91 protein-coding genes (1 of these 91 running past the window's edge) are annotated in these 115,343 nt (G+C 64.5%); 48 read left to right on the top strand and 43 right to left on the bottom strand.

Annotated features, from left to right (window positions below):
• Positions 1-404: the final stretch of a tetratricopeptide repeat protein gene (locus E5222_RS00440; protein ID WP_136691509.1), read on the top strand. 457 nt of this gene lie to the left of the window's left edge; the window shows 404 of its 861 coding nt (coding positions 458-861); the start codon falls outside the window, past its left edge; it ends in the stop codon at positions 402-404.
• Positions 405-416: 12 nt separating this feature from the next.
• Here E5222_RS00440 and E5222_RS00435 read toward each other — a convergent pair whose 3' ends face one another.
• The 5 genes from E5222_RS00435 to E5222_RS00415 form a co-directional block, all read right to left on the bottom strand.
• The gene (locus E5222_RS00435) at positions 417-2,549 is read right to left on the bottom strand and encodes a PQQ-dependent dehydrogenase, methanol/ethanol family (protein ID WP_136691508.1); all 2,133 of its coding nucleotides are present in this window, start codon (positions 2,547-2,549) and stop codon (positions 417-419) included.
• A 146-nt stretch (positions 2,550-2,695) separates the two neighbouring features.
• On the bottom strand, positions 2,696-3,457 hold the full coding sequence (locus E5222_RS00430; RefSeq protein WP_169053431.1) for a nuclear transport factor 2 family protein: 762 nt from the start codon (positions 3,455-3,457) through the stop codon (positions 2,696-2,698).
• A 143-nt stretch (positions 3,458-3,600) separates the two neighbouring features.
• Complete coding sequence (locus E5222_RS00425; RefSeq protein WP_169053430.1) at positions 3,601-4,308, bottom strand: nuclear transport factor 2 family protein; 708 nt, start codon at positions 4,306-4,308, stop codon at positions 3,601-3,603.
• On the bottom strand, positions 4,308-5,003 hold the full coding sequence (locus E5222_RS00420; protein ID WP_136691505.1) for a nuclear transport factor 2 family protein: 696 nt from the start codon (positions 5,001-5,003) through the stop codon (positions 4,308-4,310). The genes E5222_RS00425 and E5222_RS00420 overlap by 1 nt, the downstream gene beginning before the upstream one ends.
• Complete coding sequence (locus E5222_RS00415; protein WP_169053429.1) at positions 5,003-5,968, bottom strand: SMP-30/gluconolactonase/LRE family protein; 966 nt, start codon at positions 5,966-5,968, stop codon at positions 5,003-5,005. The genes E5222_RS00420 and E5222_RS00415 overlap by 1 nt, the downstream gene beginning before the upstream one ends.
• 130 nt (positions 5,969-6,098) lie before the next feature.
• Between E5222_RS00415 and E5222_RS00410 the strand changes: the two genes are divergently transcribed.
• Positions 6,099-7,283 (top strand): Gfo/Idh/MocA family protein, encoded by a 1,185-nt coding sequence (locus tag E5222_RS00410; RefSeq protein ID WP_211196064.1) that lies wholly within the window; start codon positions 6,099-6,101, stop codon positions 7,281-7,283.
• Here E5222_RS00410 and E5222_RS00405 read toward each other — a convergent pair.
• The 5 genes from E5222_RS00405 to uxaC form a co-directional block, all read right to left on the bottom strand.
• On the bottom strand, positions 7,280-8,272 hold the full coding sequence (locus tag E5222_RS00405; RefSeq protein WP_136691503.1) for a sugar kinase: 993 nt from the start codon (positions 8,270-8,272) through the stop codon (positions 7,280-7,282). The two genes, E5222_RS00410 and E5222_RS00405, sit on opposite strands and share 4 nt — an antisense overlap.
• A 4-nt stretch (positions 8,273-8,276) precedes the next feature.
• A complete protein-coding gene (locus E5222_RS00400; protein WP_211196063.1) occupies positions 8,277-9,632 on the bottom strand; it encodes an MFS transporter in 1,356 nt (451 codons plus the stop codon).
• A gap of 196 nt (positions 9,633-9,828) precedes the next feature.
• Positions 9,829-10,848, bottom strand: a complete 1,020-nt coding sequence (locus E5222_RS00395) for a glycoside hydrolase family 5 protein (RefSeq protein WP_136691502.1) — start codon at positions 10,846-10,848, stop codon at positions 9,829-9,831.
• A gap of 2 nt (positions 10,849-10,850) precedes the next feature.
• Positions 10,851-12,230 (bottom strand): mannitol dehydrogenase family protein, encoded by a 1,380-nt coding sequence (locus E5222_RS00390; RefSeq protein WP_246021487.1) that lies wholly within the window; start codon positions 12,228-12,230, stop codon positions 10,851-10,853.
• Entirely contained in the window at positions 12,227-13,627 is a 1,401-nt protein-coding gene (gene uxaC, locus E5222_RS00385) for a glucuronate isomerase (protein WP_136691501.1), read from the bottom strand. The genes E5222_RS00390 and uxaC overlap by 4 nt, the downstream gene beginning before the upstream one ends.
• Before the next feature lie 72 nt (positions 13,628-13,699).
• Here uxaC and manD point away from each other — a divergent pair, with 72 nt between their 5' ends.
• Complete coding sequence (gene manD / locus E5222_RS00380) at positions 13,700-14,908, top strand: D-mannonate dehydratase ManD (protein WP_136691500.1); 1,209 nt, start codon at positions 13,700-13,702, stop codon at positions 14,906-14,908.
• A 4-nt stretch (positions 14,909-14,912) separates the two neighbouring features.
• Here manD and bglX read toward each other — a convergent pair whose 3' ends face one another.
• A complete protein-coding gene (gene bglX, locus E5222_RS00375; protein WP_211196062.1) occupies positions 14,913-17,219 on the bottom strand; it encodes a beta-glucosidase BglX in 2,307 nt (768 codons plus the stop codon).
• 113 nt (positions 17,220-17,332) lie between these two features.
• Between bglX and E5222_RS00370 the strand changes: the two genes are divergently transcribed.
• Positions 17,333-19,876, top strand: a complete 2,544-nt coding sequence (locus E5222_RS00370) for a glycoside hydrolase family 3 protein (RefSeq protein WP_136691499.1) — start codon at positions 17,333-17,335, stop codon at positions 19,874-19,876.
• A 1-nt stretch (position 19,877) separates the two neighbouring features.
• On the opposite strand, the gene E5222_RS00365 is transcribed toward E5222_RS00370, so the two are convergent.
• Positions 19,878-21,566 (bottom strand): glycoside hydrolase family 43 protein, encoded by a 1,689-nt coding sequence (locus E5222_RS00365; RefSeq protein ID WP_136691498.1) that lies wholly within the window; start codon positions 21,564-21,566, stop codon positions 19,878-19,880.
• A gap of 73 nt (positions 21,567-21,639) precedes the next feature.
• On the opposite strand from E5222_RS00365, the gene E5222_RS00360 reads away from it, so the two are divergent.
• From E5222_RS00360 to E5222_RS00330, 7 genes are read left to right on the top strand one after another with little or no spacing between them, the layout of a single operon-like run.
• Positions 21,640-22,785, top strand: coding sequence for a fumarylacetoacetate hydrolase family protein (locus tag E5222_RS00360; protein ID WP_246021486.1), 1,146 nt, complete (start codon positions 21,640-21,642; stop codon positions 22,783-22,785).
• Between the two features lie 9 nt (positions 22,786-22,794).
• The gene (locus tag E5222_RS00355; protein WP_136691497.1) at positions 22,795-24,234 is read left to right on the top strand and encodes an aldehyde dehydrogenase family protein; all 1,440 of its coding nucleotides are present in this window, start codon (positions 22,795-22,797) and stop codon (positions 24,232-24,234) included.
• Between the two features lie 5 nt (positions 24,235-24,239).
• Entirely contained in the window at positions 24,240-25,025 is a 786-nt protein-coding gene (xylB, locus tag E5222_RS00350) for a D-xylose 1-dehydrogenase (protein WP_136691496.1), read from the top strand.
• Complete coding sequence (locus tag E5222_RS00345) at positions 25,016-25,900, top strand: SMP-30/gluconolactonase/LRE family protein (RefSeq protein ID WP_136691495.1); 885 nt, start codon at positions 25,016-25,018, stop codon at positions 25,898-25,900. The genes xylB and E5222_RS00345 overlap by 10 nt, the downstream gene beginning before the upstream one ends.
• Complete coding sequence (locus E5222_RS00340) at positions 25,897-27,789, top strand: sialate O-acetylesterase (protein WP_246021485.1); 1,893 nt, start codon at positions 25,897-25,899, stop codon at positions 27,787-27,789. The genes E5222_RS00345 and E5222_RS00340 overlap by 4 nt, the downstream gene beginning before the upstream one ends.
• A gap of 5 nt (positions 27,790-27,794) precedes the next feature.
• Entirely contained in the window at positions 27,795-29,141 is a 1,347-nt protein-coding gene (locus E5222_RS00335; protein ID WP_211196061.1) for a glycoside hydrolase 5 family protein, read from the top strand.
• Complete coding sequence (locus E5222_RS00330; protein ID WP_136691493.1) at positions 29,129-30,007, top strand: aldose 1-epimerase; 879 nt, start codon at positions 29,129-29,131, stop codon at positions 30,005-30,007. The genes E5222_RS00335 and E5222_RS00330 overlap by 13 nt, the downstream gene beginning before the upstream one ends.
• A 106-nt stretch (positions 30,008-30,113) precedes the next feature.
• On the opposite strand, the gene E5222_RS00325 is transcribed toward E5222_RS00330, so the two are convergent.
• From E5222_RS00325 to E5222_RS00295, 7 genes are all read right to left on the bottom strand, one after another.
• Positions 30,114-31,895 carry an IlvD/Edd family dehydratase gene (locus E5222_RS00325; protein ID WP_136691492.1) on the bottom strand — a complete coding sequence of 594 codons (1,782 nt, stop codon included), beginning with the start codon at positions 31,893-31,895 and terminating at the stop codon, positions 30,114-30,116.
• A complete protein-coding gene (locus E5222_RS00320) occupies positions 31,892-33,016 on the bottom strand; it encodes a LacI family DNA-binding transcriptional regulator (protein ID WP_425456204.1) in 1,125 nt (374 codons plus the stop codon). Before E5222_RS00320 ends, E5222_RS00325 begins: the two co-directional genes overlap by 4 nt.
• 33 nt (positions 33,017-33,049) lie before the next feature.
• Complete coding sequence (locus E5222_RS00315; protein ID WP_211196060.1) at positions 33,050-35,161, bottom strand: alpha-glucuronidase family glycosyl hydrolase; 2,112 nt, start codon at positions 35,159-35,161, stop codon at positions 33,050-33,052.
• On the bottom strand, positions 35,158-36,657 hold the full coding sequence (locus E5222_RS00310) for a tryptophan halogenase family protein (protein ID WP_136691491.1): 1,500 nt from the start codon (positions 36,655-36,657) through the stop codon (positions 35,158-35,160). The genes E5222_RS00315 and E5222_RS00310 overlap by 4 nt, the downstream gene beginning before the upstream one ends.
• A 22-nt stretch (positions 36,658-36,679) precedes the next feature.
• Positions 36,680-37,711 (bottom strand): cupin-like domain-containing protein, encoded by a 1,032-nt coding sequence (locus tag E5222_RS00305; RefSeq protein WP_136691490.1) that lies wholly within the window; start codon positions 37,709-37,711, stop codon positions 36,680-36,682.
• Positions 37,708-38,430, bottom strand: coding sequence for a SapC family protein (locus E5222_RS00300; protein WP_136691489.1), 723 nt, complete (start codon positions 38,428-38,430; stop codon positions 37,708-37,710). The genes E5222_RS00305 and E5222_RS00300 overlap by 4 nt, the downstream gene beginning before the upstream one ends.
• A gap of 137 nt (positions 38,431-38,567) precedes the next feature.
• On the bottom strand, positions 38,568-41,702 hold the full coding sequence (locus E5222_RS00295) for a TonB-dependent receptor (protein ID WP_246021483.1): 3,135 nt from the start codon (positions 41,700-41,702) through the stop codon (positions 38,568-38,570).
• A gap of 329 nt (positions 41,703-42,031) precedes the next feature.
• Here E5222_RS00295 and E5222_RS00290 point away from each other — a divergent pair, with 329 nt between their 5' ends.
• Genes E5222_RS00290 through E5222_RS00280 form a run of 3 tightly spaced genes read left to right on the top strand, consistent with a single transcriptional unit; the run spans position 42,032 to position 48,020 of the window.
• Positions 42,032-44,446 carry a glycoside hydrolase family 3 N-terminal domain-containing protein gene (locus E5222_RS00290; RefSeq protein ID WP_136691487.1) on the top strand — a complete coding sequence of 805 codons (2,415 nt, stop codon included), beginning with the start codon at positions 42,032-42,034 and terminating at the stop codon, positions 44,444-44,446.
• Positions 44,443-46,860, top strand: coding sequence for a glycoside hydrolase family 3 N-terminal domain-containing protein (locus E5222_RS00285; protein WP_246021482.1), 2,418 nt, complete (start codon positions 44,443-44,445; stop codon positions 46,858-46,860). Before E5222_RS00290 ends, E5222_RS00285 begins: the two co-directional genes overlap by 4 nt.
• Positions 46,857-48,020: an endo-1,4-beta-xylanase gene (locus E5222_RS00280; protein WP_246021481.1), complete on the top strand. Its 1,164-nt coding sequence runs from the start codon at positions 46,857-46,859 to the stop codon at positions 48,018-48,020. The genes E5222_RS00285 and E5222_RS00280 overlap by 4 nt, the downstream gene beginning before the upstream one ends.
• A gap of 177 nt (positions 48,021-48,197) precedes the next feature.
• Here the strand turns inward: E5222_RS00280 and E5222_RS00275 are convergent, their stop codons facing one another.
• Positions 48,198-51,464: a TonB-dependent receptor gene (locus tag E5222_RS00275; RefSeq protein WP_425456235.1), complete on the bottom strand. Its 3,267-nt coding sequence runs from the start codon at positions 51,462-51,464 to the stop codon at positions 48,198-48,200.
• Between the two features lie 287 nt (positions 51,465-51,751).
• On the opposite strand from E5222_RS00275, the gene E5222_RS00270 reads away from it, so the two are divergent.
• From E5222_RS00270 to E5222_RS00260, 3 genes are read left to right on the top strand one after another with little or no spacing between them, the layout of a single operon-like run.
• Positions 51,752-53,308 carry a tryptophan halogenase family protein gene (locus E5222_RS00270; protein ID WP_136691486.1) on the top strand — a complete coding sequence of 519 codons (1,557 nt, stop codon included), beginning with the start codon at positions 51,752-51,754 and terminating at the stop codon, positions 53,306-53,308.
• On the top strand, positions 53,305-54,840 hold the full coding sequence (locus E5222_RS00265; protein WP_136691485.1) for a tryptophan halogenase family protein: 1,536 nt from the start codon (positions 53,305-53,307) through the stop codon (positions 54,838-54,840). Before E5222_RS00270 ends, E5222_RS00265 begins: the two co-directional genes overlap by 4 nt.
• Entirely contained in the window at positions 54,837-55,853 is a 1,017-nt protein-coding gene (locus E5222_RS00260) for a cupin-like domain-containing protein (protein ID WP_136691484.1), read from the top strand. The genes E5222_RS00265 and E5222_RS00260 overlap by 4 nt, the downstream gene beginning before the upstream one ends.
• A 10-nt stretch (positions 55,854-55,863) precedes the next feature.
• Here the strand turns inward: E5222_RS00260 and E5222_RS00255 are convergent, their stop codons facing one another.
• The 3 genes from E5222_RS00255 to E5222_RS00245 all read right to left on the bottom strand — a co-directional run bounded on the left by E5222_RS00255 (position 55,864) and on the right by E5222_RS00245 (position 60,366).
• A complete protein-coding gene (locus E5222_RS00255) occupies positions 55,864-57,351 on the bottom strand; it encodes a tryptophan 7-halogenase (RefSeq protein ID WP_136691483.1) in 1,488 nt (495 codons plus the stop codon).
• The gene (locus E5222_RS00250; RefSeq protein ID WP_136691482.1) at positions 57,348-58,871 is read right to left on the bottom strand and encodes a tryptophan halogenase family protein; all 1,524 of its coding nucleotides are present in this window, start codon (positions 58,869-58,871) and stop codon (positions 57,348-57,350) included. The genes E5222_RS00255 and E5222_RS00250 overlap by 4 nt, the downstream gene beginning before the upstream one ends.
• A gap of 94 nt (positions 58,872-58,965) precedes the next feature.
• Positions 58,966-60,366, bottom strand: coding sequence for a sugar porter family MFS transporter (locus tag E5222_RS00245; protein WP_136691481.1), 1,401 nt, complete (start codon positions 60,364-60,366; stop codon positions 58,966-58,968).
• A 225-nt stretch (positions 60,367-60,591) separates the two neighbouring features.
• Between E5222_RS00245 and E5222_RS00240 the strand changes: the two genes are divergently transcribed.
• The 17 genes from E5222_RS00240 (at position 60,592) to E5222_RS00170 (ending at position 77,331) form a co-directional block, all read left to right on the top strand.
• Positions 60,592-60,987 (top strand): hypothetical protein, encoded by a 396-nt coding sequence (locus tag E5222_RS00240; protein WP_136691480.1) that lies wholly within the window; start codon positions 60,592-60,594, stop codon positions 60,985-60,987.
• A gap of 171 nt (positions 60,988-61,158) precedes the next feature.
• Complete coding sequence (gene cysD, locus E5222_RS00235) at positions 61,159-62,073, top strand: sulfate adenylyltransferase subunit CysD (RefSeq protein ID WP_136691479.1); 915 nt, start codon at positions 61,159-61,161, stop codon at positions 62,071-62,073.
• The gene (gene cysN, locus E5222_RS00230) at positions 62,073-63,995 is read left to right on the top strand and encodes a sulfate adenylyltransferase subunit CysN (RefSeq protein WP_136691478.1); all 1,923 of its coding nucleotides are present in this window, start codon (positions 62,073-62,075) and stop codon (positions 63,993-63,995) included. Before cysD ends, cysN begins: the two co-directional genes overlap by 1 nt.
• Entirely contained in the window at positions 63,995-64,744 is a 750-nt protein-coding gene (locus tag E5222_RS00225) for a 3'(2'),5'-bisphosphate nucleotidase CysQ (protein WP_136691477.1), read from the top strand. Before cysN ends, E5222_RS00225 begins: the two co-directional genes overlap by 1 nt.
• 79 nt (positions 64,745-64,823) lie before the next feature.
• The gene (locus E5222_RS00220) at positions 64,824-66,356 is read left to right on the top strand and encodes an acyl-CoA carboxylase subunit beta (RefSeq protein ID WP_136691476.1); all 1,533 of its coding nucleotides are present in this window, start codon (positions 64,824-64,826) and stop codon (positions 66,354-66,356) included.
• 308 nt (positions 66,357-66,664) lie between these two features.
• Positions 66,665-66,811, top strand: a complete 147-nt coding sequence (locus E5222_RS16350) for a hypothetical protein (protein ID WP_169053428.1) — start codon at positions 66,665-66,667, stop codon at positions 66,809-66,811.
• Positions 66,812-66,823: 12 nt separating this feature from the next.
• On the top strand, positions 66,824-67,117 hold the full coding sequence (locus tag E5222_RS00215; protein WP_136691475.1) for a GIY-YIG nuclease family protein: 294 nt from the start codon (positions 66,824-66,826) through the stop codon (positions 67,115-67,117).
• A 66-nt stretch (positions 67,118-67,183) separates the two neighbouring features.
• Positions 67,184-67,603 carry a methylmalonyl-CoA epimerase gene (gene mce / locus E5222_RS00210; protein WP_136691474.1) on the top strand — a complete coding sequence of 140 codons (420 nt, stop codon included), beginning with the start codon at positions 67,184-67,186 and terminating at the stop codon, positions 67,601-67,603.
• Positions 67,603-68,382 (top strand): enoyl-CoA hydratase-related protein, encoded by a 780-nt coding sequence (locus E5222_RS00205; protein ID WP_136691473.1) that lies wholly within the window; start codon positions 67,603-67,605, stop codon positions 68,380-68,382. Before mce ends, E5222_RS00205 begins: the two co-directional genes overlap by 1 nt.
• A gap of 1 nt (position 68,383) precedes the next feature.
• Positions 68,384-70,612, top strand: a complete 2,229-nt coding sequence (gene scpA / locus E5222_RS00200; RefSeq protein WP_136691472.1) for a methylmalonyl-CoA mutase — start codon at positions 68,384-68,386, stop codon at positions 70,610-70,612.
• Complete coding sequence (locus E5222_RS16345) at positions 70,609-70,818, top strand: hypothetical protein (protein ID WP_169053427.1); 210 nt, start codon at positions 70,609-70,611, stop codon at positions 70,816-70,818. Before scpA ends, E5222_RS16345 begins: the two co-directional genes overlap by 4 nt.
• A 2-nt stretch (positions 70,819-70,820) precedes the next feature.
• Positions 70,821-72,827: an acetyl-CoA carboxylase biotin carboxylase subunit gene (locus E5222_RS00195; RefSeq protein WP_136691471.1), complete on the top strand. Its 2,007-nt coding sequence runs from the start codon at positions 70,821-70,823 to the stop codon at positions 72,825-72,827.
• A gap of 86 nt (positions 72,828-72,913) precedes the next feature.
• Positions 72,914-74,503: an FAD-binding oxidoreductase gene (locus E5222_RS00190; protein ID WP_169053426.1), complete on the top strand. Its 1,590-nt coding sequence runs from the start codon at positions 72,914-72,916 to the stop codon at positions 74,501-74,503.
• Positions 74,500-74,928, top strand: a complete 429-nt coding sequence (locus tag E5222_RS00185; protein WP_136691469.1) for a c-type cytochrome — start codon at positions 74,500-74,502, stop codon at positions 74,926-74,928. Before E5222_RS00190 ends, E5222_RS00185 begins: the two co-directional genes overlap by 4 nt.
• Positions 74,925-75,326 carry a hypothetical protein gene (locus E5222_RS00180; protein WP_136691468.1) on the top strand — a complete coding sequence of 134 codons (402 nt, stop codon included), beginning with the start codon at positions 74,925-74,927 and terminating at the stop codon, positions 75,324-75,326. Before E5222_RS00185 ends, E5222_RS00180 begins: the two co-directional genes overlap by 4 nt.
• Positions 75,323-76,936 (top strand): FAD-binding oxidoreductase, encoded by a 1,614-nt coding sequence (locus E5222_RS00175; protein WP_136691467.1) that lies wholly within the window; start codon positions 75,323-75,325, stop codon positions 76,934-76,936. Before E5222_RS00180 ends, E5222_RS00175 begins: the two co-directional genes overlap by 4 nt.
• Positions 76,933-77,331, top strand: a complete 399-nt coding sequence (locus E5222_RS00170) for a c-type cytochrome (RefSeq protein ID WP_136691466.1) — start codon at positions 76,933-76,935, stop codon at positions 77,329-77,331. Before E5222_RS00175 ends, E5222_RS00170 begins: the two co-directional genes overlap by 4 nt.
• 2 nt (positions 77,332-77,333) lie before the next feature.
• On the opposite strand, the gene E5222_RS00165 is transcribed toward E5222_RS00170, so the two are convergent.
• Positions 77,334-78,299, bottom strand: coding sequence for a helix-turn-helix domain-containing protein (locus tag E5222_RS00165; RefSeq protein WP_136691465.1), 966 nt, complete (start codon positions 78,297-78,299; stop codon positions 77,334-77,336).
• 353 nt (positions 78,300-78,652) lie between these two features.
• On the opposite strand from E5222_RS00165, the gene E5222_RS00160 reads away from it, so the two are divergent.
• Positions 78,653-79,438, top strand: coding sequence for an SDR family oxidoreductase (locus E5222_RS00160; protein ID WP_136691464.1), 786 nt, complete (start codon positions 78,653-78,655; stop codon positions 79,436-79,438).
• On the opposite strand, the gene E5222_RS00155 is transcribed toward E5222_RS00160, so the two are convergent.
• The 9 genes from E5222_RS00155 to E5222_RS00115 form a co-directional block, all read right to left on the bottom strand.
• The gene (locus tag E5222_RS00155; protein ID WP_136691463.1) at positions 79,435-80,190 is read right to left on the bottom strand and encodes an HpcH/HpaI aldolase family protein; all 756 of its coding nucleotides are present in this window, start codon (positions 80,188-80,190) and stop codon (positions 79,435-79,437) included. The two genes, E5222_RS00160 and E5222_RS00155, sit on opposite strands and share 4 nt — an antisense overlap.
• A 12-nt stretch (positions 80,191-80,202) precedes the next feature.
• Positions 80,203-80,991 carry an IclR family transcriptional regulator gene (locus tag E5222_RS00150; RefSeq protein WP_169053425.1) on the bottom strand — a complete coding sequence of 263 codons (789 nt, stop codon included), beginning with the start codon at positions 80,989-80,991 and terminating at the stop codon, positions 80,203-80,205.
• Between the two features lie 190 nt (positions 80,992-81,181).
• Positions 81,182-82,354, bottom strand: a complete 1,173-nt coding sequence (locus E5222_RS00145) for a sialidase family protein (protein ID WP_169053424.1) — start codon at positions 82,352-82,354, stop codon at positions 81,182-81,184.
• Between the two features lie 22 nt (positions 82,355-82,376).
• Positions 82,377-83,351 carry an amidohydrolase family protein gene (locus E5222_RS00140; protein WP_136691460.1) on the bottom strand — a complete coding sequence of 325 codons (975 nt, stop codon included), beginning with the start codon at positions 83,349-83,351 and terminating at the stop codon, positions 82,377-82,379.
• Between the two features lie 114 nt (positions 83,352-83,465).
• On the bottom strand, positions 83,466-84,296 hold the full coding sequence (locus E5222_RS00135; RefSeq protein WP_246021557.1) for a dienelactone hydrolase family protein: 831 nt from the start codon (positions 84,294-84,296) through the stop codon (positions 83,466-83,468).
• 28 nt (positions 84,297-84,324) lie between these two features.
• The gene (locus tag E5222_RS00130) at positions 84,325-85,584 is read right to left on the bottom strand and encodes a sialidase family protein (protein WP_169053422.1); all 1,260 of its coding nucleotides are present in this window, start codon (positions 85,582-85,584) and stop codon (positions 84,325-84,327) included.
• A gap of 7 nt (positions 85,585-85,591) precedes the next feature.
• Positions 85,592-86,857, bottom strand: coding sequence for a sialidase family protein (locus E5222_RS00125; RefSeq protein ID WP_136691457.1), 1,266 nt, complete (start codon positions 86,855-86,857; stop codon positions 85,592-85,594).
• Positions 86,854-87,816, bottom strand: coding sequence for an amidohydrolase family protein (locus tag E5222_RS00120; RefSeq protein ID WP_136691456.1), 963 nt, complete (start codon positions 87,814-87,816; stop codon positions 86,854-86,856). The genes E5222_RS00125 and E5222_RS00120 overlap by 4 nt, the downstream gene beginning before the upstream one ends.
• A gap of 84 nt (positions 87,817-87,900) precedes the next feature.
• Entirely contained in the window at positions 87,901-90,483 is a 2,583-nt protein-coding gene (locus E5222_RS00115; RefSeq protein ID WP_136691455.1) for a TonB-dependent receptor, read from the bottom strand.
• Between the two features lie 303 nt (positions 90,484-90,786).
• Here E5222_RS00115 and E5222_RS00110 point away from each other — a divergent pair, with 303 nt between their 5' ends.
• Positions 90,787-92,895 (top strand): nuclear transport factor 2 family protein, encoded by a 2,109-nt coding sequence (locus E5222_RS00110; RefSeq protein ID WP_136691454.1) that lies wholly within the window; start codon positions 90,787-90,789, stop codon positions 92,893-92,895.
• A gap of 15 nt (positions 92,896-92,910) precedes the next feature.
• Here the strand turns inward: E5222_RS00110 and E5222_RS00105 are convergent, their stop codons facing one another.
• The 7 genes from E5222_RS00105 to E5222_RS00080 all read right to left on the bottom strand — a co-directional run bounded on the left by E5222_RS00105 (position 92,911) and on the right by E5222_RS00080 (position 103,231).
• Complete coding sequence (locus E5222_RS00105; protein ID WP_136691453.1) at positions 92,911-97,554, bottom strand: beta strand repeat-containing protein; 4,644 nt, start codon at positions 97,552-97,554, stop codon at positions 92,911-92,913.
• A gap of 23 nt (positions 97,555-97,577) precedes the next feature.
• Positions 97,578-99,236 (bottom strand): ShlB/FhaC/HecB family hemolysin secretion/activation protein, encoded by a 1,659-nt coding sequence (locus E5222_RS00100; RefSeq protein ID WP_169053421.1) that lies wholly within the window; start codon positions 99,234-99,236, stop codon positions 97,578-97,580.
• A 377-nt stretch (positions 99,237-99,613) separates the two neighbouring features.
• On the bottom strand, positions 99,614-99,784 hold the full coding sequence (locus tag E5222_RS16340) for a hypothetical protein (RefSeq protein WP_169053420.1): 171 nt from the start codon (positions 99,782-99,784) through the stop codon (positions 99,614-99,616).
• A gap of 419 nt (positions 99,785-100,203) precedes the next feature.
• On the bottom strand, positions 100,204-101,226 hold the full coding sequence (locus tag E5222_RS00095) for an NAD-dependent epimerase/dehydratase family protein (protein WP_136691451.1): 1,023 nt from the start codon (positions 101,224-101,226) through the stop codon (positions 100,204-100,206).
• 32 nt (positions 101,227-101,258) lie between these two features.
• Positions 101,259-102,068, bottom strand: a complete 810-nt coding sequence (locus E5222_RS00090) for an SDR family NAD(P)-dependent oxidoreductase (protein WP_136691450.1) — start codon at positions 102,066-102,068, stop codon at positions 101,259-101,261.
• A 38-nt stretch (positions 102,069-102,106) separates the two neighbouring features.
• On the bottom strand, positions 102,107-102,673 hold the full coding sequence (locus E5222_RS00085; RefSeq protein WP_136691449.1) for a TetR/AcrR family transcriptional regulator: 567 nt from the start codon (positions 102,671-102,673) through the stop codon (positions 102,107-102,109).
• Positions 102,674-102,862: 189 nt separating this feature from the next.
• Positions 102,863-103,231: a VOC family protein gene (locus tag E5222_RS00080; RefSeq protein ID WP_136691448.1), complete on the bottom strand. Its 369-nt coding sequence runs from the start codon at positions 103,229-103,231 to the stop codon at positions 102,863-102,865.
• Positions 103,232-103,285: 54 nt separating this feature from the next.
• On the opposite strand from E5222_RS00080, the gene E5222_RS00075 reads away from it, so the two are divergent.
• On the top strand, positions 103,286-103,735 hold the full coding sequence (locus E5222_RS00075; protein ID WP_136691447.1) for a MarR family winged helix-turn-helix transcriptional regulator: 450 nt from the start codon (positions 103,286-103,288) through the stop codon (positions 103,733-103,735).
• Positions 103,736-103,738: 3 nt separating this feature from the next.
• Complete coding sequence (locus tag E5222_RS00070; RefSeq protein ID WP_136691446.1) at positions 103,739-104,185, top strand: EVE domain-containing protein; 447 nt, start codon at positions 103,739-103,741, stop codon at positions 104,183-104,185.
• A gap of 39 nt (positions 104,186-104,224) precedes the next feature.
• Here the strand turns inward: E5222_RS00070 and E5222_RS00065 are convergent, their stop codons facing one another.
• Positions 104,225-105,172 carry an AraC family transcriptional regulator gene (locus E5222_RS00065; protein WP_136691445.1) on the bottom strand — a complete coding sequence of 316 codons (948 nt, stop codon included), beginning with the start codon at positions 105,170-105,172 and terminating at the stop codon, positions 104,225-104,227.
• Between the two features lie 161 nt (positions 105,173-105,333).
• Here E5222_RS00065 and E5222_RS00060 point away from each other — a divergent pair, with 161 nt between their 5' ends.
• The 3 genes from E5222_RS00060 (at position 105,334) to E5222_RS00050 (ending at position 107,646) form a co-directional block, all read left to right on the top strand.
• Positions 105,334-106,218: an NAD(P)H-binding protein gene (locus tag E5222_RS00060; protein WP_136691444.1), complete on the top strand. Its 885-nt coding sequence runs from the start codon at positions 105,334-105,336 to the stop codon at positions 106,216-106,218.
• Between the two features lie 38 nt (positions 106,219-106,256).
• Positions 106,257-107,012, top strand: coding sequence for an SDR family oxidoreductase (locus E5222_RS00055; RefSeq protein WP_136691443.1), 756 nt, complete (start codon positions 106,257-106,259; stop codon positions 107,010-107,012).
• 127 nt (positions 107,013-107,139) lie between these two features.
• Positions 107,140-107,646, top strand: a complete 507-nt coding sequence (locus E5222_RS00050) for a DUF1097 domain-containing protein (RefSeq protein ID WP_136691442.1) — start codon at positions 107,140-107,142, stop codon at positions 107,644-107,646.
• A gap of 614 nt (positions 107,647-108,260) precedes the next feature.
• Here E5222_RS00050 and E5222_RS00045 read toward each other — a convergent pair.
• Positions 108,261-109,154 carry a LysR family transcriptional regulator gene (locus E5222_RS00045; protein WP_136691441.1) on the bottom strand — a complete coding sequence of 298 codons (894 nt, stop codon included), beginning with the start codon at positions 109,152-109,154 and terminating at the stop codon, positions 108,261-108,263.
• A gap of 79 nt (positions 109,155-109,233) precedes the next feature.
• On the opposite strand from E5222_RS00045, the gene E5222_RS00040 reads away from it, so the two are divergent.
• From E5222_RS00040 to E5222_RS00010, 7 genes are read left to right on the top strand one after another with little or no spacing between them, the layout of a single operon-like run.
• On the top strand, positions 109,234-110,349 hold the full coding sequence (locus E5222_RS00040) for an FAD-dependent oxidoreductase (RefSeq protein ID WP_136691440.1): 1,116 nt from the start codon (positions 109,234-109,236) through the stop codon (positions 110,347-110,349).
• Between the two features lie 11 nt (positions 110,350-110,360).
• The gene (locus tag E5222_RS00035) at positions 110,361-111,263 is read left to right on the top strand and encodes a VOC family protein (RefSeq protein WP_136691439.1); all 903 of its coding nucleotides are present in this window, start codon (positions 110,361-110,363) and stop codon (positions 111,261-111,263) included.
• A gap of 6 nt (positions 111,264-111,269) precedes the next feature.
• Positions 111,270-112,427, top strand: coding sequence for an alpha/beta hydrolase family protein (locus E5222_RS00030; RefSeq protein ID WP_136691438.1), 1,158 nt, complete (start codon positions 111,270-111,272; stop codon positions 112,425-112,427).
• Entirely contained in the window at positions 112,421-113,110 is a 690-nt protein-coding gene (locus E5222_RS00025; RefSeq protein WP_136691437.1) for a glutathione S-transferase family protein, read from the top strand. The genes E5222_RS00030 and E5222_RS00025 overlap by 7 nt, the downstream gene beginning before the upstream one ends.
• Positions 113,107-113,676: a cupin domain-containing protein gene (locus tag E5222_RS00020; protein ID WP_136691436.1), complete on the top strand. Its 570-nt coding sequence runs from the start codon at positions 113,107-113,109 to the stop codon at positions 113,674-113,676. Before E5222_RS00025 ends, E5222_RS00020 begins: the two co-directional genes overlap by 4 nt.
• On the top strand, positions 113,673-114,647 hold the full coding sequence (locus E5222_RS00015) for a fumarylacetoacetate hydrolase family protein (RefSeq protein WP_136691435.1): 975 nt from the start codon (positions 113,673-113,675) through the stop codon (positions 114,645-114,647). Before E5222_RS00020 ends, E5222_RS00015 begins: the two co-directional genes overlap by 4 nt.
• On the top strand, positions 114,644-114,958 hold the full coding sequence (locus E5222_RS00010) for a hypothetical protein (RefSeq protein WP_136691434.1): 315 nt from the start codon (positions 114,644-114,646) through the stop codon (positions 114,956-114,958). Before E5222_RS00015 ends, E5222_RS00010 begins: the two co-directional genes overlap by 4 nt.
• Positions 114,959-114,977: 19 nt before the next feature.
• Here the strand turns inward: E5222_RS00010 and E5222_RS00005 are convergent.
• Positions 114,978-115,343, bottom strand: a 366-nt coding sequence (locus E5222_RS00005; protein ID WP_136691433.1) for an aldehyde dehydrogenase family protein, incomplete at its 5' end; no start/stop codon positions are given.

Genomic DNA, 115,343 nt, shown 5'->3' with positions numbered 1-115,343 from the left:
CGCCCGGCGCGCCGTGGGAGACCGACCTCATCCGCACGATCAGCCAGGTGGGCCAGCGCGAGGAGATCGATTTGCAGCCGCGTATCGAACAGGCGATGGCGACGCGCGACATCCTCCCGGCCTCTGCCACCGGCGGCATTCCCGGCCCCACGCAGGACCAGATGGCGGCAGCAGCCGGCATGTCGCCGGGACAGCAGCAGGACATGGCCGAGGACATGGTCAGCCGCCTCGCCGCGCGGCTGGAAGGGGACCCCGCCAATGTCGACGGGTGGATCATGCTGATGCGCAGCTACCAGACCTTGGGCCGCACCGGACAGGCACGCGATGCCTACGCGCACGCGCTGGAAGCCAACCCGCAGGCGGAAGGGCAATTACGCGCGGCGGCAGAGGCGCTGGGCCTCTGACCTCGAAGCGCCCTACCGTCCCCAGTCCTCGTTCGCGCGGGCGATCACATAAGCATGGATCGCATCGGCATCCTCCTGGCTGAGGATGTCGGAGAAGTTCGCCATGCCCTTGTCGAGATAGAGGCCCTCCAGCACGATCTGGTCGAACTTGCCATGCGTGTCGCGGTCCATGTGGCGCAGGTCCTTTACGCCGCCGATGGCGTTCTGGCCGTGACACACCGCGCAGGTCTGCTGGAACAGCAGCTGCCCGTGCGCCACCCTCTCTTCCGAAGCGGCAAGACGCGGCGGTTCGGGCGGGGCCGCAGCGTTCTCGGGCAGCGGCGGCAGCGTCAGGTTGCCGCCCAGCTTGAACACCAGCAGGCGGGCAGGCGCACGCGGCATCTCGATGCCCGCGCCGCGCTCGATCTGCGCCGCGCCGCCGCCCCAGCCGGCATTGATCGCGATATATTGCTCGCCGTCGATTTCATAGGTTATCGCGCCCGCGACCGGCGCGCTCTGCGTCGGATACTCCCACAGCAGCGAACCGTCATGCGCGTTGAAGGCAGCGAAGGTCTGCTTCGTGGTGCCTTCGAAGACGAGGTCCGAGGCCGTGACCATGACCCCGCCATTGCCGTGGCGCGGCAGCTCGACCTTCCAGGCGAGCTCCTGCTTCACCGGGTCCCATGCCGCGAGCCATGCAGCCTCAACCGCATTGGCCTCCGCCATCAGCTCGCCGCGGATGCGCCCGGCCTCTCCCGTATAGCCGCCCCAGCCGCTGTTCGACCGCATGGGCTGCGGCTCCCATCCCGGCTGCAACGCATAGACGAAGGCCGACTGGTAGGCCGGGAAGTAGGCGAGCCCCGTGCGCGGGCTGAAGGCCATGGGGAACCAGTTATGCGCCCCGCCCGGCCCCGGTGCGACCAGCTTGGGCGTCTCGTCATAACGCACCGCGTCACTGGTGATCGGGCGGCCATTGGCATCGAAACCCTCGTTCCAGTTCTGGAACACATGCGCACCGGCGCTGATGAACTCGCCCGTTGCGCGGTCGAGCACGTAGAAGAAGCCGTTCTTCGGTGCCTGCATCAGCACCTGCCGCGTCTCACCCTCGATCTCCAGATCGGCGCTGATCATGCTGGCGGTGCAGGTCCAGTCCCACTCCTCGCCCGGGTTCATCTGGTAGTGCCAGCGATACTCGCCGCTGTCGGCGTCGAGCGCGACGATTGAGCAGACGAACAGGTTGTCGCCCTCATTGTTGGAGCGGTAATAGCGCGCATGCGGGACGGAATTGCCCGTGCCGACATAGACGAGGTTCAGCTCCGGATCGTAGGCGATGGCGTCCCACGGATTGGCCCCGCCGCCCAGCTGCCGCCACATGCCTTCATCCGACCATGTCGCGCGCATCATGGCGTTCGCGCTGTCCGAAGCCTCGCCATCGGGCATGTCGTCCGGATTGGGAGTGAGGTAGAACTTCCACACCTCCTCGCCCGTCTCCACGTCATAAGCGGAGGCAAAGCCGCGCACGCCCAGGTCGCCACCAGACTGGCCGACCACCACCTTGTCCCCAAACACGCGCGGCGCGCCGGTGATGGAGTAGGCATAGCCGCTGTCGAGTTCGAAGGTGCGGGTGTTCCACAGCTCCGCGCCCGTATCCTTGTTCAGCGCGATCAGGCGGCCATCGAGCGTGGCGATGATCACCTTGTCGCCCGACATGGCGAGGCCGCGGCTGACCGGCTCGCAACAGGCATAGCGGCCGAACTCGCGCGGGGTCTTGGGATCGTAGGTCCACAGCACCGCGCCCGTCTTCGCGTCATAGGCGGTGGTGATGTTCCAGCTCAGCGTGTTGTAAAGCACGCCATCGGCATAGAGCGGCGTCGCCTCCACCCCGCGATAGGTGTCGAGATCGGCATACCAGGCGAGGCCCAGCTGGCTGACGTTCTGCGCATTCACCTGCGTCAGCGGGCTGAAGCGTTGCGCGGTATAGTCGCGCCCGTCACTGGTCCATTCGCCCGCCGCCGGATTGGCGAGCGGGTCCGCACTGGCGGCAATGGCCCCGACCGGGGCGCTCTCGCCACCAGCGGTGGTGCAACTGGCAAGCGCCAGCGCGAAAGTCGATGCGATGGAACACAAAAGCCGCTTTTTGTGGAGGCGGCCCGTGGCAGATTTCATCTCAATTCCAGCAATTTGCATCTAATTCCATGTCCTGTGCGTGTAACCTTCGGCGATCCGGCGGTCCGAACGCGTCTCGGTTCCTCAATTCACAATCCTGCTTTCCGCCAAGCCCACCACAAGCCGTGTAGGAAAGCGCGTCTCCGTCAATCCTTCGGCGGCAGCGCGATCGGTTGCGTACCGTCCGCCTGCCTGCCCACCGTCAGGCTCTCCGCCTGCTCCGGCGTGCCAGGCGGGCGGTGATAGGCGCCAACCGTCGCGACATCGGGCGCGAAGGCCTCTCCCGTCACCGGGTTCGGATAGTGGAAGGGGATGATGTAGTAGGCGGGATAGGTCAGGTAGACCGTGCTGGGCGGCAGGTCCGGCGGCGGGTCGAACTTGTCCGGCCAGGTATTGTTGAGCGCATTCTCGCCCCAGCCCGCCCAGCTCGAATACATGGTGAAGGGCCCGGTCAGCCGGCTCATCCGCCAGACGCCGTCCTCGCCCTTTTCGAAGGCATCTTCGTAAAGCGGCAGGCCCCAGCCGCTCGACGCCATCACCCAGGCACGGCTGCGGATCCAGCCAGTCTCGCCATCGGGCGAAACGTTCACGATGGGCTGGAACTGCATGTGGTTGGTGATCATGCCGATATTCGCGCCATCGGGACCGAAGGCGGTCTGCATATATTCGAGCACGCGATCGCGGCCCACGAATATGCCCTTGCCGCCGATCTCCAGCGTGGCATCCTCGGTGAAGAGGTCGCTCAAATGCGTCCACTGGCCCTTGTCGACGAAATAGCCATAGGTGCGCTGGACACGCTCGATATCGTTCATGTCCTCGAGCCGGGTGATGCGCGCATCGAGCTGGTCGAGGAGGGCGTCCGTGCCCTGCTCCTGGGCGATAGCGGGGGTGGAGAGGGTAATTGCCAAGGCGGCGAAGGCCCCCGTTCGTGCAACTATGGTGCGCCCCACCTCCGCTCGCCCCGGGCCTGTCGAAGGGCGCACAAAATATGGCGCGCGTGCTTCGACAGGCTCAGCACGAACGGGGGTCTGTTCCGAAGTGAAAATCCCCATCATTCCCTCCCCGAAAGATCATCGCGCGGCTGCACCACCTCGATCGGCTCGCCCGTCACCGGATGCGGGAAGCTGAAGGGCGGGATGTAGTTGGACGGGAAAGCGCGATAGCGTTCGCTCGGCGGTTCGTCGGGCGGAAAGATCGCGCTCATGCCTTCCATCGGGATCGCGCTGCGCATCCAGCCGGCATCGTAATCGGTCATGCCGGTGACGTAGAAATGCAGGTCGGCGATCTTCCAGGTGCCGCCTTCCTTCACATATTCATTCTCATACAGTCCCACGCCCCAGATGCCGTTGGCGCCCGGTTCGGACAGCATGATCATGCCCTGCCAGCGGGCGGTGGCGGTCTGGCCATCCTCGGCCACGCGGATCACCGCCTGCAGCTGCATGTGGTTGTTGAGATGGCCGGGTGCGAGCCGTTCGGGGCCGAACAGCAGCAGCGCCCGCTCGATCCGGTCGCGGCCGATATAGACGCCGCGCGCGCCATATTCGAAGCGGCCATTGCGGGCGAAGAGGTCAGCCACTTCGGGCCACATGCCCTTGTCGAAATAATAGCCATAGGTGGCCTGCAGCACTTCGATATCGTGCTGGTCTTCGAGCCGTTCGACGCGGTCGCGGAAGGAGGCGAGGCGTTCCTCTGCGGATTGCGCGATGGCGGGTGTGGACAGGCCGAGCGCCAAGGCAGCGGTGATTGCGAGACGGATCATCATTCGACCTCCCTCCCGGTAACAGGATGCGGGGCCTGGAAGGGCGGGATCTGCACCTCCGGGAAGGCCTCGATATCCTCGGGCGCGATATCTGGGGGGAAGTCGATGGAAGCCTGACTGCGCGCCAACCCCTCGCCTTCACCCAGCCGCGCCCAGCCATCGGCATAGGGGGCGACGAAATTCACATAGAGGTGGAGGTTGGCGATCTTCCACACGCCGCCCTCGCGCACATAGGCATTCTCGTAGACGCCATCGCGCCACTCGGCATGTTGCTTGTACTGGCCCAGCATGCCGAGATCGCGCCAGCGTGCGGTGGCGCTGGTCGCATCGTCCGCCATGGTGATCGCCGGCTGCAGCGTGACCCATTCGTTGAGCTGGCCGTAGATCAGCCCCTCCTGCCCACCATGGAGGCGGCGAAGGTACTCCGCGATCCGCTCGCGCCCGACATAGGTGCCGTCCACACCCATGGTGAAGCTGCCATCGTCGGTGAAGAGGTCGGCGGCCTGCTGCCACAACCCGCGATCGACGTAATAGGCGAAGGCGCGCTGCAGGTTCTTGATCGCACGCACGCCTTCGAGGCGTTCGACGCGGGCGGTCAGCTCAGCAGCCTCGGCGCGGATCTCCGCATCGGACATTTGCGCCTGGACTGGCAGCGGCAGCGCCACCAGCGCAGCAGCAAGGGCAAGGCGGCGCATCACTCGGCGCCCGGGATTTCGACGTTGAACACGCGGAACTCGCCCGGGTCCTGCATCTGCTTGTTCGGATCGAAGAGGAAGGACAGCTTGCCTTCGGGATAGAAGGCGCGGCCATCCACTGCGGTCACCGAGCTGGCATAGTCGATACCTTCGGCCAGCACCTCGATCTGCGCATTATCACCCTCGATGGTGACCAGCGTGATCATGCCCGAATTGCCCTCGCTCTGCAGGAAGCGGTTGCCGCCGATCGGGCGCAGCCCGTCCGGTCCGCCCATCTCGCGCGAGGGGGTGAGCACCGTGACATCGGTGAAACCGCCCGCCTCATCCACATTCACGCGCAGCAGCGTGTTGCGCTGGATGGCATTGGCGTAGAGCGTGCCGTCCTCGCCAATGGCGATGCCGTCGATCGTGCCGAATTCCTCATCCACGGCGAAGACTTCCCACGCATCTCCGCCATTTGGCAGGCGCAGGATGCGGCCACCGAGCATTTCGCTGGCATAGACATCGCCATTCGCGGCAATCGCCATGTCGTTGCACATGGCGGGGCCGTCTGTCGGGAAGGGATAGGTCGCCTGCAGGCTCCCATCCGCGAGGCTGAAGGTCTTGATCGAAGGCGCACCTTCCTGCGGCGGCTGCACCAGCGTGTTGGGATTGGTGCAAACCCACAAGAGCCCGCGCGCATCGTCGGCCAGCACGCCGAAGACGGACATCAGGCCGTTCTCTTCATCGGGAGCGATCCACACCGGCGCGCTATCGCTGCCCGCGCTCGTGCGGAAAATCATGCCGGGATTGCTGCCGATATAGATATTGCCGACCGCGTCCGAGGTGATGCTTTCGGGGAAGAGCCGTTCGCCCTCCATCACGATCTCGGGCGGAGGCGCCTCCGCAACCGCTTCGTCCGATCCTTGCGCGCATGCACCCAGCACAGCCAGCAGAGCCAGCGCGGGCATTCCCCGTTTCATCATCATCCTCTCCCCTTGCGCCTTCCCCGACGCGAGCCGCGCATCATAGGGCGCTGGACCGAAGTGAAAAGGCCCCATTGCCAGCGAGCGCCTCATATGAAAAAGTGAGCGCTACCATTTATGGGAGGTGGGGATGAGCGAGGAAGAAAGGGCTGCCATGTCGCGGCGTGAGGTTCTGGCGGCAGGGATGGCCGCCGCAGGTGCGGCATCGGCAGCAGAGGCGCTGGCGCAACAAGCCGAGGGACAACCGCTTTTGGGCGATCCGGCCCTGCCCGAAGTGCCCGGCCAGCGAATGCGCTGGGCGATCGTGGGCCTTGGTACATTCGCCGTCGGGCAGGTGATCCCCGGTTTCGCCGATGCGCGCCATTCGCGCATGACCGCCTTCGTCTCCGGCAATCCGGAAAAGGCGCGCGACCTGGGCGCGCGATACGGCGTCTCGCGCTTCTACGATTACGAGAATTTCGACGACATCGCGCAGGATGACGAGATCGACTGCGTCTATATCGTCCTGCCCGTGGGCCTCCATGCCGAATACACGATCCGCGCGCTGGAAGCGGGCAAGCATGTGCTGTGCGAAAAGCCCATGTGCAACACGGTGGAAGAGGCAGAGGCGATGGTCGCCGCGGCCGAGGCGGCGAACCGCCAGCTGGGCGTGGCCTATCGCGTGCATTTCGAGCCCAACAATCTCGACGCACAGCGCCGCATCGCAGCCGGAGAGCTGGGCACGATGCGCTTTATCTCCGCCGATCACGGCTTTTCCGCCGATCCGAACTGGCCGCCGCATAAATGGCGGCTGGAGAAGCTGCTGGCAGGCGGCGGGTCGATGTTCGATATTGGCATTTACGGCATGAACACCTCGCTGATGATGCTGCCGGGCGACCGGGTCGTTTCAGTCTCGGGTACCTACTCCACACCCGCAGGCGATGATCGCTTCACCGAGGTAGAGGGCGCCATCGAATACAGGCTGCGCATGGCGAGCGGCATCAGCATTCAGGGTTCGTCCTCCTATTGCTACAGCCCCTATGTCTCTCGCCAGCGCTATTTCGGATCGACCGGCAGTATCGAGATGCGGCCGGCGACGACCTATTATGACAACAGCATAGAACTGGAAGCTGGCGGAGCACCGCGCACATTCCGTGCGGGCAACCCGATCAGCCAGTTCTCCGCCCAGCTCGACGGCTTCTCACAAGCCGCGCGGACCAACACGCCGCACCGCACGCCCGGTGCGATGGGCCTGCGCGACATGCGGTTGATTGAAGCGCTCTATGCCAGCGCCGACCAGGGCGGCGCGGTGGTCGAGGTCGATATCCCGGTCTAGCGCCTGATATCGCCAATCGTGCCTTCAAGATCGGCGGGCGAGTGATCGGGCAAATCGCCCGGCGTCGCCTGCTTGATCGCCATCAGGCGCTGGCCAGCTCTTAGTGCATTCTCGGCATCCTCGCGGTCCGCTAGCCAGCGATGGAGCACGCCGGTGGCGAAGGCATCGCCGGTACCGATCCGCTCGATATTGGAAGGGAGCGGGATCTCGTCCGCCTCCTCCCAGCTATCGCGCGCATCGAAACGCGCGGCGACGAAATGGAGGCCTTCGGGCGAGACTTCGCGCTGGGTCGAGACCATGGCTTGCAGCTTAGGGAAAGCGGCGAACATCGCCTCTGCCGCATCGCGCGAACTGGACCCCGCCATGTCGCTTCCCAGCAGCAGCCCGGCATCGCGGTAGTTGCCGAACATCAGGTCCGCCTCTGCAACCACCGGGGCGAGAACCTTGCGCGGATCGCGCGTGCCGCCAGCCCATAATTGCGAGCGGAAATTGCCGTCGAAGGAGATCGTGCAGCCCTTCGCCTTGGCCGCCTTCACCAGCGCCAAGGTCGCCTCCGCCCCCGCCTCACTGACGGCAGGCGAGATGCCCGAGACGTGGAGATGCTCCACCCCCTCCAGCGCCGCAGTGGCATCGTAAGATGCAGAGGAAGCCAGCGCGAAAGCGCTCCCCACCCGGTCATAGGTGACGCCGCCGCCGCGCGGCCCTGCGACAGGATCGTGGAAATAGAGGCCCATGCGCCCCGGTCCCGTGCCGAGGAAGGCGAGGTCGAGCCCCTCGCTCGCCAGCCTGCGCCGGGCCAGCGCGCCAAGGTCGTTATCCGGCAGGACCGAAATCACCCGCGCCTGATGGCCCAGCTGCGCAAGGCCCACGGCGACATTCGCCTCCGCCCCGCCGACATGCACGTCCAGCCCGCTCGCGCGGCGCAGGGACACGCCTTGCTGCGGGGCGAGTCTCAGCAGAACTTCCCCGAAACAGGCGATACGGGCCATGCGATTACTCCTGCGGCAGCTTGGCCGGGACCATGCGCGGCACCAGGAAATGGATGACCACGAAGGCGATCACATAGCCCAGCCCGGCATAGATCACGATGGGAGTATAGGAGCCGGTCAGCTCCAGCGTCCAGCCAGTCGCCTGCGCGATCAATATGCCGCCCACCGCGCCTGCTGCGCCGCCCATGCCGGCGATCGTCGCCACCGCGCGGCGCGGATAGAGGTCCGAAATCATCGTGAAGATGTTGGAGCTGAAGGCCTGGTGCGCCGCCGTGCCCATGCCGATCAGCAGCACCGCCACCAGCGGGCTGGGGGCATAGGTCACCGTCACCATAGGCAGGGCGAAAAGCGCGGCGATGAAGAGCGTGGTCTTGCGCGCCCGGTTCACCGACCATCCGCGGCCGATCAGGTGCGAGGACAGCCAGCCGCCCGCGATCGAGCCGACATCGGCCAGCAGGTACACGCCGATCAGCGCCGGACCGATGGTGGCGAGCACGCCGCTATCGCCGGTCGGGAACAGCTCCATCCCCTGCGTGCGGGCGAGGAAATCGGGCAGCCAGAAGAGGAAGAGATACCACACCGGATCGGTGAAGAACTTGCCGCAAATGAAGAACCAGGCCTGCCGCTGGCGGATCGCCGCGCCCCAGCCGAGGGGCTTGCCCGCGACGTCCTCGCCATCCTGCGTGATCCATTCGCGTTCTTCCGCCGTCACCTTTTCGTGATCGTCGGGCTGGCGGAAGAAGCGCAGCCAGGCCCACAGCACGATGAAGCCTAGCGCGCCGGTGACAAGGAAGGCCGCTTCCCAGCCATACAAACCGGCAATGCCGATGCCCAGGATGGGCGTCAGGATGACCGCGATATTGGCCCCCGCATTGAGGATGCCGACGCCCAGCGCCCGCTCGCGCTTGGGGAACCATTCGGCCACCGATTTGACCGCGCCGGGATAGGCCGCGCTTTCGGCCACGCCCAGCGCCACGCGGGCCAGGATGAAGGCGAGCACGCTGCGCGCAAAGGCGTGGAAGCAGGCGGCGATGCTCCACAGGGCGATGGCGATGGCCATGCCCTTGCGTGTCCCCACCCGGTCGAGCCATCGGCCTACCACCAGCAGGCCGATGCCGTAGCTGGCCTGGAAGGCAGTGACGATATTGCCGTAATCGACCTCGCTCCAGCCCAGGTCCTCCTGGATGATCGGCTTCAGGACACCGATGACCTGCCGGTCGATATAATTGATCGTAATGACGAAGAAGAGGATCGCGCAGATCCCCCAGCGGTATTTCCCGCGCGGCTTGGCCAGCCCTGCCGTCACGCTTCCGGACGCATTCGCACCCGGCGCCATGCCGGCCTCATTCCCTTGGGACATCTCGCGTTCCCCTCTCCCTGATAGCGCTACCATATGGAAGCGCAGGCATGGCGGCAAGCGGTTTGGAAATAAGTCTCCAATTCCTCGTCATTGCGAGCGACCGAAGGGAGCGCGGCAATCCAGAGCGTCACGCAGGACCGCCCTGGATTGCTTCGTCGCTACGCTCCTCGCAATGACGATGGAGGAGCAGCCGCCTTCAATACCCCTCGGCTTCCGCGGCAGCGCGCAGGCGGGCGCGCAATATGCGGCCCGATTCGGTCAGGTCTTCATCGCTCCACCCGGCTGGAGGCGTTCCGGGCTTCAGCGCCGCGCTGCTCTCGTCGCGGTCGGTGATCGACCAGTTGAGCCAGCTGATGCCGTTCGCCTCGGCCCAGTCCCACCAGGCGTTGGAGCTTTCCATGTCGATCGGCCCGTCGCCGGTTGCCTCGACAATGCCGAATTCGGTGATCATCAGCGCCAGGCCTGCTTCCAGCGCCGCATCGCCCTTGTCGCGCAAGTCCTGCTTGTGCGTGGCGGCGTAGTAATGGAGCGTGTAGCCGATATTCTCGCCTTCCAGCGGATCGGTCGCAGCGATGTCGACATCCTGGCTCCAGCTGGGTGAGCCGACGATGATAAGGTTGTCCGGATCATGCGCGCGGATCGCGGCGATCATCCGCTCGTGATAGGGCTTCACGTCCCGGCTCCAGTCCACGCCCTCGCGCAAGGGCTCGTTGAACGGCTCGTAGATCAGGTTCGGCAAATGGCCATATCGGCGGGCGATTTCGGTGAGGAAGGCCTCCGCCTCATCCGCATGGTCGCGATGGGCGTGCCAGTCGACCAGCACATAGATACCGTTAGCTTCCGCGGCCTCTATCACCGTCGCTGCCTTGGCGATCTCGCGGTCGAAATGCTGGAGCGCGCTGTCATCGCCCTCCGCCGCGATGGAGGCGCGGATGGCGGTGACCTTCCAGTCCGAGACCAGCCAGTCCACCGTTTCGCGCGTGTAATATTGCGGGCCCCATTGCGACCAGAACAGGCTCATGCCGCGCAGGGTCACGGGCTCGCCATGCGCGTCCACCACCTTGCCATCGGTAATGGACAGCGCGCCGTGGCGGGCGACGGGTGTGCCCTCCGGAGCCGATACGGCCTGCGCCTCGCTCCCGGCCCCTTCGGCCGGCGTGCAGGCGGCGAGCGCCAGCAGGGCCAGCCCCGCACAGATGTGCCGAATGAACCTCATGATTATTCCCCTCCCCAAGTTCTCACGATCCGCCGTTGTTCGGCGATGAATGCGACCTCCTCCGGCCCCGGCACCCAGCCCGACTTGAGCAGGCCGCGCGGACCGAAGAGGCGCTCCAGTTGCGCCGAGACATCGCCTGCGGAGATCGCATCGCGCAGCTCCTCAGCAAGCGGGTCGTCCAAATGGCGGCCGCGGGCGATATGCAGCAGCCAGGCCGCAATGCCCGTCAGGATCGCAATGCAATGGCCGCGCGCGTCGGCGAGCGTCGCCAGCCAGCGCTGCGGGACCTTCTGGCTGCCATCCATCGCGATCTGCGCCAGCCGGTGGTCAAGCGCCGGATTGTCGAAACGCGCGATCAGCTGGGTGGCGTAATCGGACAGGAATCCCCCATCGAGGCCGGTGACCGTAGGCGCGGCCTCCTGCCGCATCAACACCTCCACCAGCGGACGAATCCGCTCATCCCGCATCGCCTCGTGCACGAAGATATGCCCGGCGGCGAGGCCGGCATAGGCGAGCAGCGAATGCGCACCATTGAGCATGCGCAGCTTGGCCGCCTCGTAAGGCGCGACATCGGTGACGATCTCGGCCCCATGCGCCTCCCAATTCGGGCGCTGACCGGCGAAGCTGTCCTCGATCACCCATTGGCTGAACCGCTCGGTCACCACCGCGCCCTCGTCCACCACCCCCAGCCTCGCGGCCAGGGTCGCGCGGTCCGTATCGCTGGTGGCGGGCACGATGCGGTCGACCATGGTGGAGGGGAATGTGCAGTTCTCGCGCACCCATGCCGCCAGCGCGGGATTGTCGCGCTCCAGCCACGAACCCAGCAGGCGGGCGAGCACTCTTCCGTTCTCGGGCAAGTTGTCGCAACTCATCAGCGTCAAGCCCGGCATGCCCGCCGCCATGCGCCAGCCCAGCCCCTGCGTAAGGAGCGGGTAGAAGCTCTCCACCGCTATTGCGTGGTCCAGCCCGCCCACAGCGTCTCGGCAATAACCTTTTTCGGTCACGGTGAAGCTGACCACATGGCATTCGGGCGAGGCGAGGCGGGCAACGATCTTCGCGCAATCGCGGCCTTTCACCAGCACCTCGCGCAGGGAGCCGATGACGCGCGTCGCCTGCCCCTCGCCGCTACGCTCGGTCAGCGTATAGAGCCCGGCCTGCGGGTTGAGCTGGCGCGCCACCCTGTCGGACCGCAGCGAGACGCCCGCGATCATCCACCCGGTCTCGCCCGTTGCCATGGCGGCATCATTGTAAGCGGCCAGATGCGCGCGTGCGAAAGCGCCGAGGCCGAAATGGACGATTCCCACCTCCTGCATGTCGCGATCATAGGTCGGCCTGATCACGTCCAGCGGCAGGCCGGGCAATTGGGATCGCGACAGCCTCACAGCCGGTAGGCCGCCTTGGCGAGATTGTAGGCGAGGTCTGCGGCCAGCTCATGCGCCTCGTCCTCCTCCAGCCGGTGTTCGGCCACCAGCTCGGCGAGGAAGCCGCAGTCGATCCGCCGGGCGAGGTCATGCCGCGCGGGGATGGAAAGGAAGGCGCGCGTATCGTCATTGAAGCCGACCGTGTTGTAGAAGCCCGCCGTCTCCGTGGTCATGCGGCGGAAGCGGCGCATGCCCTCGGGGCTGTCATGGAACCACCATGCCGGGCCGAGCTTGAGGCACGGATAATGCCCGGCCAGCGGGGCCAGCTCGCGCGCATAGGCAGTCTCGTCCAGCGTGAAGAGGATGAGGGAGAACCCCGCCTCGTTTCCGAAGCGGTCGAGCAACGGCTTCAAGCCATGGACGTAGTCGGTGGCGAGCGGAATATCGGCGCCGACATCGCGCCCATAGCGGGCGAAAAGCGCGGCATTGTGATTGCGGAAGCTGCCCGGATGCAGCTGCATGACGAGGCCATCGTCGAGGCTCATGCGCGCCATTTCGGTGAGCATCTGCGCGCGGAACAGCTCGGCGTCCTCGGGCAGCGCGCCGCCGCGCTTGATGCGGTTGAACAGCCGCTCGGCCTCATCCGGGGCCAGGTCCGCCGTCTGCGCGGTCGGGTGGCCATGATCGGTCGAGGTGGCTCCCATCTGCTTGAAGAAGGCGCGACGCTGGCGGTGTGCGGCAAGGTATCCCTGCCAGTCGAGGCAATCCTCGCCGGTCAGCTGGGAGAGCGCGGCGAGGTTCTCGGCAAAGCCTTCGAATTCGGGATCGACCACCGGGTCGGGGCGATAGGCAGTGATGACGCGTCCTTGCCAATCCGATTCGCGGATCGTCGCATGATACTCCAGCGTGTCGAGCGGCGCCTCGGTGGTGGCGATCACCTCGATATTGAACCGCTCGAACAGCGCGCGCGGGCGGAAGGCGTCGGTCGCCAAGGCAGAGGTGATCGTGTCGTAATAGAGGTCGGCAGTCTCCGCCTCCAGCCGCACGTCCAGCCCGAAGACTTTGGAGAACACCCAGTCGCACCAGATGCGCGACGGGGTGCCGCGAAAGAGGTGGTAATTCGCCGCCAGCAGCCGCCACGCCTCGCGCGGATCGGCCGCACCTTCTTTTACGCCCAGCGCCTCCAGCGGAATGCCTTGCGAATGGAGCATGCGGAACAGGTAATGGTCGGGCTGCAGCAGCAATTCGGCGGCATTTCCGAAGGGCTCGTTTAGCGCAAACCAGGATGGATCGGTATGGCCGTGCGGGCTGACGATCGGCAGGTCGCGCACCTCATGATAGAGCGCGCGCGCGATATCGCGCACGCGCGGCTCGGCCGGGAACAACCGGTCCTCATCCAGCGACAATGGCTTCGCCAAGCCCGTCTCCTCTCGCTTTTCCCCAAACGCGTGTTATGGCAATGGTAGCGCTAACGGGAGGGGTTGTCGCGCATGAAGATCACCGCTGCAAGGGTCCTTGTCTGCTGTCCGGGCCGCAATTTCGTGACGCTGCTGGTCGAGACCGACCAGGGCGTTACCGGTATCGGCGATGCCACGCTGAACGGGCGCGAGCTGGCCGTCGCCAGCTATCTTACCGACCACGTCATCCCCAACCTCATTGGCCGCGATCCGAGCCGGATCGAGGATATGTGGCAGTTCCTCTATCGCGGCAGCTACTGGCGGCGCGGGCCTGTGCAATTGTCCGCCGTCTCCGCCGTCGATACCGCCTTGTGGGACATCAAGGCCAAGATGGCCGGCATGCCGCTCTACCAGCTGCTGGGTGGCAAGAGCCGCGAGCGCGTGCTCGTCTACGGCCATGCCAATGGAGGCACGCTGGAAGAGACGGTGGAAGCCGTCGGCCGCTATATCGACATGGGCTACAAGGCGATCCGCGCGCAAAGCGGCATTCCGGGGATCGAGAAGGCCTATGGCGTGGCGCGCGGCACTCTACATTACGAGCCTGCCGATGCGGCGCTCCCCACGGAAACCGTGTGGGACACGCCCAAATATCTCCGCTTTGCACCCAAGCTGTTCGAGGCCTTGCGCAAGGAATATGGCGAGGAGCCGGAACTGCTCCATGACGTGCATCACCGGCTGACTCCGAACGAGGCGGCGCAGCTCGGCAAGTCGCTGGAAGACTATCGCCTGTTCTGGATGGAGGACCCGACGCCGGCGGAAAACCAGCAGGCCTTCCGCCTTATCCGTGAACGCACCACTACGCCGATCGCGGTGGGAGAGATCTTCAACACGATCTGGGATGCGAAGGAGCTGATCGAGAACCAGTTGATCGACTATATCCGCACCACCGTGCTGCGCGCAGGGGGGATCACGCATCTGCGGCGGATCGCCGACCTCGCGAGCCTCTACCAGATCCGCACCGGCAGCCACGGGGCGACCGACCTCTCCCCCGTCACCATGGGCGCGGCGCTGCATTTCGATACCTGGGTGCCCAATTTCGGCATCCAGGAATATATGCGCCATTCCGACGAGACCGACGCTGTCTTCCCGCATGACTACCACTTCGCCGACGGCTTCCTCCATTGCGGGGAGACGCCTGGCCACGGCGTGACGATCGATGAGGAGCTGGCGGCCAAATACCCCTACAGCCCCGCCCAATTGCCTGTGGCGCGGCTGGAAGACGGGACGATGTGGAGCTGGTGACCGCCTAGCGCACCGTCACACGCGTCGGGATCGCGGCGGGCGTGATGGTGCCTGTGGCAGTGCCGGTCACCTCCACTTGCGTGCTGGCGCGGATATCGTCGGACGCACTGCCGATCAGCAGTTCGATCCTGCCCGGCTCGATCACCCAGCCGCCTTGGAGCCCCCAGAGGGCGAACTGGTCGGCGGTCGGCGTGAAGGAAACCTCGCGCGTCTCGCCCGGTGCAAGGCTGACCCGGCGGAAGCCGCGCAGCTGCATCACCGGGCGCGAGACGCTGGCGACAGGATCGCGCATATAGAGTTGCACCACCTCGTCCCCTACCACGCTGCCGCTGTTGGTGACCGGAATGGTGAGCGTGACCGAACCACCCTCTGCGGCGACAGAAGACGTGTCTAACGCGATCTCGCCATAGTCGAAGCTCGTATAGCTCAACCCATGGCCGAAAGCGTAGAGCGGGGTGATCGGCAGGTCCATGTAACGCGCCGTGTCCTTGCTCAGATCGGGATCGGCGGGCCGGCCGCTCGGTAGCGTATCGTAGGTGAAAGGCACCTGCCCCGTCGCGCGCGGGAAGGTGGCGGGCAGCTTGCCGCCGGGATTGGCCTCACCCAGCAATGTGCGGGTGATCGCGGGGCCCGCCTCGATGCCGAGCAGCCAGGTCCCGAGCACCGCGTCCGCCGCTTCGTCCACTTCGGGAATCGCCATCGGGCGACCGCCCATCAGCACCACCACCAGCGGCTTGCCGGTCGCGGCGACGGCTTCGAGCAATTCGCGCTGGCGGCCGGGCAATTCGAGGCTGGAGCGGCTGCGCGCCTCGCCCGACCAGTCGTAATCCTCGCCGATGGCCAGCACCACGAGATCGGCGGCTTCGGCGGCGGCGACGGCGGCGGGAATGCCGCTCGCATCGTCGCTCCGGCTATCCGCGCCCGCAACATAGGTGACGTCCGGCAGCGCCGCTTCGAGCGCGCTGCGCAAGGTCACCACATCCTCCTCGCGACCCTGCGCGCGCCAGCTGCCGAGCTGAGACAGTGCATCGTCGGCGAGCGCGCCGATCAGCGCCACATTGCCCGCACCGCGCGCCAGCGGGAGCACGCCGCCCTCGTTCTTCAGCAGCACGATCGAGCGTTCGGCGATCCGCCGCGCTTCGGCGCGATGCTGTGGCGAGAGCAGCACCGCAGCTTCGCGCGCAGTGTCGTGATAGACGTAAGGATCATCGAACAGGCCGAGCCGCTGCTTCACTCGCAGGATCCGCAGTACCGCCTCGTCGAGTAGCGCCTCCAGCGAGGGATCGTCGGCAATCGCAGCGCGCAGATCGTCGGCATAGACGTCCGCGACCATGTCCATATCCACGCTCGCCCGCAGCGCCAGCGCGGCGGCGTCGGAGCGGGTTTCCGCCACGCCATGCGCCATCAGTTCCTCGACCGCGCGCCAGTCGGACAAGAGCAGCCCGTCCCAGCCCCATTCCTCGCGCAAGATGCCGCGCAGCAGCGCTTCATTGCCCGTGGTCGGCACGCCGCCCACCGCGTTGAAGGCGGTCATATAGCTCGCCGTTTCCGCCTCCGCCGCAGCACGGAACGGGGCGAGATAGACCTCGCGCATCGCCCTCTCGGACAGCTCCGCCCCGGCATAATCGCGCCCGCCCTCTGCCGCGCCATAGGCGCCGAAATGCTTGGTGCCCGCCATGATCGTATCACCTGCGGCAAGGTCGTCGCCCTGGAAGCCGCGCACTTGCGCTGCGGCCATGCGGCTGCCGAGATAGGCGTCCTCGCCCGCGCCTTCGACGATGCGGCCCCAGCGTGCATCGCGGGCGATGTCCACCATCGGCGCGAAGGTCCAGTGCAGGCCCGATGCGCTCGCCTCGCGCGCGGCGATGCGGGCATGGCTCATCGCCGCATCCTCGTCCCAGCTCGCCGCCATCGCCAGCGGCACCGGGAAGATCGTGCGATAGCCATGGACCACGTCCATTGAGAAGAGCAGCGGGATGCCCAACCGGCTTTCCTCCACTGCAACACGCTGCAATTCGCGCAATTCAGCGGCGCCCGCGACATGGAGGTAGGAGCCGACTTCGCCGCGCCGCACGCGCTCCAGCTCCTCCGGCCCCAGCCGCGAATTGAGCGCCTTGGACCGCCCGCCCATGCGCTGCACCAGCTGGCCGATCTTTTCATCCAGAGTCATGCGCGCCAGCAGCGCTTCCACCTCGACGGAAGAGCGCTCCTGCCCTTCCGCCGGGCGGACCAGCAAGGCCGCCGCCAGCAGCACGGCCATCAGTGCCAGCAGCCAATGTCCCACGGGCTTGTGCAGTGTCGCGTCGATCATGTCCCCTCCCCGCCAGGCTTTCAAAATGCCTTTGACTTTCGGCTGCAGAGCTACAATGGTAGCGCTCACATAGTCAAGATTCACGCACGGGTTGCGAGGAATTGGGAGGGAAAATGTCGCGTCTAGGGAAGGCTGCCTCGACCGGGCTGGCCACTGTTCTGCTTACCGCCTGCGCCACCGCCCCGATGGGCGACATCGCAAATGCGGAAACCTCCGCAACCACTGCTGCGACAGCTCCTGTCGCCGCCGACGCACCCGGCACCGCCCATCCCGAAATCTGGCCCGCCTATGACTATCCGGTCGCAACCGCGCCCGCCGTCGAAGCGCGCGTCGCGGCAATCCTTGCCCGCATGACGCTGGAGGAGAAGATCGGCCAGCTGGTGCAGGCCGATATCTGCTGCGTCACGCCGGGCGAAGTGCGCGAATACAACCTTGGCTCGGTGCTCAATGGCGGCAATTCCGGCCCTTATGGCAACGACCTCGCACCCGCATCGGACTGGCTGAAGCTGGCGGACGAGTTCTGGGAAGCCTCCACCTATACCGAGGATGGCGGCGTGGGCGTCCCCGTGGTCTGGGGCACCGACGCAGTGCACGGCCATTCCAACATTATCGGCGCGACGATCTTTCCGCACAATATCGGCCTTGGCGCGATGCGCGATGTGGACGTGATCGAACGGATCGGCGCAGCCACCGCGCGCGAAATCCGCGTGACCGGGCAGGAATGGACCTTCGCCCCGACAGTGGCCGTGCCGCAGGATTTCCGCTGGGGCCGCGCCTATGAAGGCTATTCCTCCGATCCCGCGCTCGTCTCGTCCTATGTCGGCGCGATGGTGCGCGGGCTGCAGGGCGGGCCGGACAATCACGACCTGCTCTCCGGTCCCTATGTCATCGCTTCCACCAAGCACTACCTCGCCGATGGCGGCACCGATGGCGGGACCGACCAGGGCGACAGCTCGGTCAGCGAAGAGGAACTGCGCGACATCCATGGCGCGCCCTATGGCCCGGCGATCGCGGAAGGCGTCGCCACGGTCATGGCGAGCTTCTCCAGCTGGCAGGGCGTGAAGATGACCGGCAATCACAGCCTGCTGACCGAAGTGCTGAAAGAGCGAATGGATTTCGGCGGCTTCACCGTCTCCGACTGGAACGCGCATGGCCAGGTCGCCGGCTGCACCAATGAAAGCTGCCCGCAGGCGCTGATGGCCGGGATCGACATGTATATGGCGCCCGATACGTGGCGCCCGATCTATGAAGACCTGCTCTTCCGCGCGCAGCGTGGCGAGATTCCGATGAGCCGGATCGACGAGGCAGTGACCAATATCCTTGTCGTCAAGGCGCGCCTCGGTCTGCTCGATGCGCCGCGCCCGTCCGAACGCCTGCTTTCGGGCGAATACGATGTGCTGGGAGCGCCCGAGCACCGCGCGCTGGCCCGTGAGGCGGTGCGCAAATCGCTCGTCCTGCTGCGCAATGATGGCGTGCTGCCGATCGCGCCGGGTGGCCGCCTGCTGGTGGCCGGAGACGGAGCGGACGATATCGCCCGCCAGTCCGGCGGATGGACCCTGACATGGCAGGGCACCGGCCTCACCAATGATCACTTCCCCAATGGCAGCTCGATCTGGGACGGCTTGCGCGATGCGGTGGAGGCTGGCGGCGGCAGTGCCGAGCTGTCCGAGGACGGCAGCTTCTACCAGCGCCCCGACGCCGCCGTGGTGGTCTTCGGAGAGCAACCCTATGCCGAGTTCCAGGGCGACCGCGCCACGCTCGCGCTCGATAGCGCGCTCACCGGCCCCTATGCCACGATGCAGTCACTGCGCGAGCAGGGCATTCCCGTGGTCGCGGTGATGATCACCGGGCGTCCGCTCTATGTGAACGAGGCGCTGAACAATTCGGATGCTTTCGTCGTCGCCTGGCTTCCCGGCAGCGAAGGCGCGGGCGTGGCGGACGTGCTGGTGGGTGATGGCGCGGGCGCTGCACGCCACGATTTCACCGGCCGGCTGCCTGCCGACTGGCCGATGACGCCCGACATGGCGGACGGCGCGCTGTGGAACTTCGGAGACGGGCTCAGCTATGCGAGCGCCCCCGTCGCCTGGACCGACCTGCCGCTGGTCGAGACCGGCAATGCCGCGGACAGCCGCGTGTGGTTCGCCGATGGCGTGCCCGCCGCCGCATGGTCGCTCCACATCGTCGATCCCAGCCAGCCGGGCAGCCAGACGCGCATCACCACCACGCCGGCAGAGGCGCTGGATGGCCGCGCGCAGATCACTGCGGTCAATCACGTGGTGCAGGAAGGCGCACGGCGTTTCGACATCGCCTCGGGCGAAGCGGCGATCTCGGTCTCCAGCTTCGAGCCACTGGACCTGACGCGTGAGACCAATGCCGATATCATGCTGCTGTTCACCGTGCGCGTGGACGAGGCGCCCGAATGGACCGGCATCGCCATGCGCGGCGCGGGCGGAGACATGCAGGTGAGCACCGCACTGCTGCCCGCAAACGGCGCCTTCACCCGCTATGGCATCGAGCTGTCCTGCCTGGCCGACAAGGGCATCGACATGTCCGCCGTATCGGCCCCCTTCATCCTGGCGACAGAAGGCGGCGGCGACATCTCGCTCGCCGAAGTGCGCCTCGGCATGGATGCGGAGGTGATCCTGCCCTGTTCGTGAGTCAGTTCGGGCCCTCACCCCGCACCGCATAGGGTCCGATCACCACGCCGGTGAACAGGCCCGCATGAACCGAAGCCAGCGGCTCGACATTCATGCCGAGCGCCAGCTCCAGCCAGCCCTGCGAACCGGCGGCGCGATAGGCGAGCTCCGCCACGCCCGAGCGGATCGCCAGCCGCAGCTCCACTGCGCCCTCGCCTTCCAGCGTGGTGCGCGCGACGACTTCGCCGCGATCGTCCTGCTCCGCATCGCTCCGCAAGCGTGCCACGATATCGCGGCCCGCGCCCGTTCCCTCGATCCCGAAGGCGAGGAAATGCGCCTCATCCATGAAGGCGAGCAGGCCGGCGAAATCGCCCTCGCCTTCGGGCGCGAAGTCGAGCTGCGTGGTCACTTCCGCGTCGTGGTGGCGCAGGCGAATGCCGGTGAAGGCGGGCTGGCCGAGGCTGCCCGCAGTATCCGCGCCTGGCATTACCTCAAGCTCGCCCGCGCCGTTCAGTTCGAGCACCGACCAAGGCCCCGGCGTGCGCAGGCCGATCCAATCGGGCAGCATCTCTTCGCCATCGAAGTCGTCGCGGAATTGGCGCCAGTCCGTGCCGGGGGAGGCGGGCAGGTTCGGCCTGTCCACCAGCGGCGGCACTGCCTCTCCCGCATTGAGGAAGAGCGGCCAGCCATTTTCCCAGCGGACCGGCAGCAGGAAGGTCTCGCGCCCCATCAGCGTCGATTGCCCTTCGAAGGGCCGCGTGGCGAGGAAGGTGCCCCACCATGTCCCGTCATCGAGCTGGACGATATCGGCATGGCCAGTTGCCTCCACCCGGTCGGGCCGGTCGGCGGGCATGTCGCGCTGGGTGAGGATCGGGTTGATCGGGCCGGGCTCGTAGGGGCCGGTGACGTCGCGCGAGCGATAGATCGTCTGCGAATGCTGGTCCGCCGTGCCGCCTTCCGCCGCAAGCAGATAATACCAGCCATCGAGTTTGTAGATATGCGGGCCTTCCGCCCAGACCGGCTGCTCGGCGAGGTTCACGCCCCCATTCACCAACAGGATCGGCTCCCCCACCAGCGCCTTGGCTTCGGGATCGAAACGCTGGAGCCACAGCGCGCGGTGACCGTCATAGAGCGGCTCTCCGGGAGGCGCGTCATTGTAGACGATCCACGCGCTGCCATCCCCGCCCGACTCTTCAGCGTCGAAGAACAGCGAAGGGTCGATACCGCCGAAGGGGAGCCATGCGGGATCGCTCCACGGCCCCGCCGGATCCTCGGCCGTGATCGCGAAGTTGTCGCCGCATTCGATGCAGGTGTTGAGGATCCAGAACTTCTCCCCGTCATGCGTGATAGCGGGGGCGAACAGACCGCGATTGATGCCGAGGCCGGTAAAATCGACCTGCCCCTCGCGGTCGATCGCATGGCCGACCAGCTGCCAGTTCACCAGGTCGCGGCTGTGGAAGATCGGCAGGCCGGGAAACCAGGCGAAGGTCGAGGTGACGAGGTAGAAATCCTCCCCCACGCGCACCAGCGAGGGATCGGGATGGAAGCCGGGGAGCACCGGATTGCGGAACTGACCGTCGGGTGTCGCCCGCTCCTCTCCGGTAGCGCGGTATTCCATGTAGTCGAACTTCGCCACAGGCTGCGCATCGCCCGCGCATCCTGCCAGCAGCACCGCCGAAAGGGCCAATCCGGCCAACTGCTTCCCCACCATCGCATTCCTCCCCAAAAACTAAGGGTCTTTGCCCTTGCCCGACTCCGATAGCCTCTTTATGGTAGCGCTATCAATGGGAGAGGGTATTGTCACGGCCATGGTTGCCGAACTCGTAAATCTATTGCCTGCGGACTATGCCGCGGGCCATTTCATCGGACGTGCGCAATCGCCGGAAGGGCCGCGCATTATCGCCCTGCGTGAGGGCCGCATCTTCGACCTGACACAGCTAGTCGCCACCTCTTCTGGCGCGGTCGCGCGCAAGGTGTTTTCTGGCGGCGAGGATATCGGCGCGGTCGAGGATAGCCTGCCCGCAGGCTGGAGCCTGCTCTCCCCGATCGACCTGCAATGCATCAAGGCGGCGGGCGTCACCTTCGCCCTTTCCGCCATCGAGCGGGTGATCGAGGAGCGCGCACGCGGCGATGCCGCCAAGGCCGCCGCGATCCGCCAGGCGCTGGAAGACAAGGTCGGCGGCATTCGCGACGTGGTACCCGGCAGCGCCGAAGCCGCGCAATTGAAGGCGCTGCTGATCGAAGAAGGCATGTGGTCGCAATATCTCGAAGTCGCGATCGGCCCGGATGCGGAGATCTTCTCCAAGTCCCCGGTGCTCTCCAGCGTCGGCGCGGGCGCGACCATCGGCGTACGTTCGGATTCGAGTTGGAACAATCCCGAACCCGAAGTGGTGCTGGTGTGCGATGCGCATGGCGAAGTGGTCGGCGCGACACTCGGCAATGACGTGAACCTGCGCGATTTCGAAGGGCGCAGCGCGCTGCTGCTTTCCAAGGCGAAGGACAACACCGCCAGCTGCGCCATCGGCCCGCTGATCCGCCTGTTCGACGACGGCTTCACCATGGACGATGTGCGCAAGGCCAATGTCGACCTGACCATTGACGGTCCGGAGGGCTACCGCCTCGAAGGCACGAACGACATGGGCCAGATCAGCCGCGATCCGGCCGACCTGGTCAGCCAGTGCCTGTCCGAACATCACTATCCCGATGGCTTCGTGCTGTTCTGCGGCACGTTGTTCGCGCCGACGCAGGATCGCGACGAGCCGGGCGCGGGCTTCACCCACAAGGTGGGCGATGTCGTCACCATCGCTTCGCAGAGGATCGGCACACTTTCCAACACAGTCTCCACATCGCGCGATGCGCCGCCCTGGACCGTGGGCATTGGCGAATTCGTGCGCAACCTGGCCCAGCGCGGCCTCATCGACAGGATCTGAAGGACCCCCATGACCAATAGAACCCTATCGCATTACATCGGCGGCGAGTTTACCGGCGCGAGCGACGCGCTGGAAAGCGTGAACCCGTCCGATACCAGCGACATCGTCGCCCGCTTTCCCGATGGCACCGCCGCCGATGTCGATGCCGCCGTGGCCGCTGCCCGCGCGGCGCAGTCCGGCTGGGCCGATGCCTCGCCCGAGGTCCGCTCCGACCTGCTCGAAAAGGTCGCCACCATCCTCTTCACCCGCGCGGAGGAACTGGGCGAACTGCTCGCGCGCGAGGAAGGCAAGCTGCGCGGCGAAGGCATGGGTGAGACGCTGCGCGCCGCGCGCATCTTCCGCTATTTCAGCGGCGAGGCTTTGCGCCGCCACGGGCTGACACTCGAATCCACGCGCCCCGGCCTCGACGTTGCCACCTATCGCGAGGCGCTGGGCGTTGTCGGCCTCATCACGCCGTGGAACTTCCCCATCGCCATCCCCGCATGGAAGGCCGCGCCTGCCATGGCTTTCGGCAATTCGGTGGTGCTGAAATGCGCCAACGTCACGCCGACTGTGGCCTATGCGCTGGCCGAGGCGATCCATGAGGCGGGCATTCCCGCCGGCGTGTTCAACCTGGTGCTTGGCCGCGGCGATGTGGGCCGCGCGCTGGTCGATCATGCCGATGTCGATGCGATCAGCTTCACCGGCAGCCAGCAGGTCGGCGGCCAGGTCGGCCTCAACGCGATGAAGCGCGGCGCGAGGGTGCAGATGGAAATGGGCGGCAAGAACCCGCTCGTGGTGCTGAACGATGCCGATCTCGACAAGGCGGTGGCGATCGCGGCGGATGGCGGCTTCTTCCAGACCGGCCAGCGCTGCACCGCCTCCAGCCGCGTGATCGTGGAAGACGGCATCCACGACGCTTTCGTGGCCGCGCTGTGCGAAAAGGCGAAGAGCCTGAAGGTAGGCGCGGCGCTCGATCCGTCGAGCCAGGTCGGCCCGGCAGCGAGCGCCGACCAGTTCGAGCAGAACTTCCGCTATGTCGGCATCGCCTGCGACGAAGGCGGGCGACTGGCCGGCGGCGGCGACAAGGTGGCTTGCGCAACCGATGGCTATTTCATGCAGCCCACCGTGATCGCCGACACCGCGCCCGACATGCGCATCAACAATGAAGAGGTTTTCGGCCCAGTGGTCTCTACCGTGCGGGTGAAGGATTACGAGGAGGCGCTGGCACTCGCCAATCGCGGCAATTTCGGCCTCTCCTCGGGCATCGTCACCAACTCGCTCAGCAAGGCGCGGCATTTCCGCAAGCATGTGAAGGCGGGCATGGTGATGGTGAACCTGCCGACGGCGGGCGTGGATTACCACGTGCCCTTCGGCGGCACGCGCGGATCGAGCTACGGCCCGCGCGAACAGGGATTTGCCGCGGTGGAATTCTACACCCAGGTCAAGACGGTTTACACGGGGGACTGACGTCGATGTCGGAGAGTATTTTGCGGCCGGAAGCAAAGGGGGCGATCTACCCCAGCCTGGCCGGGAAGAAAGTTATTGTCAGCGGCGGCGGTTCGGGCATCGGCGAAGGGATTGTCGAAGGCTTCGTGCGCCAGGGCGCGGCGGTGGCCTTCGTCGACGTGCAGGAAGCGCCCAGCGAAGCACTGGTGTCGCGGCTGGCCGATACGGCCATCGCGCCGCATTTCGTCCATTGCGACATCACCGATTGCGTGGACTACGGCGCCAAGATCGAAAAGATGATTGCCAAGCTGGGCGGCTGCGACGTCCTGATCAACAATGCCGCCAATGACGACCGCCACAAGATGGAGGACGTCACGCCCGAATATTGGGACGAGCGGATGGCGGTGAATCTGAAGCACCAGTTCTTCGCCGCCAAGGCGGTGATCCCGGCGATGAGGACGACGGGCGGCGGCTCGATCGTCAATCTCGGCTCGATCAGCTGGCATCTGGGGCTGGAGGATCTGGCGATCTACCAGACCGCCAAGGCCGCCATCGAAGGCCTCACCCGCAGCCTGGCGCGCGAGCTGGGCCGCGACGGCATCCGCGTCAACACGATCATCCCCGGCAATGTCCAGACCCCGCGCCAGATGAAGTGGTACACGCCCGAAGGCGAGGCCGAGATCGTCGCCGCACAATGCCTCGACGGGCGCATCCAGCCGGCCGATATCGCCGCCATGGCAATGTTCCTCGCCAGCGACAATGCCCGCTTCTGCACCGCGCATAATTATTGGGTGGATGCGGGATGGCGCTGAACATCCCCACCCGCCAACTGCTCGATGTGGGCAGCAAGCTGGGCGAAGGCGTGCTGTGGGATGCCGAGCGCAAGGTCGTCTGGTTCGTCGATATCAAGCAGCACAGGTTGTGGCATTACGATCCGGCGACGGGCAGCAACGCCATGGCGGAAGCTCCAGGCCAGATCGGCTGGGCGCTGCCTGCCGATAACGGGTTGCTGCTGTGCGGTTTGCAGGACGGGCTCTATCTGTTCGATCCCGCCACGCAGACCTTCGAGGAATACATGCAAGTGCCGGGAGAGCCCGCGCATAACCGCCTCAACGATGCCTGCACCGATCCCTGGGGCCGCGTGTGGTTCGGATCGATGGACGATGCGGAGGAGGAGGCTTCGGGCCGCTTCTACGTCTTCGACCAGGGCGAGATCCGTCCCGCCGGTCCCGCCGGCATCACCATCACCAACGGTCCTGCCGTCTCCGCGCAGGGCGACCGCATCTATTTCACCGACACGACAGCGCAAAAGATCATGGTGGCCGACCTCTCGCCCACGGGCGTGTCCGAGGCGCGGCCTTTCGTCGATACCGGCGCGCTGTTTCCCGAAGCCTATCCGGACGGCCCCATCGTCGACGCCGACGATCATGTCTGGACGGGTCTCTATCTCGGCAGCCGCGTCGCCCGCTTCTCTCCTGATGGCGAACTGGTTGCCGAGATAGAGTTCGATGCGCGCGACGTGACCAAGATGTGCCTGGGCGGCCCCGATTTCCGCACCGGCTACGTCACCACCGCGACCAAGAATCTTGAACCGGAACAATTCGCCGAATACCCGCATGCGGGCAGCCTGCTGGGCTTCGATGCGCCGGTGGCCGGCTTCGAACAGGCAAGGGTGAGGTTGGGATGAAGAAGCTTGCAGCACTCGGCGTTCTAATGGCGGCGAGTGCCGCAAGCGCCGCCCCCGAACCGGGCGCCGCCTATGGCGACCACATGGTCTTCCAGCGCGGACAGCCGATCATCGTAGAAGGCACCAGCGCGCCGGGCGCCACGGTGACCGGCGCGCTCGGCAGCGAGAGGGCGAGTGCCACGGCCGATCGCGACGGCGTTTTCCGCCTGACCTTCGCCGCGCGTGAGGCTTCGTCCGATCCGCTCACGCTGACGCTTTCCGACAGCGACGGCGAAACCACGCTCTCCGACCTCCTGATCGGCGATGTCTGGCTCTGTTCGGGCCAGTCGAACATGGAGCTTTCGGTCGCCCGCGCGCTCAATACCTGGAACGAGCTGCGCATGTCCGCCGATGACGAGATGCGCCTGTTCATGGTGCCTAAGCACACCGCCGCCGCGCCGCAACGCGCATTCGGCGAACCCGTGGAGTGGGCGCATGCGACACCCGACACGGTCGAGCCCTTCTCCGCCGCCTGCTTCTATATGGGCAAGAAATTGCGCGCCGACACCGGCGTGCCGGTGGGCCTGATCCACTCCAACTGGGGCGGCTCCGCCGTCAGCGCCTGGTTCACGCCGGATGGCGTGCGCGAAACCTATGGCCAGGCGGCGATCGACCAGCTGCAGCTCTATGACAGCGATCCTTTCGCCGCAGCGCAGGCCTTCGTGCCGCAATGGTATGACTGGTGGCGCGAGGGGACCGGCGGCAGCGAGCCATGGGCCGATACGGACAGCCTCGACTGGCAGGTGATCCCCAAATTCTCCTTCTGGAACGAGTGGGAAGGCACCGGCCTCGACACTGCTCCCGAAGCGAACATCTTCTTCCGCCAGAGCTTTACCCTTACCGCCGAACAGGCAGCGGGCGACGGCACAGTCTCCATCGGCGCGATCGACGATATCGACCTCACCTGGGTCAACGGCAATCCGGTCGGCTACACGTTCGGCTGGGGCGTGGAGCGGACTTACCACGTGCCTGCAGCATACCTGCGCGAAGGCGAGAACGAAGTGCTGATCGCCGCCAGCAACAATTGGGATACGGGCGGCTTCTACGGCACGCCGGACCGCCTCTTCGTCACCACCGGCAATGGCGACACGGTGCCGCTGGCGGAGGACTGGGAGTATTCGGTCGGCGCGATCAGCGAGATGCCGCCGCGCGCACCGTGGGATGCGATTGCGGGACTTGGCGTCATGCACAATTACATGATCGCGCCCATCGGCCCGATGCGGCTGGCGGGCGTCGCCTGGTACCAGGGCGAAAGCGATGTCGGGCCGGAGGGCTATGACGACAAGCTCGCCACGCTGTTTGCCGGATGGCGCGAACAGTTTGGCGAGCAGGCACGCATGCTGGTCGTCCAGCTCGCCGACTACGGCCAGCGCGTGAGCCAGCCGGTCGAGAGCGGCTGGGCCGATTTGCGTGAGGAACAGCGGCAGGGCGTACTGGCGGACGGCAATGCCGCGCTCGTCACCGCGATCGACTTGGGCGAACCGTCCGACATCCACCCCGCCAACAAGAATGTGCTGGGCCTGCGCCTCGCCATGGCGGCGCGGGGCGAGGCACTGCCCATGCCCGATCGCGCGCAACGCGGCGGCAATGCGGTGGCGGTGACTTTTACCGGCGTAGAGGGTGGGCTCACCGCCTATGGTGGACCCTATCCGCTGGGCGTGGAACTGTGCGGCGATGCGCCGGGGAGCTGCCGCTACGCGTCGGCCGTGGTGCATGGATCGAGCCTGCTCATCCCGCTCGATGGCGAGCCCGCCACGCGCGTTCGCTATGCCTGGTCCGATGCGCCGGTAGTCAACCTATATGACGGGCGCGACATCGCCGTGCCCGGTTTCGAACTGGAGATCGAATGATGCGCATGAACCGGCGCACCCTGCTGGCAGGAAGTGCCGCCGGCGCGGCGAGCCTGTGGCTTCCCGCTTGCAGCATGGGCGGAGAGGAAAGCTCCGCGCCCGGCTTCGTCACCCGCGAGGGCATGCAATTGCTGCGCGATGGCGCGCCCTATCGCATCGTCGGCGCGAATATGTGGTACGCCGCATGGCTTGGCGCCGATGCGGACTATGGCGACCGCGCGCGCCTCACCCGCGAACTCGACCGCTTGCAGGAACTCGGCCTCAATAACTTGCGCATCATGGCTGCGGCAGAGGAAGGCCCGCTCAACAATTCGATCAAGCCCGGCTTCACCACGGGTGAGGGCAATAATGGCGCGCTGTTCGAAGGCCTCGATTTCGCCATGGCGGAGATCGGCAAGCGCGGCATGACCGCGGTCCTCGTCCTCTCCAATTTCTGGGAATGGTCGGGCGGATTGCAGACGCTGCTGTACCGTGCGACGGGCGATTACATGGACATGGGCGATCCCGCCCATCCCTGGCCCGAATTCGCCGATGCGACATCCGAGATCTATGCGAATGAGCAAGCGGTCAGCCTCTATCGCGACCATGTGCGCGCCATGGTCGACCGCACCAACTCGATCACGGGCATGGCCTATGCCGACGACCCGGCGGTGATGAGCTGGCAGCTCGCCAACGAACCGCGCCCCGGCGGCAGCGACGAGGCAATCGCCCGCAATCGCGACGCCTATCTCGCCTGGATTGCCTCCACCGCCGAGCTGATCCGCTCGCTCGATGCCAGCCACATGGTCTCGCTGGGGCAGGAAGGCACGCAGGCAACGAATGGCAGCGAGGAGCTGGTCACCGCCGCACATAGCCACGTCGATTATGTCACCGCGCATATCTGGCCGCTCAACTGGGGCTGGGTCGATGGCAAGGACCTTGAAGGCACATGGCCTGCAGGCCGCCAGCTGGTCAGGGACTATCTCGCCACGCACAGCCGCCTCGCCACGGAAATGGGCAAGCCGCTGCTGATCGAGGAATTCGGCTTCCCGCGCGACGGGGAGACCTATGATCCTTCCACCACCACCCAGTTCCGCCAGCTCTATTACGATACGATCTACGACGCGGTCGAAGCCAGCTGGCGCGATGGCGGGCCGATGCAGGGCAGCAACTTCTGGGCCTGGAACGGCGAGGCGCGCGCCGCGCATGAGGACTATCGCTTCCAGGATGGCGACCGCGCCTATATGGGTGACCCTCCGCACGAACCGCAGGGATGGTATGGCAATTTCGACAGTGACACCGCGATGCTCAACCTCATCCGTGGCCATGTCGACAACAAGTGCCTGGGCCTGACGGAGCCGTGTCCGGCCTGATCGAGCTTTCCGGCGGCGGCTGGCAGGCGGGCGTGCTGCCCGAAATGGGCGGGTGGCTCACCTCGCTCACCTGCAATGGCACCGAAGTGCTGCGGACCATGCCAGCGGGATCGCGCGAGCCGCTGCAGGCGGCCTGCTTCCCGCTCGTGCCCTATACCAATCGCATTGCGGACGGTGCCTTTCGCTGGCTGGGTGACACAGTGCAACTGCCGCGCAATTTCGCGCCCGAGACTTGCAGCATCCACGGCATGGGCTGGAAGAGCGAGTGGCGCGTGGTGTCCGGGCGCGAGTTCAAATGCGCGATGGTGCATGAGTGGGAAGGCCTCGGCCCGCGCCCGTGGAAGGCTGGGATCGATCGCTGGCCCTGGGCCTATCACGCGCAGCAACGCATCCGGCTGGGACCGAAGGGTTGTGCGATTACGCTCAACCTCACCAACCGGTCCAACGTGCCGATGCCCGCCGGACTCGGCCTCCACCCCTATTTCCGCCGCCGCCGGGAAACGCGGCTCTCCTTCCGCTCCAACGGCATCTGGATGGTGGACGAGGCGCAGATACCGACCGGCGAGATCGCTCCCTCGGACCGGTTCGCGGACTTCGCGAGCGGAGCACCGCTGCCCGCCGAGACGATCGATCATTGCTACCTGCTGTGGGACGGCGTGGCGCGGATCAAGGACGATCTCGGCACCATCACCCTGACCGCGACCGGCGCGCCATACCTGCATGTCTACGCCCCGGCCGATGGCAGCGCGCTGTGCCTCGAACCCGTCAGTCACATGCCGGATGCGCTCAACCAGGATCCCGCCGGCATCACGTCCCTGCCGCCCGGATGCAGCGCCAGCCTGCAGATGGAGATTTCGGCGGAGTAGCTCTCACTACCCCCGCCCGTCATTGCGGGCGTAGCGAAGCAATCCAGGCCGTCAGGCGCGAGGCTCTGGATTGCTTCGTCGCTTCGCTCCTCGCAATGACGGAGGACTAGTGATTATGCCGCGGCAGGCCCTTCTTGGCCGTACCGCGATATTTCAGCGCGAATTCCATCACGCCGCCTTCGCCCAGCTGGCCGGTCTTTTCGCGGTAGAGCTCCTCCCACGGCGTATTGCTTTCCGGCACCCGCGGTGCGGGCTCCTCGGCCAGGCGGCGCGCGATCTCCGCCCCATCCACCAGCGCATTGCAGCTGGCATTGTTGAGATCGACGCGGATCACATCGCCCGTGCGCAGCCATGCCAGTCCGCCGCCTGCCGCGCTTTCGGGCGAGGTATTGAGGATGGAGGGGCTGTCGCTGGTGCCCGATTGCCGCCCGTCGCCGAGCGTCGGCAGCCATGAGACGCCGCGCTGGATCATCGCATCCGGCGGCTGCATGTTCACCACCTCCGCGCTGCCCGGCCAGCCGAGCACGCCCGATCCGCGGATCACGAGGATGCAGTCCTCGTCGATGTCGAGCGCAGGATCGTTGATGCGGTGATGGTAATCGTCCGACCCGTCGAACACGATTGCACGCGCTTCGAACATGCCTTCGGCCCCGGGGCGGGAGAGGTAGCGCTGGCGGAATTCCTCACTGATGACCGAGGTCTTGAGGATGCCGAAATCGAACAGGTTTCCGCCGAGCACCATGAAGCCCGCATTGTCCATCAGCGGATCGGCATAGGGGCGGATCATTTTGCGGTCGGGGCTTTCGCGCCCTTCGATATTCTCTGCCATGGTCTTGCCGGTGCAGGTCAGGCAATCGCCCTTGAGCTTGCCCGCCTGGTGGAGTTCCCACAGCACCGCCGGGACGCCTCCCGCGCGGTGGAAACGCTCACCCAGATATTCGCCGGCAGGCTGCATGTTGAGCAGCAGCGGCAGGCGATAGCCATGCTCCTGCCAGGCCGAAAGCGGCAGGTCGACGCCGGCATGGGCGGCCATGGCCTGGATATGCGGCTGGGCATTGGAGGAGCCTCCGCAAGCGCTGACCACGGCAATCGCGTTGAGGAAGGCATCCTTGTCGAGGATCCTGGACGGCGTCAGGTCCTCATGCACCATTTCAACGATGCGCTTGCCGGTGCGGTAGGCCATCTGCCCGCGCTCGCGATAGGGCGCGGGGATCGCCGCGCAGCCGGTGAGCGAGAGGCCCATCGCCTCGGCCACCGCGTTCATGGTGCTCGCCGTACCCATCGAATTGCAGTGCCCGGCGCTCGGCGCGCTGGAGGTGGCGCGGTCGAGGAAAGTCTCCTCGTCGATCTCGCCCGCTGCCAGCTTGCGGCGGCTGCGCCAGATCACCGTGCCGCTGCCCACCAGCTCGCCATTGTGCCAGCCATCGAGCATCGGCCCGCCCGACAGGACGATGGCCGGAATATCGACGGTGGAGGCCGCCATGATCTGGCTCGGCGTGGTCTTGTCGCAGCCGGTGGTCAGCACCACGCCATCGATCGGGTAGCCGTTCAGCAGTTCGACCAGCCCGAGATAGAGCAAATTGCGGTCGAGAGCGGCGGTGGGGCGGCGGCAATTCTCGAAGATCGGGTGGACCGGGAATTCGATCGGGATGCCGCCCGCATCGCGAATGCCGTCACGCGTGCGCTTGGCGAGTTCGATGTGGATGCGGTTGCAGGGCGAAAGGTCGCTGCCCGATTGGGCGATACCGATGATCGGCTTGCCGCTGCGCAATTCTTCCGGCGTGACGCCGTAATTCATGAAGCGCTCGAGATAGAGCGCAGTCATGTCCATGCGTTCGTGATTGTCGAACCAGTCGCGGCTGCGCAAGCGACGGGTGCCGTCGGTCATGACGGGTCCTTCACCCGCGATCCGCGCGAAGTGAGCGACGGCGCCGCATCGGATTCGCGGCGCACCAGCGTGTAGGGCATGTGCTTCTGTTCCTGCTTCACCTTGTCGCCCGAACGCTTGGCCTTGATCATCCGCGTGATCGCATCGACCGCCCATGCAGTCATTTCGCGGATCGGCTGGCGGATGGTGGTAAGTTCGGGCCAGATCGAGCTTGCCATGTCGGTATCGTCGAAACCGCACACGGTGATGTCGTTCGGCACGTCGAGGTGCCGGCGATGCGCCACGGCGACGGTGGCGGCGGCCATGTCGTCATTCGAGGCGAAGATCGCGGTCGGGCGCGGGCTGACGGAAAGCAGCTTTTCCGCCCCGTCCATGCCGGAGCGATAGGTGAAGCGGCCCTGCACGATCAGCTTCTCGTCAATCGGCAGCCCGGCATCGCGCATGGCTTCGAGATAGCCGTTGAGGCGGCGGTCGGCGGCGACCTGTTCGGGGTTGCCGATGATGAAGCCGATCCGTTCATGGCCCAGCCCGATAATGTGCTTGGTCATGTCATAGGCGGCCTGGAAATCGTCGATCAGGACGGCGCCCTGCGCGCCCTCCGCCTTGCCCGGCCCCACGGCGACGGCAATGGCATCGAGTTCGGCCACAAGGTCCAGCACGCTCTGGTCGTCGCACAAGGGGGGCGGCAGGATGAAGCCCTGGATGCCGCCATCGGCAAGGTTCTTCATCAGCGCCTTGGCATCGGCGGTATTATCGCAGCTCTGCACCACGAGATGGATATCGCGGCGGCTCGCCTCTTCCAGCGCGCCCATCAGGAATTCGCTGAGATAGGAAGCTGAGGGGTTGTCGAACAGCAGTGCCACGCGCGTATGCTCGCCGCCCGCCAGCGAACGCGCCGCGCGGTTGGGCGAGTAGTTGAGCTTGGCGATGGCGGCCATCACCTGCTCGCGCGTGGCATCGCGCACATTGCCCTCGCCATTGATGACGCGGCTGACCGTCATCGGCGAGCAATGCGCCTCGCGCGCGACGTCAGCAATTGTCGGTGCGCCATTGCGGCGGCGCGCACCGCGTGTCTTGCGGGTCAATCCCTGTTTTCCCTCGTTACCCATCCGGTCGGCCATAGCCCTGCTTTCCCTCTGTCAGCAAGCGCGGCGTCAGTTGCCGGGAGCTTCAGGAAAGGAGAGCGAACGGTAGTGTTCGAGGCTCTCCGGGACGGGGTCGGCACCGGCGGGTAACGCCAAGCCGTTGAGCGACTGCCAATAGGCAAGGCTCGCATCGCGCCACCAGCGTGCCTCACGCTGCTGGATGGCGAGGTTTTCGGAGACCGCGCGGAAGCGTTCTGCATCCACATATTCGCCGAGTTCGGCCCATGTCGCGGCTATGCCATCCACCTGCGCGACGCCGGTATCGTAGCGGTGGACCAGCTCCTCCCACAGCGTGCGGCCGGAGGGCATTCGGTGATCCCAGCCGACACGGTGGAACCACAGCAGGAAGGCCGGATCGATCGTCTCCGGATCGCTCCATTGCGCGGCCACTTCGGGCGCGTATTGGGAGAGGGCATTGCTGCCGCTTTCCGTGCGGTCGAAGCCGATCCCGTCCGCATCGGCGCGGTGGTAATAGCACGGGTTCCATTCGGGCCGCGCGAGGTCGCACACCCACGGACCGGGGCCGTAATGGTGCCCCGTATCCATCAGGTGCGCGAGGCCGAGAGGGGTCATGTAATCGACCACCGCCTCCCGGCTCTCCATCATCATCGGCACGGTGGCCTCGATGAAGTCCTCGTCCCGGCTGAAGGTCTGCGCGGCCCATTCGCGGGCGATTTGCTCGCTGGGTAGCGTCGGGTCCCATGCCAGCCGCCCGAAGGCATACCAATTGGCCTGGTCGAAATCGGAGCCGGTCCAGTTGCGGTCCGATCCGGTGTTCGCAACACCCGCCATGCCCACCGGCGCGATCACATCGGCCACGGTCCCGCCATGGCCGGTATCGGCATCCAGTGCCTCCTCCCACATGGGCGCGAGGAAGGCGAGGTGGCTGGCAAAGCCGAGATATTCCTTCGTGATCTGTGCTTCAAACATGAGGTTCGTGTTCGGCATGGCGCCGAACATCGGGTGGAAAGGCTCGCGCGGCTGGAAGTCGATGGGGCCGTTCTTCACCTGCACGATCACATTGTCGGCAAATTGCCCGTCGAGCGGCACGAATTCGTTATAGGCCTGCATCGCCCGGTCGGTGTCGTCCTCGGCCGAATAGACGAAGGCGCGCCAGATCACCGTGCCGCGGTCTCCCACAGCCTCCGCCAGCATGTTCGCGCCATCGGCATGGGTGCGGCCATAATCCTGCGGACCGGGCTGGCCTTCGCTATTCGCCTTGACGAGGAAGCCGCCGAAATCGGGGATCGCGGCATAGATCTCGTCCGCCTTGTCCTGCCACCATCGCCGCACATCCGGATCGAGCGGGTCGGCCGTCTCCAGCCCGCCAATATCGCGCGGCGCGGAAAAGCGGGCGGAGAGGAAGACGCGAATGCCATAAGGCCGCCATGCATCGGCGAGCCGCTTGACCTTCTCGATATAACGCGGCTCCAGCATATAAGCGCGCGCATTCACATTGTTCACCGCCACCGCATTGATGCCGATGCTGGCATTGGCGCGGGCATAATCGATCATCCGCTGGTCCAGCCGCTCGGGCAAATGCCACCAGTCGAAGATCGAGCGCCCGGCATAACCGCGCTCCACATGACCATCGGGATTGTCCCAGTGGTTGAGCATGCGCAGCGGCATGGCAGGGGCGGAAGCGATGTCGATTGTGGCGGGGTCCGCGCCGAGCGAGAGTTCGCGCAGCAGGGCATAGGCGCCGTATAGGCAGCCGATGGGAGACGAGGCGGCAATCCAGATTGCGTCCCCCTGAGTGCGGACGAGAAAGGCGCCTTCACCTCCCACGCTCTGGTCTGAGCAACCTAACCCGAATGAATTGGTGATGGAGTCTGGCCCCGGATCGCGCGGCCGACTTAGCAATCCCAGCCAGATCTCATCCGGCCGCCCCCGCAATGCCTGGAAGCCGTTCATCAGCTCGGAAACGGCGAGCCTTTCAGTCGGATCATCCGAAGGCGCAGCAACAATTGCAGATAGCGTCTCCAGCCGCTCCAACGCCTCGCCCTCAAGCGGGGCATAACGCAGCCACAAATCGTAGCCGTCCTCCGCTCGCACTCCCTGCGCGCTCAACGCAAGCAGGGCCGCCGCCAGCACGCGCATCCAGTGCCGCAAAACCCTCATGCCGCGCCCGCCTCTGCCTTCCCGGCATATTGGTCGAGGAAGGCCTGGTGCTCCGGCAGGCTCTGCGCCGCGCGGCGCAAGTTGGAGGCCAGCGTATCGAGCGATGCGCCCAGCTTCTCCGCCCCGATCATCCGTCCTAGCGCATGGTGCGATTGCGGTTGCAAACCCTGTCCCAGCATCACCTGAACCCAGGAGTCGATCCGGAACAGCTCGTCGCTCGCCTGGTAGGCGGTGGCGCTTTCGCGGAAGAGCGCGATGCGCTGCGCCAGCGTGTCCGGGATATCGAGCGCGCGGCAGCGGTCCCAGAAGGGTTCGCCCTCGCGATTGTTCAGATGGTAGTGCAGAATGATGAAGTCGCGGATGCCTTCCAGCTCGGTCCGTGACAGGTCGTTGAAGCGCTGTGCCAGCGCATCGCTCACCCCGTCGAAGGGGAAGAGCTGCATCAGCCGCGTCACCGCGATCATGATCAGGTGGATGCTGGTGGATTCGAGCGGTTCGACGAAGCCGGAGGAGAGGCCAATGGCGATGCAATTGCGGTTCCACGCCTTGCGCCGCGTGCCGGTGCGGAAGGGGATCACGCGCGGTTCGGTCAGCATCTCGCCGTCGAGCCGCTGTTCCAGCCGCGCCCGCGCCTCGTCATCGGACATGAACTCGCTGCAATAGACCAGGCCGTTGCCGACGCGGTGCTGCAGCGGGATCTGCCATTGCCAGCCCGCCTCATGCGCCATCGCGCGGGTATAGGGGCGCGCGGGGCCGACGGCCTTGGTCTGCACCGCCAGCGCACGGTCGGTGGAGAGCCAATGCGTCCAGTCGTCGAAACCGGTCTCCAGCGCATCCTCGATCAGCAGCCCGCGGAAACCGGTGCAATCGATGAAGAGGTCGCCTCCGACCACTTCGCCCGAGTCCAGTTCCAGCGCCGCGATATCGCCGCTCTCGCCGTGTTTCCGCACATCGCGAATACGCCCCTCGATCCGCGTAACGCCCAGCGGCTCGGCAAACTCGCGCAGGAACAGGCCATAGGCGGTCGCATCGAGGTGATAGGCATAGTTGAGCGGCACTTCGCCGCCGGTACGGAAGCGGTTCGCCATCGCCGCCTGCGTTTCCAGGCTGTATTCGCCGATGTCGCCCGCAATGCCCATGGCGCGCGCTTCCAACCACATATGCTGGAAATCGGCCATCCATGTGGAGCGGCCGGTCACGCCGAAGGAGTGGAAGTAACGCTCCCCGTCGCGGGTCCAGTTCTCGAAGGAAATGCCCAGCTTGAAGCTGGCGCCGGTGGCACGCACGAATTGGGCCTCGTCCAGCCCCAGCAATTCGTGGAAGCGGCGCGCGGTGGGAATGGTGCTCTCGCCGACGCCGACCGTGCCGATCGCATCGGATTCGACCAGCACGATCTCGATCAATTCGCCGAGGTTCTTGGCGAGCGCTGCGGCCACGGTCCAGCCGGCAGTGCCGCCGCCAGCGATGACCACTTTCCTGACCGGTCTGCCCTGCATTGCCGCCTCTCTCCCCGAGCCTCTAGCGATTGAGCCGCTTCATGACCTGCGCGCGCAATCGCCGCGCCGCCATCTCGTCCACCGGGCCGAGCGGCCCGCGTGCATTTTCCGGCAAATGAGCGCCTGCCTCGGCGCCGTCACCGAAGATGTAATAGTCGAAGATCTCGCGCCACGCGGCCTTCTCCCCTTCCGGCCTGGCGCGCAGGCTGAGGAGGGCATGGAGCAGCGTCGTCTGCGGCGTGTCGATGAAGGCGGGGACCGGGTTCCACCAGTAATTCGCCATCATGTTGAAAGGTGCAAGCGCATCGACCTGGTGCCACCACATGGCCGGGTAATAGAGCACGTCGCCGGGCTGCAACTCCGCCACGATCGCCGCTTCCATCGCCTCGGCAAAGCGCGGGAAGCGCTCGAGGTCCGGCTCGCGCAGATCGACCATAGTGACCACCTGCCCGCCGGGTGTCGGCTCCAGCGGGCCGGGATAGAGATTGGCGATCTGGTCGGGCGGGAAGAGGGTGAAGCGCCGCTCCCCCACAAGGCAGCAGGCAAGGTTGTGCGAGATATCGTAATGCGCCGCCGCCGTGGTGCGATTGCCGATCCAGATGCTGGCGAGCACCGGCTTGTGCGCGAAGTCCGGGTGATCGAGCGCAAGGTCGTTCGCCTCGCGGAAACCGGGCAGGAAATGGTCGATATCGGTCGAGCCGACATAGACCGCCGGTGCCTCTCCATCGGCAACGCTGGCGAGCAGTCCGTCGAGAATTTCGCTTAGAGGCGCGCGGCCGGAGGTGAAATTGAAGCCCGAAACGTCCGCATTGTAATGGAAGCGGCCGTTGATTTCGGACGGGCCGGTGAAGACGGTCACGGGCGCTTCATTGGAAAAACCGCACAGATATTCCGCCGCCTGTTCCGCGCCTTCGCGGCCCGCCCGCACGACGGGCCAGTTGGCAGCGAGGCCTTCGAGCACCACCGGTTCCTGGCGTTCGAACAGTTCGGCAAAGGGAATGGCGGCGGGATCGACCCCGCCTATCCGGTGAGCCTTTGTACCCCAGCCGCTCATGCGTCCCCGGCAGCGGCGAGGCGGGCGCCCTTGCGGTCCACCAGCCGCTGGAGGTTGCCGAGCGATGCGGCGATGAGGAAAGCCGACTGCAGGAAGCCGGACTTGTTCAGCGCAGCCAGGTCCTCGCCACCCAGCGCCGCCAGCCGCTCGCGGTCGATCGTCACCGCATCGGATATCGCATAGGCCTTGTCCGGCCCTACGCGCAGTTGCAGGTTGAAGGGGCGCAGCAATCCCGCGGCTTCGAACGCCTCCACCATCGGATCGAGCAGTCCGTTGCCGACATAGATCGCGCGCAGCACGCCCAGCATCTTCTCCAGCACCGGCGCATTGCCGCCATGCTCCAGGAAGATCGGTTCGCCTTCGCTTTTCGAGACGCGCGGATGATCGGGGTCGATCATGATCTGCGGATCGCCTTGCCCACCTCCGGGTGCGGCGATCGAGAAAGGGCCGCGCTGCAACAGGGCCGGCACATTCTCGCACAGCCAGCCACCATCGGGGCCGAGGAACAGGTTCTCGTCGCGATCAAGACCCAGCAGCGCCACGGGCCTGAGCTTCCCCTCGCCATCCTTGCGCAGGACGATCGGGAATTCGCGCTGGACCTGTTCGAATTCGGTCGGGAAGACCATCACCTGGTTCACGCTGTCACCAAACTCGCTCCCCCCGCGCGTGATGATGCGCAGGTCGTGATGGTCGACATTGTTGAGCAGGACGCTGGTCATGGGTTCCTGGATAAAGCTTGCTTGATGGCGCTGGCGGCGATCCTGCCGCCAAACGCCGCCTGCCGCAACGAACAAGGGGGAGGGGTTCCCGGCTGGGCACCCCTCCCCCGCTGTTTCGGGCGTGGAGCCGTGCCTCGTCAGAAGCGGTAGCGGGCACCCACGAAGACGCGCGGCTTCAGCTCCTGGGCGAAGAACAGCTGGTTCTCGTCACGCCCATAGGAACGGAGCGGTTCGGAGAGGATGTTCACCGCTTCCAGCGAGAAGGCCAGGTTCTCGTTGAAATCGTAGCTGACGCTCGCATCCAGGGTCCCGAAAGGTTCGAAGAACACCGGGTTGCGGCTGCCGCCACGGTTCACGCCGGACAGGAACTTGTCGCGCCAGTTATACGCCACACGCGCCGAGATCCCGCCATTCTCATAGATACCGGTGATGTTGAAGCTGTCGGACAGGCCGACCAGCGCGAACACATCGGTACCCGGGTCGGACAGCACATCGACATCGACATCGCCATAGACCTTGGTGAACGAACCCGACACGCCGAAGCCGGTGGTGCCGAGGAAGTACTGGCCCTGCAATTCGAAGCCGTGGATGTTGCCCGAACGGTTGTTGATCGGCGTCGACACCTGGAAGTTGAACAGCGGATCGGAGTCGTTGGCGATCACGTCATATTCGCCCAGAACGGTATCGACGAAGGTCTGGTCGAGCTGCCCGTTGGGCTGCAGGTTCGCTTCGAACTCCGCCTGTGCCGCGGCAACGTCGCCGCCATTGGCGTCGATCAGCGCGGTCATGGTGAACAGGCTCACATCGCTGAGCACCGCGCCAAGGTCGTTGATCACGTCGAGCGCATCGCCCGAACGCGAACCTGCGGCCCCGGTGCTGGGATCGCGCAGGCCGAACAGGTTCTGTTCCACCTGGCCCACGCCCACGAAGTTGGACACGTCCTTCACGAAGAAGGCGGCCGACACGAAGCTGGTGGGTGCGAAATACCATTCGAGCGAGACGTCGAAGTTTTCCGACACCAGCGGCTGCAGGCTGGGGTTGCCCTGCGTACCGGCCGCCACGCCGCCAAGCGCGGTCGGACGGTCGGGACCGTTGGCCGACTGCGAGGCGAACAAATTGCCATAGTCGGGGCGCGCCAGCGTCTTCGAGTAGGAGACGCGTGCCACGACGTCATCGACCGGCTCGATACGGAAGTCGATCGAGGGCAGCAGTTTGTTGTATTCGCCCGTACGGACGATCTCACCCACATCGGCGCTGACCACGCGGGTGAAGTCGTTATCCGAGTCCCACTCGATCCGCTCGGGGATCGCCACGCGCGAGAAGGCCGTGGTCTTGGTGTTTTCCCAGCGCACGCCGGCAACCACCTGCACCGGACGACCAGCCAGGTCACCATCCCAGTTGAGCTGGGCATAGGCGGAGAGGATTTCCTCGCCGACCTCGTCATACTCGTTGCCGGTGACGTTGTTGGGATTGCCGAGACCTGCGTAATAGGGCTCGAAGATCTCGAACAGTTCCACCGCATTGCCGCGGAAGGCCACTTCGGCATCGGTGATGTCGTACTTGTCGAACTGGCACGACAGGCAGAACTCCTCGATCAGGTCGCCTGCCAGCGCCTGGACATCGCCGACATTGTTGATGCCCCAGTCGCCCAGCGTCTGCTGCGTCTGCGTGCGGGCGCTGGTCATGTTGGAGTCGATGTAGCTGCCGCCAACGGCGAAGCTGCTATTGCCATCGAATTCCCACACCAGGCCGGCGCTGAACTGGTCGACACGGTGGCGCTGGCGCGACGCGTTGGTGCGCTGCACCTGCGTGCCGAGGTCACCGATATCGAGCACGCCATTATTGTTGCCGCGATCGTCGGCCGTGCCGAGGATCCCGTCGGTACCCGCACCGCCATCATTGAGCGTCCACAGCTGGTTGGGCACGTCGCCGGAGAAGTCCACCGAGTGCGCATCGACCACCGGCGCACCCATGCCGAACAGCGTCGAGCTGGCGCCATTGGCGGCATTCGGCGTGGAGTTCGAGATCGAGTGGTTACCGTCCAGCATCAGGAAGAAGCCGCTGCCGATTTCCCATTCGGCGTTGAGGCCATAGGACTGCAGCTCGGTTTCGGTCGCACGGAACTGCTGTTCGAAGCCGATATCCTTCGTCCCGAAGCCCGATCCTTCGGAAATGAAGACCGAAGTCGGCACCGCGTCGCTGGTATCGAAAGTGATCGTGTCGAAGGGACGGTTGAACCAGTTGGTCTGGTCCGAACGCTGTTCCTGCTGCTGGTTGTTCACATACATCGCATCGGCAGTGAAGGTCAGCGTCTCGATCGGGCGGAACTGCATCGTACCGGCAAGGTTGATGCGCTCGCGCTCGAATTCGGAGAAGTGGTAACGGCTGTCATTCGGCACCGCCACCAGCTGGTCCGGGCCTGGCGCGCCGGTCACAACGGTGTCGTCACCCTGCCCCGGGAAGCTGGAGAAAGGCGCGATGTTCCACGCATTGGACGTGGCCGAAGCCGCCGTGCTCTGGCGTTCCTGGTACGCACCGAACAGCGAAATGCCGAAGGTGTCGTCGAGGTCCGACCAGCTGAGAATGCCGGAGACTTCCGGATCGATGTGGAAACCGTCATTGCTGAGGTCATAGAGCGCCTTGGCGCCCACGCTGCCGCGGAAGCCCGTCTCGGCCGAATCCAGCGGGCGCTGGGTGACGATATTGATCGCCGCACCGATGCCGCCCGAAGGGATCGAGGCGCGGCCGGTCTTGTAGACCTCCAGCCGCTGCACGCCTTCCGACGCAAGGTTGTTGAAGTCGAAGGAACGGCCGGTAGCGCGGCTGAAGTCGACATTCTGGTCGCCGCCGACCGAATCGACGAAAGTAGTGGCGATCTGGCGGCCGTTCACGGTCACCAGGTTGAAGGCCGGGCCGAAACCACGCACCGTCACCTGCGAACCTTCACCGTTCACGCGGCTGATCGTCACGCCGGGAATGCGCTGCAGCGATTCGGCGAGGTTGGTATCGGGGAACTTGCCGATATCTTCCGACGAAACGGCATCGACGACGCCGAAAGCCTCGCGCTTGAGATCCATCGCCTGCTCAAGGCTGGCGCGCACGCCGGTGACGATGATGGTGTCGGCCTCGGCGGCCTCACCGGCTTCCTGCGCGAAGGCTGCAGGAGCCGCGACTCCCAGCGCCAAGGCGGAAACGCCTGCGGACAACGCAGCGCGACCGATACGGCCCGATGCGCCACTGCGGCAGGCACGGCTATAGCTTGAATGCTTCACGACAACTCCCCTCCTCATACGGCATTTGCTGCCGGTTTTCCGTTATTTTCCGGACCCTTTTGGCCGGTTTATTGGTTTCGCGCGTCATGATAGCGCTACCATTCCTGAATAGTTATCACGATGCGGCTTGCAGTCAACTGCAAAAAGACAAGGGGTTTCCTTTACGTGAGAAACTACATCGCCAATGTTAGCGGTGACATTCGAGCCACTCCAAACCTCGCCCGCAAATTGCCGCAAGACCATTGACAAGATTGGCACCGGGAATATTGGTAGCGCTAACAGAGGTCGCCGCGGACGAACCGCGGGACGAATGGGAGAGGGGAATTTCCATGCGCCACCTGCTGCGTGCCAGCCTTGTTGCTTCCGCCGGAATCATGGCGCTGGCAGGGCCGATGTCCAGCCAGCTCGCTGCACAGGAACCGGTTGTCGAAGTGACCCGGCCGATGGCCGATGCGCCCTATTGGGATGCCTCGCTGCCTACCGAACAGCGCGTGGCCGACCTGCTCGCCCGCATGACGCTGGAAGAAAAGGTCGCGCAGATCATCACCATCTGGGACGGCAAGGCCGATATCCAGGCGGATGACTTCACTTTCAGCCCGGCAGAGGCGAGCGCCAACTACCCGCAAGGCATCGGCCAGGTCGCCCGCCCTTCCGACACCAGCGGCCCTGCCAGCCCGCGCACCACGCCGCGCCGGAGCATCGAGGATTCGGTGCAGTACGTGCTCGACGCACAGCGCTGGGCGATGGAGGAAACGCGCCTCGGCATCCCGATCCTGTTCCATGAAGAATCGCTGCATGGCTTCGCAGCAAAGGATGCCACCAGCTTCCCGCAGTCGATCGGACTTGCTTCCACCTGGGATCCGGACCTTGTGCGCGAGGTCAACGACCTCATCGCCGCCGAGGTCCGCGCGCGCGGCGTGCACTCCGTCCTCTCCCCCGTGGTGGACGTCGCGCGCGACCCGCGCTGGGGCCGGATCGAGGAGACCTTCGGCGAGGACCCGTTCCTTGTCGGAGAGATGGGCGTCGCCTCGGTCGAGGGGCTGACCGGCCTTGGCACTGACCGCACGCTTCGCGACGGGCAGGTGATGGCCACGCTCAAGCACATGACCGGCCACGGCCAGCCCGAAAGCGGCACCAATGTCGGCCCGGCACAGATTTCGGAGCGCACGCTGCGCGAGATGTTCTTCCCGCCCTTCGAACAGGTGGTGCGCCGCACCGCCATCGATGCGGTGATGGCGAGCTATAACGAGATCGACGGCATCCCCAGCCATTCGAACAGCTGGCTACTCAACGATGTGCTGCGCGGCGAATGGGGTTTCCGCGGCGCGGTCGTTTCCGACTATTACGCGATCGAGGACCTGGCCCGGCTCCACCAGATCGTGCCCGACTACAAGGCCGCCGCCGAGCTGGCGCTGCAATCGGGCGTGGACGTGGACCTGCCGCAAGGCGCAGGCTTCGAGCACCTCGTCGAGAGCGTCCAGGATGGCAGCGTGTCGATGGCCGATGTCGATCGCGCGGTCACCCGCTTCCTGACCATGAAGTTCAATGCCGGCCTGTTCGACGATCCCTGGCCGGACCTTGCCCTGTCGCTGACCTCCAACGGCCCGGAAGGCGTGGCACTAGCGCTGGAAGCAGCCGAGGATTCGCTCGTCCTGCTCAAGAATGACGGCGTTCTGCCGCTATCGCTTCCCGATGCGGGCGCGGCCGACCGGCCGACCATCGCGGTGATCGGCCCCAATGCCGACGTCGCTCGCCTTGGCGGCTATTATGGCGAACCGCGCGCTTCGATCACCCCGCTCGAAGGCATCCGCACCCTCGTCGGCGACCGCGCCGACGTGGTCTATAGCTGGGGCGTCGAGATCACGCAGGGCGATGACGACTGGTGGGAAGACGAGGTCATCCTCGGCGATCCCGCCGAGAACCGCCGCCGCATTGCCGAAGCGGTCGAGGTCGCGCGCGATGCCGACACGATCCTGCTTTTCATCGGCGATACCGAGAAGACCAGCCGCGAGGGCTGGGCCACCGGCCACCTCGGCGATTCCACCCAGCTCGACCTTGTCGGCGAACAGAACGAGCTGTTCCTCGCGCTGAAGGAGCTGGGCAAGCCGATCGTCGCGGTGCTCGTCAATGGCCGCCCGCCCAGCTACCCGACCGTGGCCGAGGGCGCCGATGCGATCCTCGAGACATGGTATGCGGGAGAGCAGCAGGGCACGGCGATTGCCAATACGCTGTTCGGCTTCAACAACCCGGGCGGCAAGCTGCCGGTGACGGTGGCGCGAGAAGTGGGGCAGGTGCCCGTCTTCTACAATTACAAGCCCAGCGCACGGCGCGGCTACCTGTTTGCAGAGGTCAGCCCGCTCTATCCCTTCGGCTGGGGCCTTTCCTACACGACGTTCGACTTCGGCACGCCGACGCTCAGCGCCGACACGATCGTGCCCGGCCAGGGTGTGACCGTGCGCGTCCCGCTGACCAATAGCGGCGACATGGCGGGCGACGAGGTGGTGCAGGTCTATCTGCGGGACGAGATCAGCAGCGTCACCCGCCCGGTGAAGGAACTGGTCGGCTTCCAGCGCGTGAGCCTTGAACCCGGCGAAAGCACCACGGTCGATATCGCCATCCGCCCGGACAGCTTCGCGCTGTGGAACCGCGGGATGGAACGCGTGGTGGAACCCGGTGAGTTCACCATCATGGTCGGCCCGAATTCCGAGGAGCTGACCCCGGTCACGCTGACGGTGGCGCAATGACCATGGAGACCTCTGGGACCGCGCTCAACACCAGCCGCCGCGGGATGCTGCGGCTTCTGGCAGGCGGCAGCATGTCCGCCCTCGCCATCGCCTGCGTCTCGCCCGACCTGCCTGCCGCCGGGGAACCACTCTACAAGAATGCCGCCGCGCCCATCCCGGCGCGCGTGGCCGACCTGATGGCGCGCATGACGCTGGCCGAAAAGGTCCAGCAGATCCGCACCGCTTGGCAGGGCAAGGCGGACATGATCGACGAGCTGGAGTTCAAACCGGCCAAGGCCAGCGCGGCCTTCCCTGAAGGGATCGGCCATGTCACCCGGCCTTCGGACAAGCGCGGCGTTCCCGGCATCACCGGCGCTGCTGGCGGGTCCGCCGCGCGCTGGCGCACGCCGCAGCAGACGGTCGAATTCATCAACGCGCTGCAGCGCTGGGCGCTGGAGGATACGCGCCTCGGCATTCCCGTCCTCGTCCACGAGGAATCGCTGCATGGCTATATGGCCACCGAAGCGACCATGTTCCCGCAGGCCATCGCGCTCTCCGGCACGTTCGACACCGACCTGATGCATCGCGTGCAGTCGGTGATCGCGCGCGAAGTGCGCTCGCGCGGCGTGCATTACGTGCTCTCCCCCGTGGTCGACACGGTGCGCGATCCGCGCTGGGGCCGGATCGAGGAGACCTGGGGCGAATGTCCCTATGTCTGCGCCGAAATGGGCGTCGCCGCGGTGGAGGGCCTGCAGGGTCCGGGCAAGTTCGAGCGGCTGGGACCAGACAAGGTCTTCGCCACGCTCAAGCATATGACCGGCCACGGCCAGCCCGAGGCGGGCAACAATATCAGCCCCGCGCAAATCTCCGAACGCGAGCTGCGCGAGGACTTCTTCACCCCGTTCCGTGAAATCGTCGAGCGCACCAGCGTGGGCGCCATCATGCCCAGCTATAACGAGATCGACGGCATCCCAAGCCACGCCAATACCTGGCTGCTGGGCGATGTGCTACGCGGCGAATGGGGCTTCAACGGAATCATCGCCAGCGATTACGGCGGCGTGCATGAGCTCTTCACCCTGCACAAGGTGGCCGAGAGCCTGGAGGACGCCGCGCACCAGTCGCTGCTGGCGGGCGTCGACAGCGAGCTGCCCGAAGGCATGGCCTTCGCCACGCTGCAGGACGCGGTCGAGGCCGGCCGCATCCCGGTCGAACTGATCGACCGCGCCTGCGCGCGCATGCTGACCTTCAAGTTCCGCGCCGGCCTGTTCGAAAACCCCTATGGCGATTGGGACAAGGCGCGCGAAATCACCGGCAATGCCGAGGCGCGCGCGCTGGCGCTGGAAGCCGCGCGCAAGAGCATGTGCCTGCTCACCAACAAGGACGGTGCGCTGCCGCTCAACGAAGCGAGCATGGGCCGCGTCGCGGTGATCGGCCCCAACCACGCGATTGCGCGGCTGGGCGGCTATTCCTCCGTCCCCAAGCAGACGATCAACCTGATCGAAGGCTTGCGGCAGGTTGCACCCAGTGCCGATTTTGTAACGGCGCAAGGCGTCTTCATCACGACCAGCGAGGATCGCTCGCAGGATCTCATCTATCTCGCCCCGCGCGACCGCAACCTCGAACTGATCGAGGAAGCGGTCAGGGTCGCACGCGGGGCGGATACCATCGTGCTCGCCATCGGCGATACCGAGCAGACCAGCCGCGAGGGCTTTGCCCGCAACCACCTGGGCGATCGCACCGATATCGATATCGTCGGCGAGCAGAACGCGCTGGTCGATGCGCTGGCGGCGCTGGGCAAACCGCTCATCGTCTGCGCCATCAATGGCCGTCCGCCCAGCTGGCCCAATGTGGTCGAGAAGGCCGATGCCGTGCTCGAATGCTGGTATCCCGGGCAGGAAGGCGGCGTCGCCATGGCGGAAACGCTGCTGGGGCACAACAATCCCGGCGCCAAGCTGCCCGTCAGCGTGGTGCGCAATGAGGGCCAGGTGCCGCTCTTCTACAACCGCAAGCCGAGTTCGCGGCGCGGCTACCTGTTCGACGATGCGGGGCCGCTGTTCGCCTTCGGGCACGGCCTCTCATACACCAGCTTTGCCATCTCCGCCCCGCGCGTGGGCAAGGCGCGCTTCGGCACGGATGAGGAGATCCCGGTCACGGTCGAGGTCGCCAATACCGGCAGCATGGCAGGCGACGAGGTCGTGCAACTCTACATCACCCGGACCGAGGTTTCGGTGACGCGGCCGGTGCTGGAGCTGAAGGGCTTCCGGCGCGTGTCGCTGCAGCCGGGTGAGCGCACCTCCGTGTCCTTCACCATCACTCCGCGCCAGCTCTCCTTCTGGAACCGCGCAATGGAGGAAGTGAACGAGCCCGGCCCGGTCACCCTGTCCGCGGGCAATAGCAGCGCATCGCTGCAGACAACGGAGATCACGATCGCATGACCCTTCGCAACGCCCTGCCCATGTCGCGCCGAGGGGCGCTGGCCAGCCTCGCTTCGCTGCCGCTGATCGGTTGCGGCGGTGTCAGCCTGTCTGGCGAAGACGCCGCATCGGATAGCCTCAACACCGCGGCGCAAAAGAGCGGGCGGCGCTGGGGCAGCGCGATCCGCTGGAGCAATGACACCAGCGGCGGCGCGATCCAGAACCCGCAATATACCGCGGTCGTGAACGCCGAATGCGGCATCGTGGTGCCCGAAAACGAGATGAAGTGGCAGTTCACGCGCCCCGAGGTCGATGTCTACGACTTCGAGCGGATGGACGCGATCGCCACCTGGGCCATGGCCAACGGGCAGGCGCTCCGCGGCCACACGCTGCTGTGGCACCGCCCGCAATGGTTCCCCGACTGGCTCAACAATTACGATTACGGCGCCAACCCGGTGCAGGAGGCAGAACGCATCCTCGTGGACCATATCCGCACCGTGACCGACCGCTATCGCGGCCAGATCACCAGCTATGACGTGGTCAACGAAGCCATCGATCACGATACCGATGGAACGCTGGAAACCAGCATGAGCCGCGCGATGGGCAGCCCCGAGGCGGTGCTCGACCTCGCCTTCCACACAGCGCGCGAGCAGCTGCCCGATGGCGAGCTGGTCTATAATGATTACATGAGCTGGGAGCCCGACCACGCCGATCACTGCAATGCGGTGCTGCGCCTGCTCGAAGGTTTCCGCAATCGCGGCGTGCCGGTCGATACGCTGGGCATCCAGTCGCATATCGAGATCTACTCGATCGACCCCGCTTCCGGCGTCGGCCCCTATCGCGAAGCCGAATGGCGCGCCTTCCTGAACGAGGCGGTGGGCATGGGCTACAAGCTGATGATCACCGAGTTCGACGTGAAGGACAAGGCGCTCACCAGCGACATTGCCGAACGCGACGCCAAGATTGCCGACTACACGCGTCGTTATTTCGACGTGATGCTCGAATATGGCGAGCTGACCGACATCCTCGCCTGGGGCATGGTGGACCAGTTCAACTGGCTACAGGGCTTCGCCCCGCGCGACGACGGTATGGAGGTGCGCGGCACGCCCTATTCAAGCGAGTACCAGAGGAAGCCGATGCGCGACGCGATCGCCACCGCGCTGGAAGAGGCCGCCGCCTGACGCGGCCCTGACAGGTTCCTTACAGGCAATCCTCCCCGATTGCCGGAAAGGCCGGCGATACTGCCGGCCTTTTCTTTGCGCGTTTTCCTGCTGATGTCAGGCCGGTCCGCGCGGATTGCAGGCACAAAAAAGGGCCGCCGAGGGAGACCGGCGGCCCTTTCATTGTCGGCCAGGAGCTTAGAACTGGCCGCGGATGATGAAGGAAAACCTTCGGTCATTCATGAAGTAGGAACGCGGCGCGAGATCGTCCGGATCGCCGGTATAGGCCTGCAGCGTGCGCGTTACCTCGTTGAGGAGGTTCACGCCCTGCACACCCACACGCACATTGCCCGGAAGATCGAAGATCTCCGATGCGTTGATGAAGATCGATGCGTCGAGCTGTCCCGTATCGTCATTGAAGATCGAGTAATACGGGAAGATCACGTCCGATGCCGTCAGCAGGAAGCGCGAGCGCCAGTTATAGGCGGCGCGCATCGACAGCGGTCCGCGCTCATAGAACACGGTCGCATTGATATTGTGCTTCGACAGCTGCTCCAGCGGCAAATTGCCCGGCGGAATGGTGGAATCGTTCGGCACGTTCCCGCCATTCAGGAAGGCGTTGGGCAGGCCCGAACTGTCGATATAGGTGTAGTTCGCCGAAGCACCCAGACCGCTCAGCAGGCCCGGCAGGAAGTCATAGGTCTGCTGATAGGCGACCTCGAAGCCCTTCACCGTGCCCGTGCCGTCGAAGTTGGCGGGGCCGCGTACGGTCACCTCGCGCGTGGCGCCGGAACCGTTCGCAATCGTGTCCTGCCGCACCTCCTGGAAGAAGAAGTTATTGATCTTCTTGTAGAAGCCATTGAGCGTCAGCGAGCCGACCGTGTCGAAATACCACTCCACGCTGGCATCGAACTGCCATGCCGTGGCAGGCAGCAGGGTCGGTTCACCAGCAGTACCGGTGAAGTTGCCCGACGTATCGATGCTCGAGACGAAGTAGTTGCGGATATAGCCGTTATCCGGCCGCGTCAGCACCTTGGAACCGGCGAGGCGCAGGATGATGTCGTCCGTCAGCCCGAACCGCACGTTCATGCTCGGCAGGAAGTAATCATAGTCGTGCTCGATCACCGACGGCGTGAAGCTGCCATCCACGAAGTCCTGCAGCTCCTCGTAAGCGGCCTGGCCGACATTGCAGATGCCGCCCGGCGACGCGGTGCCGCCACCGGCTTCCGCCGGAATCTCCAGCTCCTCGCAACGTTCGGCAAAGGGCAGGTCGATACCCAGATCGCCCTGCGCGCCGGGACCGCGCGAGCTGGAGGACACAACCCGCGTCCGCACCCAGCGCAGCCCGATATTGCCCGACACCCGCAGGCCATCCGTATATTCCGGCGTGCCGAAACGCAGCATGCCATACAGCGCCAGATCGTTCTGGCCGACCTGCTGCACATCGGATGGGAGATAGTGCGTGCCGGCAATGGCGCCCTCACGCTGTGCCAGCGGCAGCCAGTCGGTGCCATTTCCGCCGAGTTCGCTGGCATAGAAGCCCTGAATCGACTGGAAATAGGCGACCGACTCGTCGTAACCGTCGATCAGGTCTCCGCTATAGTAGAAGGCACCCGGAGGCGGCGGCACATCACCGCGCCAGAAGTTGTCGAACTCATAGCGTTCCTGCTGGCCGTCACCGGCCGTATCCGCAAAGTTGACCGGGCGGGCGCCCGACCATGTTTCGGACAGCATGCCCCAGTTATAGGTCGAATAGCGAACCGTCTGGTCGCGATCCTGGTAGCGGATGCCGCCCTTCACGCTGCGGATGAAGGATTCGTCGCCGAATTCATATTCGAGATCGGTGCGGATGGCGAACTGGTCACCCGTGCTTTCTTCCGCATGATCCATCGCCGCGCGCCAGAACTGGAAGCGCGGATCGGTGAAATATTCCGCCTCGGTCGCATTGGTCAGCGCATCGCTGGCGCCGGACCAAGTATAGCCGAGGAATTGCGGCTTGTGCGGGATGATGACCGGCGCATCGCCGGAAATGTCGAGTTCCTGATCGGCGAAGTTCGAACCGAAGACGCTGAAGTCCAGGTTCTCCTTGCGCGACGTGGCATAATGCAGGTCCATGCCCAGATGCAGGCGATTGGTCAGCTGGCTGTCCAGGTTCAGGCTGTAATCATTGTTGGTGATTTCATCGTGCACCTGGCGACGTGCGAGCGAGAACTGCGAACCGCCGATCGGGAAATACGCCTCATCACCCGGCGCGCCACGCCAGCCATTGCTGGCATCGACGATATAGCCTGACTGGAACAGGCCATTGCCGTCATAGAGGTAATCGGTGAACTCACCCACCGGACATTGCGCGCGCGGCGGGGTCTCATCGTCGGGATCGATCACGCCGTTGCTGTCGACCACGTTCGGACCCGCACCGTTCTGCAGGCAGCCGATCGGATAGGTCGAGTATTCCGACAAATCGGGCGCGGTTTCATAGGTGTGCTCACCCCACGCATTGGTGGAGTGCGAGCGGATGAATTCGGCGGTAATCGTCGTGCCGCCATCCAGCGTCTCATACTGGGCGGAGACGGCGATACCGTCACGCTTGCGGTTGTAATCCTGCGTGCGGAATTGGCCGCCGACGGGAGCCACGCGGTAGTCCGCATAGTCGGCGAAGCCATCGGCACCCGCCGTGCCGAAATCGCCGCACAGCGCATTGCCGACCGGCAGGGTGAAATTGTCCTCTCCCGAAGGCAGGGGATTGCGGCAGATCTGGCGGTCACCGGTATTCGCGGCATCGACCAGCTGGCCGTCGCGCGTCTGGTAATTGGCAATCTGCAAGCCATCGGCACGGCTGCGGATCTGCGAATAGGAACCGGAAACCAGCAGGCCGAACGTACCGGCACCGGTTTCCCAGGTGTTGCTGATCAGGCCCGAGAAGGTCGGGGTCCATTCCTTGGCGAAGTCGCCGTAGTTCGCCTCGGCGCTGAAGCCCAGGCGCAGGCCGTGCTGGTCGAGCGGCTTGCGCGTGTTGAGATTGACAGTGCCGGCAAGGCCGCCTTCGATCATGTCTGCCGTGGCATTCTTGCTGACGATCACCGAGCCGAGCAGTTCGGACGGCACATCGGCGAAATTAAGCGCCTGCCCGCTAACACCGGCTGCGAAAGCGGTGCGGCCGTTGAATTCGGAGCGAACGAAGTTGAGGCCGCGAATGACCACGCCCGAACCTTCGACCGAGAAGTGATCGGGGTCGTTCGAACCGGCAAAGCGGTTGATGGCGATACCCGGAACGCGCTGCAGCGCCTCGGTCACCGAACGGTCTGGCAGGGCGCCGATATCCTCTGCGGTGATGGCGTCCACCACCGTATCCGAATCGCGTTTGATGTTCTGCGCCGATGCCAGCGACTGGCGGATGCCGGTAACGAGGATCGTATCCTCGTCGACAGCCTCATCGCTTTCCTGCGCCATGGCAGCGCCCGACATGAGCATTCCGCCCAGCGCCATCATCGAGGCACTGGTGCGCAATGCACCGCGAATCATTCGAAAACTGGCGATTCCATTGTCGCCACGAAGCACATTGGCTTTCGTCACCCGACGTCCCCTCCCCATGTTAGCGCTACCAATTAATGGTATGGCGCTTTTCTTTTGATTGACACTTTTCATATCCAGCCAATCCGGCCTTGGCAAGGGGGTGCGGGCAAGACTAGGAAGAAAAGGCAATAAAAGGCGGATTTATACGCTGTATAGGGGTGGGGATAAGGGCTTCTGTTATGAATGGTAACGATATCACGAATGTGGTCATCGTTGGCGGCGGCACTGCCGGCTGGATGGCCGCGGCCGCGCTCTCGAAATATCTGGCCGATGGCCGGCGCCGCTTCACGCTGGTCGAATCCGATGCCATCGGCACGGTCGGCGTGGGCGAGGCGACGATCCCGCCGATCCGCAGCTTCAACCAGATGCTCGGCCTCGACGAAAACAAGTTCCTGCGGGAGACCAAGGGCACCTTCAAGCTCGGCATCGAATTCGTGAATTGGGGGAAGCAGGGTGACCGTTACTTCCATCCTTTCGGCGAGTACGGGCAGGATTTGCACGGCATCAGTTTCCACCAGCTATGGTTGCGCGAAGTGGCGCTCGGCGGGCAGGCGGGCGGCATCCACGAATATTCGATGAGCTCGATGGCGGCGATGATGGGGCGTTTCGGCCGCCCGGCCCCCGGCGCGCAATCGCTGGTCTCACAGATCTTCTACGCCTTTCATTTCGACGCAGGACTCTATGCCCGTTTCCTGCGCGGTGTGGCCGAGGGGCAGGGCACCGTGCGCCGCGAAGGCAAGGTCGCGCATGTCCATCGCGACAGCGAAAGCGGCGATGTCACCGCGATCGAGCTGGAAGGCGGCGAACGGATCGCGGGCGACCTCTTCATCGATTGCTCCGGCTTCCGCGGCCTGCTGATCGAGCAGGCGCTGGAAACCGGATACGAGGACTGGAGCCACTGGCTGCCGATGGACCGCGCCATCGCGCTGCCAACCTCGCTTCCCGCATCGCCCCCGCCTTTTACCCGCGCAACCGCGCATGGGGCGGGCTGGCAATGGCGCATCCCGCTGCAGCACCGCATGGGCAACGGCCATGTCTTCTCCAGCCAGTATATGGACAGCGAGGAAGCGACGCGCATCCTGCTCGACAATGTCGAGGGCGAACCGCAAGCGGAGCCGCGCGAATTGCGCTTCGTCACCGGCATGCGCAGCAAGGCGTGGAACCACAATGTGGTCTCGCTCGGCCTGTCCTCCGGCTTTATCGAGCCGCTGGAATCGACCAGCATCCACCTGATCCAGAACGGCATCCAGCGCCTGTTCGCCCTGTTCCCCGACAAGGCGATCAGCCCGGCGGAGCGCGACGAATATAATCGCGGCATGCGCGAGCTTTACGAGGATGTGCGCGACTTCATCATCCTCCACTACAAGGCCACTCAGCGCGACGACACGGCATTCTGGCGCTATGTCCGCGACATGGACGCGCCCGAAAGCCTGACGCGCAAGATGGAGCTGTGGCGCCTGCATGGCCGCGTCTTCCGCGAGAATGCGGAGCTTTTCGCCATGCCCAGCTGGATAGCGGTGATGCTAGGACAGAATATCTGGCCCCAGCGACACGATCCGATGGCCGACACGCTCGACCCCGACAAGGTCGCGGGCGCCATGGCGCAGATGCGCGCGGACTATCGCCGCACGGCCGAGGCGCTGCCGACGCAGGAGCAGTTCCTGCGCCAAGCGGGCGCGTGGGTGGGCGACGAGACTGCCTCCGGCATGGCCGCATCCGTGATGGCGCCCTCATGAGCGGACAGCCGATAACCCAGGTCGTGATCGTCGGCGGCGGCACCGCGGGGTGGATGGCGGCCGCCGCCATTTCGAAGATCATGGGGGCCTTTCCCGGCCTCTCGATCCGCCTGATCGAAAGCGAGGCGATCGGCACGGTCGGCGTGGGTGAGGCGACGATCCCGCAGATCAACCAGTTCAACAAGCTGCTGGGCGTGGACGAACGCGAATTCGTGCGCGAGACGCATGCGACCTACAAGCTGGGCATCGAATTCGTCGACTGGACGCGGCTGGGCGACCGCTATGTCCACCCCTTCGGTTTTTACGGCATCGACATGCTGGGGATCGAGTTCCACCACTTCTGGCTGAAGGGGCGGGAACTGGGCGATACCAGCAGGCTGGACGATTATTCGATCGGCGCGATGGCGGGCAAGGCGAACAAGATGTTCTGGCCCCAACCGGATCAGCCCAATTCGCCGCTCGCCCGCCTCGGCTATGCCTTCCAGTTCGATGCCAGCCGCTATGCTGGCTACCTCCGCAAGCTGGCGGAGAAGCAGGGTGTAACCAGGGTCGAGGGCCGCATAAACGGGGTCGAGCAGGACCCTGAGAGCGGACACGTGACCTCTGTAACGCTCGAGAATGACGAGAGCATTGCGGGCGAGCTTTTCATCGATTGTTCGGGCTTCCGCTCGCTGCTTTTGGGCCAGACATTGGAGGTTCCCTTCAACGACTGGAGCAAGTGGCTGCCCTGTGATCGCGCCGTCGCCATTCCCTGCACCAGCGCGGGCGATCGCGAGCCGCTGACCCGCTCCACCGCGCGGCCCGCCGGCTGGCAATGGCGCATCCCGCTGCAACACCGGATCGGCAACGGCCATGTCTATTCCAGCGCCTTTATGGAAGATGACGCGGCGATCGAACTGCTGCTCGCCAATCTCGACGGCGAGCCTCTGGCAGAGCCCAACCGGTTGCGTTTCACCGGCGGGCACCGGGCGAAGAACTGGGAGAAGAACGTCGTCGCTCTGGGGCTGGCGGGCGGCTTCCTCGAACCGCTCGAATCTACCGCGATCCACCTGGTGCAGGCGGGTATCGCGCGGCTGATGGCCTATTGGCCGACCACGGATTTCACCCCAACAGAAATCGCGCGTTTCAATGCGGAAACCGAGCGCGACTATGTCGATATCCGCGACTTCCTCGTCCTCCACTACAAGGCGACCGAGCGCGACGATTCCGAATTCTGGAACTATTGCCGCAATCTCGAACCGCCCGATGGTCTCAAGGACAAGCTGGAGATGTTCCGCTCCTCCGGAAGGGTAATCCGCGAGCATAACGAGCTGTTTACCGAGACGAGCTGGCTCTCGGTCATGGCTTGCCAGGGTGTGCAAGCCGGCGGCTATCACCCGGCAGCGGGGCTACTGCCCGATGCCGAACTGCTGCAGCGGCTTGGCCATGTGCGGCAGGTGATTAGCCAAGCGGTGAGCCAGATGCCGACGCAGGAGGAATTCCTCGCCAGCAATGGCAGCGCGATCGATCCCGGCCAGCGCATCACTGCATGAGCGATCTCGCCCGCCCGATGCCGATCACGGAAACCTCAAGCGCGCTTGATGCCGCGCGGCTGGCGGAAATCCGCGCGGCAGGTGAACCCATGGTCATTCGCGGCGCTAAGGCCGAATGGCCGGTGGTCCAAGCCGGGCGCAAGGGCGGCGCAGCAGTAGTCGCCTATCTCAAATCCATGGGCAGCGCGCGCCCCGTCTCCGCCATTGCCGCAGGGCCAGAGGAAGGCGGGCGCTTCTTCTACAATGAAGATATGAGCGGCATGAACTTCGTGCGCGGGCAGGGACGGCTCGACCTCTTCCTCGACGACTTGCTGCGCGCGGCCGAGATGGGCGATCCCCCGGCGCTGGCGGTGCAATCCGAAGTCATCCCGGAAATCATGCCCGGCTTCACGACCGCCAACGGCATGGATATCCTGCCGCAAGTGCAGCCGCGCATCTGGATCGGCAATGCGATCCGCGTCGCGCCGCATTACGACGTGAAGGAGAATATCGCGGTCTGCATTGCCGGGCGGCGGCGCTTCACGCTGTTTCCGCCCGAACAGATCGCCAATCTCTATCCCGGCCCGTTCGAGAGCACGCCTGCCGGAACGCCGGTCAGCATGGTGGACATGGCCGCCCCCGACACGGCGCGCTTCCCGCGCTTTGCCGAGGCGATGGAGCATGCGCGCGAGGCCACGCTGGAGCCGGGCGACGCGATCTACATCCCCTATTGCTGGTGGCACGGGGTGGAATCGCTCGATCCCGTCAGCGTGCTCGTCAATTACTGGTGGACCGAGGGCGCACCTGCCGGGGCGGGCGGGCCCTATGACGCGCTGCTCCATGCGTTGATGGCGATCCGCCCGCTGCCCGAAGACCAGCGCAAGGTCTGGCGCGACTGGTTCGATTATTACGTGTTCGAGACGAGCGGAGACCCCTCCGCCCACCTGCCGCCGCAGGCCAAGGGCGTGATCGGCCCGCCCGATCCGCAGCGCTTTGCCCAGATGCGCCAGATGTTGCGGCAGGTGCTCGGCTGAGCCCCGCCGGTCAGTACTGCAAGTCGCCTGCCATGCCTTGCGGCTGCGGGTTCAGCATCTGCGCCATGAATTGCTGATAGGGCGGCGCGAATTGCAGCGCGGCCTGCGCCTGCGCCTCGAAAGCCGCGCGCGCCGCATCGGCCTCTCGCGGGTCCTGCGCCAGCGATTGCGGCGTGGTGCCGGACGCAAAACCGAGCGCCGACAGCAGCGCGGTGTATTCCTGGTTGAGCAGCCCGCCCTCCTCACGGAAGGGCAGGCGGCCACGGCGGGTGAACTGGTCGAGCAAATGCGCCAGCGTCTCCGGCAAGGGCTGCTCGCCGAACACCGCCCGCGCGCGTGGCGCGGCATAATGCATCGCCAGCACGTCGCGCACATTCGCGGCCATCAGCGCGGCACGGCGGTTGAATTCGGCGCGTTCGAGCGGTTCGATCTGCGCGCCCGGTAGCATTTCGAGCAAGAGCATTAGTTGCCGATGGGCAAGGTCGAGATTGAGGTGGCCGAGCGGCTCGAATGTCGCCGCCGCATCGCCCAAAGCCACCACATTGCCGACCCAGGCTTGCGCCGCCGCGCCGGGCCGCACAGCAACCATCTCCGCCGGTTCGGCCTGCAACGCACGCAGGGCCGCATCCTCGGCCACGCCTTCCCCCAGGCCCATGGAGCCCTGCAACCCGTCGACGCCCGCGAATTCGAGCAGCCAGCCTTCGGGCAGCAATGAGAAGCGGTCCTCCAGCGCCAGCATCCCCTGTCCCGGCTTGCCGTAGAGCACGCGGCGCACGGGCAGGTACGCGCCCCAATCCGCGCGCCGCGCACCGGGCAGGGCGGAGAGCAGCCGCGCAGCAGGCCCGGAGCAATCGAGGAACAACTCCGCCTCGATCCGTCCCTGTCCCTCCACCGCGATGGCTGCGAGGCCACCCGCACCATCGGTCTCAAGCCCGGCAATCTGACCCTGCGCGTAGCTAATGCCCGCCTGCTGCGCCATGCCGACCAGCAGGTCGCGATAAGCCTGCATGTTCCAGCGCAGTGCATAGTCGATATCGTCGAGCGGCGTCGCCCGGTCGCCCGGCGGCACGGCGAAGCGCCCCGCATTGGCGAGCACTTCAGCAAGCGATCCGGGCGCGGCCTTCCCGCCATCGCGCTCACCGCCACCCCATTCGCTGGCAAAGCGCGTGCGCAGCTTCGGATCGACCTGCGCGCCATGCGGCATGGCGCCGCTCCGCCCCTCCTCACCCCAGCCGAAATAGCGAGACACCAGGCGGTGGCTGCCCGCCGCCTTCTGCACGATCAGCCCCTCGTCCACGCCCAGCCGGTCATGCAGCCGGTTGCTTGTTGGGAGCGCGGTGGCGGCACGGTCGGCAAAGGCGGCGGGATCGCCCGGCAGGCCGAGCACGACCACCTCGCAATCGGGCAGGGCGCGGCGCAGCGCCAGCGCGGCGATGACGCCGACCTGCCCTGCACCGGCGATGCAGATCCGGCGCAAGCGCTGGCGTGCTTCGCTCATGCCGCTTGCGCCAATCGCGCGGCTTCGCGCGTCAGGTAATCGACATGGCCGGGCATGGCGGCGACATGCGCGTCGATCTCCCGCTGCAGCCGCTCCATCGCGCCCGCCACGCGCTGCGGATCGGGCAGCGAGACGCGGCTGTCATGCGCTTCGGGCAAGAGCCCCTGGCCGAGATAGACCGCCATCCAGCTGACATCGTAAAACAGGCCTTCTGAATATTTCTCGATCCGGCCTGTACGCTTCCACAGCTCCAGCTTGTCCGCCAGCGTATCGGGCACCTGCATGGTGCGGACATGGTTCCAGAAGTCGGAATCATCGCGCGTGGTGGCGTTGTAGTGCAGGATCAGGAAGTCGCGGACGCGGTCATATTCCATGTCCACCAGCCGGTTGAATTCGTCGCGGTCGCGCGGGTCGATCCGGCCATCGGTGGGGAACAGCTCGATCAGGTAAGTGATCGCCATCTGCGCGAGATAGATCGAGGTGGATTCGAGCGGCTCCAGGAAGCCGCTCGCCAGCCCCACGCCGATGACGTTGTGGCTCCACGATTTGGTGCGGCGGCCGGGGCGGAATTTGAGGATGCGGGGATCGGCCAGCGGGTCACCCTCGGCCGAATTGCGGATCGCCTCGCAGGCCTCGTCCTCGCCGATATGCGCGCTGGAAAAGACATAACCATTGCCCATGCGGTGCTGCAGCGGGATCTGCCAGCGCCAGCCCGCCGGCATGGCGGTGGCGATGGTATAGGGGCGGATGTCGCTGGTCCGGTGGGTGCAGGGCATGGCCGCCGCACGGTCGCAGGGCAGCCAATGCGTCCAGTCGTCCCACGCCTCCTCCAGTTCCTGCCCCAGCAGCAGCGAGCGGAAGCCCGAGCAATCGACGAACAGCTCGCCCTCGATCCGCCGCCCGTCCTTGAGAATGAGCGCGGTGACATCGCCGCTTTCCGGATCGCGCTCGACTTCGGTTACCAGCCCTTCATGCCGCGTCACACCATTGGCGGTGCCGAATTCGCGCATGAAGGGGCCGAACAGCGTCGCATCGAACTGGTAGGCATAGCCATAGGTGGAGCCGAGGCTGCTATCCTCTGACGGGGGCGCGAAGCGGTTGGCGCGGCAGGCGGCGACAGCCAGCGAATAGGTCCCAAGCTCGGCGGCGAGGCCCTGGCGCTGCAATTCGAGCCAGTAGTGATGGAAGCCGATGCCGCCCACATCCTCGCCAAATGTGCCGAAGGGGTGGATGTAGCTTTCGCCCACGCGGCCGAAGTCACGGAAATCGATGCCCAGCTTGTAGGTCGCATGCGTGGCCTTCATGAAAGCCGCCTCGTCGATCCCCAGCCGCTCCACGAAGCCGCGAATATGCGGCAAGGTGGCCTCGCCTACGCCGACGATGCCGATGTCCTGGCTCTCGATCAGCGCGACCGTGCACAGGCCGGGGAGCATCCGGACGAGCCCCGCCGCAGTCATCCAGCCGGCAGTGCCGCCGCCCAGCACGACCACGCGCAATTTCGGCTGAGTCTCTCCCGTCATTGCTTGCATCCTAACAGCAAGGGGCCGGAAACGGCCAAGACCGTCCCGACCCCCATGCATCTCCCCGCGGAGTTACCGGTACGCGGGAAGAGGATCAGCCTTCCATCTCCTCCAGTTCCTTGCCCTTCGTCTCCTTGATGAGAGTCTTGACGAGGAAGATGCTGATGACTGCCGCAGCAGTGTACATTGCATAGACGGGGGCCAGACCAAGCCCGCTCGCCATGGAGGGGAAGCTCTGTACGACGAGGTAGTTCGCACCCCATTGCGCCAGGCCCGCCACGGCGAGTGCCGATCCGCGCATCTGGTTGGGGAACATCTCGCCCAGCATCACCCACATCACCGGACCCCAGCTGAAGTTGAAGAAGATGACATAGAGATTGGCCGCAACCAGCGCGGTCCAGCCTGCTGTCTCGCCCAAGGCAAGGTTGCCCGAGGCATCGGTCGCCGCGCCGGAAAAGGCCCATGTCATCGCGCCCAAGGTCACCGCCATGCCGACCGATCCGATCAGCAGCAGCGGCTTGCGGCCGATACGGTCGATTAGGACCAGCGCGGCCAGCACGGCAGCGATGGATACGACGCCGGAAATGATGTTGCGCTCCAGCGCCACTTCCTCCGACACGCCGGCGAGGCGCCACAAGGTCTCGCCATAATAGAAGATGATGTTGATGCCGACGAATTGCTGGAAGGTCGCCAGCATGATGCCCGCCCACACGATCGGGCGGAAACCGGTGCCCGGCGCAGTCACGTCGGACAGGCGCGGACGGTGATCCTTGGAGAAGCTCGCGCGGATCTCGCCGATCTTGCGGATCGCTTCTTCCTCCCCGAACAGGCGAGTGAGCACGATCTTGGCCTCCGCCTCGCGCCCACGGCTGACGAGGTAGCGCGGGCTTTCAGGGATGAAGAACAACGCGACCAGGAAGATCACCGCAGGAACCGCCTGCGCCAGGTACATCCAGCGCCACGCCTGCGTGCCGCCGATCTCGCCCAGCGAATTGCCTGCCGATTGCGCGAGGAAATAGTTCACCACGAAAGCGGCGGTGAGGCCGGTGATGATCATCACCTGCTGCACCGTGGTCAGGCGCCCGCGAATATTCGCCGGGGCGACTTCGGAAATATAGAGCGGGGAGAGCACCGATGCCGCGCCCACCGCCATGCCGCCAGCAAAGCGGGCGATCACGAACAGCGTGTGACTCTCCGTCCAGCCCTGCACCAGCGCGCCAACCACGAACAGCATCGCGGCGATGATCATCACCGTGCGCCGCCCGACAGCATCGGCCAGCCTTCCGGCGAAGAAAGCGCCGACCGCGCAGCCGATCAGCAGCGAGCCGACGGTAAAGCCCAGCGCCGCTTCGCTGAGGCCGAATTCCTCGGTCAAGCCGCCCTGCGTGCCATTGACGGCACCGCTATCGTATCCGAACAGAAGCCCGCCGATGGTGGCCACAGCCACGATCGCGGAGATCAGCGCCATATTGACGCTCTTCGCACTGCTTTCCATTGTTCCCCTCTCCCATCCGGTTCTCAGGCGACCGGCGACCCTTTTATGGTAGCGCTACCTTGAACCGATTCTCCAGCATGTGCAAGCGGCTTTGCAACGCCATTGCAGCCTGCGCCCGATTTGTACGGGAAGCACCCCCATGGCCCTGTTAGAAATGCCTTTTCCACGCGGACGATATGGTAAAGTCTTCGAATCGCAACACGTGAACGGACCGAATCAGCCGCCATGATTTTTGCCAAGCGCTCGCACACGCTGCTCTTTGCCGGCGGCATTCTGATCCTGGGCCTGCTGTTCGGCAGCGAAAGGGTGACGGAGATTCTCACCGACGGCTTCGAGCGCGAAGCGGCTTCCGCGGACGAGCCTGCCGAAGAGAGCGACGGCGACGCGCCTGCCACCGAAAGCGAGGCGGAAGAAGACGGCGGGCAGGACTTCCCCGATGACGAGGAAATCGTCACCGACTGGGTCGAGCCCGACCTGATCGGCGAGCCTACCTTGTCGACCGACCCCGATGTGCTGGAGGGAGACGCCGCACCCGGCCCCGCAGGAGAGATCGACCCGCCATCTCCCCCGGCCGAGATCGAGCCGGTTCCCTACAATGACGGCTTTGTGGAATTCGAATAATGGCAGCTCCATGCTTTCGCCGGGCAATGTCCCGCGATGAAAGTTGCAATGGCCCCGGCCATAGATAGGATTGCTTCCATCCTGTCCCGCCATCTGCCAATGCGCGTGGCGACGGGCGCAATTGCGCCTTTGCAGCCGTAAGTCGATGGAAGTCACCACAGCAATTCTCTTATGACCAAGACCCTCACGCATCTCGAACGGCTTGAGGCCGAGAGCATCCACATCATGCGCGAAGTGGTGGCCGAGGCCGAGAACCCAGTGATGCTCTATTCGATCGGCAAGGACAGCGCGGTAATGCTGCACCTCGCCAAGAAGGCCTTTTATCCTTCGCCGCCGCCCTTCCCGCTGCTGCATGTGGACACCACCTGGAAGTTTCAGGACATGTATGCCCTGCGCGAAAAGAGCGCGCGCGACGCCGGGATGGACCTGCTCGTCTACCAGAACCCGGAGGCGAAGGAGCGCGGGATCAATCCCTTCGAGCACGGCCCGCTGCATACCGATATGTGGAAGACCGAGGGGCTGAAGCAGGCACTCGACAAATACGGTTTCGATGCCGCTTTCGGCGGCGCGCGCCGCGACGAGGAGAAGAGCCGCGCGAAGGAGCGCATCTTCTCCTTCCGCACCGCCACCCATGGCTGGGACCCGAAGAACCAGCGGCCCGAACTGTGGAACCTCTACAACGCGCGCAAGAAGAAGGGCGAGAGCATCCGCGTCTTCCCGCTCTCCAACTGGACCGAGCTCGACATCTGGCAATACATCATGGCCGAGAATATCGAGATCGTGCCACTCTATTTCGCCGATGAACGGCCCACTTTCGAGCACGAAGGCGGCCTGTTCATGGCCGACGATATCGAGCGGCTGGAAAAGGTCATGGGCAGGAAGCCCGAGATCACCATGCGCAAGGTTCGTTTCCGCACGCTTGGGTGCTTCCCGCTGACTGGCGCGGTGGAGAGCGAGGCGGCGACGCTGTCGGAAGTGGTGCAGGAAATGCTGCTCACCACCACCAGTGAGCGGCAGGGCCGCGTGATCGACAAGGATGGCGGTGACGCCTCGATGGAGAAGAAGAAGCAGGAGGGCTATTTCTGATGGCCGACGCTCCGACCGCCGATCCGGTCTACCAGACCGACGCCCTCATCGCCGAGGATATCGAGGCCTATCTCGATACGCACCAGAACAAGACCATGCTGCGCTTCATCACCTGCGGCAGCGTGGATGACGGCAAGAGCACGCTTATCGGGCGGCTGCTCTACGATTCCAAGATGATCTTCGAGGACCAGCTGGCCGCCCTCGAAAATGACAGCAAGCGCGTGGGCACGCAGGGGCAGGAGATCGACTTCGCCCTGCTGGTGGACGGCCTCGCAGCGGAGCGCGAACAGGGCATCACCATCGATGTCGCCTATCGCTTTTTCGCGACCGAGAAGCGCAAGTTCATCGTCGCCGATTGTCCGGGGCATGAGCAGTATACCCGCAACATGGTCACCGGTGCCTCGACCGCCGACCTCGCCGTGATCCTGATCGATGCGCGCAAGGGCGTGCTGGTGCAGACGCGCCGCCACAGCTTCCTCTGCCACCAGCTGGGCATCCGCAACATCGTGCTGGCGGTGAACAAGATGGACCTGATCGATTACGACCAGGCCAGGTTCGATGCGATCGTCGCCGAATACAGCGCCTTTGCCCAGGAAATCGGGATCGAGAACTTCGTCGCCATGCCGATCTCCGGCATCAAGGGCGACAATATCACCGGCAAGTCCGCCAACACGCCGTGGTATGACGGCCCGCCACTGGTCGAGCATCTCGAAACGGTCGAGATCAATGCGACACGCGCGCTGGAGCAGCCCTTCCGCATGCCGGTGCAATGGGTGAACCGCCCCAATCTCGACTTCCGCGGCTTTTCCGGCCTCGTCTCCACCGGCTCGATCAAGCCGGGCGACGCGGTGCGCGTGCTGCCTTCGGGCCGCACCAGCACGGTGAAGTCGATCGTCACCTTCGATGGCGAGCAGGAAGAGGCGCAGGCCGGCCAGTCCGTCACCATCACCCTTGCCGACGAGATCGACTGTTCGCGCGGCAATGTCCTCGCCGCCGCCGATGCGCCGCCGCAGGTCTCCGACCAGTTCGAAGCGACCGTGGTGTGGATGGATGACGATGCGCTGGTGCCGGGCCGCGGCTACTGGCTGAAGCTGGCCAGCCAGATGGTCTCCGCCACCGTGGCCGAGCCGAAATACGAGATCAACGTCAACACGATGGACCATCTCGCGGCCAAGACGCTGGAGCTGAATTCCATCGGCGTGGCCGAAGTCACCACCGACAAGCCGCTGGTGTTCGAACCCTATGCCGAAAACCGCGCGCTGGGCGGCTTCATCCTGGTCGACAAGATCACCAATCACACGGTCGGCGCGGGAATGCTGCATTTCAGCCTGCGCCGCGCACAGAACGTGCATTGGCAGCCGACCACCGTCAGCCGCGAGGATCATGCGAACCTGAAGAACCAGAAGCCGCTGGTGCTTTGGTTCACGGGCCTTTCCGGATCGGGCAAGTCGACCATCGCCAACGAAGTGGAGCAGGGGCTGGCGCGGATGAACCGCCACACCTTCCTGCTCGATGGCGACAACGTCCGTCACGGCCTCAACAAGGATTTGGGCTTTACCGAAGCGGACCGGATCGAGAATATCCGCCGCATCGGCGAGGTGGCGAAGCTGATGGCGGATGCCGGCCTGATCGTGCTGACCGCCTTCATCAGCCCCTTCCGTGCGGAGCGGCAGATGGTGCGCGACATGCTGCCCGATGGCGAGTTCATCGAGGTCTTCGTGGATACTCCGCTGGAAGTGGCCGAAGCGCGCGACGTGAAGGGCCTCTACAAGAAGGCGCGCGAAGGGCAGCTGAAGAACTTCACCGGGATCGACAGCCCCTACGAAGCGCCGGAGAACCCGGACATCACCGTCAACACGGTGGAGATGAGCCCATCCGAGGCGGCCGATCACATCATCCGCAAGATCATCTCGCTGATCTGATGGCGGGTGAGACGATGACCGATGCCGAGCTTGCTGCGGCGCTGGCGGAGGCTGCAGGCAAGATCCTGTGCGACGTCCGCGCCTCCGGCCTGATCACCGGCAAGGCTTTGGGCAAGGCGGGGGACGAGACGGCTAACCAGTTCCTCGTCCATGCTCTCAAGCAGCAACGCCCCGATGACGGGCTGCTGTCGGAGGAGAGCAAGGACACCGCTGAGCGCCTCTCGAAAGAGCGCGTGTGGATCATCGATCCCGTAGACGGCACGCGCGAATATGGCGAGGAGCGGACCGACTGGGCGGTGCATGTCGCGCTCGCCATTGGCGGCAAGCCGGAGATCGGCGCGGTCGCCCTGCCCGGCCTCGACCTCGTCCTGCGTACCGACCAGCCGCAGCTCCTCCCTCCCGCAGCCGACAAGCCGCGCCTCGTGGTCAGCCGCACCCGGCCCGCTCCCGAAGCGGTGGCCGTGGCCGAAAAGATCGGCGGTGAGCTCGTCGGCATGGGCAGCGCCGGGGCCAAGGCCATGGCGGTCGTGCGTGGCGAGGCGGAGATATACCTTCATTCGGGCGGGCAATATGAATGGGACAGCTGCGCCCCTGCCGCGGTGGCGCTGGCGCATGGCCTGCATGTCTCGCGCATCGACGGTTCGCCGATGGTCTACAACCAGCAGGACACCTGGCTGCCCGACCTCCTGATCTGCCGCCCCGAATGGGCAGAGCGGGTGCTGGCGGAAGTGGCCAAGCTCCCCGCCTGACGCGCCCCCTCCAACAGGCCCCGCTTGCCGCTGGGCCGCATGCGTTCTACCCCTTGGCATCGCAATGCAGGGAGAGTGCATGTCCGCCAACATACCTGAACTCGAAAGACGCCGCGCGGCGGCCAAGCTGGGCGGCGGCGAGAAGCGCATTGCCGCGCAGCACGCCAAGGGCAAGCTGACCGCGCGCGAGCGGCTGGACGTGCTGCTCGACGAAGGCAGTTTCGAGGAGCTCGACATGTATGTCGAGCATGACTGCGTGGATTTCGGCATGCAGGAGCAGAAGGTTCCCGGCGATGGCGTGGTGACCGGCTCCGGCACGATCCATGGGCGGCTGGTCTATGTCTTTTCGCAGGACTTCACCGTCTTCGGCGGATCGCTTTCCCGCCGCCATGCGCAGAAGATCCTCAAGGTGATGGACATGGCGATGAAGGTCGGCGCGCCGATCATCGGCCTCAATGACAGCGGCGGCGCGCGCATCCAGGAAGGCGTGGCCAGCCTTGGCGGCTATGCCGAGGTGTTCCAGCAGAACGTCCTCGCGAGCGGAGTCATCCCGCAGATCAGCCTCATCATGGGCCCCTGCGCGGGCGGCGCGGTCTACTCGCCCGCCATGACCGACTTCATCTTCATGGTGAAGGACAGCTCCTACATGTTCGTCACCGGCCCCGAAGTGGTGAAGACCGTCACCAACGAGGTGGTGACGCAGGAGGAGCTGGGCGGCGCCATCACCCACACCACCAAGACCGGCGTTGCCGATATCGCTTTCGAGAACGACCTCGAAGCGCTCACCGCCACGCGCGAATTCGTTGCCTATTTGCCCAGCGACAACCGCTCGGGCGTTCCCGAATTGCCCTGCGATGATCCGTGGGACCGGCAGGAGGACAGCCTCGACACGCTGGTCCCCGCCAATGCCAACCAACCCTATGACATGCAGGAGCTGGTGCAGAAGGTCCTCGACGACGGCGAGTTCTTCGAGGTCCAGCCCGCCCATGCGGGCAATATCCTCACCGGTTTCGGCCGGGTGGAGGGGCGCACGGTGGGTGTGGTGGCGAACCAGCCCATGGTGCAGGCGGGCGTGCTCGACATCAATGCCAGCCGCAAGGCCGCGCGCTTCGTGCGCTTCTGCGATGCCTTCTCCATCCCCATCGTCACTTTCGTGGACGTGCCCGGCTTCCTGCCCGGCACCGCGCAGGAGCATGACGGCATCATCAAGCACGGCGCCAAGCTGCTCTTCGCCTATGGCGAGGCGACCGTGCCCAAGATCACGGTGATCACCCGCAAGGCCTATGGCGGGGCGTACGACGTGATGGCCTCAAAGCATTTGCGCGGAGATTTGAACTACGCTTGGCCCACCGCCGAAATCGCCGTGATGGGCGCAAAAGGCGCGGTGGAGATCATCTTCCGCAAGGACCGCGACGACCCGGGCAAGATCGCCGCCAAGACCAAGGAATATGAAGACCGCTTCGCCAACCCCTTCGTCGCCGCCGCGCAAGGCTATATCGACGACGTTATCTACCCCCACTCCACCCGCCGCCGCATCGCGCTGGGCCTGAGGAAGCTCAGGAACAAGCAGCTGGCGAACCCGTGGAAGAAGCATGATAATTTGCCGTTGTGATGGACAAGCGCCGATCCGACTTTCGCTACGTTGTGTTCTTGTCGCTAACATTTGCCGTCGCGCTTCTAGCGATTTTTGACCCATTTGGGATCACGTCGCCATCGAGACGCACCCTCGCCGGTCTGGTGCTTGGACCGATGTTATTCTGGTACGGAGTGCGTGGTTGGAGGAAGGGGTACTTCCCCGAACTCTCGCGGAGTTCCCGCCAAGAGAGTGCTGCCCAGTTCTGGTTCTGCTTGGCGATCTTTCTTGGAGTGGGATTCCTGATTACGACTTTGGGACTGCGAACCCTCTTTGCGAGTTAAGATATGAACCTCGGCCCCCTCAACCATGTCGGCGTCGCCACGCCCTCCATCCCCGCCGAACTCGTCATTGCGAGCGAAGCGAAGCAATCCAGGGCGGCTCTGCACCACTCTGGATTGCCGCGCGGCTTCGCCGCTCGCAATGACGCGTAGTGGACAGGGCGCATGAGACGGCCAGCGGTCTACATCATGGCAAACAAGCGCAATGGCGCGATCTACACCGGCGTCACTTCGAATCTTCCGCAGCGCGTGTGGCAGCATCGGGAAGGCGCGGCCGACGGGTTCACGAAGCGATACAACTGCAAGCTGCTGGTCTGGTATGAGCGGCACGAAACAATGGAAGCGGCCATCCTGCGCGAGAAGCAGGTCAAGGCAGGGTCGCGGAAGAGGAAACTGGCGTTGATAGAGGCAATGAACTCTCAGTGGCGCGATTTGTTCGAGGATATCGCACATGGATAGGACTGGACTGGATTGCCGCGTCCCCCGGAACAAGTCCGGGGTCCTCGCAATGACGGGAAGAGGCAAATGAAACTCGGCCCCCTCAACCACGTCGGCGTCGCCACGCCCTCCATTCCCGCCAGCATCGCCTTTTGGCGCGACGTGATGGGCGCGACCACAATCCACGAACCCTTCGACCTGCCCGAACAGGGCGTGCGCGTGTGCTTCGTCGATACGCCCAATTCGCAGATCGAATTGCTCGAGCCGCTGGGGGAGAATTCTCCCATCGCGAAGTTCCTCGAGAAGAACCCGCTCGGCGGGCAGCATCATTTGTGCTTCGAAGTGCCCGATATCGAGACCGCGCGCACGGAGTTCGAGGCGCAGGGCAAGCGCATACTCGGCCCCACGCGCATCGGTGCGCATGGCACGCCGGTCTTCTTCCTCCACCCGAAGGACATGGGGGGTGTCCTCACCGAAATCATGGAAACGCCGAAGGAACACCCCTGATGCCTGACCCCCTTGTCCAGATCGCTAGTGACGGTCCCGTCACCACCCTCACCCTGTCGAACCCCGACCGGCTGAACGCCCTCTCGCCCGCCATGCTCGATGCCTTGCGCGAAGGGATGGCGGAGGCCGTCGCCAATGGCGCGCGGGCGCTGGTGCTGACTGGGGAGGGGCGCGCCTTTTCCTCCGGCGCGGATTTGCAGGGGGACGGCACGGCCTTTCCCGACGATCTCGGCGCGCTGCTCGATGCGCATTACAACCCGCTCGCCCGCGCCATGGCGGAGCTGCCCGTGCCGCTTGTCAGCGCGGTCAACGGCCCGGCGGTGGGCGCGGGGATGGGCTTTGCGCTTTCCGGCGATATCGTTGTGGCGGCGCGCTCGGCCTATTTCATGCTCGCATTCGCCAATATCGGGCTGGTGCCCGATGCGGGGGCGAGCTGGGTGGTCGCCCGATCGGTCGGCCGCGCGCGGGCGATGGAGCTGGCGCTGCTGGGCGAGCAACTCTCCGCAGAGGATGCGCTGGCCATGGGCCTCGTCACCCGCGTGGTGGATGACGAGGCTGTGCTGGCCGAAGCACAAGCGCTCGCCGCGCGCCTTGCCGCAGGGCCCACGCTGGCACTGGGCCTGATCCGCAAGCAGATGGCCGCCGCGCTCGACACCGGCTTTTCCGACATGCTCGACGTCGAACGCGCCAACCAGACCAAGGCCGGCCGCAGCGAGGATTTCCGCGAGGCAGTGGTGGCCTTCGCCGCCAAGCGCAAGCCGGACTTCAAGGGCCGCTGATATGGCCGACAAGGCAGAGTGGCAGGCGAAGGCCGACAAGGAAGTGAAGGGCCGCGACCTCACCTGGCATACGCCGGAGGGGATTGCGGTGCAGCCGCTCTACACGGCGGAGGATGCGGAAGAGCTTGATCCCGGCCTGCCCGGTGTCGCCCCCTTCACGCGCGGCCCCTATGCCAGCATGTATGCGGGCCGCCCGTGGACGATCCGGCAATATGCGGGCTTCTCCACCGCCGAGGAATCGAACGCCTTCTATCGCCGCAACCTCGCCGCCGGGCAGAAGGGCCTGTCGGTCGCTTTCGACCTCGCCACCCATCGCGGATATGACAGCGACCATCCGCGCGTACTGGGCGATGTCGGCAAAGCGGGCGTCGCTATCGATACGGTGCGCGACATGGAGATATTGTTCGACGGCATCCCGCTGGACGAGATGTCCGTCTCCATGACCATGAACGGCGCGGTGATCCCGGTGATGGCCTTCTACATCGTCGCGGCGGAGCGGCAGGGGGTCAGCCAGGAGCAGCTTTCGGGGACCATCCAGAACGACATCCTGAAGGAGTTCATGGTCCGCAACACCTATATCTACCCACCTGAACCCAGCATGCGGATCGTCAGCGATATCATCGCCTATACCTCCGCGCATATGCCGCGTTTCAACTCGATCTCGATCAGCGGCTATCACATGCATGAGGCGGGTGCGACGGCGGTGCAGGAGCTCGCCTTCACCATTGCCGACGGCAAGGAATATGCGCGCCGCGCCATGGCTGCGGGCCTCGATATCGATGCCTTCGCGCCGCGCCTGTCCTTCTTCTGGGGCATCGGGATGAATGTCTTCATGGAAGTCGCCAAGATGCGCGCGGGCCGCAAGCTGTGGCACGATGTGATGGCGGGGCTGGGCGCCAAGTCCGACAAGTCCAAGATGCTGCGCACCCATTGCCAGACGTCCGGCGTCTCGCTGCAGGAGCAGGACCCCTACAACAATATCATCCGCACCACGGTGGAAGCGATGGCCGCCGTGCTGGGCGGCACCCAGAGCCTGCACACCAATTCCTTCGACGAGGCGCTGGCGCTACCCACCGACTTCTCGGCCCGCATCGCGCGCAACACGCAGCTGATCCTGCAGGAGGAAAGCGGCATCACCCATGTCGCCGATCCGCTCGGCGGCAGCTACTATGTCGAAAGCCTCACCGCTGCGTTGGTGGAGGAGGCCGAAAAGCTGCTCGCCGAAGTCGAGGAAGCGGGCGGGATGACCGCCTATGTCGCCAGCGGCAAGCCCAAGGCGGCGATCGAGGAAGCCGCGGCAGCGCGGCAGGCGAAGGTCGACCGGGGCGAGGCGGTGATCGTCGGCGTGAACAAGTATCGCCTGTCCGAAGAGGCCGAGATCGACACGCTCGATGTCGATAACCACGCTGTGCGGCAAGGGCAGGTCGAACGGATCGGGCGCGTGCGTGCTGCGCGGGACGAGGCGGCAGTGCGGGCGGCGCTGGCGGCGCTCACCAATGGCGCGCGTGCTTCGACAGGCTCAGCACGAACGGACCTTGGCGATAGCACCCCTGCAACACCCGCTCAGCCTGAGCCTGTCGAAGGCCACGCCCCCACGCTCGAAACCAATCTCCTCGCCCTCGCGGTGGAGGCCGCGCGCGCCGACGCGACTTTGGGCGAAATCTCCGCCGCGATGGAGGAGGTGTTCGGCCGCTACGACACCGTGCCCAAGCCGGTCACCGGCGTCTACAAACAGGCCTATGCAGGCGATGCGCGCTACGCGCAGGTTGTCGCGGGCGTGGAGGCGGTGGCCGCAAGGCTGGGCCGCAAGCCCAAGCTGCTGGTCGCCAAGATGGGACAGGACGGCCACGATCGCGGCGCCAATGTGATCGCCGGGGCCTTCGCCGGAATGGGCTTCGACGTGGTGCCCGGCCCTCTTTTCCAGACGCCCGAGGAAACACGCGACCTCGCACTGACTGAAGGCGTCGATGCGGTGGGCGTCTCCACCCTCGCCGCCGGACACAAGACGCTGATCCCCGAACTGATCGGCCTGCTACGCGATGCCGGTCGCGCCGATGTCAAGGTCGTCGCCGGCGGCGTGATCCCGCCGCGGGACCACGACTTCCTGCGCGACGCGGGTGTGCAGGGGATCTACGGCCCGGGCACCAATGTGGTGGAGGCGGCAGCGGATATGTTGCGGCTATTGGGGCACAATATGCCGCCGGTGGGAGATGGCGAGGTGACGGAATGAACGGCGGCAAACTAATTGCAGCAAGCTGGTTCACCTTCGCTGTTACCGTGATCTTTGGAGCACTATGGGCGTTCAGCAATATGGGCGACTGCCAGCGCGGGTTTGACTGCCAGCGTTCAGCATGGATCGACATCGTAATCGTTGCTCTAGCCGTCGTGACTTGGTGCTCCGGCATAGTCGCAATTCGTCGCTGGAAGAGAGACTAGCTTTGTTCTCCAAAATCCTCATCGCCAATCGCGGGGAAATCGCCTGCCGCGTGATCACCACGGCGCGCCGCATGGGCATCGCCACCGTCGCGGTCTATTCGGATGCCGATGCGCTCAGCCCGCATGTGGCGATGGCGGATGAGGCGGTGCATATCGGGCCCTCGCCTGCCGCCGAAAGCTATCTCCTCGCCGAGACAATCATCGCCGCCTGCAAGGAGACCGGGGCCGAAGCCGTGCATCCGGGCTATGGCTTCCTCTCCGAACGCGCCAGCTTTGTCGAAGCGCTGGAGGCGGCGGGGATCGCCTTCATCGGGCCGCCCGCCAAGGCCATCGCGGCGATGGGCGACAAGATCGAGAGCAAGAAGATCGCCCAGGAAGCGGGTGTGAATATAGTCCCCGGCTTCGTCGGTGAAATCGCCGATACGGAACATGCTGTCGAGATTTCGAACCAGATCGGCTACCCGGTGATGATGAAGGCCAGCGCGGGTGGCGGCGGCAAGGGCATGCGCCTCGCTTGGTCGGAGCAGGACGTACGCGAAGGCTTCGAAAGCGTGCAGCGCGAGGGGCTCAACTCCTTCGGCGACGACCGTGTCTTCATCGAGAAATTCATCGAGGACCCGCGCCATATCGAGATCCAAGTGCTGGGCGACAAGCACGGCACCACGCTCTATCTCAACGAGCGCGAATGTTCGATCCAGCGCCGCCACCAGAAGGTGGTGGAGGAAGCCCCCAGCCCCTTCGTCACGCCGCAAATGCGCAAGGCCATGGGCGAACAGGCGGTCGCGCTGGCCAAGGCTGTCGGATATCACTCCGCAGGCACGGTGGAGCTGATCGTCAGCGGGGCCGATCCGACAGGCGAGAGCTTCTACTTCCTCGAAATGAACACCCGCCTGCAGGTGGAGCATCCGGTGACCGAGGCGATCACCGGGATCGACCTCGTCGAACAGATGATCCGCGTCGCGGCGGGCGAGAAGCTGGCCCTGACGCAGGAGGATATCGGCATCGATGGCTGGGCGATCGAAACCCGCGTCTATGCCGAGGACCCCTATCGCGGCTTCCTGCCCAGCATCGGGCGGCTGGTGCGCTATGCGCCGCCCGTCCAGCCTTGGAGCGGCGACCTGCGCGGCACGGATGGCGTGCGCGTGGACGATGGCGTGGCCGAAGGCGGCGAGGTGTCGATGTTCTACGACCCGATGATCGCCAAGCTCGTCACCTGGGCCCCGACGCGCGACGAAGCCGCCGCCCTGCAGGTCGAGGCGCTCGACAGCTTCGGGATCGAAGGACCGGGGCACAATGTCGATTTCCTCTCCGCCCTGATGCAGCATCCCCGCTTCCGTTCGGGCGATCTCACCACCGGCTTCATCGCCGAGGAATATCCTGAGGGCTTCACCGGCGCTCCCGCCAGCGAAGACCAGCTGCGCGCCATTGCCGCCATCGCCGCGGGCATGGAGTTCACAAGGCAGGCACGCGCCAACAAGACCAGCGGCAAGATCGACGGCCCGGCCCCGCTCACCAGCGACTGGGTGGTGTGGAATGACGGCCAGCAATACCGCGTAAGCCTGGGCGAAGGCCATGCGCTGGTGGACCAGCAGCGCATTGAAGGCACTTGCGACTGGCAGCCGGGCATGCGGCAGGCCACCGCAACCGGAAACGGCCTGACCATGGGTCTGCAGGTCGCACGCCGCCGCAATCGCTGGACCATCGCCACGCATGGCCGCCGCCACGAGGTCCGCGTGCTGCCCGCAAGGCTTGCCGACTACACGCAGCACATGATCGAAAAGGTGCCGCCGGACACCTCCAAGATGCTCATCTGCCCCATGCCCGGCCTGCTGGTCGCGCTGCATGTGGCGGAGGGTGATGCCGTCCACCCCGGCCAGCCGCTCGCCACGGTCGAAGCGATGAAGATGGAGAACATCCTGCGCGCCGGGAAATCGGGCACGATCGCGCGCATCGCCTTTTCGGTAGGCGACAGCCTCGCCGCCGATATGGTGATCCTCGAACTCGAGTAGCCCGCGACGAGACAATCGGGCGCATTGCCCCACCGCTGGACGCCACTTATACACCCGTATGAATTGCGATGAGGGAGAGACAATTCATGGCCACACCGCCCAATATGAGCGCTGCGGATTTCGCCGACGGGCTTTCCGCCATGCGCTCCGCCGTCGGCGCGGACTGGGTGTTCGACCAGCCGGCCGATCTCAACACCTATCGCGACTTTTACTCGGTCCTGTGGGGCGAGCCTGAGGAAAAGGTCGCCAGCGCCGCTGTGGCCCCCGCCAATGTGGAGGAGGTACAGCAGGTCGTCCGCATCGCCAATGAACGGCGCATCCCGATCTATCCGATCTCCACCGGGCGCAATCTCGGCTATGGCGGTTCGGCCCCGGTGCTGTCGGGCAGCGTGGTTCTGGACCTCAAGCGCATGAACCGCGTGATCGAGGTGAATGAGGACAATTGCTCCTGCCTCGTCGAACCGGGCGTCTCCTTCTTCGACATGTACCGCCATTTGCAGGAAAGCGGCTCCAAGCTGATGATGTCGGTGCCCGATCCGGGCTGGGGCTCACTGGTCGGCAATGCGCTCGATTCAGGCGGCGGCTATACCGTGCAGGGCTATCGCGGGCATTTCGAGGCGGTCTGCGGGATCGAGGCGGTGATGGCCGATGGCGAGCTTTTCCGCACCGGTATGGGCGCACTGCCCGGCAGCGAGACCTGGCAGCAATATCGCATGGGGATCGGCCCCTGCATGGACGGGCTGTTCCGCCAGAGCACGCTGGGCGTCGTCACCAAGATGGGCTTCTGGATGTTCCCGCGGCCCGAGGCATGGCTTTCCGCCAGCGTCAGCGTGATGCGATACGAGGATCTCGAAGAGCTGGTCCGCATCGCCAATGAACTGGAATATGGCAATATCTTCAACGGCATGCCGGGCTTCAGCTCACCCGTGCTGACGCAAGGCAATCCGATCGTCATGGCCATGGTGCCCGATGCTGCGGAAATGAACCGCATGGTGGAAGAAAGCGGCATTCCCGCCTGGAGCTTCTCGCCCAATTTCTATGGCCCAGAGAAAGTCATCCGGGCGCAGTGGGAATATGTGCAGTCGCGCTTTGCCCATATCCCCGGCGTGCGCTTTGCCGAACAGAGCTTCGTCGACCTGCCGATCAGTGCCGAGGATATGGAGCGCATCCACAAGCCGCGCTTCGGCATTCCCTCGCTCGAAATCTTCAATGTCGGATCGCGCGGCTATGGCGATTTCAATCCCAGCGACGGGCATATCTGGTTCTCCGCCGTGATACCGCGATCGGGCAAGGGCATTATCGATGCCAACCGCGTGATGCGCCGCGAATGCGAGCGGCTGGGGCTGGACCTGTTCATGTTCGCCCCCGCCGTCACCTGCTGGACGCGCAGCTTCGTCCTCTTCGCCGCCGTGCCGGTCTACAAGGACCCCGCCCGCAACCAGCATTTGCGCGAGGCCGTGCGCGAGATCATCGACATTTGCGCCGAGCATGGCTGGGGCGAATATCGCTGCCCGCCCGCCTTCATGGACGATGTGATGGGCGCCTACAGCTTCGGCGACCACAAGCTGCGCCGCGTGAACGAGGCGATCAAGGACGCGCTCGATCCCAATGGCATCCTGTCCGCCGGCCGCTATGGTGTCTGGCCGAAGCATCTGCGCGAAGGGAGGGGAGCATGAGGCTGCTGCTGGCGAGTGCCGCCTTGCTTGCCGCCGGTGTCGGCGCGGTCGCCGCGCAGGATGCGGTGCGCACGGGTCCCGCCGCGCCCGAGCTGGCGGAGGGCAAGGCCGTCTACGCCCATTGGTGCGCACCCTGCCATGCGGCCGAGCCGAGCCTGCCGGGCACCATGTCGCTTGCCGCCAAGTATGACGGCTCGGACATTCCCGCCGCGCTGGAGGACCGCACGGATCTTTCCGCGCCGGTGATCGGCGTGTTCGTGCGCAATGGCGTCGCCTGGATGCCGCCTTTCCGCCCGACCGAGATTTCCGATGCCGAGCTGGCGCAGCTCTCAGCCTATCTCACCGCCCCACTGGAAGATCGCGGCGCGCACACGCCCTTGCTGGCGGACGAGATGGTGCAACTTCATGGGGGAAGTAGCGAATGATTACCCGCCGCGACCTGATCAAATGGGGCATGGTCGCCCCCGCGCTTGCCGCCGGATCGCAGGCCGCCTTTGCCGCCGCACCGCAGGGCCTCGACGCGCTGCTGGTGGATGAGCGCTTCCCGTTCGATGACGCGCCGCTCCATGCCGGGGTTCCGGTGATGCGCTTTGCGGGCGATGTCACGCGCGTGTGGTACGAAGTGCTCGATGCGCGCTGGCGCGAGCGTGGCTTCGTGCTGGGCGGGATCACCGGGTCGGATGCGCTGTTCGTGCTGGAAACACTTGCTACCCACCAGGGCCGCCGCGTGGTCACCCGTACGCCGTTGGCAGAGCCCGATGCGCGCGGTGTCGCGCCGGTCAGCTGGGTCATCGCTCCGCATCATCCGAGCGTTGCCGCATGAGCCTATTGCCGCCGGATATGGACGAGGCGGGCTTTGCCGCCTTCCTCGAAGAATTGCGCGGCACGGTCGGTGCGGACTGGGTGTGGTCGGGAGAGGCGGACATGTTCCCCTATCGCGACAGCTTCAGCCCCGTCTGGAACACGGGCGAGGAACGCCATGCCAGCGCCGCCGTCGCGCCGGAGAACGTGGAGCAGGTCAGCGAAGTGGTGCGAATCGCCCGCCGCCACCGCGTGCCGCTCTTCCCGATCTCGACCGGCAAGAACTTTGGCTATGGCGGCCCTTCGCCGAATGTGAACGGCTCGGTCGTGCTCGATCTCAAGCGCATGAACCGCGTGATCGAGGTAAATGAGGAGCGCGCCTATTGCCTGGTGGAACCAGGCGTCTCCTATTTCGACCTCTATCGCGAAATCCAGGAGCGCGGCCTCAAGCTGATGCTCGATTGCCCCGATCCCGGTTGGGGCTCGCCGGTCGGCAACTCGCTGGAACGCGGTGTCGGCTACACCATGCCGCATTTCCGCGACCATTTCGGCGCGCATTGCGGGATGGAAGTGGTGCTGCCCGATGGCGAGGTGATGCGCACCGGCATGGGTGCGCTGCCCGGCTCCGACACCTGGCAGGAATACCCTTACGGCTTCGGACCGGACCCGGCGGGCCTGTTCGCGCAAGGCAATTTCGGCGTGGTGACCAAGATGGGTTTCCGCCTGCTGCCGCTGCCCGAATATTACCGCAGCGCCCTTATCACCGTGCCGCGCCGGCGCGACTTCGTGAAGCTGGTGAACCATGTGAACTACCTGTCCGACAGCGGGCTGATTGGGGAGGTCGAATATGGCTCGCCCCTCTCCGCGCTGATGGGCAATGCGGATTTCATGGCGCTGGCAACCAGGACCGGCGGCCCCTCCGATGCGGAAATGGATGCGGCGGCGAGCGATGCGGGCCTGCATAACTGGCAGGTGGAACTGCAATTCTTCGGCCCTGAAAAGGCGACGCTCGAAAACTGGCACTATGCCAAGGATCGCATCCTTTCGGACATTCCCGGCGCGGCGAGCTTCGAAGGCGACCACTTCCCGATGCCTGCCACCGAAGAGCAGCTGAACAACACCACCCAGCCCTGGCAGACCAGCATCAAGCGCCGCCGATCCTTGGGCGTGCCCAGCCTCGGCGCGTGGAAGATCGTGCGTGACGACGGCCATGTCGGCTTCTTCCCCGTCCTCCCGCGTACGGGTGAGGCGGTGTTCGAGGTGCAGCGCGTGCTGGGCGATGCGATGAAGGAATTCCCGACGCTGCCGCCCTTCTTCAACGCGCTGACCACTCCGCTATTCTGGCACACGCATACCTTCCAGATGGTCTTCGCGCCCAGCATCAAGCATGACGATCCCGCGCATAATGCGATCACCCATGCGGCGATGAAGAAATGCGTCGCGGTTGCTGCCGAACATGGCTGGGGCGACTATCGCGCCGCACCGATCTATCAGGATGACGTGGCGGGCACCTACAGCTTCAACAACCACATATTGCGCCGCTTCCACGAGCAGCTGAAGGATGCGATTGACCCCGATGGCATCATCGCTCCGGGCCGCGGCGGGATCTGGCCGCGGAGGTTCCGAGCATGAGCATAAGGCTGACCCTCGGCACACTGGCCGCCTCCACCCTCCTCCTCGGCGTCGCCGCCGCGCGAGAGCCGGTGCGCGATATCGAGCGGGCGGACCTGCCCGGACAGCAAGTCTTCGCCCGGCAATGCGCCCCCTGCCACGGCACCGGGCCCGGCGATGACGGCTCTCCGATGCTGCCGGGCACCGCCGCGCTCGCCGCGAAATATGAGGGCGCGCTTCCTGCCGCGCTTGAACTGCGCAGCGACCTCTCCGCACCGGTGCTCACGCTATTCGTGCGGCGCGGCAGCGGAGCCATGCCGATGTTCCGCAAGGCCGAGCTGACCGATGCGCAGATCGAGGAGCTCGCCGCCTATCTCGCGGCCACGGCAGCCCTGAACACGCCCGCAACGGACTAACGTCAGGCGCAGTCCTTCATCAGCATGACCCGGCGATATTCGCGCGGGGCCATTCCGTATTTCTCGTGGAAGGTGCGGGTGAAATGCGCCGCGCTGTTAAAGCCCCATGAAAAGGCGATCTCGGTCAGCGTATGCGCTTTCCACGCGGGGTTGGCCATCTGGCGCGCGCATTCCTCCAGCCGGCGGCGCAGGATGTATGCGCCCATCTTCTCGCCGCCGGGCGAGAACACCGCGCGCAGGTAGCGCGGCGACACTTTCAGCCGTTCGGAGATCGTCGCCGGCGACAGCTCGGGATCGCGCAGATTATCCTCGATATAGCAGAGCACGGTCTTGTGCCGCTGCCACGCGATCGCCGTGGCCTCGGCATCCTCGCTTGGGCTTATCCCGGCTGTATAGGCCATGGAGATCATCTCCAGCAGGTAGCGCGCGACGCGGTCTTCGCAATTCGCATCGATCCCCGCTTCGCCGCTGCTCAATTCGCGCACCATGGCCGCGATCGTCCCGGTCAGCCCGCTCGCCCTGCCCAGCAGCTGGCCGCAAAATTGCTCCGGCGTCGGCAGGTAGGAACGCAGCGTCTCGCCCGGCACGCGCACCATCACCGTGGTCGAGTGATCCTCCGTGCGGAAGAAATGCGGCAGGCCGGTATCGCAGAGGACGAAGTCGCCTGCGACAAGTTCGGCTTCCCGGCCGCAATGATAAAAGATGCTCGATCCTTCGGCCTGCAGCAGGAAGTTGTACAAACGCTGCGAATTCTGGGTGATGTGGCTGGCCCGCCGCTCCACGCTGCAGCGGTCGAGCTGCAAGCGGGCGAGCTTGACCGGACCAAGGCTGCCAATCCTCAATTCGGCGGCGAATTCACCGCCATCCTGCGGCGTGAACTCGCAAGCGCTCATCCGCGTCGCATAAAGCTCCGCCCAAGCTGCGGCCCTGCCGTTTACCGGCAGGCCCTTCGTGCTCAGAAGTTCCATCCAGACCCTCTCCGCCTGTTGGCGCCAGTTTTTCCGGTCGCCTTTATTTTGCGCAGGTCTATCCGGAAAACCGACCTTAAGTCAAGTTTTTGAAACACTGTTTCATTTATTGCAGCGCAACGTAAGGCCGGACGCCAAAAGGGCGGAGCCGCGCTGAACACGACCCCGCCCTTGGGGAGCTGCGCCCAAGCACCTGGCGCATGGTTCCATCCTAGGGGCAACAGGCCTGCCCGCTTGACCATCGCGGCGCGTGAATTTGCCGCGGCAAGTATATTTTCGCATCTGGCGATTGGCGCTTGAAGCGGCGGAAATCCGCCTCTTATGCTGGTGCCCGCAAGACCCGGGAGACCACCATGGAAGAAACCGATCCGCTATTCTCGCTGCGCGGAAAAACCGCCCTTGTGACGGGTGGGACCAGCGGCATCGGGGCCATGATCGCCTCGGGCCTCGCTGGGCGCGGCGTGCGCACCTATGTGACCGGGCGCGAGCTTTCCCGCGCGCAGGATGCAGCAGCGCGGCTGGCAGAGGAAAGCGGCGGAGAGGTGGTCGGGCTGGAGGCGGATTTTGCCGACCCCGATGCGCCTGCGGCGCTCGCGCGCGCCTTCGCCGAGCGCGAAGACCGGCTGCACTTGCTGGTGAACAATGCCGGGACCAATTGCGGCGGCGAGCTTGCAAGCCTCTCCGAAGAAGACTGGGACGCGCTGATGGCCGTGAACCTGCGCGCGCCGGTATTCCTGGTCAAAGCCCTGCTGCCGCAATTGCGCATGGCTGCGCGGCCCGGGGACCCGGCAAGGATCATCAATATCGGCTCCATCGGGGGCTTGCACGTGCCGGGTTGGGAGGCGCATCCCTATGGCGCGTCGAAAGCCGCGATCCACCAGGTCACGCGTTCGCTCGCCAAGTCCTTCGCGTCGGACAACATCACCGTCAACGCGATCGCGCCGGGTCCATTCCCTTCGCAAATGCACGACACCGAAAGCGAAGCGACGCAGAAGAGCATCGCCGCCTATATCCCTGCCGGGCGGGCGGGGGCTGCCGAGGATGCGCAGGGCGCGGTGATCTTCCTCGCCTCGCGCGCGGGCGCCTATGTCAATGCGCATGTCCTGCCGCTCGACGGCGGCTATATCGGCGCGCTTTAGGCCCGCGCTGCCGCAGCGGCTTCGGCCACGGCCTGGCCGAACAGGGTCGTGTCGTTGCTCAGCATGACCAGCGAGAAGCCTTGCTCGAGATGGCTGCGCGCTTCCTCGGGCGATCCAACTGCGACGCCCGAGGCGATGCCCGCTTCCTTGGTTGCAGCCAGCATGGCCGCGGTCAGTTCGCGCACTGCCGGGTCGCTGGCGGGCTTGCCGCTGGACAGGAAAAGGTCGCCATGGCCGATGAAGAGGCCGTTCACATGCGGGAGGGCGGCAAATTCCGCCGCCCGCTCGACCGATGCCCAATCCTCCAGCTGGATCATGCGCAGCACTTGCTCGTCGCCGCGCTTCAAATAGTCTTCCATCGGCGCGAGCCCCCAGCGCCCGGCACGCGAGGTGGTACCAAGGCCGCGCTCTCCCTTGGGGGCGAAGACCATGCGACGGCTGATGGCATCGGCGACATTGGTACTGGTAACGCGCGGCACCAGCAGCCCGTCCGCCCCGCCATCGAGCAGTGGCTGGATGGTCGATCCGAGCTGGTCCGGCATGCGCACCAAAGCGGCCATGCCCATCGCCTGCGCACAGAAGACCAGCTCATTGGCGCGGTCCAGCGAGTGCGGCGCGTGTTCCATGTCGATGACGACGAAGTCGAAGCCGGCATGGCCGATCAGCTGGACAGTCTCGAAGGACGGGATCTTGACCCATGTGCCCAGCAGCCCGCGCCCTTCCGCCTGCACCCGTTCGACAAGGTTCTGCATCCGCCTCTCTCCCTAGACTGTAAGAGCCGCGCTGACCTCGGCCGCGGCATCGCGCAAGGTCTCGACCAGGGTTTGTGAAGGCTCGCGGGTGATGAACTGGATCGAATCCATCGCTGTCAGCATGGCCACCAGTTCGCCCCTGTGATCATGGATCGGAACGCTTACAGCGTTGATGCCCAGCACGACCTCCTCGGGCGCATCCGCCCAGCCCTTGCGGACGACGTCCTCGATATCCCGGCGCAGCGCTTCGCGGTCGAGGATGGTGTGCGGGGTGAAGCGTTCCAGCTCCCCGCAAGGTAGGTCTCCGCTGCGTTCCAGCCGGTCGGCCAGCAGCAATTTTCCGGCCGCGGTGGAATGGAGCGGCAATTGCTGGTTCACCTGCACGACGATCCCCACCAGCCCCCTTCCGGGCAGTGTCTCCACGATGGTGACGGAATCGCCATAGACCAGCGACAGGTTGAAAGTGTGATCGAAAGTCTCGTGCAGCCGCTGCAGCACCGGGCGGGCGAGATCGACCACGCCTTCCTCCGCAGACTGGCCGATGACGCGGGCCAGCGCCTGCATCTTGGGGCCGCGCGCATAGCGCTCGCTGCCCTCGAACTGGATGGCATAGCCCAGCGCCACCAGCGTGCGCAGGTAGCGAAAGGCGCGTGCCTTGTTCATGCCTGTCTCGCGCGCAAGCTCGGTCACGCCCATTTCGTCATGCGTGGCAAGCTGCTCGAGAATGCGCACGGTCACGCGTGCCGCCTTGACCGTCTCATCGGCAGTAGTAGCTGCCTTGTCCGCTTGCGGGTCAGCCATCGGACGCGTGAGTGGGTGTGAAGAACATCGGATGCTCATGCTGTCAGGGAGGCTATTGATCAAGCCTGCAGCCGCGTTGGACATCTTTCGTGCCTGCCTTCCCTCTGGTTTCATCCCCTCCTCAAAAAGCGGTTCGGGATCGCTGCCCGCAGCGTAAAGGACGCGATCCCGAACCCAGGGAGGAAGCCCGTCAATCGATCGAAAAGATGCTGCGCGCCACGTGCCGCACGCCGCCATTGGCCTGGACCGGATCGTGTTTGCTGTTGAAGTAATAGAGCGCGCCGACCGTGCTGCCTTCGACATGCCAGACATTGGGATAACCAAGATCCCAGCTGCCTCCGTCGTCGCGCACGATCAGCTCGCGGCCCCATGTGCGGCCGCCATCCTCGCTCACCCTTGCGCGAATGCCCGAGGGCTTGAGGCGATAGCCATAGATCGCGACCACGCGCCCGTCGGGCATGACGACAAGGCTGGCCGGCGCGCCGAAATCGTTGATGCGCGAGAGGAAGCCCCATGTCCGCCCGCCATCGTCGCTGCTGTAAAGCTCGCTCCACATCACGCCGGTCGGGTCGCGCTGGCAGCGGATCACGCAGATGATCCGTCCGTCCGGGAGCATGTAGCCGCGCGGATAGAACCAGCGATGGCCGACAAAGGCCACGCTGGGATCGTCGTAATCGCCATCGGCATTCCCCCAGGGATCTTCCTCGGGGACGATGTAGTTCATGAAATGGAATTCGCGGCCCCCGTTCGCGCTGCCATAGACCAGCGGGCGGCGGCGCGTATTGTCTGGTTCGACCGAGAACAGGAACATGAGCATCCGCCCGTCCGGACGGACCAGGGTCGATTGTATGCCGGTGAGCGAGGGCAGGTTCTCGAGCGGGACAAGGATCGTCTCGCCCCAGCTCCTCCCGCCGTCGCGCGACAGCTTGGCCGTCGCCCTTGTGCTCGCGGTCGCAAAGCCGCCCATGCTTCCGCTGGAGAGGAGGACATTGGGGTCGCGGTAGTCGACCGGCCCATCGAAGGACGTCGCCATCTGCGCGGGATCGAGCGTCTCGCCACCCCCGCCCGGGCCAGCCATCATGTTATACTGCGGGTCCTCGCCATCCCATGTGAGGCCGCGATCATGCGACCTGACGGTGACGGTGCGCGGGTTGGAACTGTTCTGCCCCAGCACGTCGTGCCGGATCGCATCACCGCTGTCATAGCTGACATTGCGGGTCATGAAATTGGCGATTAGCGTCCCGTCGCCATTTTCCCAGAAGCCGCTGGTGAAGGGCCAGGAGCAGAACTCGTCCTCCCGGCGATAGACCACGTCATGGTCCAGCCCGGCAGGCACGATCGGCGGTCTCATATCCGTTGCCATGCGATCAGCCTCTCCCGGTGCCTCAGGAGCCCCTGCCGCCCGGCACGTGGATGCGCTCGGCCGTGTTCCAGAACAGGTCTTCCTGCTGCTGCGCGCTGAGCCCCTGCGCGGAAGCGAGCGCATATTGCACCCAGCCGAACATGCTGCCCGGCGTATTGCCGACATCGCTGCCCCAGCACAATTTATCCGCGCCGAAGGCCTGCACCATCGCCTCGAGGAACGGCTTTTCGTCGATGTTCTGCGCGTGCAGCTGCTCGATCAGCAGGGTGGTGTATTTGTAGTAGACGTTCGGAATGTCCGCGAGCGCGAAGTGCTGCGGTGTGAGCCCCCATGTCTCCGGCAAGTCGGCCGGGCGCGGGAAGCCGATATGGTCGAGCAGGATATTGGCATTGGGATAGCGCACGGCATGTTCGGCCACCGCTGCCATCGCCCCCGGCGTATCCCCGCCGATCGGCATCAGCACCACGACGAGGCCAAGGTCATTGGCCGCCTCCCACGTGCCAGCCGCAGCGTCGGTCAGGAACGGGAAGAAGCCTTCGCGGTCCGTGCCGGTGAAGCGCACGCCCGCAATCTTGTTGTCGCGCGCCATCGTCGCCAGCTTGTCCGGCGTATCGGCGGCATGCGGATCGAGGATGACCACCGGGACAATGCGGTCGGGATGGTCCGCGGAAATGTCCAGCAGATAGGAATTGTCGAAGCGATAGGTGCTGGAATACTGGACGCCGGCCCCTTTCGCGATGCCGCTTTCGTCCCAGAATTCGAACACTTCCCTGGGTGTCTGGGGAAAGCGCATGGCCTTGGCGACCATGATTTCCGGGCCGTAGCGCGCGGTTTGCGAATTGAACGGGTAGCGGTCGACATCGTTGGTGTAGAAATGCCCATGCGCATCCCACAAGCTGTAGGACGGCTTGATCACATGGGCGAAGGCCGATCCCGGCAAGGCGGCGAGGCCTGCCGCCGCGACGCTCGACCCGATGAATGTACGACGATTGATCATTGCTATCCTCTCCCCGGTGTCATTCTTGACTTCAATCTAGCGCCGCATGGCCCCGCAGCTTGATCGCAACGGCACTCGATCCGGCCCGAGAACGCCCCGACACGGACCCAAGCCTCACTCAAGTGCCTCTTCGAACAGGGCGACGATCTTGCCGAAACCGGCTTCCGCCAAGTCGCTGTCGAAAGCCGGATCGTCCGGCATGAAATAGCCGTGGCCGGCATCCACGATGTCGATCCGGCTCGCGAGGCCGGCATCGGCGAAGGCGGTTCTCAGATCGTCCTTGTCGCCCGGCTCCCGCTCGTCGTCGGGCCGGGCGATCTCGATCAAATATTGCGCCCTGCTCTGTGCGACGAAGAGGTGCGGGCTGTTCTCGCGCGACGTGGCGATGGCCAGCGGATGGATCGCCGCGACCGCCCTGACCCGCTCCGGCAGGGCGCGCGCTGCGAGGAAGGCATGCGCCCCGCCGATATCGACCCCTAAAGTGCCGAGACCCGCATCGCCATCCACTTGCGGCAGCGTATCGAGATAGCGCGCATAGGCCTGCGCATCCGCCATGATCGCTGCGTCATCCGCCGCCTCCCGCCATGGCGCGCCGCGCCGCATGACCTCTCCGAAAGGAAGGACGGGTTGCGCGGTTGCCGCACTACCATCCAGCGCAATGCTGCGGTGGAAGCTGTTGGGGACGAGGACGACAAAGCCTTCCCCGGCCAGCTTGCCCGCCAGCTCGCGATAGCTTGGTCTCAGCCCCGAAAGATCGGGCCAGAGAATGACGGCGGGATGGCTGCCCGGCCCCTCCGGTACGGCAAGGATCGCATCCGCCATTCCGCCTGCCGTTGCGATGCGGACGCTCCGCACGGCGGGTTCTGCCGAGCCAACGGCCAGGGTGGTGCAGGCAGCAAGACACAGGGCGCAGATCGCGGCCAAGGCCCGGCGGGCGAGATGCATTATCGGCACAGGCAGTCCCCTCGATATGTCACGGCTCGAAGACGGTGCAGGCGATATGCCTGACGCCCCCATTCATCTGGATCGGGTCGTTCTTCAGGTTGATGTAGTAGGTTGCCAGCAAGCGGCCCGGCGCCACTTCGATGACGCGCGGATAGCCCACGTCCCAGCTGCCGCCATCGTCGCGCAGGATCATCTCGCGGCCCCATGTCAGCCCGCCATCCTCGCTCACGCGATAGCGGATGCCCTGCGGGGCATTGCGGAAACCGTAGACGCAGACGACGCGCCCATCCGCCATCGGCACCAAATCGCCCGGCGCGCCCCAGTCATTGACCCGGCTGAGCCAGCGCCAGGTCCGCCCGCCATCGAGGCTCTCATGCACTTCGGTCCAGATATTGTAGCGCGCATCGCGCTGGTATCGCAGCGAGGCGATCACGCGCCCATCCTTGAGCACCACGGGACGCGGATAGAAATGCGGCGCGGCGGCAAAGGGGGAGCCGCCCGGATAATAGGGATCCTTCGGCTCGTAACCGATGATCGATCCGAGATAGTGGAAGTCGCGGCCATTGGCGCATGCATAGATAACCGGCCGCGGCCCCTGCGCCCCCGGCGCATTGGTGTGCACCCCGAACAGCATGGTGCCGTCGGCTCGCAGTGAATAGATCGAACTGCCGGGTAGCGAGACGGAAGGGAAATCGTCCATCTCGAGCAAGCGATGCGGCCTCCACGTCCGGCCGCCATCGGTCGAGGCCCGCATCCAGCCCTGGGCAGGATTGGCGAAGAGCGCCGGTATCCCGCCACCCATCAGCAGCGTGTCGCGATTGGCAAAGTCGAGCGGCGGGAAGGAGGGCCAGTCGTCCGCCGCCCCGGCAGGAAAGTCGCTCTCCTTATTGATCAGCATGTCGAAGACGGGGACGATCGAGTCCCGGTCCCAGCTTTCCCCGCCATCGCGCGAGCGGATGACGACGATCTCGCCCATATTGCGCGTCAGATTGGTGTGATCGACCGCGTCCGGCTGTCCGTAATCGGAGGGGACGCGCTTGAAGCCCGCGACGATCGATCCGTCACCCACTTGCCACAGGCCGCAATAGAAGGGCCAGGCGGCGAATTCGCGATCATTGCGATAGACGATGGAATGCCGCGCGCTGGGGTCGCGTGCCGGCTTCCAGTCGGTCCGCACAAGCACAGAGCTCGATTGCCCGCGCGCCGCGCTGCTCGCCAGGGCCAGCAACGCTCCCGACCCCGCCGCAAGGGCGCCGCGCCGGGACAGTTTGGGGGCACGACCGCTCATCGCCTCATCAGTCGATCGAGAAGATCGAGCGCTGGATATGGCGCACGCCGCCATTGACCTGGACGGGATCGTCCTTGCCGTTGAAGTAGTAGATCACCCCGACCCGGCCATCGGGCATGGCCCAGGCATTGGGATAGCCGAGGTCCCAGCTGCCGCCATCGTCACGGATGATCAGTTCGCGGCCCCAGCTCTTTCCCTCGTCCTCGCTCACACGCGCGCGGATGCCTTGCGGCGCCAGCCGGTAGCCATAGACCAGCACCAGCCGGCCATCTTGCATCTGCACCAGGCTGCCGGGCGCGCCGAAATCGTTGGCGCGGCTGAGGAACTGCCAGGTCCGTCCGGCATCGTCGCTGGAGAAGATCTCCGTCCACATGATCCCACGCGGATCGCGCTGCGACCGCAATACGCACAGCATCCGGCCTCTCGGCAGCAAATAGCCGCGCGGGTAGAACCAGCGGTGGCCGCCAAAGCGATAGGTGGTGTCATAGACGCCGCTCGCAGCCCCTTTCGGGTCGCGCTTCGGCGTGATGAAGGTCAGGAAATGGAAGTCGGCACCGCCCGGCGGCAGGGCATAGACGCAAGGGTGGCGGTTCCAGCCGCTGTCATCCACTTCCATCAGCCAGATCAGTGCGGTCCCGTCCGGACGGATCAGCGAGGAATTCATGCCCGACAGCGAATGCAGCGCATCGAGCGGCACATCTATCGCCGGCCCCCAGCTATGCCCGCGATCCTTGGACACACGCAGCAAGGTCCGCCCTTCCGGCGTGCCGAAGCCGGGAGAGGAGTTGGCGATGATGATGTCGGGATTGAGGAAGTCGATCGGCTGCAAATCGTCCATGGAGCGCACGCCAGCCTGCGTAGGATCGGCATTGTCCATGATGTCGATCGTGGGCTCCTGCCACGTCTGCCCGTAATCCGTGCTGCGCAGGCCGATGGTGCGGGTGCCCAGCCCTTCGCGGCCGATATTGTCATGGCTGATATCGTCGGCATTGCCGTATCGCGTGGTCGTGGAGCGGACCTGCTGCAGGATCTCGCCATCGCCGAAATTCCAGTAGCCCATGACATGCGGCCATCCGACCATCTCGTCATCCCGGCGGTAGACCACGTCATGCTCGACATCGGCCAGCTTGCGCGGCGGCGCCCATGCACCGGCATCCTCAGCCGTGCCGGCGCGCGCGAGCGAGGAGAATATCGTCCCGCCCGCCGCGGTGCCGCCCACCAGCGCCGCGCGGCGCGACATTCTGAACTGCAAGGCATCCGGGCTTCTCGTCATCTCGCTTCTCCCCGCCGGACGGATTCGTCCCCGGCACCCATCGCCAGCCCGTAGAGCCTGGCTCCATTGTCATGCAGGAAGGCCGTTGCTTCCGCTTCCGACAGCAAGGCGCAGGCGCCCCGCGCCATTTCGACCTTCTCGGCATAATTCCACAGCATGCTCTGGCCGACATCGGAGCCCCAGACGAGCCTGCCGGGGCCGAAACGATCGACCATGTGGCGGACGAGCGCGGCCGCTTCGACCTCCGCCTTCACCAGCCGCTCCATGTTGATTTCGGTGATCTTGAAATAGACGTTCGGAACATCCTCGAAGATCGCAATCGTCGCATCTATCCCGTAATCGGGCGGCGGCGGCATGGTCACCGTTTCGCCCGCCTCCTCGCGCAGCGCCACTTCATATTGCGAAATCCCGTAGGGCATGGCCCCATGGTCGAGGATGACCGGCAGGTCGGGATACATAAGGGCGATCAGCTTGATCAGCGGCAGGACATAGGAAAGCTGGTTGTCGAAGACGATGACGGTCATCGGCGTGCCCAGCTCCGCGCAGGCCTTCCACACCTCCATCGCACTGGGCGAACTGAGCCAGGCGGTATCGAGGATCCACGGCCTGCTATTGGCCATGCGAAAGCCCGCCACGCCCCTGTTGCGCACAAGGTCGCGGTAGTGGTCCGCCGTTTCCGGGTCCTGCGTATCGAGGATGACGACGGGCCGGAAACGATCCGGATAACGCGCGGCGGAATCGAGGATATAGCTGTTGTCATAGCCATAGATATGGCCGCGCTGGACCAGGCAGGCGCTCGTCACGCCGTGCCGGTCCATTTCGGCGAGCAATTGCTCGGCCGTCATGGTGAAGGATGGACGGTCCGGAACCGGCAGGTCCGGCGTGAACGGGCGCGCCGGATAGGTGGTCCAGTCGTCCGCGATCAAATGTGCATGTGTATCGACCAGTCTGGCTGTCATGCCGCCCGGACCTTTCCCGCTTCAACAACCCCGTCATGGCGACGCCGGACTGGGCAGGTCTTGCCCGGTCCGGCAATAAAGCGATCAGAAACGCTTCTTGACGCTGAGATACCATTCCCGCGGCGCGGCAGGCTGGCCGAGATTGGTCGGCAGTCCGAAACCCCGGAAGATGACTTTCTGACGGTAGTAGAACTTGTTGAACAGGTTCGTCGCGCCGACTGCGACTTCGAAGTCGAGCGGTTCGTTCCTGTAGGTGATGCGGCCGTTGAAGGTCGAGAAGGCGTCCTGCCGCGTGCTGTCCTGATATTCGGGCAAGGTGCTGTAATAGATCGTGCCGGAATAGAACCAGTCGAGGCGCGGCGTGATCGAGCCGTCGAGCATCGGCGTCTGCACCTCGTACTGGATACCGGCGCTGGCATTCCAGTCAGGCACGGCCGTGCGCTGAGCTTCGTCCTCGGACTTGTAGGAGTTGAAGCCCACCGATCCGTTGATCCGCAGATCGTCGATCGGTTCTGCTTCCAGTTCGCCCTCGAAACCACGGATCCTGCCCTCTGCCACTGCATAGCTGAAGCTGCGCGCGACACAGGCGACGCCAACACCCTGGTCGGGCGTGGTGTTGAGCACCGGCGGGCCGTCGGTTGCCGCGTCATAGGGACGGCAGGTGGTAAAGGCATTGGCGAAGTCCGAGCCCTCCGGTCCGGCAGAGACGACGGTCGAACCGCCCGCCACCAGCCCGGTGAGGTCATCGTTCCACTGGCCTTCCTGGCCGGAGAAGCCCGCCGGACGTTCGGTGAAGTCCATCTGGAATGCTGACACGTTCAGCCTGATACGGCGATCCCAGAATTCGGCCTTGGCGCCGATTTCGTAGCTGATCAGCGCCTCGCCCGGCGTCTGGCCTTCCTGCCCGGCCTGCGAGGGACGGACATTGAAGCCCGGCAGGCGATAGCCCGATCCGGCGGAAGCATAGAGCAGCAGGTTGTCATTGACCTCGAAGTCGACACCGGCCTTCCAGTCCCACCGCTTGCTCTCGATATCGATATCGAAAACGGTGCTGGCTCCGGAGGGAACGAAGGTCGTCTCGCCCGGCGGCGTATTGTCCGTCAGGCTTTCGAAATAGACGCCCTTTTCATCCTTCGAATAGCGCAGGCCGCCGACCAGTGAGAGGCGGTCTGTCGGCCGCACATTGACGTTGAGATATCCGGCCAGCGCCGAAGGCTCGTAGACATCGTTCTGGAAACGCTGCGTGCCTGCACGCACGCCCTGCGGATTGCCGAAGTGATCGGCCTCGCCGTCATAATAGAATACGCCGGTGACGAAATCGAAGAAGTCGTACTGGCCTGTCAGCCGCAATTCGCCGGTGAGATGGCTCTCGTGGAATTCGTGATAGATCACCGAATCGTTGAGCACCGTCCCGTCCGATGCCGCACCGAAGCTGAGATCCAGTTCGCGATATCCGGCAATGGCGGTCACATCGAGATTCCCGTTGAGCGCCACCACGATCTTGCCCTGCACGCCCTGGCTGGTCAGCGGAACGGTGTTGCCGTGGCAATTGCCGCCCTTGAAGATCGAACCGTTGTAATAGCTGTTGCCCGGGATCAGCGTGCCCGCCGGGAAGGGATCGCAGTAATTGTCGAAAGTCTGGTACGGATCGCCCGTCTCGAACCTTTCGTCCCAGCGGAACGGCGTGCCGGGGATCGAGAACTGGTCCGCCGCCGTCACGAAGTTTGCGCGTGTGGTGGTCTGCGCATAATCGGTATCGAAAATGTACTCGGCGGGAATTTCGTCGTTCTGGTCCGTATAGTCGGCCGAAATCGACACCTCGACATCCGGCGTCGGCGCCCAGTACAGCGAACCGCGCACGGCGCGCGTATCCTCGCCGCCCAGGTGATCGATAACGCAGCTGGTAGGCTCACGCGTGCCGCCAAAGCTGGTTTCGGGCGACTGGAAGGGGAAGGTCCCCGCCAGTTCCGGCGTACCGTTGAGGTGCATCTGGCAGGAGAAATCCAGCATCTCCTGATAGCCGTCGCGCTTCTTCGAAATGAAGGATGCCCCGATGGCCAGTGTGTCGGTCAGCGGCACGGTGAAACCCGCGCGCAGGTCCCTGCGGTTATAGGCGCCAACGGTAACGTCGACGAAACCCGTGGCCTCCGTCAGGCTCGGCTGGCGCGAGACCAGGTTCATCGCGCCGGCAATCGAGTTGCGGCCGAAGAGCGTACCTTGCGGTCCGCGCAGGACCTCCACGCGCTCCAGGTCGAGAAGGTCGAACTGGGAGCCGAAGAGGAACGGATAATAGACGTCGTCGATATAGTAAGCGACCGAGGGCTCGCCGTTGAATTGCGGGTCGGTCTGGCCGATGCCGCGCAAATAGACCGAGACTGCGGGACCGAAGACGCCCTGCGACTTGCGAAAGGTCGCGTTCGGCACGATCGCGCCGAGCTCCGACGTATTGGTCAGCGCCCGCGATTCCAGCGTTTCCGAGGTGATCGCGGTAATCGCGATCGGCACGTCCTGCACATCGGTGGCAATTTTCGTGCCGGTAACGAAGATGACGTTGTCGTCGCGCGAATTCTCCTCGCGCGGTTCGTTCGCCGCGTCCTGCGCCATGGCCGTTTGCGAGGCGGCGAGCGCCAGCAGCGAAGCAGCACAAAGAGTAACCTTCAGTTTCATCCCAAACCTCCCGTTTATTTTATGCCGGGCAGATAATGGGCTTGGCCGGTTGGGCACTTGCCTGCGCAGGAGGGGGAAATTGACTGGACTGAGCCCGAACCGCCTCCGGTCGCCGATGTGCAACAATGGCCGCCGCGCCGGTCAAATCGGCGGCGCCACGCCCCGGATCGGGCCAGAGTTTGACCCAAAGGGCATTGAATCCGCGCAAGCAGGACGTGCGGGCACAGCGCGCTTGAATGTTCGCGTCCCGCCCAACATCCTGCGTGCCCAGACTATAAGAATACTGACGTGTGGGAGGATTTCATGCGGCGTTCCCTATCGCTGATCGCAGCCTTGCTTGTTGCCGCCTTGCCCGGCGCTCCTGCAGCGCAGGACGTCTCGCGCGTGCAGATCGACGAGCTGGCCCGCGACGTCTCGCGGGTCGAGGCGATCCGCGAGGTGAAGGACCTCCAGCGCTTCTACGCCCAATATGCACAATTCGGCCTCGCCGCTGAAATGGCAGCCCTGTTCGCGGATGATGCCGAACTGGTCTGGGGAGAGGAAAGCTTGCGCGGCAGGCCAGCGATCGAGAACTGGCTGCGCGCCCGCATCGGCCCGCGCGGGCTGGCGCCGGGCGCCTTGCACGCCGAGTTCATAGAGGACCCGCTGGTCAATCTCTCGGCCGATGGCGGGAGCGCGAAATCGCGCTGGATGGGCATGACCATGTCCGGCGATGGCGAGGGCGGCAGCTCGATCGAAGGCGGCGTATACGAGAACGAATATGTGCTCGAAGGCGGCACATGGAAACTGTCCCGGCTGCATTATTTCCCGCAGTTCGAGGGCGACTACGCCAATGGCTGGGCGAATATCGGCAACGCCCAATTGCCGCAGGTGCCGTTCCACTTCACGGTGGACGAAACCGGCATTCCCGTCCCGCCCGCCGAGGGCGCGGCCCCGCAGAGCAATGCCACGCTCGACAGCCTGGAAGACCGCATCGCCGCGATGAATGCGGAGGATGTCGTCCGCAACCTGCAGAACGCCTATGGCTATTATGTCGACCGCAAGATGTGGGACGATGTGGTCGATCTCTTTGCGACCGATGGGGTGGTGGAGATTGCCGGGGTCGGCACCTTTGCGGGACCCGACGCCATCCGGCAGGCGATGGAGCGCATGGGGCCGCAGGGCCTCGAACAGGGCCAGTTCAACGAGCATCCCAGCTTCGACACCATCGTCACCGTCGCCGATAACCGGCGTGAGGCCTATGCCCGCGGCATTGCCCTCGGCATGATGAGCGATGGTGGGGAAGCAGGTTGGAGCTTCGCCGTGTTCCGCAACCGCTTCGTGCTTGATGAGGGGCTATGGAAGATCCGCGAGATGCGCATCTATCCGCTGCTGGAGGCCGACTATGCTTCCGGCTGGGCGCATGGCGGCACCGCGCATCTGCGCCATGGTGTGCTCCCGGCCTTTACCGAGCCGCATCCGGTGACCGGAATGGACGTCACCATCACGGGCTTCGAGCTTGCCGGGTCCGCCCCGCTCACCCCCGCGCTGGAGCCAGCGCAATCGGCCAGCCCTGCGCGCAGCGATGCCGAGCGCTTTCTCGATGCACGACGCCGCCTGCAACGCTCGCTCGCCTATGACGGCGTTGTCAACGTCTCCTCCGCCTATGGCTATTACCTCGACGATTTCTTCTGGGTGGAGCTGTCATCGATCTTCGCCGAGGACGGCAACAAGCATTCGCCCTTTGCCGGCTTCTATCTCGGCCGCGAACGGATCAAGGCCGCCGCCACGACCATGTGGGGAGAGCCGCCCGAACTGCGTGACGGCATCTCCTATCACTGGCGCTTCCAGCCGGTCATCCACGTCTCGCATGACGGGCGATCGGCCAATCTGCGCACCCGCCTGTGGCAGCCGCGAACCGGCCTGCGGCGCGAGGCGGGAGAGGAAGGGAACTCCCTTTACTCACCCGGCTTCAATTCGGGCATGTATCCCAACGACCAGGCAGTGCTGGAGGACGGCATCTGGCGGCTATGGAGCCTGACGATCGACGAGCATTACATGACCAGCCAGAACTGGAAGGACGGCTGGGCCGGTGTGCCGGTCAGCCCGCCCGGCCAGGCCGCCGGGCAGAGCCCGCTGGTCGAACGGCTGCCGCCCGACATATTGATGACCGAGCTTGGCCGCCGCGCGGAGCATTTCCGCGGAGGGACGGGCGTGACCTATGCCTGGCCAGACATCCTGCCGATGTGGTTCCACTACAAGAACCCTGTCTCAGGGCGCGTCCCGGAGAACTACTGGCCCGACAGCGTGCCCGCGCTCGACCTGCCGGAATCGCGCCTGATCGCCCATGGCTACCAGATGCCCCCCAACGGGCCGGAGGTAGACGGCATCCACATCGAGCTGACGCCGCCCGAAGCGAATGTGATGGAGTAGCCGGGCGTCGGCGCCTTAGCCTGGAGAAGGCTGGCAGCTGCCGCTGGCGGGATCGCCTCCCTCAGGACAGATTGGCAGCGGGGCCTCGCCGCCCTCTCCGCCGTTACTTTCCGCACCGTTGGAGGATCCTCCGCCAGTTCCGCCGAAGTCCACGCTGAGCGCAACCGGGTTGAGCGTCGGAGCCCCTCCGGCCTCGCCAGCACCGGCACCATTTCCGCTGACGCCCGCGCCGATGCCCGGCGCCTGACCGAAGCCGCCGCCGATCACATTGGACACCGATTCCGTCTCGACCGGCATTACCGTCAGCTCTGCCGGAGTATAGTCGATCACATAGTTTGCCGAGGCGGCCAGCGTGCCCAGGTCGATGGAATAGGTCCCGGGCAAGGAAGCCACATTGGCGGCAGTCGCCAGTGCGCCCGTCAGGCTGTCACCATTGACGAGACCGCTGACGCCATAGGTCAGCTGCGGATTGGCAAAGCCGAACAGGCGCGATTGCGCATCGGCGATGATGGCCAGCATGCGCGGCGTGATCGTCAGCTCCGCACCCTCATAGGCAAGCGTATAGTTGGGCGAGGCTGCGAGCGTACCATGCGTGATGCCGTAAGTGCCTACATCGGAGGCTGCGGTCGCACTGGTGGCCAGCGCGCCGCCCAGCGTGTCGCCATTCGCCAGGCCCATTCCGCCCACCGTGTAGGTCAGCGCCGGGTTGGCATCGCCGTAGATTCGGCTTGCCGCATCGGCCAGCACCGTGACGGCACGCGGCGTGACGGTCAGTGCACTGGCATTGCCCGCCGCCTGGCTGGCATTGAGCGTGTAGTTGCTGCCGGCGCTGAGGCCCGAGCCGGTGACGGCATAACTGCCGATATCGGAGGTTACCCCTGCCACACTCGCCCAGCTCACCGTGCCCGAAAGCGTATCGCCATTGACGAGGCCGGTGGCCGCAACGCTGCCGGTCAGCACCGGGTTCGCATCGCCATAGATCCGGCTCAGCGCATCGGCGGTGTAGACAACGTCCAACGCACGCGGGGTGACGATCAAAGCACTGGCATTGCCCGGCGCCTGGCTGGCATTGAGCGTGTAGTTGCTGCTGGCGCTGAGGCCGGAGCCGGTCACGCCATAGCTGCCAACATCGGAGGTCAGGTCCGCCAAGGTCGTCCAGATCGCCGTGCCGGACAGCGTATTGCCATTGACGAGGCCGGTGGCCGAAAAGCTGCCGGTCAGTGCCGGGTTGGCATCGCCGTAAATGCGGTTCGCCGCATCGGCGGTGTAAACCACGCTCAAGGCACGCGGCGTGACCGTCAGGTCCGCACCCACATAGGTCAACGTGTAGTTGGACGAAGCGGCGAGCGTGCCCTGCGTGATGCCATAGGTGCCGACATTGGAGGTCACGGTAGCTGCAGTAGCCAGCGCGCCGCTCAGTGTGTCGCCACCCACCAGGCCTTGCCCGCCCACCGTGTAGGTCAGCGCCGGGTTGGCATCGCCATAGATGCGGCTTTGCGCATCCGCCGTCACGGTGATGGCGCGCGGATCGATGGTGAGCGTGCCGGTGCCGACCATCAGGTCATAGCCTTGCTGGTTCGAATAGAGACCCACGGGATCGGTGAAGTGGTAGGCGCCCGCATCGGTGCCCGAAACGCCGCCCGTCAGTGTGCCGAAGACGAGTGCCGGATTGCCGCCGCTACCGAGCGTATAGCTGCCGGAGTCGAGCGATTGCATCGTCCCGTCATAGGTGACCGTGGCGTCTGCCAGCGATACCGTCAGCGGGGTCAGGAAGCTGCGCAGCAGCGGAGCGGTGCTGCCTTCGTAGATGCGCCAGATCGTGTCCTCGCCGCCAGTGCCGCTGATGTCCCAATTGGTGAAGCTGGCCGCCTGCTGCATCTGCTCGGTGGTGAGGCCGGTGCCGCCTATGGCAGTGCCTCGTCCGAGGCTCCCAGTCCGCCCGGTGGTTTCCATATTCCAGTAGCTATCCGTGGTCGTGGTGGTGCTGTCCGGGTTAAAACCGAGAAGGCCTCCGACATCGCTGGTCCCTGAGACTGCACCCGCCGCATAGCTTTTGCTGATGACGGTGTTTCCTTCGCTAACGCCAATCAGGCCACCAACCAACTGATATCCTGCTACAGCGCCTGAAGAATAGGAATTGCTTATGGCCAGCTGGTAAGAGTTACCAACCAGCCCGCCCGTCCTGGAATATCCGGATAGACTAACCGCCGTATAGGAGTTCTGGATAACCCCACCCCCATATCCGGCCAGACCGCCCGATGCGGCATACCCTGTTATTGATCCTGTAACATAGGCATTGTCGATCGAGCCAAGGAGGACGCCAGCAATCCCCCCGACGGCCTCATATCCTTCCAGGTCCACATCTAGCAGGCCGACATCACGGATCGAGCCACTGCTATAGCCGAAGAGACCGATATAATCCTTGTCCGGACGATTGATCGTCAGGCCCGAAATGACATGGCCCTGACCATTGAACGCACCGGTGAATGCCGTGGAGCCATCGCCAACCGGCGCGAAGCCGCGGCTGTCCCATATGCCGGAGATGTCGCTGCCATCGGCAAGACTGGCGTCGATATCGTTGGCAAGGCGATAGCTGGCACCAAGGTTCGCGCCCATCAGCTGCAGCTGGTAGACATTGGTGATGTCGATCACCCCGCCCACGGCCGGGTTGGCCAGGCTGCGCAGGATCGGGCGCATGCCCTCTGCCTGGAACCATGTGTTGGTGAGATCGAGGCTGCTGTAAGTACCTACGGTGAAGGCGTAATTTGCCGCAGCCGATTGCGCCGGATCGCTGGTGACGGCCGTTGCGTTCACGGTGGCTGAGAGATTGTCCCCGATCGCGGTGCCTCGGCCCGTTGAGTATGTGTCCCAATAGGCATTGGAGACATTTGTTAAGACTCCAGTGCCGATCACCCCGCCAACGAAGGAGCTTCCCGTGATGCTGCCGGAGACATGGACATTGCTGACTACACTTTCGAGGATATCAAAGCCAATCACTCCGCCAACATCCGAGCCGCCGGAGACTGCGCCAGAAACGAATGCGTTGTTGATACTGACGTCGTTGGTCTCCCCGACCAGTCCGCCAATATTGGAAATGCCAGAGACTGCCCCGCTGACAAACGCATTGGCGATGGTGGTACCATCGGCTACCCCCACTAACCCGCCAATGTCGTAGTCCCCCGTCACTGCCATGCTTGAAGAAACGTTCCTTATCGTTCCGCCTGTGCTTCTGGCTGCTAGTGCGCCTGTGTAGTAGAACCCGGTTACGCTGCCGCCATCGAGGCTGAGATCGTGGATCAGGCTGCCCGATTCGAGAGAGGCGAACAGGCCAATGTCATTGAAATATTCCCGGTCAATGGTCAGACCTGAAATCACATGGCCCTGACCATTGAGTGTACCGGTGAAATGGTTGGAAGAGGAGCCGATCGGATCGAAGCCCGCACCACCATTCCAACCAGCGGTGGCCGAGGCATCGATATCGCGGCCCAGCGCGTAGATACCGGCGAGATTGGTGTCCATCGCCTGCAGCTGGTTCACATCGTTCACCAGCATATAGGCGTTCAGGGTAGCGGTGGCGGCACCGGCGCCGACGAGGTTGGCGCTGAAATTCGTCGGCGCGGCATAGCTGGCGGGATTGTAGAAAATGTCTACCGCCTGCCCGGTTCCGGCGAAGGACAGTGAGCCGCCCGTGCCGAAATCGACCGTGCCGGTACCCGTGCCTGCTGCATCGGCGCGCAGGATCACCTTGTCGGCGCCGCTAGATAAGGCGGCGTTGACCGAAATGCCGCCCCGCGCGCCGATCACCATCGGGCCGCTTCCAGCCAAAATGGTGGTGCCGCTCACCGTCACGTCGCCGGTCCCGGCGACAAGTACCTTGGCTCCTGTCACGACGCTCGACAGGGTGACATTGCCATTGGTGCCGGTGACATAGGTAGCCTCGACACTACCCGGCAGGTTCACTGCACCGCGCACCGCCGCGCGTGCACTACCTGCGCCCAGCGTAATATGGGTGCTGCCCGGCGTTATGCCCGGCATCACCAGCTGGAGGAAGCCGCCGCCATTCAGATCGAGCGTCGCTGCCTCGACCGCGCCGATCACGATGGTGCCCGCTGCGATGGTTCCGCCCGCATCGACCTGGCCGCCGAGCAAACCGACATAGCCATTTGTTCCGACGACGATTGTCCCGCGGTTGCTGACCGTGCCCGTGCCATCGCCACCGAAGGTGCCAGCCCCGGCCATGAAATCGTCATCGGTGATATCGAGCGTGGAGGCGACGAAGCCGCTCGAGGTGCTGACGAGGCCCGAAGAGGTTATCTGGATGCCGTTGGGGTTGACGATATAGACCGCGCCATTGCTGATCAGATTTCCGGCAATGGTACTTTGCGCCGTGCCGGTCACGCGGTTGAGCGTGGCCGAATTGCCGGCTGGCTGGGTGAAGACGACAGTGCTCCCGCTGGCGATGCTGAAGTCTGTCCAGTTGATCACCGCGCGCTCAGAAGTCTGGGTGATCGTCTGTAGGTTGCCCGTTGTGGAGATGGTTGCCGATCCAGCTTCAACACTGCCGCCGCTGGGCACGGCCTGCGCCTGCGCCGTGGCGGCAAGCGCCATCGAGGACAGGATGGTGGATGCGGAAAGGACGATCTTGGTGCGGTTTGTCATGGTTCTGGGCTCCCCCCGAGCTGTCAGAAACGGAACGCGATACCGGCGGTCATGCGGGTATCGTCATCGTTGAATATGTTGCTGTGGCTGCGCGCCAGTTCGCCATGGGCGGACAGGCCGTGCTCCAGTTCGAAGCGAAGCCCGCCGCCCAGCGACCAGCCATCGACGTCGCGCCGCTCGAGCACGGTCGGCTGCGACACGCGGCCAAGCCCTCCGGCAGCGAAGAGATAGGGCGATACGAACGGGACCTGCGGATAGCCGGCAAATGCCAGCTCGATACGCCCGGTCGCTCCGCTATCGACATTGATCGATCCCAGCTCGAACCCCGACAGCGCGTCTGCCGCATCGAGAGAGAATTGCGCCGAGCTCGGCAAGGCGCCCGACAGGCTGGCCTGGCCGCGCGCAATACCCGTCAGCAGGAAACCGCCGCCAATGGGCAGGGCGAGACTTGCCGAACCCTCGATCTTGGTGAAGTCGGGCTCGCTTCCTTGGCGGGACAGCAATACGCCGCTCGCCAGTGCATCGGCCTCATCGCGCGCATCGAAGATCGCGAGGCCCTGCGTTGCGGCAAGGTCGGCGCTGACCACGGTGCCTCCACCAAGCGCCTTGCTCCAGTCCATGCCCAGCTGGACGAAGCGCAGCTTGTCACGGCTGAGCGCCGGGCTGAAGCCGCGCACGCGCTGGCTTTCCTCCAGAAGGTCGAAGGATGCCGACAGGTTCAGGCTTTCCTGCCGGGTCAGCACCAGCGGATAGCGCAGGCGCAGCGCCACACGGTCGAGCTTGCCCGCAATCGGCGCGGCGCCCTGCGGCATGTTCGGGTTGGTATCGGCGTGGAGATATTCCGCATTCAGCGTCAGCCCGTCCGTGCCGATCGGAACGATCACACCTGCACCGGCGATCCGGCGCATGGGCGCATTCTCGAAAATCGCGAAATCCGTTGCGGTGGAGCCGACCGCATAGATCTGCTCGCCCGCACCCAGCATGGAATTGAGGACGATCTGTGCGTCCACGCTCCAATTGTCATAGGCATCGCTCAGCCGGTTCTCGACGCCGATGCGGCCGGAAACAGGGCGATAGTCCGCATTGAGGATCAGCCGCGCGCCGCCCACTTGCTCGCCCGGCGCCAGCGCGCTGGTCAGCGCCACGCCCGGAACGCGCGCGGCGAGCAGCAGGTGCCGCTCGATATCCCGCATGGTCAGGCGCCGGCGGCCCACCAGCCGTGCGGCGCGCGCCTCGACCGCAGAGCGCACCCTGGCCGGCAGCGCGCTGGCATCGACCGCTTCAATGAAGCCTTCGACGATGCGGATGCGGAAGGTCGAGCCATCGGTCAGCTGCTGCGGCGGAACGGTAGCACGCGTCAGGATCTGGCCGGAGCGGGCATAGAGCGCCTCGATCTGCGCGGCGACGCCATAGAGCTCGGAAACCGCGACGGTCCGGCCGGCATAGGGCGCGACGATCCGTTCGATCTCTGCCGCGAAGGCTGGATCGGCATCGACCACTTCGATCATGCCGACCTCCACGAACAGCTCTTCGGCCCCTTCGGGCGCCGCGGTCACACGGGTCTCGGGCAAGGCAAGCTCGCCATCGGGCAAGCGCTCCACCGGCGCGGCGGTCTCAGGCGTTACGCGGCTCGTCGCCTGGCCGTATGCCGCGTTTGCATGCAGGCATGCGAGACCGGCCATTATCAGACAGGACCGATACAGCAGCTCGCTTCGAGCGCCGTAGCTGGCAAATTTCATTTGGATGTTCCCCCCAAAGAACAAGCTGGCCAGACCCTAGGAATGGGTGTCTTGCCAATCTGCGAACAATTGAATCAGATTTGATGAGGCCATGTGTGCTCGGGCAGTCCGAAGCCGCCGCCTCCCGACATTCCCTGCCACGGCGTGTATCCCCATGCGATGGAACCGCGACACCGTCCCGGAACCGGATGATGGCTAAAGCTCCTCCGCCGGCCATCGGTAGAGCCCGCAGGCTCCGATATCGCCAGCGCTCGCATCCCCTTCATTCACCTCGTCTTCTCAATGCTCTTGCGATCCACGAATATCCGGAGCTCAGCGCTCTAGTTATTTGGCCGGGAACCAGACAGGTGCAGAACAATCCAGGCAAGCGGAAGCCGGTGAATGGCAAGCATAGCAGCTGAATGGAGTGACAACCTGCTCGAGATGGACAGGAGCGCTTCGAAGTTCGGCAGCGGGTCGATATCCGGCAGATCGGCGAGCTGCCCGATCATCTCGGTCCACCCTGCCAGGCTCGACTCTCACCAATGTCAGGCTGGTCGAATTGCTCAGAAGGCGGCCCGGAGGCCAGGGTCTGGAGCTGGTGGCTACGGGTTGTGCTGAACCGGCACCTGCCTCCCGTATGTCAACCGCGGAACTGCGCCGGCGCTTCGGCGCGTAGTTCCCGTCTTCTGCGGGTTTGTCGAGATATCGGGGGATGTTGAGAAACAGGTAAATGGTGCCCCATAGACGACAAAGATGGGCACTCAAATCATTGGGAAATTTTTCTACCGAGACCCTGATCCCTACATTAGGGCAAGGAGAATGGCAGCTTATGGGCCGGTAGCGGAATGCTCAGTTTGGGCTGTGAACATGCGTAAGCTGCCGTAGCCATTGACCTTCGCGGCCTCATCAGGTTGGGGCACGGTCTGGCCTAAGCAGTTCCAACCGCGATGGCGCTTCGTGCTGTATCGATGATCGTGGTCTTCGCCGAGCGCGGCTTCCAACCAAGGTACTCCTGTGCCTTGGCGGAAGTGAATTCGTGCTTTCGGCCAAGGAGTGGAACCAGAAACCGTGCCGAAGGATCGCGCAGCGCAGCAAGGCGAACCAGAAAGTTCGGGAGTTTCCGCTTCGGTACTTTTTGCGCGTCATCACCCAGCGTCCAACGCAAAATCTCGGCCATGTCGGACATCCACACCCAATCGCTGGCGGCGATAAAGCGCTCTCCTGCCGCCTCAGGTGCGATCATGGCCAGGATGTGCAGGTCGACCACGTCGCGAACATCCACGGCGCAGAAGCCCGCGCGGGGGATTCCTGGCATTTGGCCCGTCAACATGCCTTGTATCAATCTCAGCGCATGGGCGTAGTCAGCGCTGAACACTGGCCCGAGCACGGCCGCTGGCAGGATCGTGGTGAGAGTTGTCGCCCCCGCCTGATTGCGCATGAAATCCCAGGCGGCGCGCTCAGCTAACGTTTTGGCCAGGCGATATGGGCCGAGCCTCTTGTCCTTCGGGTCAGTCCACCGGGTCTCATCACCAACGCTGTCCGGACTGCTCATGGGCGGCCTGCACGCCTCGACTGCCGAGGTCAGGACAATGCGTTTTACACCGGCCCGGCAGGATGCCCGCAGGACGCGGAGTGCGCCATCACGGGTCGGAATTATCAAATCGTCCGGATCGCGCGCGCCCTTGACGCCGACTGGCGCTGCAACGTGAAGGACATAGTCGCATCCAGCGACTGCCGAGTCCCATCCGGTATCGTCAGTGAGATCCGCGAGCGCGAAGGACAAGCGGTCGTCGGCATCAATCTGCGTGGCAATCTGCGCGCGAAGCCACGCTTCCTTGTCCGCGCTGCGAATGGTGGTGCGTACGTGATAGCCCCGGCTCAAAAGCGCGACGATGGCCCAGCCGCCGATAAAGCCGGTTCCACCGGTGACCAGCACCGATTGCGTATTCATGTCCATCATCCTTTCAGGAGGTCGGAGGCGTTTCAGGGCTTCGCGTCGCGATAACGCTGCGCCAATTGCGGTGACTGTCCTGCGAAGGCTGCCAGGTTGGCCTGCTGCGCCGCATCGAGCAGCTCCACCCGCTCAACACCGGGCGCGCAAACCACTTCGCCAAGTTCGAGGCCGCGCAGGCTGGCAGTCACCACGTCTTCGGGCGACATGCGGGGAAGCGCGCTGAGATCCATTCCCTGCCTCTCGTGGAACTCCGTTGCGACAATGCCTGGGCATAGAGCCTGCACTCGCACTCCGTGCCCCTTCAGCTCCTCGTGCAGCGCCTGACTTAGTGCGACGAGATGGGCCAGCGTCGCAACATAGGTCGCCCGCCCGGGCGCTGGCCCAAGCGGTGCCGACGCGCCATAGGCAAGCATGCCCGATACATTGATGATCGCGCCGCTTTGCCTTGCGACCATGCCCGGAACAGCTGCGCGGGACAGCATCGTGGGAGCGACGGTTTTGACCTGCAGCAGTTCGGCTGCTTTCTGCGCCGGTAGCTCGGTGAATGGCATGTAATGCGCCACCCCGGCATTGTTGACGAGCATGGTCAGGCTCTCGGCTGCGCACAGATCCGCAACCACCTCCACACCGGCATCGATACCGAGATCCGCCACGATCGGCCGAACCTCGACATTGGCAAGTTCGGTAACGAGTGCGTCCAGCCTTTCGCGCCTTCGGCCAATTGCGATAAGGTTGTACCCCTCGGCACCCAGGCGGCGGGCGAAGGCCTGACCGATGCCGGAGGAAGCCCCGGTGATGAGAGCAAGCGGGGCGGCGGTGTCTTGGATAATCGAGCTCATAAATTGTCTGTCCAGTCAGTCATGAATTGATCAAAACTCTAGGCGAGCATGCGCCAGACGCCTTCGAACGCAGTCTTGCTATGCTCGTCCGCTTGCGTCGGATGGCTAGTCATAAAATCCATCGTCGTGTCTGCGAGAGCGTTTACGAGCAGCATGACGAATTCCAGCGGCGCTTCGCTTAGTGGGCCGGTCTTGCGGCTTCGTTCCAGAATCTCGGCAAAGCCGAGCATGACCTGATGGCCGACCTGCCGGCTCTCTTCGGTGATCTCACCCGACACGTTTAGATGGGCAAGCGCCCGGCGTTTCTGCGGGAAGGTCGCGCCCCAGCGGATCCATTGTTGCCACACTTTGAATGCCTGTGCGCGAACATCTCCCTCGGCCGGAAGCTGGTCCAGAGCGGCAGAGCTCATCTCGCTCTTCAGCTCGACATAGAGCTGGTTCAGCAGATCCGCCTTCGTTTCGAAATAGGTGAACAGCGAGCCGTTGGAGACCCCGGCCTCCTTGGCAATCGCTGCCGTAGCCGCCCCCAGGCCCTGAGCGGCAATCACACAAGTTGCTGCCGACAGGATGGCACTTCGCTTCTCATCACTTCTGGGTCGGGCCACACAAAACTCCTTCGATCCGGCAACGCCACATATAGGAGAGTGTTCAGTCAGTCAACGCAAGGTTGTCCGCAGCGGATCCAGTGACATGGCGGTATAACCGCGCTTGGCCGTGAATGGACCGTCCTCTGTCAGACCAAACGCACCGCGGGCCTGAAAGGAGCGAATGCCCAGGGAATGGCCCGCGCCTTATTAACTCTGCGCGGTATGGAAAGTGAGTGCGTAGCCATCAGGATCACTGGCCACAAAGAACCGACCGAACGGCCCATCGTTCAATGGACTCAGCACCTTTCCACCGCGTTCAACGATCAGATCGTGGAACGCGTCCGCATCGTCACAGGCCACCCACAAGACCATGCCGGTTCCCAAGGGGCCGCTTTCAGGCAACGGCCGCAATGGTTCGCGAAGTGCCAGGGCGATCGGTCTGGTCGCAAAGACCACTGCGCCAGGCGGATTGCGGTCTTCGGCGGTGAAGCCAAATACATCCTTGTAGTACTGTGCCGACGTGGCGAGGTCGCGAACCTGAAGGGCGATAAATGATGGTCCGAACGGCATTGTCATTCTGGATGCTCCGGCATATTATCAGGTTCCTTATATTTATATCAGGACCCTGATATGTCAATGCGCAAAATGGATACTGCGAGTGACGAGGCGTGGATCGGCTACTGCTTGAAGGTCGTCCAACATCGTCTGCGACAACGGCTGGAGGCCGAACTGGCCGGGACCGGAGTGTCCGCCTCGCAGAACGCAGTACTGCTCGCGATTGGCGACAATCCGCGCATTTCGAATGCCTCGCTGGCACGTGCCGCATTCGTGACGCCCCAATCGATGCAGGGCATGCTTGTTACACTAGAGCGGGACGGTTTTATCGTCCGTACGCCGCATCCCGAGCACGGCCGCATCATCATGACCGAACTGACCGAAAAAGGCAGTGCAGCGGCACAGGCCGGCGCAATCGCGGCGGAAGCTGCCGAGCGCCAGATGCTCGAAGACCTGACAGGCGATGAGGTCAATTTGCTCAGAACCCTGCTGCAACGCTGTGCACATGCGCTCCAGGAGGAATGAACTGTGACATTCTGGATGGGGATCGCCTCGGCGCAGCATGCGCGCGGTGGTCGCGACGGCGGTTTTGCCCAGCTTGGACACGGCAAGCACATTGCCGTCAAATCTCTCAAGAAGGGCGACTGGATCGTTTACTATTCCGCGCGCGAGGGCATGGGGGAAGGTGAGACGGTGCAAGCCTTCACGACGATCGGTTGGGTGACATCGGATGCGCCATATCGCGTGGAGCAGGCGATGAACTTCAATCCCTATCGCGTCGATGTGAATTATCTGAAGGACGCGCAGCCTGCTCCGATCAGACCGCTTCTCGGCGATCTCAACCTGACCCGAGATCAAGGCGTCCATTGGGGCATGGTCATGCGGGGCCCCAAGCGCAGACTTGAGGAGGAAGACATGCTCAAGATCGCGGAAGCAATGGACGTGCTGGCGGAATTTCAGGATCTTCGGGACTGACATCGACACATTGCCCTGCCAGCAAACAGGCAGCTATTGTCAGTACGGGGCCATTTCCGGACTGCCAGGAGTACCTGCTGCGGACCGCCTGCAATATTGGCGCGGCGAACAGCCCATCACTCTCTTGAATGCAGTGCTGAACGCGCTTTCGGATTGATAGCCAAGCTCCGGAGCGATGACCGAGACGGGATCGCGCGCATTCTCCAGCCGGTCGCAGGCCAACAGCATGCGCCAGCGGGAGAGATAGTCCATCGGCGTTTCGCCAAGGGCTTCCTTGAATCGCAGCGCGAAGGTCGAGCGGGACATTCCTGCAATTTGCCCAAGCTCCTGTAATGACCAGCGCCGCGCCGGATCGGCATGCATGGCAGCAATGGCTTGTCCCAATTGATTGTCCGCCAGGGCGCGGAACCATCCCGTCCCCTGACGATGACCGCTCGAAAGATGAACGCGAAGCGTTAGCACCAGCATCATATGAGCAAGATGCTCGGTGAGGAGCTGACCTCCCGGTTGCGGATTGCGCATCTCCTCCATCATCCGGTCAATCGCCCACCGCAGCGCTGTCTGATCGGAATCCGAGCGGAGGTGCACGATGGGTGGCAGCATCCCCAACAACATGTCCGCATGATTGCCGCTGACGGCAAAGCGGCTGCCCGCCAGTGAGAAAGCACCGCCTCCATTGAACGTCACAACTCCGCCTTGGCGGGCAGGCGGAAAGATCGTGGCAGCGGCAAGCGACGACAGGGACAGGTCGCTGGCGAGGCGAAATGGCCGACCGCTCGGCAGGACGAAACAATCGCCCTCCTCAAGCCGCACAGGATCGTCGATGCCATCCACCGCAAGCCAGCACCCGCCTGAGAGGATGACATAGCATTTGATCTGTTTCTGCTGATCGCCAAAATGGATCGACCAGTCCCCGCCAGCATCAAATCCTGAGGAAATCGTGCTGCGCGGCCCCAGCAGCGAAAGCAGGTCGGAAAGTGGGTCCATCGGATGATCCGGACGATTGCAAAGATATTACAGACTATATGTCATGGACCGTCCGCCTCGCAATGCACTAGTTGTCGTGACGCAATGCAGATCGATCCCAAGGGGCAAATAGTGAATTTGCTGCCAATAGTTGGTCTTCTCGTAACCATCAGGAGCACTCCATGATTGTAGTCACCGCGCCGGCCGGCAATATCGGTCATCGTGTTGTCGAGAACTTGCTCGATCAAGGTGCCGAACTGCGCCTTATCGTGCGTGATCCATCCACCATTCCGGAAGCGGTGCGAGAACGCGTGGAAATTGTCGAGGGGTCGCATGCCAATGCCGATGTCGTGGACCGGGCCTTCGAGGGCGCCGATGCCGTCTTCTGGCTGGCACCGCCCGATCCGAAGGCTGAGAGTGCTACGGCTGCCTATGTGGACTTTACCCGGCCTGCAGCCGCAGCCCTCAAGGCTCATGGCGTCAAGCGTATAGTCGGCATTACCGGGCTCGGGCGCACCACGCCACTTGCGGGTGAGGCAGGCTATGTCACCGCGTCGCTCGCCATGGACGATCTGATCGCCAGCACGGGAGTGCATTTCCGCGCGCTGACCATGCCGTCATTCATGGACAATGTCCTCATGCAAGCGAATGCGCTCAAGGAGCAAGGCAAGTTCTTCCTGCCCATCTCGGGCGACCTGAAGCTGCCGAGTGTAGCGACCCGCGATATCGCCGCCGCCGCAACCCGCTGGCTGCTGGATGACAGTTGGACCGGTCAGGAAGAAGTCGCAGTGCTTGGGCCCGAGAATATCTCCTTCAACGACATGGCGCAGATCATGTCGGAGGTTCTCGGCAGGCCCGTCGAATACCAGCAGATTCCGCTCGATGCCTACAAGGCCAATTTCCTGAAATTCGGCTTCTCCGATGCGATGGCACAGGGGATGACCGATATGGCCGATGCCAAGGACCATGGCCTGGATCTCGGCGTGGAAAGAACTCCTGAGAACACCACGCCGACGACATTCCGCCAGTGGTGTGAGGAAGAGCTGAAGCCCGCCCTCTCGGCCTGAGTGCCCACAGGCCCTCGATAACTCAAGGAAACAGTGCGATGGAAATGACCGGTAACACTATCCTCATCACTGGTGGCACTAGCGGCATTGGCCGCGGGCTTGCCGAAGCCTTTCATGCTCTTGGCAACCAGGTCATCGTTGTCGGCCGTCGCCAGGCCCGTCTCGATAAGATCACGGCAGCAAATCCGGGAATGACCGGCATTCAAATCGACGTGCAGGATCACGCCGCGATCGAGGCACTCGCTGTGCGTGTGCGGCAGGAGTTTCCTGCCCTGAACGTGCTCATAAACAACGCCGGTATATCAAGGACGGAAAGCCTGGCTGAGGAGCCGGTCGATCTGGCGGTCTCGCGGGACATGATCGAGACCAATATCCTCAGCACGATGCATATGACCGCGGCGTTGCTGCCCATGCTGATGGCAAGGCCCAAAGCGACGATCATCACGACGACCTCCGGGCTGGCTTTCGTGCCCCGTGGCAACTTCCCCACTTACTGCGCCACCAAGGCCTTTCTGCATTCCTGGGTGCAATCGCTGAGGGTCCAGCTTCGCGGCTCGCCTGTGGAAGTACTCGAACTGGCTCCGCCCTATGTGCAGACCGAACTGGCCGGTGAGCAGCAGCTGACCGACCCGCATGCGATGCCCCTCGGTGAATACATTGCCGAGGTAATGCAGCTTCTCACCGAAGGAGACCTGCCTGACGGCGAGATTCTGGTCGAACGCGTCAAAGCCGCACGTTGGGCCGAACGCGATGGCGAATACGCCCGCCAATTCGCGATCTTCAATCCGGAGTAAACACCGGCGCGTCGCCCGCGCCGCACTCACCGCAAGAGCTTGTATGCCGCGTCCCGCGACCGGGCTGCGCAGTGCCGCACGACTGGGTCTCCCCCCACTCACCGGACGAAAAAGAAGGACCGACACAATGCCCGATGCTGACAATCAGACGGCCGGACAGCCGAACCATCCGCGTCAGAAGTTCATTCTCTGGACCGTGATTGCTTCGGCAGTAGCGGCCTTGGCCGCCTGGCTCAGCGAGGCGCTAGCGCTGGAAGTCTGGATCATGTTTGCCGGATTTATTGCATGGTTCACCCGGCCAACCTCATTTGGCAACAGCCTCTCGGCCATGTTGTGCCTGTGGCTGGGCGTTGCCATTGGCGCGGGATCTGGCGCTCTCACCGGGGCGCTCATACCCGTGCTGGGACAGTTTGCGCTGCCCGTCGTGGTATTTGCAGTGGCGCTGGTGATCGTCGGCCTGCGTAATCACCATATTGCCGGAAACATGCTCGCCTGGTTCCTTGGCATGGTGACCTGGTTTGCTGCCAGTCTGGATATTGTGGGCGCGTCTCTCCTTAACCTGGCCGGAGCGACAGCCATCGGCGGATTGGCCGGCTATACTTGCCAGGCGCTCAACAGGCGCTGGGCCGAGTGAGGAAGCCTCTGATTACAACGTTACCAACACGGGGTTGAGCGTCGGCGACCGCTTTGGGGGAGCCTCCCTTGGTCAGGACCTCGGCCTTGCTCCGTCGGCCGTTATTCGATGATGGTGCAACGAACGGCAACTTGTTGGGTCGGTTACCTCTTCGGCGGTCTGGATAGCCGGTTATTGGAGATGCGGACGTTGCTCCGAGTGCAATGTCCGGTTTCGGTTACAAATCAATCAAGTGCGGAGGTCCGGAATTAGGGCGCAAAACCGACATTGTTGCGCCCTACTCAATCGAGAGTTCTCAGCTGTCTCAAATGGGGCTGGCAAGAAATGGCAGTTTTCCGCCATTCATGAAAAATGGTGCCCCATAGACGACAAAGATGGGCACTCAAGTCATTGGGAAATTTTTCTACCGAGGCCCTGATCCCTTCATTAGGGCCAGGAGAATGGCGGCTTATGGGCCGGTCGCGGGCAGTCGGCTATCCACTCGCACTCCGTGAAAGCTGTCTTTATGAAGGCGAGTGGGCCTATGTGGTCATTACGGTGCATTTTGGCGTGCTGCCTGAAGCTTCGATCAACCTGGCTGCGGCGGTATCCGCTTCGGCACCCGATACGTTCAGTTAGTCGTAGTGCAGCTGCCTGATCAGCCAAATCAAACCAGCATCGTCGGCACGGGCGCGGTTGAACTGGATCATCTGCCGCATAATCGGGAATGCGAATGGCATGTTCTGCCAGGCGATCGCCATCCGCCCTGCCATCATTACCGCCAGCCGCTTGTGCATCACTGCCAAGCGGTCGGTCCCTACCAGCAAGTCCGGGACGCTGGTGAAGGATGCAGCGGATATCTCTATTCGGCGCCGTTGCCCCAGTTGGTCCAGCTGCGTTTCCGCAAAGGATGCACGGTTGGTCAGGCCGATACGTACGGCCACGTGGCCGGCATCGCGGAAGGCCTCTTCGGAAAGCGGGGCCTGCAGCAGGGGATTTCCCGACCAGCCGACAATGACATGCTGCTCCTCGAAAAGCAGGTTTGTGGGATGGCCCGCTACACAATGCTCTTCGGGTGTCAGGAGAATATCCAGCTCACCCCTTTCGAGATCGATCTGCGCCTGCTCCGAAGGCGGGACGATATCGAGCGATATGCCCGGCGCCGCCGCCTGGATGGCGGGAATCACCTGCGGGAAAAGCACGGCCACAAGATAGTCCGAGGCGCAGATGCGGAAGCAGCGCCGTGACGTCGCCGGATCGAAGGCGGTGGATTGGGTGATCAGCGCGTCGAGATCGGCGAGGATGGGTTGCAGCTCCTGCTGGAGCGACAAGGCCGCGGCAGTGGGGATCATGCGGCGGCCTTGCGGTACCAGCAGCGGCTCTTTGAAATACTCCCGTAGCCTGGCGAGCGCCGCGCTCATGGCCGGTTGGGACAAGTTCAGCCGCTCAGCCGCGCGCGACACGCTGCGCACCTCGACCAGCATGTTGAGCGCCACCAACAGGTTGAGGTCGAGGCCCTTGAAGCGCATTCTTCCATCCATTTAATTTATGGGATGTTATTATAACAATCGATTTTGTTTATCAAATGTAGCAAACCATTATCGCCGCATGGATTGTCAGGACATACTCATAATCGGCGGGGGCATTGGCGGGCTCACCTCGGCAATCGCCCTGCGGCGCGATGGCCATGCGGTGACGGTGATCGAGCGCGATCCGGAATGGACCGTATATGGCGTCGGCATCATCCAGCAGGGCAATGTGCTGCGGGCGATGAAGCAGCTGGACCTGCTCGACGATTACCTCTCCGCCTCGGTCGGCTTCGATGCGGTTGCGGTCCATGCGCCCGACGGCACGCTGGTGGCCAAGGTGCCGTCGCCACGGCTGGTGGAAGGCTGCCCCGCCAATGTCGGGATCGGGCGTCCCGCCTTGCAGAAGGTACTGGCCGACCGGGCGAAGGCGGCGGGCGCCGAGATCAGGTTGGGCCTGACTGTGGAGACGCTGGAGGATGATGGCGAAGCGGTCCGCGTCACCTTCTCCGATGGCAGCACCAAGCGCTTCGACCTGGTGATCGGCGCGGACGGCGTATACTCGCAGACGCGGGGCATGCTCTTTCCTGAGGAAGAGGGGCCGCAATTCACCGGGCAGGCGGTGTGGCGCTACAATTTACCGCGACCGGCGGAGCTGGACTCGCTCCATGTCTATAACGGGTCGACCGGCGCCGGCCTCGTCCCGATCAGCGATGCGCTGATGTATATCTACCTGACCACGCCGGAGCCCGGAAACCCGCGCTATCCGGTGGCGGGGCTGGCCGAAACGATGCGCGGCAAGATGGGGCAATTGCCGCCCGATATCAGCGCCCTGGCCGAGCATATCACCGAGGATGAAGGCGTGGTCTATCGCCCGCTGGAAGGCATGATGCTGCGCGGCGACTGGCACAAGGGCCGCGTGGTCCTGCTGGGCGATGCGGTCCACGCGACCACGCCGCATCTGGGACAGGGTGCGGGCATGGCGATCGAGGATTCGATCGTGCTCGCCGAAGAGATCGCCCGCGCTGCCACGCCGGAACAGGCCTTCACCGCCTTCCGCGAACGCCGCTTCGAACGCTGCGCCTATATCGTCGACCGCTCGCTCGAAATCTGCATGGGCCAGCTCGGCAAGGGGCCGCCCGTCGACAATGCCAAGGCCACCGCGGAGATGTTCAGCGTGGTCTCCCAACCGATCTGAGGAGCACAAGCATGAGCCGTGTGACCGAAATACGCTATGTCGGCTACGGGGTGGAGGACTTCGAAGCTGAACGCGCCTTCTATGCCGATCACTGGGGACTGGAAGCGGTCCCGTCCGATGACGGCATGGCGTGGTTCCGGGCCGTGGGATCGCCCGAGCATCACGTCGTCCGCCTGCGCCCCTCCGATGCAAACCATGTCGATGTGATCGCGCTGGCGGCGGACAGTCGCGCCGATGTCGATGCGCTTCACGTAAAGGTTGCGGAGGCCGGGTGCAAACTGATCCATTCGCCGCGCGACCTTGCCTCGCCCGGCGGCGGATACGGTTTCCGCTTCTTCAGCCCCGACGGCCTTCCGTTCGAGATTTCCAGCAATGTGGCGAAGGGCGAAGCGCGCGAGGTGGATCGGTGGGAAGGCATTCCTTTGCGCATCAGCCACATCGTGCTGCATTCGCCGGACCACCAGGCGGCAGTGACATTCTTCTGCGACGTGCTGGGCTTCAAGGTCAGCGACTGGCTGGGCGATTTCATGTGCTTCCTGCGCTGCAATTCCGCCCATCACCGGCTCGCTATCCTGCCGGGGCCGCCGTGCCTCAACCATGTCGCTTACGACATGACCAATGCGGACGGCATGCTGCGCGGCGTATCCCGCCTGAAGCAGCGCGATATCGACATTCGCTGGGGACCGGGACGGCACTCGGCGGGCGACAATACTTTCAGCTATTTCGTCACGCCTGCAGGCTTCGCGGTCGAATATACGGCCGAACTGGAAGAGGTCGATTTCGACACGCATCAGGCCAAGGTGCACGAGCCGGGGCCGCGCATCATGGACCAGTGGGGGATCGGCATAGGCGGTCCGCAGACCATGCCGCATGCCGCCCCCGACCCCAAGCTGTTCCAGCCGGCGGAGGCCTGACCCGCGATGGCTCTGTTCGAATATTTCCCGAACTATATCTGGAACCTCTCCGTCGCCATGGCGCTGGAGAGCGGCGGCAAGATCGGCGAAATCGTCGATATGTGCGCGCCGATCCGCGAGGCGGCGGAAAGCGGCGATGCGGGCACGCCCGATTTCATGCGCCAATGGGTCGCCAAGGCGGACCAATTGCTGGAACTGGCGGCGGAGGATGAGGAGCACGGACGCGGCTTCTCGGTTTCGGACAAGCTGGAGCGCGCCTCGCTCTACCTGCTGGTGGCCGAACGCATGCAGCAGCAGGGTTCCGCCGGGCGCGAGGAAACCTATCGCAAGGCGCGCGAGGCCTTCGATCGCTCGACACGGCTTGGCGCGATCAACCGGGAACGCGTGGAAGTGCCGCTGGCGAAGGGCACCATGCCGGCGCTGTTCACGCAAGGCGAAGGCGAAGGGCCGCGCCCCGTGGTGGTCTATTGCAACGGCCTCGATAGCTGCAAGGAGCTGCTCTACTGGTCGCGCCTGCCAGAGGCGCTGGCGCGGCGCGGCATCTCCACTCTATGCGTCGACCAGCCAGGCACCGGAGAGGCGATCCGCCTGCAAGGCCTGCCGGTCGATCCGCATTCGGAGAGCTGGGCCAGCAAGGCGGTAGACTGGCTGGAGTCGCGCTACGATGTCGATCCGGCGCGCATCGGCATGACCGGCATCTCGCTCGGCGGCCATTTCGCCCCGCGCGCGGTTGCCTATGAACCGCGCTTCGCCAGCGGTGCGGTATGGGGCGCCAACCACAATTGGCGCGAGGTGCAGGATGCCCGCATCCGCCGCGAGGGCGAGAACCCCGTGCCGCATTACTGGGCGCATGTCTTCTGGGCCTTTGGCGCCAGCGACATGGAGGACTTCCTCGCCAAGTCCGAAGGCATGAACCTCAACGGCCATATGGACCGGATCAAGGTCCCCTTCCTCGTCACCCATGGCGCGGCGGACCGTCAGATCAGCGTCGATTACGCGCACCAGGCCTATGACCAGCTGGTCACTTCCCCGCGCCGCGAACTCAAGATCTTCACCCCGCGCGAAGGCGGCGTGGAGCATGTGGGCGCGGACAACATGTCCTATGCGCGCGACTATATCGCGGACTGGTTTGCGGAGACCTTGGGAGGGCGCACCCAATGCTGAAACTGTGGTTCGCACCCAATACCTGCGCGCGGGTGAGCATGACCGCGCTGGAGGAGATCGGCCAGCCTTACGGGACCGGCCTGATCGCTTTCATGGCCGGCGAACACCGCAAGCCGGAATTCCTCGCCGTCAATCCCTCGGGCAAGGTGCCCGCGCTGGAAACGCCGCAGGGCGTGCTGGTGCAGAACGGTGCGATCCTGAGCTGGCTGGCAGAGGCCTATCCGGACGCGGGCTTGCTCCCGCCAACCGACAATCCCTTCGAAAAGGCGCAGCAGCGCGCCGAGATTTTCCGCTGTTCGAGTGACCTGCACCCCCTCGTCACGCGTTTTGTCATGCCGCAGATGATCTCTACCGAGATGGAGGACGCGCCGCGCATTCGCGCCAAGGCCGAGGAACTGCTGCGCTTCCAGCTCGCACCTCTCGAAACTCGCCTGGCCCAAGACGAATTTTTGTTGGGCGGGAGCTGGTCGATCCTCGATGCCTATCTCGCGTGGATCTGGTTCCGCATTACCGGGTCCGGTTTCGACGGGGACGCCTTTCCGGCGCTGCGCGGCCATCACCAACGCGCGACGGAACGGCCCAGCGCCAAGGCGGCTCTGGCGCGTGAAGCCGAGGCGGAAAAGGATCTCGATGGGCGCGGATTGCTGTTTCGCCCGCCATTCGACAAGGGGGCAGGGAAATGAGCGAGCGGCCGGTCAGGCGGATCGTCACCGGGCATGACGATCAGGGCAAGGCTATCTTCCAGGAGGATGGCCCCGTCCCCCGAGTGCAGCGCATCGGCGGTGATTACGGCCCGCTCTTCTACGAAGTCTGGAACACGCGTGAGTCACCGGCACGGATCGACCGGGCCGGTGGTGAACCGCCAGAAGAGGGCATCCAGCTCGCCCCGCCCAGAAACGGCACCCGCATCCGCGTGCTCGACATCCCACCCGATGGCGACCGGCTGGACAATGTGACGGCCGAGGAAGCGCGCGCGCATTTTGCCGAAGTAGGCGCGGGCGATGCCTCGTCCCACAGCACGGAAGGCAGCCGCCATGCGCATATGCACCGCACCGAAACGGTCGATTACGGCATCGTCCTCGAAGGCGAGCTCACGCTGATCCTCGACGAGGGCGAAACCCTCTGCCGCGCGGGCGACATCATCGTGCAGCGCGGCACCAATCACGGCTGGGCCAACCGCAGTGACCGGAACTGCCGCATCGCCTTCATCCTGATCGACGGCGCCTATGTGGACGGGCTGGAACTATGAGGCTGGCGACCCGCGACAACGGCATGCCCGATGGCGAACTGGTCCTTGTCTCTGGCGATGGATCAAGCTGCCTGCCTGCGGGTGCGCAATGGCCGAACCTGCTCGGCGCCATCGAGCGCTGGGGCGAAGCGGCACCAGCGCTACAGGATCTCTCTGTAAGGCTGGCCGCAGGCGAGGGAGAACCGCTCGCTCCCGCCAGCTTGCGCGCGCCCCTGCCGCGCAGCTGGCAATGGCTGGATGGCTCGGTCTTCGATACCCATGCGAAGCTGATGCAGGTCGCTTTCGGTACCGAGCCGATCGAGAACGCGCGCCCGCTAATGTACCAGGGCATGTCCGACCGCTTCCTCGGCCCATGCGAGGATGTGCCTTTCCTGCGCGAAGAGGACGGGATCGATTTCGAAGGCGAGTTCGGCGTGATCGTGGACCATGTGCCGATGGGCACCAGCGCCGAGGAGGCGATGGCGCATATCAAGCTGATCGTGCAGATCAATGACTGGTCGCTGCGCGCTTATGCGGTGCCCGAAATGAAGACCGGCTTCGGCTTCATCCTCGCCAAGCCCGCCTGTTCGATGGCGCCCTTCGCCGTCACGCCGGACGAGCTGGGCGAGAACTGGCAGGACGGGCGCGTCTGCCTCGACCTGCTGATCGACTGGAATGGTGAGCGCTTCGGCAGCGCTAGTGGCCGCGAAATGGACGTCGGCTTCCATGAGCTCGTCGCCCATGCGGCCACTTCGCGCGACCTTGTCGCGGGCACCATCATCGGCTCGGGCACCGTGGCTAACGAAGCCTATGCCGAGGTGGGCTCCAGCTGCATTTCCGAGCGCCGCGCCATTGAGATCATTGCCGAGGGCAAGCCCACTACCGGTTTCATGCGCTTTGGTGACCGCGTGCAGATGGACGCCGTCGATATCCACGACCGGCATCCCTTCGGGGCTATCGATCAACAAATCACGAGAGGAGAATGTTCATGAACAAGACTGCACTCGCTATCGCAGCAGCTTGCCTGACCGCACCATTCATGGCCTACCCCGCTATTGCCCAGGAAATCGAGCAGCAGGCGGAGCGGCGCTATTCCGTCGATAGCACGCCTATTGGCACATTGCTCGACGACCCGGAAACTTCGGCGATTCTCGAGCGTCTGATCCCGACCGTGTTCGCCAACGAATTGTTCCAGACAATGGGGCGCACCAATACGCTGCGCGGAGTCCAGCAGTATGAAGCTGCCGTACTAACCGATGCGAAGCTTGCCGAAATCCAGGCCGAATTCGACAAGCTGAAATGAATCGTGCAGCGACTTCCGCTCAGATCGGGTAGTGTCGCGGCTCGGTTTCGAAGGTGATCCAGCGCAGTTCGGTGAAGGCATCGATGCCGGCCTTGCCGCCGAAGCGGCCATAGCCCGATGCCTTCATGCCGCCGAAGGGCATCTGCGGCTCGTCGGACACGGTCGAGGCATTTACGTGGCAAATGCCAGCCTGGATCTGGCGAGCCACCTTCAATCCGCGGGCGGTGTCCCTGGTAAATACGGCGGACGAGAGACCATATTCGGTATCGTTCGCCAGCTCGATCGCATGCGCCTCATCCCGTGCGCGGGCAATGCCCACGACGGGGCCGAAGCTTTCGTCGCGGAACAGCTTCATGTCCGGTGTCACCTTGTCCACCAGATGCGC

This window comes from Alteraurantiacibacter aquimixticola, assembly GCF_004965515.1.
Lineage (GTDB): Bacteria > Pseudomonadota > Alphaproteobacteria > Sphingomonadales > Sphingomonadaceae > Alteraurantiacibacter > Alteraurantiacibacter aquimixticola.
Note: the sequence above shows the minus strand (reverse complement) of the source record. Positions and strands in the feature narration are given on the sequence as shown.

Coding starts and splice junctions, on each gene's coding strand:
- E5222_RS00435 (WP_136691508.1), bottom strand. CDS start 2,549: ATGAAATCTGCCACGGGCCGCCTCCACAAAAAGCGGCTTTTGTGTTCC.
- E5222_RS00425 (WP_169053430.1), bottom strand. CDS start 4,308: ATGATCCGTCTCGCAATCACCGCTGCCTTGGCGCTCGGCCTGTCCACA.
- E5222_RS00420 (WP_136691505.1), bottom strand. CDS start 5,003: ATGCGCCGCCTTGCCCTTGCTGCTGCGCTGGTGGCGCTGCCGCTGCCA.
- E5222_RS00415 (WP_169053429.1), bottom strand. CDS start 5,968: ATGATGAAACGGGGAATGCCCGCGCTGGCTCTGCTGGCTGTGCTGGGT.
- E5222_RS00410 (WP_211196064.1), top strand. CDS start 6,099: ATGAGCGAGGAAGAAAGGGCTGCCATGTCGCGGCGTGAGGTTCTGGCG.
- E5222_RS00405 (WP_136691503.1), bottom strand. CDS start 8,272: ATGGCCCGTATCGCCTGTTTCGGGGAAGTTCTGCTGAGACTCGCCCCG.
- E5222_RS00400 (WP_211196063.1), bottom strand. CDS start 9,632: ATGTCCCAAGGGAATGAGGCCGGCATGGCGCCGGGTGCGAATGCGTCC.
- E5222_RS00395 (WP_136691502.1), bottom strand. CDS start 10,848: ATGAGGTTCATTCGGCACATCTGTGCGGGGCTGGCCCTGCTGGCGCTC.
- manD (WP_136691500.1), top strand. CDS start 13,700: ATGAAGATCACCGCTGCAAGGGTCCTTGTCTGCTGTCCGGGCCGCAAT.
- bglX (WP_211196062.1), bottom strand. CDS start 17,219: ATGATCGACGCGACACTGCACAAGCCCGTGGGACATTGGCTGCTGGCA.
- E5222_RS00370 (WP_136691499.1), top strand. CDS start 17,333: ATGTCGCGTCTAGGGAAGGCTGCCTCGACCGGGCTGGCCACTGTTCTG.
- E5222_RS00365 (WP_136691498.1), bottom strand. CDS start 21,566: ATGGTGGGGAAGCAGTTGGCCGGATTGGCCCTTTCGGCGGTGCTGCTG.
- E5222_RS00360 (WP_246021486.1), top strand. CDS start 21,640: ATGGGAGAGGGTATTGTCACGGCCATGGTTGCCGAACTCGTAAATCTA.
- E5222_RS00355 (WP_136691497.1), top strand. CDS start 22,795: ATGACCAATAGAACCCTATCGCATTACATCGGCGGCGAGTTTACCGGC.
- xylB (WP_136691496.1), top strand. CDS start 24,240: ATGTCGGAGAGTATTTTGCGGCCGGAAGCAAAGGGGGCGATCTACCCC.
- E5222_RS00345 (WP_136691495.1), top strand. CDS start 25,016: ATGGCGCTGAACATCCCCACCCGCCAACTGCTCGATGTGGGCAGCAAG.
- E5222_RS00340 (WP_246021485.1), top strand. CDS start 25,897: ATGAAGAAGCTTGCAGCACTCGGCGTTCTAATGGCGGCGAGTGCCGCA.
- E5222_RS00335 (WP_211196061.1), top strand. CDS start 27,795: ATGAACCGGCGCACCCTGCTGGCAGGAAGTGCCGCCGGCGCGGCGAGC.
- E5222_RS00325 (WP_136691492.1), bottom strand. CDS start 31,895: ATGACCGACGGCACCCGTCGCTTGCGCAGCCGCGACTGGTTCGACAAT.
- E5222_RS00320 (WP_425456204.1), bottom strand. CDS start 33,016: ATGGCCGACCGGATGGGTAACGAGGGAAAACAGGGATTGACCCGCAAG.
- E5222_RS00315 (WP_211196060.1), bottom strand. CDS start 35,161: ATGAGGGTTTTGCGGCACTGGATGCGCGTGCTGGCGGCGGCCCTGCTT.
- E5222_RS00310 (WP_136691491.1), bottom strand. CDS start 36,657: ATGCAGGGCAGACCGGTCAGGAAAGTGGTCATCGCTGGCGGCGGCACT.
- E5222_RS00305 (WP_136691490.1), bottom strand. CDS start 37,711: ATGAGCGGCTGGGGTACAAAGGCTCACCGGATAGGCGGGGTCGATCCC.
- E5222_RS00300 (WP_136691489.1), bottom strand. CDS start 38,430: ATGACCAGCGTCCTGCTCAACAATGTCGACCATCACGACCTGCGCATC.
- E5222_RS00290 (WP_136691487.1), top strand. CDS start 42,032: ATGCGCCACCTGCTGCGTGCCAGCCTTGTTGCTTCCGCCGGAATCATG.
- E5222_RS00285 (WP_246021482.1), top strand. CDS start 44,443: ATGACCATGGAGACCTCTGGGACCGCGCTCAACACCAGCCGCCGCGGG.
- E5222_RS00280 (WP_246021481.1), top strand. CDS start 46,857: ATGACCCTTCGCAACGCCCTGCCCATGTCGCGCCGAGGGGCGCTGGCC.
- E5222_RS00275 (WP_425456235.1), bottom strand. CDS start 51,464: ATGTCGGGCGCTGCCATGGCGCAGGAAAGCGATGAGGCTGTCGACGAG.
- E5222_RS00270 (WP_136691486.1), top strand. CDS start 51,752: ATGAATGGTAACGATATCACGAATGTGGTCATCGTTGGCGGCGGCACT.
- E5222_RS00265 (WP_136691485.1), top strand. CDS start 53,305: ATGAGCGGACAGCCGATAACCCAGGTCGTGATCGTCGGCGGCGGCACC.
- E5222_RS00260 (WP_136691484.1), top strand. CDS start 54,837: ATGAGCGATCTCGCCCGCCCGATGCCGATCACGGAAACCTCAAGCGCG.
- E5222_RS00255 (WP_136691483.1), bottom strand. CDS start 57,351: ATGAGCGAAGCACGCCAGCGCTTGCGCCGGATCTGCATCGCCGGTGCA.
- E5222_RS00250 (WP_136691482.1), bottom strand. CDS start 58,871: ATGACGGGAGAGACTCAGCCGAAATTGCGCGTGGTCGTGCTGGGCGGC.
- E5222_RS00245 (WP_136691481.1), bottom strand. CDS start 60,366: ATGGAAAGCAGTGCGAAGAGCGTCAATATGGCGCTGATCTCCGCGATC.
- E5222_RS00240 (WP_136691480.1), top strand. CDS start 60,592: ATGATTTTTGCCAAGCGCTCGCACACGCTGCTCTTTGCCGGCGGCATT.
- cysD (WP_136691479.1), top strand. CDS start 61,159: ATGACCAAGACCCTCACGCATCTCGAACGGCTTGAGGCCGAGAGCATC.
- cysN (WP_136691478.1), top strand. CDS start 62,073: ATGGCCGACGCTCCGACCGCCGATCCGGTCTACCAGACCGACGCCCTC.
- E5222_RS00225 (WP_136691477.1), top strand. CDS start 63,995: ATGGCGGGTGAGACGATGACCGATGCCGAGCTTGCTGCGGCGCTGGCG.
- E5222_RS00220 (WP_136691476.1), top strand. CDS start 64,824: ATGTCCGCCAACATACCTGAACTCGAAAGACGCCGCGCGGCGGCCAAG.
- E5222_RS16350 (WP_169053428.1), top strand. CDS start 66,665: ATGAACCTCGGCCCCCTCAACCATGTCGGCGTCGCCACGCCCTCCATC.
- E5222_RS00215 (WP_136691475.1), top strand. CDS start 66,824: ATGAGACGGCCAGCGGTCTACATCATGGCAAACAAGCGCAATGGCGCG.
- mce (WP_136691474.1), top strand. CDS start 67,184: ATGAAACTCGGCCCCCTCAACCACGTCGGCGTCGCCACGCCCTCCATT.
- E5222_RS00205 (WP_136691473.1), top strand. CDS start 67,603: ATGCCTGACCCCCTTGTCCAGATCGCTAGTGACGGTCCCGTCACCACC.
- scpA (WP_136691472.1), top strand. CDS start 68,384: ATGGCCGACAAGGCAGAGTGGCAGGCGAAGGCCGACAAGGAAGTGAAG.
- E5222_RS16345 (WP_169053427.1), top strand. CDS start 70,609: ATGAACGGCGGCAAACTAATTGCAGCAAGCTGGTTCACCTTCGCTGTT.
- E5222_RS00190 (WP_169053426.1), top strand. CDS start 72,914: ATGGCCACACCGCCCAATATGAGCGCTGCGGATTTCGCCGACGGGCTT.
- E5222_RS00185 (WP_136691469.1), top strand. CDS start 74,500: ATGAGGCTGCTGCTGGCGAGTGCCGCCTTGCTTGCCGCCGGTGTCGGC.
- E5222_RS00180 (WP_136691468.1), top strand. CDS start 74,925: ATGATTACCCGCCGCGACCTGATCAAATGGGGCATGGTCGCCCCCGCG.
- E5222_RS00175 (WP_136691467.1), top strand. CDS start 75,323: ATGAGCCTATTGCCGCCGGATATGGACGAGGCGGGCTTTGCCGCCTTC.
- E5222_RS00170 (WP_136691466.1), top strand. CDS start 76,933: ATGAGCATAAGGCTGACCCTCGGCACACTGGCCGCCTCCACCCTCCTC.
- E5222_RS00165 (WP_136691465.1), bottom strand. CDS start 78,299: ATGGAACTTCTGAGCACGAAGGGCCTGCCGGTAAACGGCAGGGCCGCA.
- E5222_RS00160 (WP_136691464.1), top strand. CDS start 78,653: ATGGAAGAAACCGATCCGCTATTCTCGCTGCGCGGAAAAACCGCCCTT.
- E5222_RS00155 (WP_136691463.1), bottom strand. CDS start 80,190: ATGCAGAACCTTGTCGAACGGGTGCAGGCGGAAGGGCGCGGGCTGCTG.
- E5222_RS00150 (WP_169053425.1), bottom strand. CDS start 80,991: ATGGCTGACCCGCAAGCGGACAAGGCAGCTACTACTGCCGATGAGACG.
- E5222_RS00145 (WP_169053424.1), bottom strand. CDS start 82,354: ATGGCAACGGATATGAGACCGCCGATCGTGCCTGCCGGGCTGGACCAT.
- E5222_RS00140 (WP_136691460.1), bottom strand. CDS start 83,351: ATGATCAATCGTCGTACATTCATCGGGTCGAGCGTCGCGGCGGCAGGC.
- E5222_RS00135 (WP_246021557.1), bottom strand. CDS start 84,296: ATGCATCTCGCCCGCCGGGCCTTGGCCGCGATCTGCGCCCTGTGTCTT.
- E5222_RS00130 (WP_169053422.1), bottom strand. CDS start 85,584: ATGAGCGGTCGTGCCCCCAAACTGTCCCGGCGCGGCGCCCTTGCGGCG.
- E5222_RS00125 (WP_136691457.1), bottom strand. CDS start 86,857: ATGACGAGAAGCCCGGATGCCTTGCAGTTCAGAATGTCGCGCCGCGCG.
- E5222_RS00120 (WP_136691456.1), bottom strand. CDS start 87,816: ATGACAGCCAGACTGGTCGATACACATGCACATTTGATCGCGGACGAC.
- E5222_RS00115 (WP_136691455.1), bottom strand. CDS start 90,483: ATGAAACTGAAGGTTACTCTTTGTGCTGCTTCGCTGCTGGCGCTCGCC.
- E5222_RS00110 (WP_136691454.1), top strand. CDS start 90,787: ATGCGGCGTTCCCTATCGCTGATCGCAGCCTTGCTTGTTGCCGCCTTG.
- E5222_RS00105 (WP_136691453.1), bottom strand. CDS start 97,554: ATGACAAACCGCACCAAGATCGTCCTTTCCGCATCCACCATCCTGTCC.
- E5222_RS00100 (WP_169053421.1), bottom strand. CDS start 99,236: ATGGCCGGTCTCGCATGCCTGCATGCAAACGCGGCATACGGCCAGGCG.
- E5222_RS16340 (WP_169053420.1), bottom strand. CDS start 99,784: ATGATCGGGCAGCTCGCCGATCTGCCGGATATCGACCCGCTGCCGAAC.
- E5222_RS00095 (WP_136691451.1), bottom strand. CDS start 101,226: ATGAATACGCAATCGGTGCTGGTCACCGGTGGAACCGGCTTTATCGGC.
- E5222_RS00090 (WP_136691450.1), bottom strand. CDS start 102,068: ATGAGCTCGATTATCCAAGACACCGCCGCCCCGCTTGCTCTCATCACC.
- E5222_RS00080 (WP_136691448.1), bottom strand. CDS start 103,231: ATGACAATGCCGTTCGGACCATCATTTATCGCCCTTCAGGTTCGCGAC.
- E5222_RS00075 (WP_136691447.1), top strand. CDS start 103,286: ATGTCAATGCGCAAAATGGATACTGCGAGTGACGAGGCGTGGATCGGC.
- E5222_RS00065 (WP_136691445.1), bottom strand. CDS start 105,172: ATGGACCCACTTTCCGACCTGCTTTCGCTGCTGGGGCCGCGCAGCACG.
- E5222_RS00060 (WP_136691444.1), top strand. CDS start 105,334: ATGATTGTAGTCACCGCGCCGGCCGGCAATATCGGTCATCGTGTTGTC.
- E5222_RS00055 (WP_136691443.1), top strand. CDS start 106,257: ATGGAAATGACCGGTAACACTATCCTCATCACTGGTGGCACTAGCGGC.
- E5222_RS00050 (WP_136691442.1), top strand. CDS start 107,140: ATGCCCGATGCTGACAATCAGACGGCCGGACAGCCGAACCATCCGCGT.
- E5222_RS00045 (WP_136691441.1), bottom strand. CDS start 109,154: ATGCGCTTCAAGGGCCTCGACCTCAACCTGTTGGTGGCGCTCAACATG.
- E5222_RS00040 (WP_136691440.1), top strand. CDS start 109,234: ATGGATTGTCAGGACATACTCATAATCGGCGGGGGCATTGGCGGGCTC.
- E5222_RS00035 (WP_136691439.1), top strand. CDS start 110,361: ATGAGCCGTGTGACCGAAATACGCTATGTCGGCTACGGGGTGGAGGAC.
- E5222_RS00030 (WP_136691438.1), top strand. CDS start 111,270: ATGGCTCTGTTCGAATATTTCCCGAACTATATCTGGAACCTCTCCGTC.
- E5222_RS00025 (WP_136691437.1), top strand. CDS start 112,421: ATGCTGAAACTGTGGTTCGCACCCAATACCTGCGCGCGGGTGAGCATG.
- E5222_RS00020 (WP_136691436.1), top strand. CDS start 113,107: ATGAGCGAGCGGCCGGTCAGGCGGATCGTCACCGGGCATGACGATCAG.
- E5222_RS00015 (WP_136691435.1), top strand. CDS start 113,673: ATGAGGCTGGCGACCCGCGACAACGGCATGCCCGATGGCGAACTGGTC.
- E5222_RS00010 (WP_136691434.1), top strand. CDS start 114,644: ATGAACAAGACTGCACTCGCTATCGCAGCAGCTTGCCTGACCGCACCA.